The sequence below is a fragment of the Actinoplanes sp. NPDC051859 genome (assembly GCF_044452725.1).
Taxonomy (GTDB): domain Bacteria; phylum Actinomycetota; class Actinomycetes; order Mycobacteriales; family Micromonosporaceae; genus Actinoplanes.
In genome coordinates this window covers 1-112,755 of sequence record NZ_JBITBX010000007.1, presented here as the reverse complement: position 1 = coordinate 112,755, position 112,755 = coordinate 1, and the positions used below count along the sequence as shown (strand labels likewise).

Annotated in this window: 109 protein-coding genes and 1 tRNA gene (1 of these 110 only partly in view); 68 read left to right on the top strand and 42 right to left on the bottom strand. The window is 69.4% G+C overall.

Annotated elements, in window-relative coordinates; genetic code table 11:
• From ACIA1L_RS19315 to ACIA1L_RS19295, 5 genes are all read left to right on the top strand, one after another.
• Positions 1-1,353 carry the 3' portion of a sensor histidine kinase gene (locus ACIA1L_RS19315; protein ID WP_396074186.1) on the top strand. 201 nt of this gene lie to the left of the window's left edge, so 1,353 of the gene's 1,554 nt are visible here — the last part of the coding sequence; its start codon lies off the left edge, out of view; its stop codon occupies positions 1,351-1,353.
• 70 nt (positions 1,354-1,423) lie between these two features.
• A complete protein-coding gene (locus ACIA1L_RS19310) occupies positions 1,424-3,058 on the top strand; it encodes a trypsin-like peptidase domain-containing protein (RefSeq protein WP_396074185.1) in 1,635 nt (544 codons plus the stop codon).
• A 217-nt stretch (positions 3,059-3,275) separates the two neighbouring features.
• A complete protein-coding gene (locus ACIA1L_RS19305) occupies positions 3,276-6,431 on the top strand; it encodes a cyclic nucleotide-binding protein (RefSeq protein ID WP_396074184.1) in 3,156 nt (1,051 codons plus the stop codon).
• A gap of 63 nt (positions 6,432-6,494) precedes the next feature.
• Positions 6,495-6,650 (top strand): hypothetical protein, encoded by a 156-nt coding sequence (locus ACIA1L_RS19300; RefSeq protein ID WP_396074183.1) that lies wholly within the window; start codon positions 6,495-6,497, stop codon positions 6,648-6,650.
• 52 nt (positions 6,651-6,702) lie between these two features.
• The gene (locus ACIA1L_RS19295; RefSeq protein ID WP_396074182.1) at positions 6,703-7,467 is read left to right on the top strand and encodes a hypothetical protein; all 765 of its coding nucleotides are present in this window, start codon (positions 6,703-6,705) and stop codon (positions 7,465-7,467) included.
• A 7-nt stretch (positions 7,468-7,474) separates the two neighbouring features.
• On the opposite strand, the gene ACIA1L_RS19290 is transcribed toward ACIA1L_RS19295, so the two are convergent.
• From ACIA1L_RS19290 to ACIA1L_RS19280, 3 genes are read right to left on the bottom strand one after another with little or no spacing between them, the layout of a single operon-like run.
• The gene (locus ACIA1L_RS19290) at positions 7,475-8,536 is read right to left on the bottom strand and encodes a 1-acyl-sn-glycerol-3-phosphate acyltransferase (RefSeq protein WP_396074474.1); all 1,062 of its coding nucleotides are present in this window, start codon (positions 8,534-8,536) and stop codon (positions 7,475-7,477) included.
• Positions 8,533-9,384 carry a patatin-like phospholipase family protein gene (locus tag ACIA1L_RS19285; RefSeq protein ID WP_396074181.1) on the bottom strand — a complete coding sequence of 284 codons (852 nt, stop codon included), beginning with the start codon at positions 9,382-9,384 and terminating at the stop codon, positions 8,533-8,535. The genes ACIA1L_RS19290 and ACIA1L_RS19285 overlap by 4 nt, the downstream gene beginning before the upstream one ends.
• Before the next feature lie 21 nt (positions 9,385-9,405).
• Positions 9,406-10,065, bottom strand: coding sequence for a TetR/AcrR family transcriptional regulator (locus ACIA1L_RS19280; RefSeq protein ID WP_396074180.1), 660 nt, complete (start codon positions 10,063-10,065; stop codon positions 9,406-9,408).
• A 62-nt stretch (positions 10,066-10,127) separates the two neighbouring features.
• Between ACIA1L_RS19280 and ACIA1L_RS19275 the strand changes: the two genes are divergently transcribed.
• From ACIA1L_RS19275 to rocD, 5 genes are all read left to right on the top strand, one after another.
• A complete protein-coding gene (locus tag ACIA1L_RS19275) occupies positions 10,128-12,146 on the top strand; it encodes an acyl-CoA dehydrogenase (RefSeq protein WP_396074179.1) in 2,019 nt (672 codons plus the stop codon).
• A gap of 120 nt (positions 12,147-12,266) precedes the next feature.
• Entirely contained in the window at positions 12,267-12,875 is a 609-nt protein-coding gene (locus ACIA1L_RS19270; protein ID WP_396074178.1) for an ATP-dependent Clp protease proteolytic subunit, read from the top strand.
• A 110-nt stretch (positions 12,876-12,985) separates the two neighbouring features.
• Positions 12,986-13,975, top strand: coding sequence for a hypothetical protein (locus ACIA1L_RS19265; protein ID WP_396074177.1), 990 nt, complete (start codon positions 12,986-12,988; stop codon positions 13,973-13,975).
• A 504-nt stretch (positions 13,976-14,479) separates the two neighbouring features.
• A complete protein-coding gene (gene ddaH / locus ACIA1L_RS19260; RefSeq protein ID WP_396074176.1) occupies positions 14,480-15,289 on the top strand; it encodes a dimethylargininase in 810 nt (269 codons plus the stop codon).
• A 48-nt stretch (positions 15,290-15,337) separates the two neighbouring features.
• The gene (gene rocD / locus ACIA1L_RS19255) at positions 15,338-16,546 is read left to right on the top strand and encodes an ornithine--oxo-acid transaminase (RefSeq protein WP_396074175.1); all 1,209 of its coding nucleotides are present in this window, start codon (positions 15,338-15,340) and stop codon (positions 16,544-16,546) included.
• 87 nt (positions 16,547-16,633) lie between these two features.
• Here rocD and ACIA1L_RS19250 read toward each other — a convergent pair whose 3' ends face one another.
• A complete protein-coding gene (locus ACIA1L_RS19250) occupies positions 16,634-17,779 on the bottom strand; it encodes an FHA domain-containing protein (protein WP_396074174.1) in 1,146 nt (381 codons plus the stop codon).
• 135 nt (positions 17,780-17,914) lie between these two features.
• Positions 17,915-18,208, bottom strand: a complete 294-nt coding sequence (locus ACIA1L_RS19245; RefSeq protein WP_396074173.1) for a 4a-hydroxytetrahydrobiopterin dehydratase — start codon at positions 18,206-18,208, stop codon at positions 17,915-17,917.
• 112 nt (positions 18,209-18,320) lie between these two features.
• Between ACIA1L_RS19245 and ACIA1L_RS19240 the strand changes: the two genes are divergently transcribed.
• The 3 genes from ACIA1L_RS19240 to ACIA1L_RS19230 all read left to right on the top strand — a co-directional run bounded on the left by ACIA1L_RS19240 (position 18,321) and on the right by ACIA1L_RS19230 (position 20,951).
• Complete coding sequence (locus tag ACIA1L_RS19240; RefSeq protein ID WP_396074172.1) at positions 18,321-19,121, top strand: hypothetical protein; 801 nt, start codon at positions 18,321-18,323, stop codon at positions 19,119-19,121.
• A 159-nt stretch (positions 19,122-19,280) separates the two neighbouring features.
• Positions 19,281-20,087 (top strand): hypothetical protein, encoded by an 807-nt coding sequence (locus ACIA1L_RS19235; RefSeq protein WP_396074171.1) that lies wholly within the window; start codon positions 19,281-19,283, stop codon positions 20,085-20,087.
• Between the two features lie 54 nt (positions 20,088-20,141).
• Positions 20,142-20,951, top strand: a complete 810-nt coding sequence (locus ACIA1L_RS19230) for an Fpg/Nei family DNA glycosylase (protein WP_396074170.1) — start codon at positions 20,142-20,144, stop codon at positions 20,949-20,951.
• Between the two features lie 18 nt (positions 20,952-20,969).
• Here ACIA1L_RS19230 and ACIA1L_RS19225 read toward each other — a convergent pair whose 3' ends face one another.
• The 4 genes from ACIA1L_RS19225 to ACIA1L_RS19210 form a co-directional block, all read right to left on the bottom strand.
• Positions 20,970-23,114 (bottom strand): transglycosylase domain-containing protein, encoded by a 2,145-nt coding sequence (locus ACIA1L_RS19225; RefSeq protein WP_396074169.1) that lies wholly within the window; start codon positions 23,112-23,114, stop codon positions 20,970-20,972.
• Between the two features lie 120 nt (positions 23,115-23,234).
• Entirely contained in the window at positions 23,235-24,806 is a 1,572-nt protein-coding gene (locus tag ACIA1L_RS19220) for a polysaccharide deacetylase family protein (protein WP_396074168.1), read from the bottom strand.
• Between the two features lie 118 nt (positions 24,807-24,924).
• On the bottom strand, positions 24,925-26,301 hold the full coding sequence (locus ACIA1L_RS19215; protein ID WP_396074167.1) for an FAD-dependent oxidoreductase: 1,377 nt from the start codon (positions 26,299-26,301) through the stop codon (positions 24,925-24,927).
• A 46-nt stretch (positions 26,302-26,347) separates the two neighbouring features.
• Positions 26,348-27,514: a glutamate--cysteine ligase gene (locus ACIA1L_RS19210; protein ID WP_396074166.1), complete on the bottom strand. Its 1,167-nt coding sequence runs from the start codon at positions 27,512-27,514 to the stop codon at positions 26,348-26,350.
• A 199-nt stretch (positions 27,515-27,713) separates the two neighbouring features.
• Between ACIA1L_RS19210 and ACIA1L_RS19205 the strand changes: the two genes are divergently transcribed.
• Both ACIA1L_RS19205 and ACIA1L_RS19200 read left to right on the top strand, forming a co-directional pair.
• Entirely contained in the window at positions 27,714-28,955 is a 1,242-nt protein-coding gene (locus ACIA1L_RS19205) for a chitinase (protein WP_396074165.1), read from the top strand.
• A gap of 14 nt (positions 28,956-28,969) precedes the next feature.
• Positions 28,970-30,124 carry a chitinase gene (locus tag ACIA1L_RS19200; protein WP_396074164.1) on the top strand — a complete coding sequence of 385 codons (1,155 nt, stop codon included), beginning with the start codon at positions 28,970-28,972 and terminating at the stop codon, positions 30,122-30,124.
• A 28-nt stretch (positions 30,125-30,152) separates the two neighbouring features.
• On the opposite strand, the gene ACIA1L_RS19195 is transcribed toward ACIA1L_RS19200, so the two are convergent.
• Positions 30,153-30,818 carry a DedA family protein gene (locus tag ACIA1L_RS19195; protein ID WP_396074163.1) on the bottom strand — a complete coding sequence of 222 codons (666 nt, stop codon included), beginning with the start codon at positions 30,816-30,818 and terminating at the stop codon, positions 30,153-30,155.
• Between the two features lie 100 nt (positions 30,819-30,918).
• Here ACIA1L_RS19195 and ACIA1L_RS19190 point away from each other — a divergent pair, with 100 nt between their 5' ends.
• The 4 genes from ACIA1L_RS19190 (at position 30,919) to ACIA1L_RS19175 (ending at position 35,305) form a co-directional block, all read left to right on the top strand.
• Complete coding sequence (locus ACIA1L_RS19190; protein WP_396074162.1) at positions 30,919-32,565, top strand: alpha-amylase family protein; 1,647 nt, start codon at positions 30,919-30,921, stop codon at positions 32,563-32,565.
• A 46-nt stretch (positions 32,566-32,611) separates the two neighbouring features.
• A complete protein-coding gene (fabG, locus tag ACIA1L_RS19185) occupies positions 32,612-33,370 on the top strand; it encodes a 3-oxoacyl-ACP reductase FabG (protein ID WP_396074161.1) in 759 nt (252 codons plus the stop codon).
• Positions 33,371-33,455: 85 nt separating this feature from the next.
• Positions 33,456-33,848, top strand: coding sequence for a hypothetical protein (locus ACIA1L_RS19180; RefSeq protein WP_396074160.1), 393 nt, complete (start codon positions 33,456-33,458; stop codon positions 33,846-33,848).
• 2 nt (positions 33,849-33,850) lie between these two features.
• Positions 33,851-35,305: a glutathionylspermidine synthase family protein gene (locus tag ACIA1L_RS19175; protein WP_396074159.1), complete on the top strand. Its 1,455-nt coding sequence runs from the start codon at positions 33,851-33,853 to the stop codon at positions 35,303-35,305.
• On the opposite strand, the gene ACIA1L_RS19170 is transcribed toward ACIA1L_RS19175, so the two are convergent.
• Positions 35,298-35,528: a flavin reductase gene (locus ACIA1L_RS19170; protein ID WP_396074158.1), complete on the bottom strand. Its 231-nt coding sequence runs from the start codon at positions 35,526-35,528 to the stop codon at positions 35,298-35,300. The genes ACIA1L_RS19175 and ACIA1L_RS19170 overlap by 8 nt on opposite strands.
• Positions 35,529-35,737: 209 nt before the next feature.
• On the opposite strand from ACIA1L_RS19170, the gene ACIA1L_RS19165 reads away from it, so the two are divergent.
• A complete protein-coding gene (locus ACIA1L_RS19165) occupies positions 35,738-36,463 on the top strand; it encodes an XRE family transcriptional regulator (RefSeq protein WP_396074473.1) in 726 nt (241 codons plus the stop codon).
• On the top strand, positions 36,460-36,933 hold the full coding sequence (locus tag ACIA1L_RS19160; RefSeq protein ID WP_396074157.1) for an NUDIX domain-containing protein: 474 nt from the start codon (positions 36,460-36,462) through the stop codon (positions 36,931-36,933). The genes ACIA1L_RS19165 and ACIA1L_RS19160 overlap by 4 nt, the downstream gene beginning before the upstream one ends.
• Here ACIA1L_RS19160 and ACIA1L_RS19155 read toward each other — a convergent pair.
• Positions 36,921-37,346 carry a hypothetical protein gene (locus ACIA1L_RS19155; RefSeq protein ID WP_396074156.1) on the bottom strand — a complete coding sequence of 142 codons (426 nt, stop codon included), beginning with the start codon at positions 37,344-37,346 and terminating at the stop codon, positions 36,921-36,923. The two genes, ACIA1L_RS19160 and ACIA1L_RS19155, sit on opposite strands and share 13 nt — an antisense overlap.
• On the bottom strand, positions 37,339-37,707 hold the full coding sequence (locus ACIA1L_RS19150) for a hypothetical protein (RefSeq protein ID WP_396074155.1): 369 nt from the start codon (positions 37,705-37,707) through the stop codon (positions 37,339-37,341). The genes ACIA1L_RS19155 and ACIA1L_RS19150 overlap by 8 nt, the downstream gene beginning before the upstream one ends.
• Positions 37,708-37,783: 76 nt before the next feature.
• Between ACIA1L_RS19150 and ACIA1L_RS19145 the strand changes: the two genes are divergently transcribed.
• From ACIA1L_RS19145 to ACIA1L_RS19120, 6 genes are all read left to right on the top strand, one after another.
• Complete coding sequence (locus ACIA1L_RS19145) at positions 37,784-38,680, top strand: Gfo/Idh/MocA family protein (protein WP_396074154.1); 897 nt, start codon at positions 37,784-37,786, stop codon at positions 38,678-38,680.
• Between the two features lie 256 nt (positions 38,681-38,936).
• Positions 38,937-39,782, top strand: coding sequence for a polysaccharide deacetylase family protein (locus ACIA1L_RS19140; protein WP_396074153.1), 846 nt, complete (start codon positions 38,937-38,939; stop codon positions 39,780-39,782).
• Between the two features lie 231 nt (positions 39,783-40,013).
• On the top strand, positions 40,014-40,619 hold the full coding sequence (locus ACIA1L_RS19135) for a sigma-70 family RNA polymerase sigma factor (protein ID WP_396074472.1): 606 nt from the start codon (positions 40,014-40,016) through the stop codon (positions 40,617-40,619).
• Between the two features lie 169 nt (positions 40,620-40,788).
• Entirely contained in the window at positions 40,789-41,535 is a 747-nt protein-coding gene (locus tag ACIA1L_RS19130) for an anti-sigma factor domain-containing protein (RefSeq protein WP_396074152.1), read from the top strand.
• 68 nt (positions 41,536-41,603) lie between these two features.
• A complete protein-coding gene (locus tag ACIA1L_RS19125) occupies positions 41,604-42,248 on the top strand; it encodes a fasciclin domain-containing protein (RefSeq protein WP_396074151.1) in 645 nt (214 codons plus the stop codon).
• A gap of 6 nt (positions 42,249-42,254) precedes the next feature.
• Complete coding sequence (locus ACIA1L_RS19120; protein WP_396074150.1) at positions 42,255-43,718, top strand: molybdopterin-dependent oxidoreductase; 1,464 nt, start codon at positions 42,255-42,257, stop codon at positions 43,716-43,718.
• On the opposite strand, the gene ACIA1L_RS19115 is transcribed toward ACIA1L_RS19120, so the two are convergent.
• Positions 43,699-43,899, bottom strand: a complete 201-nt coding sequence (locus ACIA1L_RS19115) for a hypothetical protein (protein WP_396074149.1) — start codon at positions 43,897-43,899, stop codon at positions 43,699-43,701. The two genes, ACIA1L_RS19120 and ACIA1L_RS19115, sit on opposite strands and share 20 nt — an antisense overlap.
• A 279-nt stretch (positions 43,900-44,178) precedes the next feature.
• Here ACIA1L_RS19115 and ACIA1L_RS19110 point away from each other — a divergent pair, with 279 nt between their 5' ends.
• Positions 44,179-44,517: a hypothetical protein gene (locus tag ACIA1L_RS19110; RefSeq protein ID WP_396074148.1), complete on the top strand. Its 339-nt coding sequence runs from the start codon at positions 44,179-44,181 to the stop codon at positions 44,515-44,517.
• Between the two features lie 2 nt (positions 44,518-44,519).
• On the opposite strand, the gene ACIA1L_RS19105 is transcribed toward ACIA1L_RS19110, so the two are convergent.
• The gene (locus ACIA1L_RS19105) at positions 44,520-45,449 is read right to left on the bottom strand and encodes an AraC family transcriptional regulator (protein ID WP_396074147.1); all 930 of its coding nucleotides are present in this window, start codon (positions 45,447-45,449) and stop codon (positions 44,520-44,522) included.
• Positions 45,450-45,802: 353 nt separating this feature from the next.
• Between ACIA1L_RS19105 and ACIA1L_RS19100 the strand changes: the two genes are divergently transcribed.
• Both ACIA1L_RS19100 and ACIA1L_RS19095 read left to right on the top strand, forming a co-directional pair.
• Positions 45,803-46,159: an STAS domain-containing protein gene (locus ACIA1L_RS19100; RefSeq protein WP_396074146.1), complete on the top strand. Its 357-nt coding sequence runs from the start codon at positions 45,803-45,805 to the stop codon at positions 46,157-46,159.
• 276 nt (positions 46,160-46,435) lie between these two features.
• Entirely contained in the window at positions 46,436-46,912 is a 477-nt protein-coding gene (locus tag ACIA1L_RS19095) for a VanZ family protein (protein ID WP_396074145.1), read from the top strand.
• A gap of 475 nt (positions 46,913-47,387) precedes the next feature.
• Here the strand turns inward: ACIA1L_RS19095 and ACIA1L_RS19090 are convergent, their stop codons facing one another.
• The 3 genes from ACIA1L_RS19090 to ACIA1L_RS19080 all read right to left on the bottom strand — a co-directional run bounded on the left by ACIA1L_RS19090 (position 47,388) and on the right by ACIA1L_RS19080 (position 49,492).
• Positions 47,388-48,524, bottom strand: coding sequence for a VOC family protein (locus ACIA1L_RS19090; RefSeq protein WP_396074144.1), 1,137 nt, complete (start codon positions 48,522-48,524; stop codon positions 47,388-47,390).
• A gap of 123 nt (positions 48,525-48,647) precedes the next feature.
• Entirely contained in the window at positions 48,648-49,118 is a 471-nt protein-coding gene (locus tag ACIA1L_RS19085; RefSeq protein ID WP_396074143.1) for a hypothetical protein, read from the bottom strand.
• A complete protein-coding gene (locus tag ACIA1L_RS19080) occupies positions 49,115-49,492 on the bottom strand; it encodes a winged helix-turn-helix transcriptional regulator (RefSeq protein ID WP_396074142.1) in 378 nt (125 codons plus the stop codon). Before ACIA1L_RS19080 ends, ACIA1L_RS19085 begins: the two co-directional genes overlap by 4 nt.
• Positions 49,493-49,567: 75 nt before the next feature.
• Here ACIA1L_RS19080 and ACIA1L_RS19075 point away from each other — a divergent pair, with 75 nt between their 5' ends.
• The 5 genes from ACIA1L_RS19075 to ACIA1L_RS19055 all read left to right on the top strand — a co-directional run bounded on the left by ACIA1L_RS19075 (position 49,568) and on the right by ACIA1L_RS19055 (position 53,876).
• Entirely contained in the window at positions 49,568-50,563 is a 996-nt protein-coding gene (locus ACIA1L_RS19075; protein WP_396074141.1) for a zinc-binding alcohol dehydrogenase family protein, read from the top strand.
• Between the two features lie 33 nt (positions 50,564-50,596).
• Positions 50,597-51,763, top strand: coding sequence for a serine hydrolase domain-containing protein (locus tag ACIA1L_RS19070; protein WP_396074140.1), 1,167 nt, complete (start codon positions 50,597-50,599; stop codon positions 51,761-51,763).
• On the top strand, positions 51,760-52,125 hold the full coding sequence (locus ACIA1L_RS19065; RefSeq protein ID WP_396074139.1) for a nuclear transport factor 2 family protein: 366 nt from the start codon (positions 51,760-51,762) through the stop codon (positions 52,123-52,125). Before ACIA1L_RS19070 ends, ACIA1L_RS19065 begins: the two co-directional genes overlap by 4 nt.
• Positions 52,126-52,229: 104 nt before the next feature.
• On the top strand, positions 52,230-53,591 hold the full coding sequence (locus ACIA1L_RS19060) for a serine/threonine-protein kinase (RefSeq protein WP_396074138.1): 1,362 nt from the start codon (positions 52,230-52,232) through the stop codon (positions 53,589-53,591).
• Between the two features lie 69 nt (positions 53,592-53,660).
• A complete protein-coding gene (locus ACIA1L_RS19055; protein WP_396074137.1) occupies positions 53,661-53,876 on the top strand; it encodes a hypothetical protein in 216 nt (71 codons plus the stop codon).
• A 291-nt stretch (positions 53,877-54,167) separates the two neighbouring features.
• Here the strand turns inward: ACIA1L_RS19055 and ACIA1L_RS19050 are convergent, their stop codons facing one another.
• Positions 54,168-54,374, bottom strand: a complete 207-nt coding sequence (locus ACIA1L_RS19050) for a helix-turn-helix transcriptional regulator (RefSeq protein WP_396074136.1) — start codon at positions 54,372-54,374, stop codon at positions 54,168-54,170.
• Positions 54,375-54,471: 97 nt separating this feature from the next.
• Here ACIA1L_RS19050 and ACIA1L_RS19045 point away from each other — a divergent pair, with 97 nt between their 5' ends.
• Positions 54,472-54,684, top strand: coding sequence for a hypothetical protein (locus ACIA1L_RS19045; RefSeq protein WP_396074135.1), 213 nt, complete (start codon positions 54,472-54,474; stop codon positions 54,682-54,684).
• Positions 54,685-54,721: 37 nt separating this feature from the next.
• Here ACIA1L_RS19045 and ACIA1L_RS19040 read toward each other — a convergent pair whose 3' ends face one another.
• From ACIA1L_RS19040 to ACIA1L_RS19020, 5 genes are all read right to left on the bottom strand, one after another.
• Positions 54,722-55,954 carry a type II toxin-antitoxin system HipA family toxin gene (locus ACIA1L_RS19040; protein ID WP_396074134.1) on the bottom strand — a complete coding sequence of 411 codons (1,233 nt, stop codon included), beginning with the start codon at positions 55,952-55,954 and terminating at the stop codon, positions 54,722-54,724.
• Positions 55,951-56,247 carry a helix-turn-helix domain-containing protein gene (locus ACIA1L_RS19035; protein WP_396074133.1) on the bottom strand — a complete coding sequence of 99 codons (297 nt, stop codon included), beginning with the start codon at positions 56,245-56,247 and terminating at the stop codon, positions 55,951-55,953. Before ACIA1L_RS19035 ends, ACIA1L_RS19040 begins: the two co-directional genes overlap by 4 nt.
• A 763-nt stretch (positions 56,248-57,010) precedes the next feature.
• Positions 57,011-57,082, bottom strand: a tRNA-Arg gene (locus ACIA1L_RS19030).
• 73 nt (positions 57,083-57,155) lie between these two features.
• Positions 57,156-57,824, bottom strand: a complete 669-nt coding sequence (locus tag ACIA1L_RS19025; protein WP_396074132.1) for a DUF305 domain-containing protein — start codon at positions 57,822-57,824, stop codon at positions 57,156-57,158.
• Positions 57,824-58,624 (bottom strand): DUF3105 domain-containing protein, encoded by an 801-nt coding sequence (locus ACIA1L_RS19020; protein ID WP_396074131.1) that lies wholly within the window; start codon positions 58,622-58,624, stop codon positions 57,824-57,826. The genes ACIA1L_RS19025 and ACIA1L_RS19020 overlap by 1 nt, the downstream gene beginning before the upstream one ends.
• A 119-nt stretch (positions 58,625-58,743) precedes the next feature.
• On the opposite strand from ACIA1L_RS19020, the gene argS reads away from it, so the two are divergent.
• The 5 genes from argS to thrC all read left to right on the top strand — a co-directional run bounded on the left by argS (position 58,744) and on the right by thrC (position 64,593).
• Entirely contained in the window at positions 58,744-60,408 is a 1,665-nt protein-coding gene (gene argS / locus ACIA1L_RS19015) for an arginine--tRNA ligase (RefSeq protein ID WP_396074130.1), read from the top strand.
• 2 nt (positions 60,409-60,410) lie between these two features.
• A complete protein-coding gene (gene lysA, locus ACIA1L_RS19010; protein ID WP_396074129.1) occupies positions 60,411-61,796 on the top strand; it encodes a diaminopimelate decarboxylase in 1,386 nt (461 codons plus the stop codon).
• Positions 61,797-61,813: 17 nt separating this feature from the next.
• The gene (locus tag ACIA1L_RS19005) at positions 61,814-63,106 is read left to right on the top strand and encodes a homoserine dehydrogenase (protein WP_396074471.1); all 1,293 of its coding nucleotides are present in this window, start codon (positions 61,814-61,816) and stop codon (positions 63,104-63,106) included.
• 1 nt (position 63,107) lies between these two features.
• A complete protein-coding gene (locus tag ACIA1L_RS19000; RefSeq protein WP_396074128.1) occupies positions 63,108-63,476 on the top strand; it encodes a VOC family protein in 369 nt (122 codons plus the stop codon).
• Between the two features lie 67 nt (positions 63,477-63,543).
• The gene (gene thrC / locus ACIA1L_RS18995; RefSeq protein WP_396074127.1) at positions 63,544-64,593 is read left to right on the top strand and encodes a threonine synthase; all 1,050 of its coding nucleotides are present in this window, start codon (positions 63,544-63,546) and stop codon (positions 64,591-64,593) included.
• Positions 64,594-64,797: 204 nt separating this feature from the next.
• Here thrC and ACIA1L_RS18990 read toward each other — a convergent pair whose 3' ends face one another.
• On the bottom strand, positions 64,798-66,033 hold the full coding sequence (locus tag ACIA1L_RS18990) for a sigma-70 family RNA polymerase sigma factor (RefSeq protein WP_396074126.1): 1,236 nt from the start codon (positions 66,031-66,033) through the stop codon (positions 64,798-64,800).
• A 520-nt stretch (positions 66,034-66,553) separates the two neighbouring features.
• A complete protein-coding gene (locus tag ACIA1L_RS18985) occupies positions 66,554-67,039 on the bottom strand; it encodes a MarR family winged helix-turn-helix transcriptional regulator (RefSeq protein WP_396074125.1) in 486 nt (161 codons plus the stop codon).
• 90 nt (positions 67,040-67,129) lie between these two features.
• On the opposite strand from ACIA1L_RS18985, the gene ACIA1L_RS18980 reads away from it, so the two are divergent.
• Positions 67,130-70,360, top strand: coding sequence for an efflux RND transporter permease subunit (locus ACIA1L_RS18980; RefSeq protein ID WP_396074124.1), 3,231 nt, complete (start codon positions 67,130-67,132; stop codon positions 70,358-70,360).
• A 70-nt stretch (positions 70,361-70,430) separates the two neighbouring features.
• Entirely contained in the window at positions 70,431-71,666 is a 1,236-nt protein-coding gene (locus ACIA1L_RS18975; protein WP_396074123.1) for an MFS transporter, read from the top strand.
• On the opposite strand, the gene ACIA1L_RS18970 is transcribed toward ACIA1L_RS18975, so the two are convergent.
• A complete protein-coding gene (locus ACIA1L_RS18970; RefSeq protein ID WP_396074122.1) occupies positions 71,663-72,124 on the bottom strand; it encodes a hypothetical protein in 462 nt (153 codons plus the stop codon). The genes ACIA1L_RS18975 and ACIA1L_RS18970 overlap by 4 nt on opposite strands.
• Positions 72,125-72,193: 69 nt before the next feature.
• On the opposite strand from ACIA1L_RS18970, the gene thrB reads away from it, so the two are divergent.
• The 3 genes from thrB to ACIA1L_RS18955 all read left to right on the top strand — a co-directional run bounded on the left by thrB (position 72,194) and on the right by ACIA1L_RS18955 (position 76,823).
• Entirely contained in the window at positions 72,194-73,072 is an 879-nt protein-coding gene (gene thrB, locus ACIA1L_RS18965; RefSeq protein WP_396074121.1) for a homoserine kinase, read from the top strand.
• Between the two features lie 354 nt (positions 73,073-73,426).
• On the top strand, positions 73,427-75,511 hold the full coding sequence (gene rho, locus ACIA1L_RS18960; protein WP_396074120.1) for a transcription termination factor Rho: 2,085 nt from the start codon (positions 73,427-73,429) through the stop codon (positions 75,509-75,511).
• 160 nt (positions 75,512-75,671) lie between these two features.
• Complete coding sequence (locus ACIA1L_RS18955; protein WP_396074119.1) at positions 75,672-76,823, top strand: nitric oxide synthase oxygenase; 1,152 nt, start codon at positions 75,672-75,674, stop codon at positions 76,821-76,823.
• Here the strand turns inward: ACIA1L_RS18955 and ACIA1L_RS18950 are convergent.
• Genes ACIA1L_RS18950 through ACIA1L_RS18940 form a run of 3 tightly spaced genes read right to left on the bottom strand, consistent with a single transcriptional unit; the run spans position 76,820 to position 79,424 of the window.
• Positions 76,820-77,452: an RNA ligase family protein gene (locus ACIA1L_RS18950; protein WP_396074118.1), complete on the bottom strand. Its 633-nt coding sequence runs from the start codon at positions 77,450-77,452 to the stop codon at positions 76,820-76,822. The two genes, ACIA1L_RS18955 and ACIA1L_RS18950, sit on opposite strands and share 4 nt — an antisense overlap.
• Positions 77,452-78,348 (bottom strand): AAA family ATPase, encoded by an 897-nt coding sequence (locus ACIA1L_RS18945; RefSeq protein WP_396074117.1) that lies wholly within the window; start codon positions 78,346-78,348, stop codon positions 77,452-77,454. Before ACIA1L_RS18945 ends, ACIA1L_RS18950 begins: the two co-directional genes overlap by 1 nt.
• Entirely contained in the window at positions 78,345-79,424 is a 1,080-nt protein-coding gene (locus tag ACIA1L_RS18940) for an RNA ligase (RefSeq protein WP_396074116.1), read from the bottom strand. Before ACIA1L_RS18940 ends, ACIA1L_RS18945 begins: the two co-directional genes overlap by 4 nt.
• A 186-nt stretch (positions 79,425-79,610) precedes the next feature.
• Here ACIA1L_RS18940 and rpmE point away from each other — a divergent pair, with 186 nt between their 5' ends.
• Positions 79,611-79,835, top strand: coding sequence for a 50S ribosomal protein L31 (rpmE, locus tag ACIA1L_RS18935; protein ID WP_396074115.1), 225 nt, complete (start codon positions 79,611-79,613; stop codon positions 79,833-79,835).
• Between the two features lie 66 nt (positions 79,836-79,901).
• Positions 79,902-80,993 carry a peptide chain release factor 1 gene (gene prfA / locus ACIA1L_RS18930; protein WP_396074114.1) on the top strand — a complete coding sequence of 364 codons (1,092 nt, stop codon included), beginning with the start codon at positions 79,902-79,904 and terminating at the stop codon, positions 80,991-80,993.
• Here the strand turns inward: prfA and ACIA1L_RS18925 are convergent.
• Both ACIA1L_RS18925 and ACIA1L_RS18920 read right to left on the bottom strand, forming a co-directional pair.
• Positions 80,977-82,314, bottom strand: coding sequence for a PQQ-binding-like beta-propeller repeat protein (locus ACIA1L_RS18925; RefSeq protein ID WP_396074113.1), 1,338 nt, complete (start codon positions 82,312-82,314; stop codon positions 80,977-80,979). The genes prfA and ACIA1L_RS18925 overlap by 17 nt on opposite strands.
• Before the next feature lie 28 nt (positions 82,315-82,342).
• Positions 82,343-83,848, bottom strand: coding sequence for a diguanylate cyclase domain-containing protein (locus tag ACIA1L_RS18920; protein ID WP_396074112.1), 1,506 nt, complete (start codon positions 83,846-83,848; stop codon positions 82,343-82,345).
• 96 nt (positions 83,849-83,944) lie between these two features.
• On the opposite strand from ACIA1L_RS18920, the gene prmC reads away from it, so the two are divergent.
• Genes prmC through ACIA1L_RS18900 form a run of 4 tightly spaced genes read left to right on the top strand, consistent with a single transcriptional unit; the run spans position 83,945 to position 87,060 of the window.
• On the top strand, positions 83,945-84,820 hold the full coding sequence (gene prmC, locus ACIA1L_RS18915) for a peptide chain release factor N(5)-glutamine methyltransferase (RefSeq protein ID WP_396074111.1): 876 nt from the start codon (positions 83,945-83,947) through the stop codon (positions 84,818-84,820).
• A 37-nt stretch (positions 84,821-84,857) separates the two neighbouring features.
• Positions 84,858-85,502 carry an L-threonylcarbamoyladenylate synthase gene (locus tag ACIA1L_RS18910; protein ID WP_396074470.1) on the top strand — a complete coding sequence of 215 codons (645 nt, stop codon included), beginning with the start codon at positions 84,858-84,860 and terminating at the stop codon, positions 85,500-85,502.
• 2 nt (positions 85,503-85,504) lie between these two features.
• Positions 85,505-86,128: a phosphotyrosine protein phosphatase gene (locus tag ACIA1L_RS18905; protein WP_396074110.1), complete on the top strand. Its 624-nt coding sequence runs from the start codon at positions 85,505-85,507 to the stop codon at positions 86,126-86,128.
• The gene (locus tag ACIA1L_RS18900) at positions 86,125-87,060 is read left to right on the top strand and encodes an L-threonylcarbamoyladenylate synthase (protein ID WP_396074109.1); all 936 of its coding nucleotides are present in this window, start codon (positions 86,125-86,127) and stop codon (positions 87,058-87,060) included. Before ACIA1L_RS18905 ends, ACIA1L_RS18900 begins: the two co-directional genes overlap by 4 nt.
• A 14-nt stretch (positions 87,061-87,074) precedes the next feature.
• Here ACIA1L_RS18900 and ACIA1L_RS18895 read toward each other — a convergent pair whose 3' ends face one another.
• Positions 87,075-88,586: an SDR family oxidoreductase gene (locus tag ACIA1L_RS18895; RefSeq protein ID WP_396074108.1), complete on the bottom strand. Its 1,512-nt coding sequence runs from the start codon at positions 88,584-88,586 to the stop codon at positions 87,075-87,077.
• An 81-nt stretch (positions 88,587-88,667) separates the two neighbouring features.
• Between ACIA1L_RS18895 and glyA the strand changes: the two genes are divergently transcribed.
• The 13 genes from glyA (at position 88,668) to ACIA1L_RS18830 (ending at position 99,759) form a co-directional block, all read left to right on the top strand.
• Complete coding sequence (gene glyA / locus ACIA1L_RS18890; RefSeq protein WP_396074107.1) at positions 88,668-89,957, top strand: serine hydroxymethyltransferase; 1,290 nt, start codon at positions 88,668-88,670, stop codon at positions 89,955-89,957.
• Positions 89,954-90,469: a hypothetical protein gene (locus ACIA1L_RS18885; protein ID WP_396074106.1), complete on the top strand. Its 516-nt coding sequence runs from the start codon at positions 89,954-89,956 to the stop codon at positions 90,467-90,469. The genes glyA and ACIA1L_RS18885 overlap by 4 nt, the downstream gene beginning before the upstream one ends.
• A 209-nt stretch (positions 90,470-90,678) precedes the next feature.
• Positions 90,679-90,912, top strand: a complete 234-nt coding sequence (locus ACIA1L_RS18880; RefSeq protein WP_396074105.1) for a hypothetical protein — start codon at positions 90,679-90,681, stop codon at positions 90,910-90,912.
• 14 nt (positions 90,913-90,926) lie between these two features.
• Positions 90,927-91,712 (top strand): F0F1 ATP synthase subunit A, encoded by a 786-nt coding sequence (atpB, locus tag ACIA1L_RS18875; RefSeq protein ID WP_396074104.1) that lies wholly within the window; start codon positions 90,927-90,929, stop codon positions 91,710-91,712.
• A 70-nt stretch (positions 91,713-91,782) separates the two neighbouring features.
• A complete protein-coding gene (locus ACIA1L_RS18870) occupies positions 91,783-92,025 on the top strand; it encodes a F0F1 ATP synthase subunit C (protein WP_396074103.1) in 243 nt (80 codons plus the stop codon).
• A 24-nt stretch (positions 92,026-92,049) separates the two neighbouring features.
• Positions 92,050-92,601: a F0F1 ATP synthase subunit B gene (locus tag ACIA1L_RS18865; protein WP_396074102.1), complete on the top strand. Its 552-nt coding sequence runs from the start codon at positions 92,050-92,052 to the stop codon at positions 92,599-92,601.
• Entirely contained in the window at positions 92,598-93,419 is an 822-nt protein-coding gene (locus tag ACIA1L_RS18860; protein ID WP_396074469.1) for a F0F1 ATP synthase subunit delta, read from the top strand. The genes ACIA1L_RS18865 and ACIA1L_RS18860 overlap by 4 nt, the downstream gene beginning before the upstream one ends.
• A gap of 80 nt (positions 93,420-93,499) precedes the next feature.
• Positions 93,500-95,149 (top strand): F0F1 ATP synthase subunit alpha, encoded by a 1,650-nt coding sequence (gene atpA / locus ACIA1L_RS18855; protein WP_396074101.1) that lies wholly within the window; start codon positions 93,500-93,502, stop codon positions 95,147-95,149.
• Between the two features lie 3 nt (positions 95,150-95,152).
• Positions 95,153-96,082: a F0F1 ATP synthase subunit gamma gene (locus ACIA1L_RS18850; protein WP_396074100.1), complete on the top strand. Its 930-nt coding sequence runs from the start codon at positions 95,153-95,155 to the stop codon at positions 96,080-96,082.
• Complete coding sequence (gene atpD / locus ACIA1L_RS18845) at positions 96,082-97,524, top strand: F0F1 ATP synthase subunit beta (protein WP_396074099.1); 1,443 nt, start codon at positions 96,082-96,084, stop codon at positions 97,522-97,524. Before ACIA1L_RS18850 ends, atpD begins: the two co-directional genes overlap by 1 nt.
• Positions 97,525-97,746: 222 nt before the next feature.
• Positions 97,747-98,895: an LCP family protein gene (locus tag ACIA1L_RS18840; RefSeq protein WP_396074098.1), complete on the top strand. Its 1,149-nt coding sequence runs from the start codon at positions 97,747-97,749 to the stop codon at positions 98,893-98,895.
• A gap of 108 nt (positions 98,896-99,003) precedes the next feature.
• Entirely contained in the window at positions 99,004-99,285 is a 282-nt protein-coding gene (locus tag ACIA1L_RS18835) for a F0F1 ATP synthase subunit epsilon (protein WP_071803832.1), read from the top strand.
• A gap of 9 nt (positions 99,286-99,294) precedes the next feature.
• A complete protein-coding gene (locus ACIA1L_RS18830) occupies positions 99,295-99,759 on the top strand; it encodes a DUF2550 domain-containing protein (RefSeq protein WP_396074097.1) in 465 nt (154 codons plus the stop codon).
• A gap of 84 nt (positions 99,760-99,843) precedes the next feature.
• On the opposite strand, the gene ACIA1L_RS18825 is transcribed toward ACIA1L_RS18830, so the two are convergent.
• The gene (locus tag ACIA1L_RS18825; protein ID WP_396074096.1) at positions 99,844-100,422 is read right to left on the bottom strand and encodes a cob(I)yrinic acid a,c-diamide adenosyltransferase; all 579 of its coding nucleotides are present in this window, start codon (positions 100,420-100,422) and stop codon (positions 99,844-99,846) included.
• A 41-nt stretch (positions 100,423-100,463) separates the two neighbouring features.
• Between ACIA1L_RS18825 and murA the strand changes: the two genes are divergently transcribed.
• Positions 100,464-101,750 (top strand): UDP-N-acetylglucosamine 1-carboxyvinyltransferase, encoded by a 1,287-nt coding sequence (gene murA / locus ACIA1L_RS18820; protein ID WP_396074095.1) that lies wholly within the window; start codon positions 100,464-100,466, stop codon positions 101,748-101,750.
• Between the two features lie 4 nt (positions 101,751-101,754).
• Here the strand turns inward: murA and ACIA1L_RS18815 are convergent, their stop codons facing one another.
• Positions 101,755-102,111: a hypothetical protein gene (locus ACIA1L_RS18815; RefSeq protein WP_396074094.1), complete on the bottom strand. Its 357-nt coding sequence runs from the start codon at positions 102,109-102,111 to the stop codon at positions 101,755-101,757.
• Positions 102,112-102,247: 136 nt separating this feature from the next.
• On the opposite strand from ACIA1L_RS18815, the gene ACIA1L_RS18810 reads away from it, so the two are divergent.
• Positions 102,248-103,096 (top strand): 3-hydroxyacyl-CoA dehydrogenase family protein, encoded by an 849-nt coding sequence (locus tag ACIA1L_RS18810; RefSeq protein WP_396074093.1) that lies wholly within the window; start codon positions 102,248-102,250, stop codon positions 103,094-103,096.
• 49 nt (positions 103,097-103,145) lie between these two features.
• Here the strand turns inward: ACIA1L_RS18810 and ACIA1L_RS18805 are convergent, their stop codons facing one another.
• Genes ACIA1L_RS18805 through ACIA1L_RS18790 form a run of 4 tightly spaced genes read right to left on the bottom strand, consistent with a single transcriptional unit; the run spans position 103,146 to position 108,590 of the window.
• Positions 103,146-103,883, bottom strand: a complete 738-nt coding sequence (locus tag ACIA1L_RS18805; protein ID WP_396074092.1) for a hypothetical protein — start codon at positions 103,881-103,883, stop codon at positions 103,146-103,148.
• The gene (locus ACIA1L_RS18800; RefSeq protein ID WP_396074091.1) at positions 103,870-106,515 is read right to left on the bottom strand and encodes an FtsK/SpoIIIE domain-containing protein; all 2,646 of its coding nucleotides are present in this window, start codon (positions 106,513-106,515) and stop codon (positions 103,870-103,872) included. Before ACIA1L_RS18800 ends, ACIA1L_RS18805 begins: the two co-directional genes overlap by 14 nt.
• A gap of 57 nt (positions 106,516-106,572) precedes the next feature.
• Entirely contained in the window at positions 106,573-107,955 is a 1,383-nt protein-coding gene (locus tag ACIA1L_RS18795; RefSeq protein WP_396074090.1) for a hypothetical protein, read from the bottom strand.
• Positions 107,956-107,978: 23 nt separating this feature from the next.
• A complete protein-coding gene (locus tag ACIA1L_RS18790; protein WP_396074089.1) occupies positions 107,979-108,590 on the bottom strand; it encodes a DUF4126 domain-containing protein in 612 nt (203 codons plus the stop codon).
• Between the two features lie 79 nt (positions 108,591-108,669).
• On the opposite strand from ACIA1L_RS18790, the gene nucS reads away from it, so the two are divergent.
• Complete coding sequence (gene nucS / locus ACIA1L_RS18785) at positions 108,670-109,329, top strand: endonuclease NucS (RefSeq protein WP_396074088.1); 660 nt, start codon at positions 108,670-108,672, stop codon at positions 109,327-109,329.
• A gap of 108 nt (positions 109,330-109,437) precedes the next feature.
• Here nucS and ACIA1L_RS18780 read toward each other — a convergent pair whose 3' ends face one another.
• From ACIA1L_RS18780 to ACIA1L_RS18770, 3 genes are all read right to left on the bottom strand, one after another.
• A complete protein-coding gene (locus ACIA1L_RS18780) occupies positions 109,438-109,644 on the bottom strand; it encodes a DUF397 domain-containing protein (RefSeq protein ID WP_396074087.1) in 207 nt (68 codons plus the stop codon).
• 18 nt (positions 109,645-109,662) lie between these two features.
• Positions 109,663-110,529: a helix-turn-helix domain-containing protein gene (locus tag ACIA1L_RS18775; protein WP_396074086.1), complete on the bottom strand. Its 867-nt coding sequence runs from the start codon at positions 110,527-110,529 to the stop codon at positions 109,663-109,665.
• A gap of 640 nt (positions 110,530-111,169) precedes the next feature.
• A complete protein-coding gene (locus ACIA1L_RS18770; protein ID WP_396074085.1) occupies positions 111,170-112,669 on the bottom strand; it encodes a DUF6297 family protein in 1,500 nt (499 codons plus the stop codon).
• Between the last annotated feature and the right edge of the window lie 86 nt (positions 112,670-112,755).

Here is a 112,755-nt window from a genome sequence, read left to right as displayed (position 1 = left end):
GTCGACGACCTGCCGCCCAACGTGCGCGTCGTCCTGCCGTCCGACTACTACTTCTTCGTGACCACCGTTGACGGCGTCGGCGACCCGGACGACGAGGAGTTCGACCACGAGCTCTCGCGGGCGTCCCTGCCGCCGCTGGCGAAGGGACTCGACCAGGTCGGCCGGCACATCGACAAGCCGTACACCGCGAAGGCCCCTGACGGCACCCTCTGGCGGATGCTGATCACCGACGAGGGCGGGTCGGTGCAGCACGTCGGCCAGAAGCTGGTCGGCATCGACGACGCGATCGAGCGGCTGATCTGGGTGGACGTCCTGGTCGGCGCCGGGGTGCTGTTGGCGCTCGCCGCGATCGGTGCCGCCATCGTGCGGCAGAGCCTGATCCCGCTGCTGCAGATCGAACGCACCGCCGCGGCCATCGCCGCCGGCGACCTCACGCAGCGCGTGCCCGACCCCGAGTCCGACGAGGGCGACCCGGAGACCGAGCTGGGTCGGTTGTCCCGCGCCCTCAACTCGATGCTCGCCCAGATCGAGGCCGCCTTCACCGCCCGCGCCATGTCCGAGACCGCCGCCCGGGCCGCCGAGTCGCAGGCCCGCGACGCCGCCGAGAGCGCCCAGGCGTCCGAGGCGCGAGCGGTGCGCTCCGAGCAGAAGATGCGCCAGTTCATCGCGGACGCCTCCCACGAGCTGCGAACGCCGCTGACCTCCATCCGCGGCTTCGCCGAGCTGTACCGCCAAGGTGCGGTCGCCAAGCCCGAGGACACCGCCCGGATCCTGCGCCGCATCGAGGACGAAGCCGCTCGCATGGGCCTGCTCGTCGAAGACCTGCTGCTGCTCGCCCGCCTCGACCGGGAACGGCCGGTCAGCCTCGCCCCGGTCGAGCTCCCCGTCCTCGCGCACGACGCGGTGAGCGCGGCCCGGGCCACCGCGCCGGACCGCACGATCGAGCTGGAAATGCGGGAAGAACCAGAACGGCTGATCGCGTACGGGGACGACGCACGGCTGCGGCAGGTGATCGGCAACCTGATGACCAACGCGCTCGTGCACACCCCACCGGACGCGTCCGTCAAGCTGTCGCTCTCCACCGCCCCGGGCGGTCGGGTGCTCATCGAGATCGCCGACACCGGTCCCGGACTGCGGCCGGAGCAGCGTGAGCACGTCTTCGAACGGTTCTATCGCGTGGACGAGGCGCGGACCCGGCACACCGACCGGGAAGCGACCGGCACAGGCCTGGGCCTCGCCATCGTGGCGGCCATCGTCCGTGCGCACCACGGCACCGTGGACGTCGTCAGTGAACCGGGCGAAGGCGCCACGTTCCGGGTCTGCCTGCCTGCGCTCGTACCGGACGAATCCTGAGGTTTCATTCACAGAAAACGTTCAGGGCAAGCACAGGTCAGTCGGAGCGCTGCGGGGCAAGGTTGACCCTATGAGTGAGCACGAGACCAACCCGCAGCGGCACGAGGACTCCACGCCCGAGGAGCAGTCGCACCGGCCCGCGGACGCCACCCCCGCAGGCATGAACCCGGAGCGGGGACAGTCCGGCACGACGGTGCAGCAGCCCGCGCCGAACCCGACGCTGTGGTCGCCGCCCCAGCCGCAGCCCGGACCCACCGCGCCCGTCCCGCAGTCGGCGCCGCCCGCCGCCCCGCAGTCGGGCCCGCCGGCCGCCCCGCAGTCGGGCCCGCCGGCCCCGCAGTCGGCCGCCCCGCTGCCGCCGCACGGCGAGTTTGCGCAGGCCGCCAGCCCTGCCAGTCAGACCCAGCAGTGGCCCGCCTCGCCGTGGCAGCAGCCCACCGCGCAGTATCCGCACCAGCTCTACCCGGGTCAGCAGCCCACCTATGCCGGCGCCTACCCGCCGCCGCAGCAGCCCAGTGAGGGCCAGCCGCAGCCGGGCGCCGACGGCCAGTGGAACGCCGCCCCGATCTGGGCCGCCCCCGTGGGCGCCGAGCCGCAGCGGGCACCCTCGCAGCCCGGCCGCGGTCGCAAGATCCTGGTCGCCGGCGCCGCCGCTGCGCTGATCGCACTCGTTTCCGGCGGGATCGGCGCGGCCACCGCCCTCGCCTTCACCTTCGACGACCAGGGCGCGGCCACCGTGCAGAGCAGCAACTCCTCAGTCACGCGGGTCGTCGACCGGTCCTCGCTCGCACAGATCGTCACCGCGGTCAAGGACAGCGTCGTCTCGATCAAGACGGCCAACGGCGAGGGTTCCGGCGTCGTCCTCAACACAGACGGCTTCATCGTCACCAACAACCACGTGGTCGCCACCGCGCAGAACGGCGCCGTGCAGGTCGTCTTCGCCGATGGCAAGCAGGCGAACGGCAAGGTGACCGGCACCGACCCGCGGACCGACCTGGCCGTGGTCAAGGTCGACGGGGTCACCGACCTTAAGCCCGCCACCTTCGGCAAGAGCGCGGACATGCAGGTGGGCGACACCGTGCTCGCCCTGGGCAGCCCGCTGGGCCTGGAGGGCTCGGTGACCGAGGGCATCATCAGCGCCAAGGACCGCATCATCCAGGCCGGCGGCGGCGAAGGCCAGCAGACCCCGCAGAACCCGTTCGGTAACCAGCAGCAGCAGTCGCAGGGCACGAGCTCGATGTCCGGCCTGCTGCAGACCGACGCCCCGATCAACCCCGGCAACTCGGGCGGCGCGCTGGTCAACACCAACGGCGAGATCATCGGCATCAACTCGGCCATCGCGACCTCGGGATCCGGCTCCGGCAACATCGGCCTGGGCTTCGCGATCCCCAGCGACAAGGTCAAGACCGTCGTCGAGTCGCTGATGAAGGGCGAGAAGGTCAGCCACCCGGCGCTCGGCGTCAGCGTCAACCCGGCCGAGGGCGGCGGCGCACTGGTCGCCCTCGTCACCCCGTCCGGCGCCGCCGCCAAGGCCGGGCTGGAACGCGGCGACGTCATCAAATCGGTGAACGGCAAGGTGGTCAATGACTCCGACGACCTGGTGGCGATCATCCAGGCCGGCAAGGTCGGTGACTCGGTGTCCATCACGCTCACCCGCAACGGGCAGGAGCAGACGGTGAGCGCCACCCTGGCCGAAGCCGAGTAAGGGCTACTACCGGTGCCCGCCGGGGCCATCCGGCGGGCACCACCTCCCCACAGCGGTGGGTGATCGGCGCCAAGGGGGTTGGTGTCGGTCACCCACCGCTCCCTTATGTCCGCTGTGCGTGATACCTGCTGGCTATCGGCAAATCGGGTACTCGCCTAGAACCCCGCGGAACGCCTACTCTCCATTCGCCGATCAGAATGGAAGAAGGCCGACCCGAGTGACCTACGTCGAGACCCGGATGAGCGTCTGGGAAGCCCTGGCCGGGCGGGCACCGGGCGAGCCGCTCGGACCCGCCGACCCTGGCCTGTGGGGCGCTGTCGTCGACCGCCTCAACCCGGCGCGCGCCCGGCCGGTGCTGCGGGCGGGCATCGAAGCCGTCGAATTGATCAGCGTGCGCGGCACCGCGTACGTCATGCTGCGCTCGCCCGACGGCAGTGGCCGCGTGTGCTACCTGCGGCTGACCCCGGAAGAGTGGCAACTCGCCCAGTTGATGGACGGCACCTGCACGGTGGCCCGGCTGGTCGCCGAGTTCGCCCGTCTCGCCGGCCGGCTCGCCCCCGACCAGGTCCGCCGGATCGTCGCCGACCTCGCCGGCAACCGCATGCTCGAAGAACTGCCGGTCGACGCCTTCCGCTCGTTGCAGGAGCTCGACCGCAAGCCCCTCGCCGAGCGGGTGGGCAGCCGGCTTCTCGCCGCTGCCCGGGGCCGTCGCATGCTCGTGGCCGATATCGACGGGTTCGTCACCGCGCTCTATCGCGCCGGTGGGCGGCTGTTCTTCACCAAGGCCGCGGCGATCGTCATGGCTGTCCTGGTGGTCACCGGCATCGGCCTGTTCGCCGCGACCTGGTGGCGGGGCAGCCAGGCGGTGTTCCTCACCAACGGGTCGTACCTGCTCGGCGCGATCGTGCTGCTGCTGCTCAACCTGGTCGCCCTGGCCGGTCACGAGCTCGGCCACGCCCTCGCGACCAAACACGCCGGGCGGGAAGTGCCCGCCGCCGGTCTGCTGGTCTACTTCGGCATCCCGTCCGTGTTCGTGGACACCACCGACGTGTGGATGGCCGGGCGCCGGGCACGCCTGCTCGTCACCGCCGCCGGCCCGATCTTCGGCCTGGTCATGGCCGGATCCGTGCAACTCGTGGGCCTCGCTGTTCCGGCCCTCGGGCCACTAGCCTTCAAGCTGGCCTTCGCCTGGTACCTCAACGCGCTCTTCAACCTGAACCCGCTGCTCGCGCTCGACGGCTACTACCTACTGATGGACTGGCTGGAGATCCCGAATCTGCGTGGCCGGGGACTCGCCTGGGTGGCTGCCCGGCTGCGCGGCCGCCCGCCCAAGTGGAACGTCCTCGACCGGGAGGGCCGGATCGTCGCCCTGTACGGCATCCTCGCCGTCCTGTGGCTGGCAATAGCGGTCAACCTCGCCTACCGCATCTGGGCCGACCGGGTCGCGGGCCTCGTCACCGGCCTGTGGCACAGCGGCATCGGCGGCAAACTGCTGCTCATCCTCGTGGTGGGCGGCCTCTGCGCCCCGCTGGTGCACCTGGCCGTACGCCTGGGCGCCCGCTGGTGGAAACAGGCACGGATCCGGGCCGACGAGAAGCACCGCCGGGTTGACGCCCCACGCCGGATCGCCGCCCTGCGCAACTCCGACCTGGGCGGCCTGCCCGAGGCCACCCTGGCCGAGCTCGCCGACCAGGCCACCTGGGTACGCCCACCGTCCGGCACCGCGATGATCTTCGCGGGCGCCGCCCAGCACACCGTCTACGTGGTTGTCGACGGTGCGATGCAGGCCCGCAAGCCCGGCGACCCCGGCGGCACGATCCGGCAGCACGTCGGCGCCGGCGGCATCGTCGGACTGTCCGGTGCGCTCACCGGGCGAGCCTCAGCGCTGGACTGGCACACGGCCGGCACGACGCTGCTGGCCGTACCGGCGGCGACTGTCGCGTCCGCCGTGGGGCCACTGCCCGGCCCGCCGCCCGCCGACCGGCTCGAAGCTGAGGAACTGTTTGCCGACACGCCGGCCCTCGCCACGCTGGCCGGCGACGAGCGGCTCGCCCTGATCGCTTCCGCGCACCCCGTCGACCTCGAACCCGGCGCGCCCGTGGTCCTGCCCGGACCGAGCCACGCGGTCGTCATCGAATCCGGTGTGATCGCGCTGCCGGACGGCGTCGAGCTGCGCCGCGGCACCCTGATCGGGCCGGTGGGCGACGGCAGCCCGGGCGAGGTCGCGCAGACCCGTACGCCCACCCGGCTGTGGATCGTCCCCGATGCCGCCGACCTGCCGCCGCTCGTCGGTGGCCCGCCCCGGCTGACCGGCCCGGATCGCGGCCGTGGGGAGACCACGTCCGGGGTGCACTCCGGTGGGGCTTATCCGCCGCTCGCGGTGCCGCCCGGACCGCCGGTGGGCACCGAGGACACCGAGGTGGATCGGCGCTTCGAACGTCGCCTGTGGTGGCTCGTCCTGCTGCTGCTTCTGCTGTCGCTGTTGCTCACCGCGGTGAACCTGCGACCCGGCCCGGCGTGGGCCGAGATGCCCACCGACCGGGTGCTGCTCAGCGCCGACCGGGGCACGGTGACGGCCACCTCTGCCGGTCGTACGGTCCGCCTCACTGAGGGTGAGCGCCGCTACGTGCCGAAGGGCACGCGCGTCCTGGTCGCGGACAAGGCCACCGGCCGCCTGCTCTTCCAAGGCGGCTCGACGACCCTGCTCTGCGCCGGTACGCAGGCCGACATCGGCACCCTCCGCACGGAGACCGGCCGTGGCCGGGTGCCGCACGGTGCCCTGACTGTGCAGGCTGGCCGGTTGATCGCGGACACGGCTAGTACGAGCGGCGCGTATCAGCCGCTCCAGCTGACGGTGGCCCGCCCCGGTGCCGGCGATGTCACCAACAACGGTGTGGCCTGGTTTGCCGTCAGCCCGGCCACGATCGGCGTATCCGCCGGCCGGGTCTATGACGCGGGCACGCCGGTGATGGCTAACGCCACCTCGCTGAGCTGCGGTAACGACGTTCCGGAAACCCCGGCGTCCGAGGCGCCCAGCCAGACGCCGAGCGAGGAACCCAGCGAGGAGCCCAGCTCCACGCCGCCGTCGGTGCCGCCCACCGAGGCGACGACCGCACCGCAGCCGACCCGCGACCCGGTCACGCCACAGCCGCCGGTGGTGAACCCGCCGGCACCGCCGACCGCACAGCCGACGACGACACCGCCCAGCCGGCCCACGGTGCCCGACCCGCCATCGGATCCGCAGGACCCGCCGTCCCAGCCGGAAGTTCCGCCGTCGCGGCCGGAAGACCCGCCGTCTCGGCCGCAGGATCCCCCGTCCCGCCCCCAGGACCCGCCGTCCGAAGAACCGCCGACACCACCCGTGATTGGATAAAACGTGCTTTGTTTCTTCTGCGCCAAGGCGGCCCGGGGCAGCTGCCGGTTCTGCGGTCGCGGCGTGTGCGAGGACCACGCGCGCTTCGGGCCGTACGTGCTGCAGGTCAGCCGCTCGGCGAACCGGGACCGGGTCGAGGCGCTGGTGGTGGAGGACGCGGTGCAGTGCGGCACCTGCCGGCCCCGCCCCCAACCGGTCGCCATGCCGGAGCTGGACTGATGACCCGGACCGGGGGATGGTCGGGCTGGACACCGCGGCCTAGCTTGGGCACATGAGCGATTTCGATGCCGTGCTGGAGCGGTTGCTCACCGACCCGGCCTTTTCGGCGCAGCTCGCCCGCGATCCCGGCGGCGCACTGGCCGGCTACGACCTGGACGGAGCCGAGCGCGAGCTGCTGCACCAGCAGGTTTCTGCGGATGCTGGCGGATCGGCGGCCGTGGTCGAGGACCGGGTCAGCAAGTCCAGCACGTTCGGTCTGTTCGGTGCTTTCGCCGGCATCGGCGGGCTCACCGACCACACCGGCGCGGCACCGCTGCCCGCAGACGGTGCGGCCGGTGTCGGCCCCGGCACCGGCTCGTCTTCGCTGGGAGCGGCAGCGGCCAACGTCGCACAGGCGGCCGCCGCCGGCCTCGGCCAGGCCCCGAACGCCTGGGGAACCGGCGGTGGCGAGATCCCCGCGAGCATGGGCCTCGGTGACGCGCCTGGCCGGGCCGTCTCCGGCTTCGGCGACGCGCCGCGCACCGGGTTGGGCGCCGCAGGTTCGGCACTGCCCGCCCCGCAGGGCTATGCGGTCGAGGTCGACGCGGACGGCGACGGCACCATCGACAGGTCGGTCTACCGCGGCCATCGCGGCGGCGGCGCCGAGATCCTGGTCGACCAGGACGGTGACGGCAGAGTGGACTTCGTCGGCGTCGACAAGAACCTCGACGGGCTCGTCGAATACGCCAACTACGACACCGACCACGACGGCACGTTCGAGACCCGGATGTACGACGACGACGGCGACGGCTGGCTCGACCGTACGGTCCAGCGCTAGCGCATGGTCAGCTGCCGTGTCGGGAGCGGCGGGCCGCCCAGTCGGTGCTGAGTGGGTGCGGCTGGGGGCCGTGGTCGTCGATCCAGGTGTCGATCCGGGCCCACCAGTCATAGAGCCAGGCGGTGCGGTCCTTGTCGCCGGTGGGGATTTCCTCCGGTGGCACGCTCCAGAAACGCATGACCAGCCGCTTGTCCATGGGTAGTTCGCGCCACACGTCACCGAGGGTCAGCATTTTGTCGAGGCCGGTGTGCGCCACGAAGATGACGCCGGCGTCCGGGGCGGCGTCGATGGCCGCGAGCAGGCCGCCCGGCTTGGGTGGCAGGACGTTGCGGAGGCCTTCGGCACGGACGGCCATGTCTTCCAGGCCGCGGTCGCGGAGTCGGGCGATGGCGCGGGTCCGGCGGTGTGGGGTGAAATTGCCGCCTTCCGGGAAGATCACGAACGCGTCGTTGTGGTCCAGGCCGTTGGCGAGGGCGCCGACTTCGGCTTCCAGGTCGATGACGCCGGGTCGGCCCGGACTGATGAACCGGTTGGGGAGCCGGTTGAGCAGGACGTCGACCGCCGGATCCCATTGCAGGGCGGCTTTGAGGACGATGCGGGGCTCGCGCTCGAACCAGTTGACGAGGGCGTGGATCAGGATGAAGGAGTCGCCGGGTCCGGCGTGTCGGCTGACCACGATCTCCGGACGGCCGGGCATACCGGTGTCCGGGTCGGTGCCCACCACGTCGATGGTGAGGTGCAACGACCAGCGGACCACCCAGAACAGCGCTTGCAGGAACTTGCCGGTCAGCACGTAGTGGGCGCGTTGGAAGGTGGGCGTACGGATTTTCCAGCCGAAACCGGAGGCCAGCCAGAGCACCGCCAGGCTGATCAGGGCAGCCGCGTCCCAGACGAGGTAGAAGGTCGCGAGGAATGCCAGCCGGGGCAGGCGCAGATGGCCCGGGGCCAGCGGCGATGCGGCGAGCGCCAGCAGCAGCCAGATCGGCAGCGTGGTCAGCAGGAAGACGGCGAGCACGACCACGGCCGGGGCGATGAGCAGGCGGCGGACCCACACCGGCGGCAGCATCAGGCGCCGTCGCCGGGCGAGGTGGGGACGTTTGCCGCCAGGTAGCGCCGGGTCGCCGTATAGGCGCGGCTGATGCGGCGACCGGCGGCGGCCATGTCCCGGTAGGCCCAGGGGAGATCGTCGCGGCTGTCGCCGCTTCCGGCTGGCAAGACGTGCACACTGACATCGTCCGGCACCGATGCAAGCTCCCGCGCGAACCGGTGCCGCCGGGCGATTTCGAATGCCACCTGCGCCACTTCCCAGGGGCGCCGCGGGACAGTGAGCGGTCGTTCGATCCGCCCGACCTGCAGCACGAAGATCAGTTTGGCGCCGACGCGGATCGCTTCGCCGATCGGGATCGAGTTGACGATGCCGCCGTCCACGAAGTGTTCCCCGTCGATCGCTATCGGCGGCAGCAGCCCCGGGACCGAGGACGACGCGAGCACCGCGTCCACCAGCGGGCCGCTGTCGAACCAGTGCTCGGCGGCGCGCTCGATGCTGGCGGCGCAACACCGGAACGGCACCTTCAGATCGGCGAAGGTCGGGTGCTCGCCCAGCTCGGCGGCGAGCAGGCGGCGCAACGGCAAGGGCGAATGCAGATGGGTACGCGCGGCGAACCTGCGCAGCTGGCGGGCGACGGAATCCCCGTACACTTCGGCGGCTTCGGGGGAGGCCCACAGTCGGACCAACCGTTCGGTGACCGCCTCGCTGGGGTCGGCGGCGACCAGCGCGCCGTTGACGGCGCCGATGGAGGTGCCCACCACCACGTCCGGTCGGTGCCCGGCGCGGAAGAGCGCGCGCAGCATGCCTACCTGGACGGCGCCGAGCACCCCGCCACCACCGAGGACGAACGCGACCGGCCTGTGTTCCATGCGGCTCATCGTTCCACGCGGTCAGTCGATGAGGTCCGGGGCCGGTGCGAGCTCGGCGTCCGGATCGAGTGGCCGTCCGATGCGGTCCAGCATGTTGCCCAGCACCAGCCACACCTGGGCTGCGAGCCATTCGCCGAGCGATTCGAGGCCTTCGTCGTCCGGGTGGTCCAGCCACCAGATCACGCCGGCGTCGACCAGGCCGATGACGCTGGCGACCACGTGGGCTGGTGGCTGCGCGTCGTAGCCGGCGGCTCGCAGGTAGGCCACGGCCGCCTCGGTGAACTCCGGTACGGCCTGGCTGGGGCCGAGCCGGGCCCGGAAGCGATATAAGTGCGGGTGGTCGACGGCCCAGTGCAGGACCCGGCCGATGACGCCGCGGACCAGGTCCGGCGGGGTGCCGCGGGCGGTCAGCGTGGGTCGGATCCAGGCGCTGAGCAGGCGCCCGGCCTGCCGGCCCACCTCTTTGTCGAGGTCGTCCTTGCCGGTGAAATGCCGGTAGACGTGCGGCCGGGGGAGGCCGGCACGGTCGGCGACCGCACCGAGCCCGGCGTCGCTGCCCAGCTCCTCGATGGCGAGCACGGCAGCATCCACGATCTCCCGGCGCCGGCGCTCCCGGGCGTCGCTGTCCCGGGCGTTACGTCGCCCGGCGATCGTGTCGCTCCTGGTCGCCGCCTCGGTCACCCGGCAACTCTAACTGGTACAGCTTGTACCCGAAACCGGGTACAAGCTGTACCGTGAGACGCATGCCCAGATCACAGCCCGCCCCGATCGATCCGGTCCGCCTGCGGGAGGTGCTGGACGGCCGCTGGGGACACGTACGCCAAGCGGCCCGCGAGCGCATCAACGACAAATTCGTCCCCGTGTACGGCGAGAACGTCGAAGAAGCCCGCGACCGGATCAGCCGGCTCCTGACCGAGCTCCCCGCCGACCTCGGCATCGCGGCCGCCTTCCCCGTCGAGTACGGCGGCGCCGCCGACCCGGGAGCCGCGATGGTCGGCGGCGAAATGCTGGCCCACATCGACCTGTCCCTCATGGTCAAGGCCGGCGTGCAATGGGGACTGTTCGGTGGCGCGGTGGTGGCCCTCGGCACCCGCCGGCACCACGACGCGTACCTGCGAGACATCATCTCGGCCGACCTCATGGGCTGCTTCGCCATGACCGAGACCGGGCACGGCTCCGACGTCCAGCAGCTCCGGACCACGTGCACGTACGACCCGACAACGCAGACGTTCGACCTGCACACCCCGCACGAGGCGGCCCGCAAGGACTACATCGGCAACGCCGCCCGCGACGGCCGGATGGCGGTGGTGTTCGCCCAGCTCGTCACCCAGGGCCGCAACCACGGTGTGCACGCCTGGCTGGTGCCGATCCGCGACGCTGACGGCGCCCCGATGCCCGGCATCTCGATCGGGGACGCCGGTCCCAAGGCTGGCCTGCTCGGCGTGGACAACGGCCGTCTCACCTTCGACCACGTGACCGTCCCCCGCGACATGCTGCTCGACCGGTACGGCCAGGTCGCCGCGGACGGCGCGTACACCAGCTCGATCGAGGGCGACACCCGCCGCTTCTTCACCATGCTGGGCGCCTTGGTCCGGGGCCGGGTCGCAGTCGGCGGCGCGGCCTCCTCGGCCACCAAGAGCGCACTCACGATCGCCGTCCGGTACGGCGACACCCGCCGCCAGTTCGCCGAGCCCGGCGCCGAGCGGGAGATCGTCCTCAACGACTACCTCGCCCACCAGCGCAAACTCCTGCCCGCGCTAGCCACCACCTACGCGCTGCACTTCGCCCAGGAAGAACTGGTCAGCGCGCTGCACGACGTCCAGACCGCGACCGGCCCAGTGGACGAGCACGTGCAGCGCGAGCTGGAATCCCGGGCGGCGGGCCTGAAGGCGGCGCACACCTGGCACGCCACCCGCACCATCCAGGCCTGCCGCGAGGCCTGCGGCGGCGCGGGCTATCTGGCCGAGAACCGGCTGCCCGCCCTCAAGGCCGACACCGACGTGTTCACCACGTTCGAGGGCGACAACACCGTGCTGCTCCAGCTGGTCGCGAAAGGCCTGCTCACCGGCTATCGCGACGCCTTCGGGTCGCTCGACGGCTGGGGTCGCGCCACGTTCGTCGCCGATCAGGTACGCGAGGTCGTGCTGGAACGTACGGCGGCCCGCTCGCTGATCCAACGACTCGTCAGCGCCGTACCTGGAAGGGATGAAGAAGTTGCCCTCAGCGACCGGGGCTGGCACGTGCGGATGTTCGAGGACCGAGAGAAGCACCTGCTGGAGAGCGCGATCCGGCGGTTGCGCGGCGGCTCGGCCACGAAGAAGGACCGACCGTTCGACATCTTCAACGACGTCCAGGACCACGTGCTGAAGACCGCCACCGCGCACATCGACCGGATAGCGCTGGAAGCCCTGGTCGCCGGCGTGGAGCGCACCACCGACCCGGCCGCCCGCGACCTGCTGTCCCGAGTCTGCGACCTGTACGCACTGAGCACCATCGAGGCCGACAAGGGCTGGTTCCTCGAGCACGGGCGACTCACCCCGGCCCGCTCCAAAGCCATCACCGCCATGGTCAACGACCTGCTCAAGGAGCTGCGCCCGGCCATGCCCGCCCTGGTGGACGCGTTCGGCATCCCCGACGAATGGCTCAACTGCGCGATCCTCCGCGAGGAACCGGCTCGCCAGGAGGCCATGGCCGTGCACGACGCCGAGCTGCGCACCTCTCAAGATGTCCTGACCGGTCCCGAGGTGCCGGCCGCGCAGTGAGAGTTCGCCTTTCGCCCTTAGGGGAATCGCTGGGCGTGCCGGGGCATGACCGGGAAAGGTAGGGGGAGTCTGATGCCGGGTGGGTGCGCACCTGCCCGGCTCGTGCGAGAGGGTGGGTCCATGAGTGTTGACGACGTTGTGATGCGGTCTGGTGGCGCATCCTTTGACGACCAGGTCTTCGAGCGGCTGCTCCGGGAACGCATCATCTTCCTCGGCAGCGAGGTCAACGACGAGGTGACCAACCGCATCTGCGCCCAGATGCTGCTCCTCGCCTCCGCCGACAGCGAGAAGGACATCGCCCTCTACATCAACTCGCCCGGCGGCTCCATCAGCGCCGGCATGGCGGTGTACGACACGATGCAGTACATCAAGAACGACGTGGCGACCATCGCCATGGGCATGGCGGCCTCCATGGGCCAGTTCCTCCTCTGCGCCGGCACCCCCGGCAAGCGGTACGCCCTGCCCCACGCCCGGGTGATGATGCACCAGCTCTCCGGCGGCATCGGCGGCACCGCGGCCGACATCGCCATCCAGGCCGAGAGCATGCTGCACATCAAGAAGGTGATGAACGAGCGGATCGCCTTCCACACCGGCCACACCCCCGAGGAGATCAACACCGACTCCGACCGGGACCGCTGGTTCACCGCTCAGGAGGCGAAGGACTACGGCATGGTCGACCACGTGATCTCCAAGGCGGCCGACGTCACGGCCACGACCGCCCTGGTCTGAGGCAGTTTCCCGGACGGGCGCGCGGGGTGACCGCGGGCCCGTCCGGTGTGCTTTCCGGACCGTCGGGGTATAGCGATGGCATCCCCCGAAGGTTCAAAGGAGGTGCTGACGTGAGGCTCCCGACGTTCTCCCGCCAGTCCGACACCACCACTGATACCACCGCTGACACCGCCGCCCGCGCCCCGATCGCGGCCCGTTCCGATGCCGCGACCGGACGGGACACCGCCCCGGCAGCCCGCACCAACCCGGTCCAGGCAGCCCGCGTCGAGCCGGATCAGACCGCTCGAATCGAGTCGGACCGGACCGCCCGCGTCGATTCCCCCACCGCAGCGAACACCACACGGGCCGACATCCCGAACGACCGAACCGGCGGGCTGACCGCGGACCGACCGAGCGCACCGACCGCGGACCGATCGAGCGCACCGACCGCGGACCGATCGAGCGCACCGACCGCGGACCGATCGAGCGCACCGACCGCGGACCGATCGAGCGCACCGACCGCGAACCGATCGAGCGCACCGACCGCGGACCGATCGAGCGCGGCGGCGGCGGAGCGACCGAGCGCGCGAAACGCGGCGCGCTCCGAGGATGACGAGCGCACGGTGCCGATTCCCGTCGTCGACAACCGCACAGCCGAGTCCGAACGGTCCGGGCGAGGCCGTGCCGCCAGCAAGCCCGCGCCGCCGCCTGCGCCGTCGTCCGCCGCCCTGCCGCTCGCCGCCCCGCCGTCCGCCGGTGCCGAGCCGCCCGTCGCGCCGCCGGTCATTGCCGGGCCGAAGCCCCGGGCCAGCCTGCTCGCCACCCTCGCGCTGATCACCGGTGTGGCTGGTGCGCTGCTCGTGCTCTCCGGCCCGCTGGCGGGATATGGCATCGGGGTCGCCGGGTTGTCCCTCGTGTTGGCGATCGCCGGGATCCGGGCCACCGGCCGCCGGCATGTCGCGGGCAAGACCGATGCGTTGATCGGCATGGTGCTCGCCCTGGGCGCCATCGTGCTCGGCATCCTGGCCCTGACCGGGTCGCTGTCCTGGTTGGGCACCGACATGCAGCCCGCCACCGATCTTCGCCAGTGGCTCGACTCACAGTTTGCCACCCGCTTCTGACGGGTAGTAACCATTCACCGGAGGCGATGCGCCTCCGGTGACCCTTCGGAACCGGGACGGCCACTAGCCGTCCCGCCCCGAAATCATCCGGCGATGCGCCGGACAGTGCAGGACCACCTTTGCCGGCGGCCACCGCCGCGAGGCCGAGGTGCGACGGCAACGTTTGTGCGGGGGCGGCGATGCGCCGCCCCCGACGCGTGCGCCGCATTTCCGCTCTGCAGTGCCGCATTTCCGTTCTGCAGTGAAGCGCCGCCGCGGCGTCTCCCGTTTCCTCGTGGCGAAGCACCGCCCCGCGCGGTCCCTGCTTCCCGCCCGTCGTGAAGCGCCGCCCCAAGCGTGCTCCCTTTCGGGCAGCTGTCTTCGTGCAGCCGTGCCGCCGGTGATGGCGGCGCGAAGGGCCCCGCAACGAATCTTCGCGGATCAGCCCGATCGCGCAACGTTTCTCCACCGCGCGCAGGATCTTCCGGGGGGTTACGGCGCTGGTTCGCACATAGCGTTTCGGGCATGACGACTGCTGCCTCGCGCCGCTACTTGATGTGCCGGCCCACCCACTTTGCCGTCACGTACAAGATCAACCCGTGGATGGACCCGACGGCGCCGTACGACAACGCCCTGGCGGTCAGCCAGTGGGAGAATCTGCGGCAGACGTTCCTGGACCTGGGTCACACCGTCGACCTGATCGACCCGATTCCTGGCCTGCCTGACATGGTGTTCGCCGCCAATGGCGCCACCGTGGTCGACGGCAAGGTGCTCGCGGTGCAGTTCCGCGACGCTGAGCGGGCCGACGAGGGTCCTGCGTACGCGAACTGGTTCACCGACGCCGGGTTCGAGGTCTTCGACTCGAAGCACACCAACGAGGGCGAAGGTGACATCCTGCTCGCCGGTGACGTGCTGCTCGCCGGCACCGGATTCCGCACCTCGCACGCGGCGCACGCGCAGACCCAGGAGATCTTCGGGCGTCCGGTGATCACCCTGCAGCTGGTCGACCCGGCGTATTACCACCTCGACACCGCACTTTGCGTGCTCGATGAGCGTAACGTCGCTTACCTGCCGTCCGCGTTCTCGCCGGGCTCCCAGGCGGTCCTGCGCCGCCTGTTCCCGAACGCGGTCATCGCCACCGAGGCCGACGCCGAAGTGCTCGGGCTCAACGCGGTCAGCGACGGTCGTACCGTGGTGCTGCCGGTCCAGGCCACCGGGCTCGCCGCGGCGCTGCAGGCCGCGGGCTACGAGACGGTCGGGGTCGATGTGAGCGAGCTGCGTAAGGCCGGCGGCGGACCGAAGTGCTGCACCCTGGTGATCCGCGACCGTGACTGACCGCACCGAACGGCGCCTGCTCCTCGCCGTCCGTACTGGAGGAATGTGATGACTGACCTGGACATGCGTACGCCCGGCGCGCTCGCGGACGCCGAGCGCTGGACGGCGCACAACTACCACCCGCTGCCGGTCGTGATCGCGGATGCCGAAGGCGCCACGGTCACCGACGTCGACGGCAAGCGTTACCTGGACTTCCTCTCCGGGTATTCGGCGCTGAACTTCGGCCACCGGCACCCGGACCTGATCGCCGCCGCCCACGCGCAGCTCGACCGGCTCACGTTGACCAGCCGCGCGTTCGTGCACGACCAGTTCGCGGAGTTCTGCCACCGCCTCGCCGACCTGTGCGGCAAGGACCTGGTGCTGCCGATGAACACCGGCGCCGAGGCTGTCGAGACCGGCATCAAGGTCGCCCGCAAGTGGGGCTACCAGGTCAAGGGTGTGCCGGACGGGCAGGCCGAGATCATCGTCGCCGCGGACAACTTCCACGGCCGCACCACGACGATCATCAGCTTCTCGACGGACCAGGACGCGCGGAACGACTTCGGGCCGTACACCCCGGGCTTCACGATTGTTCCGTACGGTGACAGCGACGCGCTCGCCGCCGCGATCACGCCGAACACCGTCGCCGTGCTGCTGGAGCCGATCCAGGGCGAGTCCGGCGTGCTGGTGCCGCCGGCCGGCTATTTCGCGAGCGTCCGGCAGCTCTGCACCGACAACAACGTGCTGTTTATCGCCGACGAGATCCAGTCGGGCCTCGGCCGGACCGGCAAGACGTTCGCGATCGAGCACGAGGGCGTCGTTCCGGACATGTACCTGCTCGGCAAGGCGCTCGGCGGCGGCATCGTGCCCGTCTCCGCCGTCGCGGCGAACAAGGACATCCTCGGCGTGCTCAAGCCCGGCGAGCATGGCTCCACGTTCGGCGGCAACCCGCTGGCCTGCGCCGTCGGCACCGCCGTGGTGAAGCTGCTGGAGACCGGCGAGTTCCAGGAGCGCTCGGCCAAGCTGGGTGAGCGGCTGCACGAGGGCCTGAACGCTCTGGTCGGCGACGGTGTCCTCGCCGTACGTGGGCGGGGTCTGTGGGCCGGCGTCGATATCGACCCGGCGCGGATGACTGGTCGGCAGGCTGTGGAGAAGCTCGCCGAGCGCGGCGTGCTCGCCAAGGACACCCACGGCTCGACGATCCGGCTCGCGCCGCCGCTGACCATCACCGAGGCTGACCTGGACCACGCGCTGGCCCAGCTCAAGGCGATCTTGTGAGTTAGGGCCGCCTCGGCGGCCGACACGAGGGGTTGTGTGCTGGAGCGGTGGCCGGAGACGGCCGCCGCTCCAGCGCCGTTTGCACCGTTACCGTTCGAACTTGCGGATCGCCATGGTGGGCGCCTCGGCCATGACCGAGTGCGGCTGGCTGACTCCACCCGAGTGCCACAGCTTGGCGCGGCCGACATACACGTTGGCGTAGAGCTCGACGACATCGTTGGCACCCAGCGCGCGGGTCTCGTCGCGGCCCAACGTGATGCGTTGCGCGTCGTCGAAGGAGCCGTTGGGCCGGATTCCGGTGCCGTTCGTGCTGACGTCCTGCGCGCTGAGCTCGCCGCTGCGCAGGGCGAACCGGACGTGCCCGCGGCTGATCCACTTACGGGCGTCGTCGGTGAGCCACTGGCCCAGCATGACCCCGCCACCCTCGGGTGCCCGCCCGACCACGACCGGATTTTCGGTGGAGACGACGAACCGGCGGCGGATGACGCCGTCGATGCGCACGGACAGCACCTCCACCTCGGGACGCGGGCCGGCGTCGCGCAGCCGGGTGCCGTGCCGCGGGCAGGTCGGCACTCCGGAGCGCAGCGCGGGTGGCGGCTGCGAGACCGGGCTGATCGTCTTGCGCATGTCGGCGAAGGGGCTGTCCGGGTCGCCACCCGAGCCGTACGCGACGCAGTTGGACTCGGCGCAGCCCCAGACCCGGGAGAGCAGTTTGCGGCCGGTCTGCGACGGTTCGGCGACCGGTGGCACCTCGCCCCGGCCGACCCGCGCGACCAGCACCGGGCCGCCTGCGCCGGGCACCGCGGCGAGCAGCCGGCCGGGCTCGGTCACCCACGGCCGGCGGTCCTGGAACGTCTCGGCCCGGCCCCGGGTGAGGACGGGCAGCCCGAGCAGCTCGGCTACCTCGTACACCCGGTCGTCGACCTGGGGGACGACCTCGACCACGCCGTCGTCGGCCCAGCGGCGCACCACCATGCGCTCGTTCGAGGTGAGGTCGGCGTCGGAGAGCAGGCCGCGGGGGACGACCGCGTAGACCGGGACGTTCTCTTCGGCCACGTGTCGGCCGAGGGCGTCGATGACCAGGCCCAGCCGGAGCATGCTGGCGGGGCGGCCACCGTCGAGGTCGGCGTACCGGACGATCTCGGACAGGTCGACGACCGCCCGCGCGAGGGCGGGGTCGGTGGTGAGGCGCGCCTCGATGGCATCGAGGACCTTGCTGACCTCGAATCTCACGTGACCTCCCGGCTGGGTACGCGTGCGGCTGCCCGGCCATCATGCCGTCTGACAGCGCGCACCCGCGAATCAGGGTCGCGTGAAACATGCCCGCCCAGGCGAAACACGGGGGTTTCGCGCGCGCATCGGGCGGCGTCAGGCGTCGTCGGCGAGGACCCGGTCGATCCGGTTGGCGAGGGCGATGTCCCGGGTCGTCACGCCGCCCACGGAGTGGGTGCTGCACCGGAAGGTGAGTGTGCGCCAGCGGATGTCGATGTCGGGGTGGTGGTCCATCTCCTCGGCGATCTTCGCCACCCGGTCCACCACGGCGATGGCGGCGGGGAAGCTGCGCAGGCCCACGGTGCGGACGATGGAGTCCGTGCTGCCCTCCCAGCCGTCGAGGACGGCTACGGCGTTGCGTACCGAATCGGCGTCGAGCAGGTCACCCATTCCCTGAGCTTAGTCGCCGGGTGCCGCCGACCGGTGCTGACCGAGCTCGGGAATGTCGCACGGCTCGACTACCGTGGGCGCCGACACAGGTCTTGACGGGGAGGAACTCCTGATGAGGAATCGACGGCTCGCCATCGCGATCGTGGCGATGGGCGTGGCGCTGGGCCTGACGGCCTGCGGCCCCGAGGACACCGCCAAGACCTCGACTGGCGCGGCTGGCTCCAGTGCGTCGGCAGCCAAGGCGCCAGCGATTGCCGACCCGACGGCTGATCTGGCCGCGGCTGCCGCGAAGCTGGGCGACCAGACGATGAAATTCGACCTCGACATGTCCGGTCAGATGACCATGAACGGGCTGGCGGATCCGAAGGCGAAGCTCACCCAGGCGACGATGAGCATGCCCGCGCTCGGTGCGGACAAGATCGAGATGCGCGTCATCGGGAACGACATGTACATGAAGATGGGTGCGCTCGGTAAGGCTCTCGGCGGCGGTAAGGCCGGGAACAAGGAGTGGATGCACATCGCAGTCGACAAGCTGGGCGAGGGCAGTGGCTTCAACCTCGACCAGAACGGCCCCGCGGGCGCCGCGGAAATGCTGTCGACGGTCACCGGCGTCGAGCGGGTCGGGAACGACGGCTTCAAGGGCACGCTCGACCTGACGAAGTCGCCGCGCTTTGCCGACAACAAGGCGCTCGGTGCCATGGGTGACAAGCTGAAGAAGATCCCGTTCACCGCCAAGAAGGACAGCGAGGGTCGGCTGGTGGAGCTGACGGTCGACATGAACAGCCTGGGCGCGGGTGTCGGGTCGATGAAGACCACCTACCACGACTTCGGCACGCCGGTTTCGGTCGAGGCACCCCCGGCGGCGCAGGTGCAGGAGATGCCGAGCCAGTTCTCCGGCATTCTGAACGCCTGATTTTCAGCTGGGCGCGGGCCGGGTGGGAGTATCCCGCCCGGCCCTCGCGCGTGCTGGCCGTTTGACGAAACCGAGGATCGGGAATCAGGTGAGCCTTCGCCGGACGGCGGTGAGGGTGGGCCTGCGTCACGGCGGCGAGGCTGGTGCAGGGAGGCAGATATGCGGACGGCTCGAGCACGGGGAATCGTTGTCGCCTCGCTGGCCGCGGCGGCGCTCGCCGTGGGCGGTTGTTCTGCCAATGGCAGTGCGACGCCAGGCTCCAGCGCCTCCGGCGGCGCTCCCGTCGCATCCGCCAGCGCGGGCGCGGCCGATCCTGCGGCCGCCGCGGCTTTGGCTGCCGCGACGGCGCAGCTGGGCACGTCGAGCTTCAAGATGACGCTGACCTCCGGCCCGGGTCTGCAGCTGACCGGGCTGATGGATGCACCGAACAGCGCCGGGACCGCAACGCTGGTCGCGTCCGGCTCCAACACCGAGATCCAGGTGAAAACCCTGCTGGTCGGCCAGGACCTCTATGTGCAGATCCCCGGCATCACCAAGGCGGACACCTGGACCCACGTGGACGTGTCCCGGCTGCCGGAAGGTGCCAATGTGGGCCTGCGGCCCGGCCAGATCGACCCGGTGAACACCGCGCAGCTGCTGAGCTCCACCACCGACCTGCAGCAAGTCGACCCGCGGAGCTTCCGCGGCACACTGGATCTCTCGAAGGCCGCCGGCGTCGCCGGCGTCGACCAGAAGATGATCACCACGTGGGGTGCGCAGGCACAGAACGTGCCGTTCACCGCGGGTCTCGACGAGCAGGGCCGGCTCTCCGCCCTGACCATCCAGCTCCCGGCCGTCAACGGCCAGCAGGCGCAGCCGCTCGAAGTCCTCTACACCGACTACGGCACCGCGGTGAACGCCCAGCGGCCCGCAGCAGCCCAGATCACCGAGGCTCCGGACAGCCTCTACACCAGTCTGGGCGGCTGACCGCACCACGAGCCCGGCGGCGGATGGTTGATGCATCGGCTACCGTTGCGGACCGTGCCAGAGGGACACACTATTCATCGTCTTGCCGCGCGACACCGGGAGTTGTTCGCGGGCCGGGTCGTTGCCGTCGACAGTCCGCAGGGTCGGTTCGCTGCGGGAGCCACCCTGATCGACGGTCGCCGGCTGATCGACACCGAGGCGTACGGCAAACACCTGTTGCACCACTTCGCCGATGAGCTGAGCCTGCACATCCACCTGGGCTTGTATGGCAAGTTCGCCGACGGGGAGCTGCCGCTGCCACCGCCGGTCGGCCAGCTCCGGATGCGGATGTCGGGCGGCGGGCATTGGCTCGAACTCCGGGGCCCGACAGCCTGCGAAGTGCTCGAACCGCCGGCCGTGGCGGTGCTGCGGGCGCGGCTGGGCCAGGATCCATTGCGGGATGACGCCGACCCGCTGTTCGCGTACGGAAAGGTGCGTAGCAGCACGAAGCCGGTGTTCGCCCTCCTGCTGGACCAGAGCGTGGTTGCCGGATGTGGCCTGATCTATGCGAACGAGGTGCTGTTCCGGGCGGGGCTGGCGCCGACGACGCCGGGTCGGTTCGTCACGGCGGCGGGCTGGCAGGAGATGTGGGATGACCTGCGGGCGCTGATGAAGGAGGGTGTGGCGCGCGGCCGGATCGACACCGTGCACACCGCGCACACTCCGGAGGCGATGCGGCGCGCGCCCCGGGTGGATCGGCATGGCGGCGAGGTCTACGTCTACCGCCGGCCCGGCCAGCCTTGCCTGGTGTGCGGCACAGCAGTGCAGCGCGGCTCGCTGGCGGGCCGGAACCTGTACTGGTGTCCGACCTGCCAGCCTGGCTGAGCCCGGCGCCGCGGAGAGCTATTCGCCTGGCCGCTTGAACTGCTCCTGGGGCTTGCCGTCCATGAAGTCGCCCAGGGCCCGGTACGTGGCCTGGTGGACCGTGTGTTCCGTGAATTGGTCGTCGTGCGCGGCCCAGTCCGGGTTCACCTGGTAGCCGGCCATGACCAGCGACGTGGTGCCGATCACGAGCGCGGCGGTCCGGTACGAGTCGGTGGTGCCGGTCTTGCCGAACACCGGGTGACCCACGGTGGGGGCGGCGTTGCCCTCGGTCGAGCCACCACAGTTGCCGAGCTGCGCCTGGTCGCCGACCGGGCAGCGGGCCGCGTCGAGCGCCTTGCGGGCCACGTCCTTACTGGTCACCCGCTTGCACTGGGGCTTGCCAGCATCGACCTTGGTGCCGTCAGCTGCGGTGATCTTCTGGACCGGCGTCGGCTTGCAGTACATGCCGTCACCGGCGAGCGTCGCGTACGCGTTGGCGATGTCCAGCGGCGTCGACGCCGACACACCGAGGGTGAACGCGCCCCACTGGTGGGCGGACTCCTTGCCGTTGGCCCGCTCGGCGTCGCCCTTGTCCCGGAACTGGATGCCGAAGCGCTTGGCCACGTCGACGACCTTCTCCGCGCCGACCTGTTCCTGCAACGGCACGAAGTAGGTGTTCACCGACTTCGCGAAGCCGCTCCACATGTTGAACGTGCCTTTGAGCGCCTTGTAGGCGTTCTCCGGGCAGTACAGGTTGGTGCCCTTGCAGGCCGTCGGATCGCCGTACCCGACGATGTAGCCGGATTTGTAGCGGTTGCCTTCCTTGATCGAATGGCTCAGCTCGTAGCCGTTCTCCAGCGCCGCCACCATGGTCAGCATCTTGAACACCGAGCCGGACTGGTAGCCGACGATGTCGCCGCCGCCGGTGATGATCGGGTTGGTGGTGTTCGGGTAGGTGCTGCGGATGCCCTTGGCCGCCAACTCCGGATTCGAGCTGATCTCGTTCTGCGGCTTGTTCGGATCGTCCAGCTTGAACTTGCGGTTGGTCGCCAGGCTGCGGACGCGCCCGGTGCCCGGCTCGATGCCGGCCAGCAGCAACGCGTTGCGGTTGTTGTCGCTGGCCTGTTCCTGGATGCGCTTGCGGGCTGCCGACTGCGCTTTGATATCCAGCGACGTGACGATCTGGTAGCCGCCGCTCTTCAGCTGCCGTTCCCGATCGTAGGTGGTCGCGCCGAACGCCTCCTGGTCGAGCCACCAGCGGTAGAAGTAGTCGCAGAAGAAGCCCCAGTTGTTCTTCGCCACCGACACGCAGCCGTTGCCCGGCCGGTTCGTGGTCCGGCCCAGCTTCACCGCCTTGGCTTCCTTGGCCTGCTCCGGGGTGACGTAACCGAGGTCCTGCATGTTGTCGATGATGTAGTCCCGCCGGGTCAGCGCCTGGGGGTAGCCCGTCGTGGTGGTCGGGTCGAACGACGTCGGCGCCTTCACCATCCCGGCCAGCAGCGCGGCCTCGGCCACCGTCAGGTCCTTGGGCTTCTTCTTGAAGTAGACCTGGCTGCCTGCGTACACGCCGTAGGCGCCGTTACCGAACGGGGCCATGTTCAGGTAGCGCTCGAGTACCTGCTCTTTGGAGAGCTCCTTGGAGACCTGCAGGGCGTACTTCATTTCGGTGAGCTTGCGCTCGGGACTGTCCTTGGTCGCGTCGATCGCCTGCTGGGGCGTCTTCGCCGAGTACGCCAGCGACATCCGCACGTATTGCATGGTCAGGGTGGAGGCGCCCTGTTTTGAGCCATTGTTCTGGTTGTTGACGAACGCCCGCGCGACACCTTTGAGGTCGACACCGTTGTGCTCGTAGAACTGGTGGTCCTCGGCGGCGACAATCGCGTCCCGCATGGTCTTCGAAATGTCTTTCAGCGGGACATCGCTGCGGAATTCGTCATACATGACCGCGAGCTGGGTCTTGCCGTCCGACGCGAAGATCCGGGTCACCTGCGGCGCCGACTGCTGCGCCAACTCGCTCGGCAGCTCCGCGAAACCTTGGGAGCCCGCCTTGGCGGCCAGGCCGGACATTGCCACCGCCGGGAACGACGCCGCCGCCACGACAACACCGGCGAGCAGGCCGCAGATCAGCAGCGAGCCGGTATTGGCGAATTTGGAGCGGTCGCTTTTCCGGTTCCAGAAAGTCACCGGCTCACGTTAGACAGCCGAGTCCAGCAGTTCCGCAAGTTCTGTCCGGATTTGCTGGTGTAGGTAACGGTTTTCCAAGACTGTTGGAACTGTCACTCGCGGTTTTTATCTCGGTGAGGTTTAGGCCCCTGAGGTCGACACCGCGGCGGCGGGAGCCGGCGCGGCGGGCTGCTCTGGCGGCAGGCCGAGCGTGTACTTCTCGCGCAGCTTCGGCAGCAGGATCCGGTACGCCTCGATCGTGGTGGGCTGGCCGAAGTCGTGGGACAGCACGATGGAGCCGGGCCGGACGTTGTCCTCGACGCCGCTGACGATCTTCTGCACGTGCTCCTGGCCGGAATCGCGCGGGTTGCGTTCCCAGTCGCGCGGGTCGACCTCCCAGTAGAGCGACGTCATGCCCTCGGCGGCGGCGGTCTCGACCAGCCGGTCGGTGAAGTTGCCGCCGGGTGCGCGGAAGAACGGGATCTTGGCCTCGGGGACGGCGGCGCGGATGGCGTCGTTGGTGCGGAGCAGGTCCTGCCGAATCTGGTCCGGGTCCTGCTTGCCGAGTGTGAAGCTGTGGTTCCACGAGTGGTTGCACAGGGTGTGCCCGGCGGCGGCGATGTCCCGGACGATGTCGGGGTGATCCCGGGCCTGCTGACCCACCAGGCAGAACATGGCGGTGACCTGATTCTCCCGCAGCAGGGCGAGGATTTTTGGAGTCTGCACCGGGTCGGGACCGTCGTCGAAGGTGAGGGACACCGTTTCCGAGCCGGTGGTGCGCAGCGACTTGGCCGGACCGTCGCCCTGCGGGATTTGCCGGGCCGCGGCCCCTCCGGGTGTGGAGGCGGACGCGGAGGGGGCCGGGGCTGCCGGGGCGGGCTGTTGTCCGGCCGATGGCGGCGGGGTGGGCGGGGCAGTGGTCGCCGGCGCTGTGGTCCCCTGTGGAGCTTCCGGGTCAGTCGTCACCGGCGCGCCGCCCTTCTCCACGGGCTTCTTGGTCGCGGGGGCTTTGGGCGTGGTGACGACGGCGTTCTCCGCCGCGTTGACGGTGGACACCGTGGTGTCGGTGTCGGTGCGCTGCAGCGGCACGACGACGAGCATGAGGCCGACCGCGACCAGGGTGGCAAGCAAGGCCTGTTGCCGGCGCCGGCCGATCAGCAGCCAGGACTCGATCGGCAGGGTGCCGGGCGCGCGGTGCGTGCCGATGGTGGGCCGGCCGCCGCTGGTGTCGGCTGTCGCCCAGTCGCGAACAGCCCCGGCGGCATCACGCACAGCGGGCAGGGAGCGCACAGCGGGCAGGGAGCGCACGGCAGGCAGGGAGCGCACGGCGGGCAGGGAGCGCACGGCAGGCAGGGAGCGCACGGTGATGGCAAGCGGGTCGGCGGCGGCCGCGTGCCGGCCCCGAGGTGCGCGACCCATAGCGCGCGAGGCGGCGCGCTGCCTGGGCACGTCCGCCGAGCGGGGCGTGAACTCGATCGCGGTTCGCCGGCCGCCGGGCTGGCGTTCTGCCTGGGTGGGACGCAGGACGGTGGAGTCGGCGAGTGATTCGGGGCGGCGGTGCCGGCCCAGCGAGGTTTCACCGTCCAGCTGACCGAGGTGCGGGAAGCCGCCGGTTCCCCCGGTGAGCGCGTCGTGACGCGCGCGGTCAGCCGGGGTGCTGGCAGGTCCTTCGACCTGCGCCGGCGCCGGATTCTGGGGGGAGTGCCGCGGCATCCGTCATGCCTACCCGGTCACAAGATCGAAATCGATACCTCATTCGTGATCGATATGTTGCTCATAGCGATGAGCCCAGGTGGGAAGCCTGCGGTCCGCCCGGATTGATCCGTACGGGTCACCGGGACCCCACCGCGTCGGTTGCCTTGCGGGCGGCGATCAGCACCGGGTCCCACACCGGCGAGAACGGCGGTGCGTAGCTGAGATCCAGCGCGGTCATCTCCTCGACCGTCATCCGGTTCCACACGGCGATCGCCAGCGCGTCGATCCGCTTGGCGGCCTCCTGGCGGCCGACGATCTGCGCGCCCAACAGCATCCCGGTACGCTGCTCGGCCACCAGCTTGATGTGCATCGGGCTCGCCCCCGGGTAGTAGCCCGCCCGGCTGGTCGACTCCACGGCCGCGGTGACATAGGCGAACCCCGCGGCCGCCGCCTCCCGCTCGGTGAGCCCGGTGCGGGCCACCTCGAGGTCGCAGACTTTCGTGACCGCCGTACCGATGACGCCGGGGAACGTGGCGTAACCGCCGCCCAGGTTGATGCCTGCCACCCGACCTTGCTTGTTGGCGTGCGTACCCAGCGGGATGTGCACGGGCTGGCCGCTGACCCGGTGCACGGTCTGCACACAGTCGCCCGCAGCCCAGAGCCCGTCGATGCGCCCGTCCGGGCCGACGACCCGCATCCGCAGGTCGGTACGCAGGCCGCCGGTCACCCCGACCGGAATGCCGGACTCCTCGGCGAGCGTGGTGTTCGGGCGTACGCCCAGACCGAGCACCACGATGTCGGCCGGTAGCGGCCCGTCGGCGGTGACCACCGCGCTGACCCGGCCGTTCTTGGTCTCCAGGCCTTGCACTTCGGTGTGGGTGCGCACCTCGATGCCGAGGCCGCAGATCGCCTCGCGGACTCGCTCGCCCATGTCGGGGTCGATCGTGGACATCGGCTGTGGAGCCTTCTCCAGGAGCGTGACCGCGAGGCCACGCCGGATGAACGCCTCGGCCATCTCGACACCGATGTATCCGCCGCCGATGACCACCGCGCGCTGCGGCTTCGGGTCGCTGTCGAGCCAGGCCTGGATGGCCGTGCCGTGGTCCAGGGTCTGCACGCCGAAGACGCCGCCGCCGTCGATCCGCGCCCAGGGCGGGGTGACCGGGACGGCGCCGGCCGCGTACACCAGCTCGTCGAAGCTTTCGCGGCGTTCACCGCCGCCGTCCAGGTCGTGCGCGATCACCTCGCGCCGGTCCAGGTCGATGCCGACCACTTCATGCCTGATGCGTACGGTGATGCCCGCCTTGGCGAACGCAGCCGGCTCCCGCGCGATCAGCGCATCCCGGTCCTGGACCGCGCCGCCGATCCAGTAGGGGATGCCGCAGGCGGAGTAGGACGTGAAGTTGCCCCGCTCGAAGGCCACGATCTCCAGGTCGTCCGGTCCACGGCGCTTGCGGGCCTGCGAAGCCGCCGACATCCCGGCCGCGTCGCCCCCGACGACGACGATTTTCATCGGGTGCCCGCCGTGGTGTGAGCGAGCCAGTCGCTGACGTCGGCTTTCATCGGGTGCCCGCGGTGGTGCGGGCGAGCCAGTCGACCACGTCAGCGACCGAGCCCTGCTGCGAGAGCAGGGCACGCTGCCGGGCCGCGCCGGTGCCGTGCGACCGCAACCGGCCCATGAGGACGGTCGCCCGGTCCAGGTCGCCGTGCCGCTCCAGCTCGGGGCGGACGTAGTCGAAGAGCTGACGCATGAGCTTCCAGGCCGGTCGCGGCTCGCGGGTCGCCATATCGATGTTGAGGCCTTCCAACCCGTCGTGGGCGGCCCGCCAGTGCGCGGCCATGAGCAGCGGGTGCGGCACGTTGGGGGCTGGCTTTCCCTCGCGTACGTCGCCCAGAACCGTCGCCACCAGGGCCCGAGCCAGGGCGGCGAGCAGGATCGTGTCGTCGAGGGAGGGGCAGACGTCGCCCATCCGGATCTCGACCGTGGGGTAGTTCGCGGACAGGCGGGCGTACCAGTAGAGCATTCCCTCGTCGAGCATCGCGCCGCTCGCGATCAGGTCGGCGACCAGCGTCTCGTAGTGCTCGTGGGATTCGAGGTAGGGCGCCGGGCCGACGGTGGGCCAGCGTTCCCACAGCATCGAGCGCCAGCTGGCGTACCCGGTGTCGTGGCCGGCGAACAGCGGCGAGTTGGCGGCGGCGGCCTGGAAAATCGGGAGCCAGGGTCGCAGGTGGTTGAGGACCTGGACGCCGGTCTCCGGGTCCGGGACGCTGACGTGGACGTGCATGCCATTGAGCCCGGCGCCGGGGGAGAGGTCGCCGAACAGCTCCCGCATCTGGTGGTAGCGCGGCTTGTCGACGATGCGGGCGTGTGGCCCGGCGGCGGGGGCGGCGCCGATGGCGACCAGGCGCACGCCGGCGGATTCCGCGGCGGTGGCGAGCCCGGAACGCAGCCGCCACATGGCGTCGTGCAGTTCGCCGAGGTCGAGCTCCGGCGGACTGGCGGATTCGATCTGGCTGCGCATGTACTCGTGCTGGACCGAGTCGCGGATGTCGGTGCCGAGCGCCTCGAACACCTGGTCAACCGCTTCGACGGTCCGCGGTTCGACCGCGTCGACGAGGAGGTATTCCTCTTCCACCCCGAGGGTCAGCAGTCCCTGGGCTTCCGCTCGCTCCGCCAGTTTGTCGGAGATCGTGGTCGCGCCTGTCGCAGGTTCCGCCGTCGTCATGCCGCGCAAGTACCCCTCGCTTCCCGGCCGAAAACGACCGTCTCCGCTCTGTCGTAGCGCGGAACCGCTCGGCGCCGCGGGCGTTTCGGCCTGGTTTCGCCCAGCCGGGCGGCTCAATAGAAAGTTAACTTCACCAATGTATTGCCATCCTCTGTTAACACTCCTAATAATTGGCCTACCCCAGCGGAAGGCCCACCCGATGCGCCGATCCCTCACCCTTGCCGCGGTCGCCACCCTGGCTGCCAGCGGTTTCGTCGTCCTCATCGCCTCGACCGCCGGAGCCGCGGCCGCCTGTGCGCCCGCGTGGAGCGCGAGCACCGTCTATACCGGCGGTACCTCGGCGTCACAATCCGGCCGTAACTACACCGCGAAATGGTGGACCCAGAACGAGAGCCCCAGCACGCACAGCGGGCAGTGGGACGTATGGGCCGACAACGGCACCTGCGGGTCCACGCCGCCCCCGACCACTCCGCCCACCACACCCCCGACCACGCCCCCGACCACGCCCCCGACGACCCCGCCGACGACGCCCCCGGACGGGACCCTGCCCCGGCACTTCGTCACCGGCTACTGGCAGAACTTCGACAACCCGGCCAACGAGATCCGCCTCTCCGCGGTCCCGAACACCTACGACCTGATCGCGGTCGCCTTCGCCGACGCGACCAGCACGCCCGGCGCGGTGGCGTTCAACATCGACCCCGGCCTGTCGGCCAGCCTCGGCGGTTACACGAACGACCAGTTCAAGGCCGATGTCGCCACACTGCATGCCCGCGGCAAGAAGGTCGTCATCTCGGTCGGCGGCGAGAAAGGTTCGGTGGCGGTCAACGACGCGGCCGCGGCTACCAGGTTCGCCGATTCGGTGCACGCGCTGATCCAGACGTACGGCTTCGACGGCGTCGACATCGACCTGGAGAACGGCCTCAACCCGACCTACATGGGCCAGGCCCTGCGCAGCCTGCGCGCCAAGGTCGGTGCCGGACTGATCATCACGATGGCCCCGCAGACCATCGACATGCAGAACCCGACTGGGTCGTACTTCAAGCTCGCACTGGACATCAAGGACATCCTCACGGTCGTCCACACCCAGTTCTACAACTCGGGCGCGATGCTCGGCTGCGACAACAACTCCGCGTACGGCCAGGGCTCGGTCAACTTCATCGTCGCCCTCACCTGCATCCAGCTCGAAGCCGGCCTGCGCCCCGACCAGGTCGCGATCGGGCTGCCCGCCACCACCAGCGCCGCCGGCGGTGGCTACGTCTCCCCAGCCGTGGTCAACCAGGCCCTCGACTGCCTGACCCGCGGCACGAACTGCGGATCGTTCAGGCCCCCGCGCACCTATCCCGGCCTCCGTGGCGCGATGACCTGGTCGATCAACTGGGACGTCACGACCGGCAACGGCTGGGCCAACGCTGTCTCCCCCCACGTCCACGCCCTGCCCTGAGCGGAGATCCCCCGATGAAAATCCCCGCCCTGCTCGCCGCTGCCCTCCTCGGGACGGCCGCCGCCCTCGTCCCCCTCGCCCCGTCCACCGCCGCCGCGCCCTGTGCCCCCGCGTGGAGCTCCAGCGCGATCTACACCGGCGGCACCACCGCCTCCCAATCCGGCCACAACTACACCGCCAAGTGGTGGACCCAGAACGAGAGCCCGGCCACGCACAGCGGCCAGTGGGACGTCTGGGCCGACAACGGCACCTGCGGCGGCACCACCGATCCGGAGGAGCCGCAGCCGCCCACCGGCGGCAAGATGGCCTCCTCGCCGTACCTGTATCCGGGCTGGGGCAACCCGCCCGCGCCGGGCACGGTCATGAACGCCACCGGCATCAAGGCCTTCACCATCGCCTTCGTGCTCGCCAACGGCTGCAACCCGGTCTGGGACGGCGAGAGTGGCCTCACCGGCGGCGTGCACGAAAGCACGATCAACGCCATCAAAGCCGCGGGCGGCAGCATCGTGCCGTCGATCGGCGGCTGGAGCGGCAACAAGCTCGGCCCGAACTGCGCGACGGCGGAAGCGCTCGCCGGGGCCTACCAGCGGGTGATCGACGCGTTCGGCCTCAAGGCCATCGACATCGACATCGAGAACAGCGACGAGTTCGAGAACACCGTCGTGCAGGACCGCATCCTCGGCGCCCTGAAGATCGTCAAGCAGTGGAACCCGAACGTGAAGACCATCCTGACCTTCGGCACCACGCCGTCCGGGCCCAACTACTACGGCACCCGGCTGGTCCAGCAGGCCAAGGCGCTCGGCGCCAACATCGACATCTTCACCCAGATGCCGTTCGACTTCGGCGGCGGCGCCGACATGTACGCCAGCACCGTCAATGCCTCCGAAGGCCTGAAGAACCTGCTCAAGTCGACGTTCGGCTGGACCGACGCGCAGGCGTACAACCACCTGGGCATCTCCGGCATGAACGGGCTCTCCGACCAGCAGGAGCTCACCACACCGCAGACGTGGAGCCGGATCCGCGACTACGCGACCAGCAAGGGCCTGGCCCGCTTCACCTTCTGGTCGGTCAACCGCGACCGGCCCTGCCCCGGCGGCGGCGTCCGCTCGGACTGCAGTGGCATCGCCCAGGCCGACTGGGAGTTCACCAAGATCAGCGCTGGCTTCTAGCCCACTCGACGACGCGCGGTCGCGGACCTCACCGGTTCGCGGCCACGCGGCGGCGCTTGCGCACCTTCTTGACCACCCAGCTCCCGACCGCGAGCACGATCAGCGCCCAGATCGCGTAGTCGAACCAGTGGGCGTACTTTTCGAGGTCCTGCCAGCGGGAGCCCAGCGCGTATCCGCCGCCGATGAACAGGCAGTTCCAGATGCCACTGCCCAGCGTCGTGAACAGGGTGAACTGGCCCAGCGGCATGTGGTTGGCGCCGGCCGGAATCGACACCAGGCTGCGCACCACCGGCGCCATCCGGCCGAACAGGACCGCGCTGCGCGCGTGCCGCTCGAACCAGCGGTCGGCCGTGTTCAGGTCGTCCGCGTCCACCAGCGGGATCCGGTCCAGCCAGCGGCGCAGCCGATCCTCGCCCAGGGCGTACCCGAGCCAATAGAGCATGAGCGCCCCGAGCACCGATCCCACGGTCGCGGCGATCGTCACCAGCACCAGATTGACCCGGCCCTGATGGGCGAGGAAGCCCGCCATCGACAGCACGATCTCGCTCGGGATCGGCGGAATCAGGTTCTCCAGCGCGACCAGCATCCCCACGCCGACCTCGCCGAGCGACTCGATCACCGACGCCACCCAGCCGGTGAGCCCACCGAGCTGCCCGGGATCGGTCTCCGCCGCCAGGACGTACGGCACGGTCATACGGCGCTCCTTCAGCCAGGGGATCGTTCATTGATACCCGACACGCGCGGCGCGAACCCAGAGGTTTCCGTCACCGGCGGCGCGGTGACATAGCCGGTGCATGAGCGACCGGTGGTACGAAAAGGCCGTCATCTACTGCCTCGACATCGACACGTTCGCCGACTCGGACGGCGACGGGGTCGGTGACATCCGGGGCCTGATCGGGCGGCTGGACTACCTCGCCCGCCTCGGTATCACCTGCCTGTGGCTCAACCCGATCCACCCCACCCCCAACCGCGACGACGGCTACGACGTGCAGGACTTCTACAACGTCGACCCCCGCCTCGGCACGCTGGGCGACTTCGCCGAACTGCTGCACCAGGCGGACAGCCTCGGCATCAAGGTGATCATCGACCTGGTGGTCAACCACACCTCGGACCAGCACCCGTGGTTCCTCCAGGCCCGCAAGTCGCCGGACTCGCCGTACCGGGACTGGTATGTCTGGTCCGAGACCGAGCCGGCAGACCGCCGCCAAGGCATGGTCTTCCCCGGCGAGCAGGCCGAGACCTGGTCCTACGACCGGACCGCCAAGCAGTGGTTCTACCACCGCTTCTACAAGTTCCAGCCGGACCTCAACATCAACAATCCGCGGGTCCGCGAGGAGATCAAGAAGATCTGCGCGTTCTGGCTGCAACTGGGCGTCTCCGGCTTCCGGATGGATGCGGTGCCGTTCATCATCGAGCAGACCGAGCCGGGCAACCCGCAGGCGCCCAAGGACCTAGGCTTCCTCACCGAGCTGCGTCAGCACATCCAGTGGCGCAAGGGCGACGCCGTGCTGCTCGCCGAGGCCAACGTCGAACCCGACCAGCTCAAGCACTTCTTCGGCGACGGCGGCGGGTCGTCCAGCCGCATCCACATGCTGTTCGACTTCATGCTCAACGGCCGATTCATGCTCGCCCTGGCCCGGCAGCATCCCGAGCCGATCATCGACGCGCTGCGTGACACCCCGAAACTGCCGGCCGGCGGCCAGTGGGCCACGTTCCTGCGCAACCACGATGAGGTCGACCTCTCCCGGCTCACCGCCGAACAGCGCAACGATGTCTTCGCCGAGTTCGGCCCCGACGAGGACATGCAGCTCTATAGCCGCGGCATCCGGCGCCGGCTCGCCTCGATGCTCGGCGGCGACCGGCGGCGCATCGAGCTGGCGTACGCCCTGCAGTTCAGCCTGCGCGGCACCCCGGTCCTGCGCTACGGCGAGGAGATCGGCATGGGCGACGACCTGGCACAGCAGGGACGCGACGCCATCCGTACGCCGATGCAGTGGTCCTCGTTGCCCAACGGCGGGTTTTCGACCGCCGAGCCCAAGGCCCTCGTGCGTCCGATGGTCTCCGACCCGGAGTACGGACCCGAGAAGGTCAATGTCACCCTGCAGCGCCACGACCGGACCTCGCTGCTGTCCTGGTTCGAGCGGATGATCCGCACCCTGCGCGAAGCGCCCGAGGTCGGCAGCGGCTCCTGCACCCACGTCGACGTGCCCGTGCCATCCGGCGTGCTGGCCCACCGCGCGGACGACAGCACCGGCACGATGCTGTTCCTGCACAACCTCAGCCCGGACGACGGTGTCGTGGACCTGAGCACGCTGGCGGCCGAGGCGGAGTTCCCGAACGACATCCTGGCGGACAGCGAATACCCCGGACCGGACGGTCTCGACGCCCTTGCCATCAGGGGATATGGCTACCGCTGGATCCGGCTGCGTCGCAATCCGTGATCACGGGTTAGAGTCGGCCGACCATCAGATCTGCGGGAGGCCAGCAATGACCCAGCCGAGTCGGGTAGCCATCGTCACCGGAGCCGCACGCGGCATCGGCGAGGCGACCGCGCTGAAGCTCGCCGCCGACGGCCTCGCCGTCGCGGTCGTCGACCTCGACGAGGCCGCGTGCGCCAGCACAGTCACGGCGATCCACGACGCGGGCGGCACGGCTCTCGCGGTCGGCGCCGACGTGTCCGACCCGGCCCAGGTCACGGCCGCCGTCGAGCGGGTCGTCGAAGGCCTCGGCGCGCCGACCGTCCTCGTGAACAACGCCGGCGTGCTGCGCGACAACCTGCTCTTCAAGATGAGCGACGACGACTGGGAAACCGTCATGGCGGTCCACCTGCGCGGCGCGTTCCTGTTCAGCCGGGCCGTCCAGAAGCACATGGTCGACGCCGGCTGGGGCCGCATCGTCAGCCTGTCCAGCACGTCCGCGCTCGGCAACCGCGGCCAGGCCAACTACGCCGCTGCCAAGGCCGGCATCCAGGGCTTCACCAAGACCCTCGCCATCGAGCTGGGTCGCTACGGCGTCACCGCCAACGCGGTCGCCCCCGGCTTCATCGCCACCGACATGACCGCCGCGACCGCCGCCCGGGTGGGCATGGACTTCGAAGAGTTCAGCAAGATGGCGATCAGCCAGATTCCGGTCGGCCGCGCGGGCCGCCCCGAAGACGTGGCGAACACCGTATCCTTCCTGGTCAGTGAAGGAGCGGGATTCGTCTCCGGCCAGGTCATCTACGTGGCCGGCGGACCCCGCGCGTAGCCTCTGTCTTGATCGGGGTCGCTACAACTGATAGTGCGACCCCGATGAGAGGGAAAGGGCGGAGAAGCCGACTGTGAACCGACGCATGAGTTCTCGTAGCGTGGCTCTGACCAGCACGTTCCTGCTGTTGGCCGCGGGTGGCGCGGCCGCCTGCGACAACGGCGACGAATACCAGGACGAGGGCTTCTACTGCGCCGACGAAAACGGCGTCATCGTCGACGAGGACTACTGCGACGACGATGACAACAACGGCGGCGGCGGTGGTGGCGGATTCTTCATCTGGCACTCGTCCGGCTACCGCTCCGGCTACCCGGTCGGCTCCAAACTGCCCGCCGGTGGCTCCAAGTTCGCCTACAACGACAAGGCCTCCCGCTCCAAGTTCGGCCTGCCGTCGACCGGCCGGGTCAGCAACGGCACGGTCAAAACCAGCGTCGTCGGCAAGGGCGGCAGCGGTTCCTCCAGCAAATCCGGCGGCTGAGCTTGAAGCGGATTCCGTACGGCCCGGTCCGCGACGGCTGGCGCCTCACCAACTACAGCCTCGGGCTGACCTACAACGACACCGAACTGCCCGACGGGACGATGATCTCGTACTGGCAGGAGGGGCCGTACTACGACTTCACCGAGGCCGAAATCGAGGAGCTGGAGGCGGCCACCACCGCCCTCAACAGCATGTGCCTCGAAGCCGGCGACTGGATGGTCCAGCAGTGCCCCCGCCGGCACGCCCAGGGTCGTCGCGACGGCTACTTCCAGTCGGTGTGCACCCCGGAAACCTGCTTCCTCGCGAAGATCGGCATCCCGGAGTACACCCACGAGCAGATCATCCGCACCTGGTTCGACGACGACGCCGAAACCTGGACCCACCAGGACAAAGACCCGGACAACCGGATCCCCCTGCAGACCCCGGACTACTCGCCGAGCATCTACGGCCGGTTCGACCTCTGGTACCAGGGCGCCGGCACCGTCCCCCGCCTGCTCGAATTCAACGCCCAAACCCCGACCTCCCTGGTCGAGGCGTCGGTCATCCAATGGCACTGGGTCGACCAGACCAACCTGACCCAGCACCCGTGGCGCCAGTGGAACTCCATCCACGACCGCCTGGTCGGCTGGGAAGCCACCGACGGCGAACCCGCCAACCCCGGCGCGTGGAAGCGCAACATCGGCAAGTTGCGCGAAGCCCGGCCCTGGCTCCCCGAGAAACCGAAGATCTTTTTCGCGTACGAGACCAGCGAACCCACCGGCGAAGACCGGATGAACGTCGCCTACCTCATGGCCACAGCTGAGGAAGCCGGCTATCCGGTCGAACTCATCGCCATGAGCCAGATCGGCTGGGACGTGGCCGGAGACCGAGTCCTCTTCGTCCCCGCCCCCGGCCAGGAACACAAAGCCCAACCCATCGACGTCATCTTCATGCTCTATCCGTGGGAGTGGTTCTGGAACGAAGAGGGCGGCAAAGCCTTCTTCCGCAACATGGCCGACCCCGCCAAACGCGGCACCGTCTGGATCGAACCGCCGTACCGCGCGGCACTGCTGGGCAACAAGGCACTCTTGCCGGTCCTGTGGAAACTGTTCGGCGACGACCCCGAGCGCGGCAAGTACCTCCTGCCCGCCTACTTCGCTGAGTCCTCCTCCGCGGCCAAGCTGACGTCGTACGCCAAAAAGCCGATCTGGGGCCGCGAAGGCGGCTCGGTCACCCTGGTCAAAGACGGCGTCACCATCACCGAAAACCCCTCCGAGTACGGAGCGGACGGCCGGTACGTGGTGCAGGAGCTGCTGGAGCTGCCGGCTTTCGACGGCCTCGAAGGCACCGTCCACCCGGTCATCGGCTCCTGGCTCATCGACGGCGAACCCGCCGGCATGGGCATCCGCGAAGGCCTCGGCACCGACGGCCTCGTCACCAAGGACCGCTGCAACTTCGTCCCGCACGTCATCACCTAGCCCGGCATTCCGGCCAGGACAGGAAGCGGTGGTACAAGTCGCCGACCGTCTCGGCCTGAGCGTCCTCGCACGCCTGCACGAAGCACGCTGTCAGGTAGACCATGAGTGAAACCCTGGCACCCGCGTATTCGGCGGTGAGTTGCTGTCGGCGTGTCGGGCATGGCCAGTCGGCCCCGCATCCGCTGCAGATCCACCGAGGCCGCACTGGTTGATGCAGCGACATAGTGACCACCCGCCGTTCGTCTCGTCCTGGCACCTGCCGGCCCGGCCGAGAGCGGCGAGCGGACCGGCAGGGCTTGAGGCACGAAACTACGAGCAGGCCGGGGACGGAAGAACGTCCGAGCAGGCACTTGCGCGGACACTTTTGTGCCCGCGAAATGTCGCGACGTGTCTACTACGGTGAATGACATGAGCCATCGGCTGCGCACCGCTATGCTGCGAGCCCAACTGGATCCCGCCGCGCTTGCAGCGGCCGTCGGGGTGGACGTCAAGACGGTCAATCGCTGGTTCACTGGTCGGTTGCCGCGCCAACGCACCCGGTTGGCCGTAGCTGACGCCCTCGGCGAATGCGAAGCGGACCTCTGGCCGCAGGCCCGTCCGGACCTGGCCCCAGGAGCCGAGGTCACCGCGGAGGTTGTCGGCGCCTTTGCCCACCGAGCGGACATTCCGCAAGGGCTCTGGACGGCCTTGCTGACCGGCGCCACCGCCCGGATAGACCTGCTCGGCTACGCCTATCCGTTCATTCTGGAACTCCTGCCTGACGCTATGACCCGCCTTGGCGACAAAGTCGATGCGGGCGCCCGGATCCGGTTCGCCTTCGCCGATCCCGACTGCCCACACGTCGCCGAACGCGACGAGTTGGAGCAGATCGGCGGCACCCTGCCGGGACGCATCCGCAACGCTCTCAACTTCTGCGAGCCGTTGCTGGGCCGACCTGGATTGGAGATTGGCCTGCACAGCGTGCATCTCTACAACTCGGTATTCCGATTCGACAACCAGATGATCGTCACGCCGCATCTGTATCGGGCTCGCGGCTATCAGCATCCGGCGTTGCATCTTCGGGAGCTTTCCGCCCACGGAATCTTTGCGTCGTTCGCAGATCAGTTCGAGCAGGTGTGGCAGGCGGCGAAGCCTTATCGGCCCGGGAGCGGCGCATGAGCAACCGGCGGGACTACTACCGCGATCCTGGGGCGCCGATCGCCAACAGCCTGGTGCCGGGCGGGTCGGCGTTGGTTGTCGATGAGCAGGGCCGGGTCTTGTTGCAGCGGCGGGCCGATTCGGGGAACTGGGCGCTGCCCGGCGGGGCGATGGATATCGGGGAAACGCTGGGGGAGTGCATCGTCCGGGAGGTCAAGGAGGAGACCGGGCTGGACATCGTCGTGACCGGCCTGCTCGGGATCTATACCGATCCGGCGCACGTGATCGCTTATGCCGACGGTGAGGTGCGGCAGGAGTTCAACGTGACCTACCTGGGCCGAGTCGTCGGGGGCGAGATCAGCGTCAGCGATGAGTCGACCGCGGTGCGGTTTGTGGCGCCGGAGGAGTTCGATGGCCTGCCGATCCACGAGACCGTCCGGCTGCGACTGCGGCACTTCGCGGAGTCGCGAGACGTTCCTTACCTGGGCTGAGTGGGGCGGTGGCGCCGGAGCCACCAGAGGCCGATGAACGGCAGGACTAAGGGGACGTAGCCGTAGCCGCTGCCGAAGTGGGACCAGACCGTGGCGTCGGGGAAGTCGACGGCGTCGGCGATGCTGAGGATGCCGACGGCGAGGACCCCGACCAGTTCGATCGTGCAGCTCACCAGGGCGATCAGGCGGCCGCGGGTGCCGCCGATCGCCAGCCCCACAGTGGCCGCGAGGTAGACGAGCCCGGCGAAGGCCGACAGCAGGTACGCCAGCGGCGCCTCGCTGAAGTGCGTCGTGATCTGGACCAGGGCGCGGGCGCTCGCCGAGAGGGCGAAGATGCCGTAGACGAGGAGCAGGACGCGGCCCAGGCCGGAGCCGAGGGCGGCGTCGGAGGGGCGGGCGGGGGCTTCAGCCACCGGTGACCTCCGCGATCTGCTGCAGGCGCAGCACCAGGACCGGCAGCACCAGGCAGGCGACGCCGAGGATGAGGGTGCCCCAGCGGGTCGGTTCGAGGCGGGCCAGATAGACCCCGACCGGGGCGAAGGCGACCGTGGTGATCAGGTAGCCGACGAAGGTGGTCCAGTCGGCGGGCCGTTCGTGGGTGAAGAGGCCGACGACGGCGACGATGACGAGCACGGTGACCAGGGCGCTGAGGGCGATCATCGACCACAGGTCGGCGTTGCTCGGGGGGCGGTTGAGCGCGCTGCGGACCAGGTACCAGATTCCCAGCACCAGGGCCGCCACGATGGTGGCGGTCGAGAGGGGGCCGTTCATCATCGGCACAGCGTACTGACCTGCGTCGGCGTGTTAGTTTTCGCACCGGGTGGATCTGCGGTGGGGAGGCGGCTCGGGCATGCGGTTCGGACTTTTCGGTACGGGACCCTGGGCGCACCAGGCGCACGCTCCGGCTCTCGCCGCGCACGCCGACGTCGAGTTCGTGGGCGTGTGGGGGCGGGACCCGAAGAAGGCGGCGGCGCTGGCCGAGGAACATGGCGTCCAGCCGTACGCGGAGGTGGACGCGCTGCTCGCGGACGTCGACGCGATCGCCGTTGCCCTGCCACCGGATGTGCAGGCGGACATCGCGTTGCGGGCCGCGCAGGCCGGCAAGCATCTGCTGTTGGACAAGCCGGTGGCCTTCTCGGCGGAGCTGGCCGAGGAGATCGTCGCGGCGGCCGAGGCGCAGAGCGTGGCCGGGGTGGTGTTCTTCACCCGACGGTTCATGCCGCAGATCCAGAAGTTCGTCGCGCAGGCGCAGGAGGCAGGCGGCTGGCTCGAGGCGCGGATCGACCATCTGGGCTCGATCTTCCAGCCGGGGAACCCGTTCGGGGAGTCGGCGTGGCGCAAGGAGAGCGGCGGGCTGTGGGATGTCGGCCCGCATGCCGTGGCGTTGGTGTTGCCGGTGTTGGGGGCGGTGACCGAGGTGACCGCGATGTCCGGCACGCGGGACATGACGCACGTCTTGCTGCGGCACGCCGAGGGCGCGATCAGCACGTTGACGTTGTCGGTGGACGCGCCGGCGAAGCTGGAGCGGGAGGACGCCGCCCTCTACGGCGAGTCGGGTGTGGCCGTGGTGCCGCCAGTGCCGTGGCAGCCGGTGGAGGCGTTCGGTCGGGCGGTCGATGCGTTGCTGGGTGCCGCAGACGGGGGTGAGGCATCGCCGCTGGATCTGCGGTTCGGTGCCGATGTGGTGCGCATTTTGGCGGCGGCCGCCGAGTCGATCAAGACCGGTCGGGCGGTCGAACTGGGCTGAACCGCCCACTGCGGCCGAGATCACATCGGGTTCCCCAAGGGCGCCCGGTAAGCACCCTTTCCACAACTTTGCGGGCTGGATCGATCCGCCGTACTGCCGATGGAAGTGAAACCGGAGCTACTGAGCGTGTCCGGGCCGAGATTCGGCCTTGACGTGATCAACGAAGCTGCGGGGTCCGTACCCATCGCAGTCATCGGGGGATGTCCATGATCTCGGCAGCTTTGTGCGCCGCGGCCGTGCCGCGGAAAGGCCTCTCATGGGGCTGAGCCGACGGTCGCTGCTCCGCACCGCCCTCGCCGGCGCGGCCGGGGTGGCTACGGGCGTTGCCGGGACGCGCGAGGTGCCCTCGTGGTTTGGCTGGGACCAGCTGCCGGTGCGCGGCGGGTACGCCGACGCGGCCGCCGATCTGACCGCGGTGCGCAACGCCGAGGTCAAGATCCACTATCGGGGGGACACCGCCGAGTCCCTGGTGGCGCTGACTTTTGACGACGGCCCGGCACCGAAGTGGACGCCGATGGTGCTGGACGCCCTGGACGCCGCGAACGTTCCGGCCACCTTCTTCATGACCGGCCAGCACGTGACCCAGCACGGCGGCCTGGTCAAGGACCGGCTGGCCCGGCACGAGATCGGCAACCACTCCTGGTCGCACGCCGACCTCGCCACGCTCGACCTGGGCGGAGTGACCGACGAGCTGACCCGGACCCACGACGCGATCAAGAAGCACCTCGGTCGTACCCCGACCCTGATGCGCCCGCCGTTCGGCCACCTCGGCGGCTCGACGGCGCTCGCCGCCGCCCAACTGGGCTACGACATCGTGCTGTGGTCCGAGGCCATGCACGAGCACCGGTACGCGAACGACCCCGCCGGTCAGGCCAAGTACATCGTCGACGCGGTCAAGCCCGGCACCATCGTGCTCGCCCACGACGAGGGCGACGACCGCCGCCTGGTGACGGTCCAGGGCCTGCCCGCGATGTTCGCCGGCCTGCGTCAGCGTGGCTTCCGCTTCGTCACCGTCTCCGAGCTGCTGGCCGCCACACCCGCCCCGAAGCCGACACCCAGCACGTCGGCCGTCCCACTCGCCGCCCAACCGGCACACGAATAGCCCAGCCACCCAGCCGGCACGCCGCGAGAAGAGCCAGCCGGCACACGGATAGCCCAGCCAACCGGCACGCCGCGAGAAGAGCCAGTCGGCACACGGATAGGCCAGCCACCCAGCCGGCACGCCGCGAGAAGAGCCAGCCGGCACACGGATAGCCGATAGTCACACCCATCCCCGTCGCGTTCGGCCCCGAATCCACGTTAAATGCCTGTGGACGACGGAGAGGCGGACCTGATGGCACACGGCGCTGCACGGCGACCGGACCATCTCTCGGCGGTGCCGGCGGCTCCCGCCGACGCCGGTGAGCTGCTGCGTGGGGTGGCTCGCGGGGACGAGGCGGCGTTCGGCCGGCTCTACGACCTGGTCGCCCCGCGGGTGTACGGCCTGATCCGGCGCGTCCTGCGCGATCCCGCCCAGGCCGAAGAGGTAGCCCAGGAAGTGCTGGTCGAGGTCTGGCGGACGGCGGCCCGGTTCGACGCTGCCCGTGGCACCGCCACAGCCTGGGTGTTCACGATCGCGCACCGCCGCGCGGTGGACCGGGTCCGCTCCGAGCAGGCATCCGCCGACCGCACCCTCAAGGTCGGCGCCGCGTCGGTCGACACCCCGTATGACGAGGTGGCCGATGAGGTGTCCGGGCGGCTGGAACGTCAGCAAGTGCGGCATTGCCTGGATGATCTGACCGAGTTGCAGCGTCAGGCGGTGACGCTCGCCTATTACCAGGGCCACTCGTACCGGGAGGTGGCCGAGCTGCTGGACGCACCGCTCCCGACGGTGAAGACGCGGATGCGGGACGGGCTGATCCGGTTGCGGGACTGCCTGGGTGTGGAGGTACCGGCATGAGCGACTGCACCGCAGCGAAGCAAGGGCCAGGAGGGCATGCCCGGAATGGCAGCATGAGCGACTGCACCGCAGCGAAGCAAGGGCCAGGAGGGCATGCCCGGAATGGCAGCATGAGCGACTGCACCGCAGCGATGCAAGGGCCAGGAGGGCATGCCCAGGAGGTTCAGTCATGATGGCTGTGGATGTGCATGCGCTGGTGGGGGCCTATGCGCTCGACGCGTTGGATGAGCTGGAACGGGCTGCGTTCGAGCGGCATGTGGCCGACTGTCTGGCTTGCCGCACCGAGGTGGACGAGCTGCGGGAGACTGCGGCTCGGTTGGCGGACAGAAGCTGGTCGGTGCCGCCGCCGCGGCTGCGTACCGATGTCATGGCGGCCATCGGCCGGACCCGGCAGGTTGCGCCGCCCGAGCAGAGCGCACCCGGCGTCGTGGCCGGGCCGTCGCGCGCGCGTCGCTACGCGGTCGCTGTCGCGGCCGCCGTGGTGCTCGCGGCGGGCACGGGCGCGACCGTCTACGCGATTCAGGATCAGCGGGTACGCGAGCAGAGCGCTCTCGCCGCGGCGGCTCAACTGCGCGAGACGCGTACGGAAGCAATCTTGTCTGCCTCTGATCTGGTGGTCCGGTCTGGGCCGATCACCGGGGGCGGCCGGGTGACCGTGGCGTCGTCGCGGGAGCAGGCGGCCAGTGTCGTGTCCTTCAGCGCGGCCCAAGCGCCCCCCGCGGGCCACACGTTCCAGATGTGGACGATTCGTGGCGCCGGCGCGCCGGTGTCGGCGGGGCTGATGGGCACGGGTGTGCAGTCGGCGATTGCGCTGGTCGACGGACTCCCGGGTAACGACGTCTTCGCCGTGTCGCTGGAGCCGGCCGCCGGTGCCGCGACGCCGTCTCAGGTGGTGGCGAAAGTTTCGCTCACTTAGGAGCAGTCCGGGGAGCATTCGGGTCCGAATCAGTAGCGAAGGAAAAAACTGCTACTGAGGGGTACACAATGCGCGCCACCCGTTTCACCGCCGTTGCTGCGGCCGCCCTGTTCACGACGTCGCTGGCCGCCTGCGGTGGCGACAAAGAGTCGGACACGGCGACGCCGCCAGCCGCTCCGATGACCACGACGACAACCGCCGCGCCGATGACGTCCACGCAGGCTATGGACGGGATGATGATGAACTTCGGCGCGGGCTGTTCCGCGGTGCCCACCGACTCGTCGAACCCGGGCAGTTTCGCGGCCATGGCCAAGGAGCCGGTCGCCACCGCCGCCTCCGGCAACCCGGTGCTGTCCACCCTGGTCGGTGCGGTGAAGCAGGCCGGGCTGGTCGACTCGCTCAACACGGCTGAGGCGCTGACCGTCTTCGCGCCGGCGAACTCGGCGTTCGACAAGATTCCCGCCAAGGACCTCAAGAAGGTCCTGGCCGACAAGAAGATGTTGACCAGCGTGCTCACCTACCACGTGGTGCCGGGCAAGCTGGCGCCCGAGGACCTGGCCGGCTCGCACAAGACGCTGCAGGGCGACGAGGTCAAGGTCACCGGCAGCGGCACTGACTTCAAGGTCGGCGGCGCCTCGGTGGTGTGCGGCAACGTGCAGACCGCCAACGCGACCGTCTACATCATCGACTCTGTCCTGATGCCGAAGAGCTGAGCGGTGATGCTTCGGCGTACCGGCAAACCGGCGCTGTCCGGCGTACTCTGCGCCGCCCTGGGTGTGACCGCCGCGGAACTCCTCGCGGCGGCCACTCGGCCGGCCGCCGCGCCGCTGGTCGCCGTCGGCGGTGCGGTCATCGACGCGACGCCGACCCCGGTGAAGGAGTTCGCGGTCCGGACGCTGGGCACCTATGACAAGCCGGCGCTGTTGGGCGGCATCGGTCTCGTCCTGCTGGTGTTCACAGCCGCGGTCGGCGTGCTGAGCGTCCGTCGCCGCTGGGTGGCGATCGCCGGAGCCGCACTGTTCGGGCTGGTGGGCGCTGCTGCCGCACTGTCCCGACCGACGGCAACCTTGTTCGATGCCGTGCCGTCGCTGCTCGGCGCCGCGATCGCTGGAACCGCTCTGCTGTGGACGCGGTCCCGGCCCGCCACCACCAACCGGCGAGCTTTCCTGATGCTCGCCGGCAGCGTGGCCCTGCTCGGTGTCGCCGGCGAAACCATCAAGCGCGTCCGAGGAGGTGCGATTGCGCGCTCCCGGGAGGCCATCAAACTACCGGCGGCGGCTGACCCCGCCAAGCCCCTTCCCTCTTCGGTGGCACCCGGCTTCACCTCCGCGAAGCTGTACCGGGTCGACACCGCCCTGACCCTGCCTAAAGTCGATGTGGCGACCTGGTCCCTGCGTATCCACGGCATGGTCGACAAGGAGCTGGAGCTGTCCTTCGCCGACCTGCTCGACCGGCCGTTGCGCGAACGCGACATCACCCTCAACTGCGTGTCCAACGAGGTCGGCGGGCCCTACATCGGCACCGTACGGTGGCTCGGCGTCCCCCTCGCTCCGCTGCTCGCCGAGACGGGCCTCGACCCGAAAGCCGACCAGCTCGTCGCCCGGTCGGTGGAAGGCATGACCATCGGCACACCGGTCGCCACCCTGCTCGACGGACGGGACGCCATGCTGTGCGTCGGCATGAACGGCGAGCCGCTGCCCGTCGAGCACGGCTTCCCCGTCCGCATGCTGACCCCCGGCCTCTACGGCTACGCCGGGTCCTGCAAATGGGTGACCGAGCTGGAACTGACCACGTTCGCCGACTTCGACGCGTACTGGGTGCGGCGTGGCTGGGCGGCCCGCGGTCCCGTCAAGACCGCTTCGCGGATCGACAAGCCGCGGCCCTTCGCCACGGTCCAGGCCGGAAACGCGACGGTCGCGGGCGTGGCGTGGGCCCAAGGCCGCGGCATCCGTACGGTCGAAGTCCGCGTCGACGACCGTGACTGGCAGAAAGCCGAACTGCTGCCCGTGCCGTCCTCCGACACCTGGGTGCAGTGGCGCTACGAGTGGAAGGCAACCCCCGGCCCGCACACCCTCGCCGTACGGGCCACCGACGGCACTGGCGAGGTGCAGACCGAGGAACGTGCTACCCCGTTCCCCGACGGCGCGACCGGGTGGCACACCATCACGACGACAGTGGACTGAAGCGTTCGGGATCGGTGCTCTCGTCGCCGTGTCGCTGGGCGGCTTCCCCCGGTTGCTGGAACTTCGGGTTGTCGGCGCCCGGACGGCGACCGGTGATGAACGCGTTGACCGCGACATCATCGGCAATGGCGTCCGCGACCGCCGGAGTGTTTTCCAGCGGCGTATGATCCTGCTCGCTCATGGTGCCTCCCTGACCCTGGACATACCCCGCTTGGGGGGAATCCAACGCCGATCCTGGCGAGAAGGACACGCTCGCTCACCATCCTGAGTGTCCGACGAGCGTGATTCGGACAGCCGCCGCGCGCAGCGGATGGACGGTGCGTAGCGGGGCGAATACATTTCTGCGTTGTCGTGTATGCGACCGTTCCGGCGGGGATCGCGCGCATTCATGGCGAGGGGAACGTGACATGAACCAACGCAGGGATGCCGCTGAACCACTGCCAGATCCGGGTGGAAACAGGTGAGCGGCGGGCTGTCCGACGCCGAACGCGACGCGGGCGAGCTTCTTCGGCTGCTGTCCGGGCTCTCCGCCCGACTTCGCGCCCAACACCAGGACCTCGGTCTTGACCAGGAAATACTGGCCGCATTAGCCGAGGACGGTGGTGCGGCGGCCACCCGCGTGCTCGCCTACCTGCGTGGACTGCGCGGCGCAGGCGACGGCGAAGCCACCGCGGTGCCACCCCGGCTCGGGCCCTGGCGCGACTGGGTTCCCGCCCGGGGCAACCTCTTCGGCGGCCCGACCGCCCCACCCCGGATCGGCGAGCTGCCCCGCCCCCGCCGGCGTGACCCGGGAGAGTGAATCTAGCCGGCGTCGCGCAAGGTCTGTGAGGGACAAACCCCGAACCGGTTTCGGTACGCCGAAGCGAACCGACCCAGATGCGCGAAGCCCCACCGGTGTGCCACCGCCGCCACGGTGACCCCGGCCGGATCCTCGCGACGCAGCTCCTCATGCGCCCGCGTCAGCCGTACGTGCAGCAGGTAGGTCATCGGGGCGCAGCCCACATGCCGCCGGAACCCCTCCTGCAGCGACCGCACGCTGACCCCGGCGATCCGAGCCAGATCGCCCACAGTGAACGCTCGCTCCGGCTCGTCCTGCACCGCGTCGATAGCCCGCCGCACCGCCCGCGGCGGCCCAGCACTCGCCGGCGCCGTCAACTCGTCCGAGTAGCGATGCGGCACGCTGAGCAGCAGCCCGCTCAGAATGCTGCGACGCAGGTGCTCGGCGATCAGCGGCTGCCGCACCAGGCTCTCCGGCTCCGCGATCTCATCCCGCAGCAACCGGATCAGCGTGGCCCAGCTCCGAAACGGCCCGGCGGTGAGGTCGATGGCCGGCGGCAGTTCGAGCGGCCCCGCCACCGGACGGCCCAACAGCGTTGCCAGTTCCGCCTCCAACGCGGTGCGCTCGATCTTGACGTCGAGCTTGACGGAATTGCGGGAGTGCGCTGCAAAGGCCGGCCGCCCGGGACCGTACAAAATGGCGGCGCCTACCCCCGCAGTGACCTCCCGCCCCGCATGCCGCGCAGTGACGTGTCCACCTGTTGGGATGCTGACGTGATAGGCGTCCAGCTCATTCGCGTCAAGCGTCACAGGAGCGCCAAAGCCTAGCTGTCCCACGGTCAGCGGTCCGAGTTGGATCACATCCGCCCGAAACTCGAACCCCTCGGCCCCCGCCGGCGCACCAACCGCCAGCGGATAGTAGAACCGCTGCAGCAGCGACCGCGTGTCATCCAAGTCGGCACTGCTGAAGCTGGCTGCCGTGCGAGTGTCAAGGACCGGGGTTACTGTCCTGAAAAGAGCCTCACTCATCTCGTACGGCACCCTCACGCATACGGTGAGTATTGAGATCACGTAGGCATTCGTCAATATCTGTCCGGAGGCGTGACCGTTACGGCACATTCGGGCCGGATGAACTACTCTGGCGTTCCGCGCCTACCTGGCGTAACTTGCGAACCAGCGGATTGTTGTTGTTGGGACGCGGAGGTCCGTCCGGCGCCGGGTGCGGCGCCAGGCCACACCGCTAGAAAGCGCAGAAGACTCCGCGGAAGGTTCGGCGTCGCCCGCACGACGCCAGGAAGAGGGCAGCCGTGTATCTGCCAATCACCACTCGCCAGTTGGCCGACGGAACTGTGGAAATCGCCCCCAGCGGGGAGATCGACCTCGACAACGCCCACATCATGCGCGACGCCGTCAACGACGTCCTCACGTCGCAGACCCCGGCCCGGATCGACCTCGACCTCCAACGGGTGATGCTGATCGACAGCATCGGCATCGGCATCCTGGTGGCCTGTTTCCACGCCGCCGCGGCCTCCGGCATCAAACTCGTCGTCAGCCACCCGAGCCCGACGGTGTACCGCCAGCTCTGGATATCCGGCCTGGTCGGCCTGCTCGGCTGCGCCGAACCGCCGAACCCGCGCACCTCAGTCGGCCTCCGCCCCAGCTGAGCGCGCACCACGCCGCCAACCGAGGCCGCGCATCCCGGGGTTCCCCGCCCGATCCGGGGCAGAACCCCATCCGCTCGGGACAGCGCCTTCAGCGGCGGCACTGACGACGGCTTGTTGCCGCAAACCGTCGTCATTCGGGGCTAGGGGACTCTCCGCACGACCCGGACTTGCCGGTCCGGGTCGTGGCCCGGCGACCGCACCGCGCCGACCTCGCGCCCGGCCTCACCCGTAGGGGAGAAGCGCAGCCGGGCACATCCTCGCTACCGTTGACCGATCATGTGGCGGCGCGCGACCTACGGACTCCTCCTGCTGTACGCCGCTGCCGTCGTCGCCGTCACGATCTTTCCGATCCGCCCCCACCCAGCCTCGTACTGGGCCGGCGAACCGTTCATGACGATGGTCCACTGGATCCCCGGCGACGTGGACGCGCCGAGCTGCACGCTCAACGTCATCATGTTCATCCCGTTCGGCATCCTGCTGCCCCTGCTCTGGCCGGCCACCGACCGGCTACCCGCCATCGGCTGGCGCGCCCTGGCCGCCAGCGCAGCCATCGAGACGGTCCAGCTGATCCTCGGCCTCACCATCGGCAGCCGGCGCACCATCGACATCAACGACCTGATCGCCAACACCGCCGGAGCCCTCCTAGGCCTCCTGCTGCTCCGCCTAGCCGTCCCCGCCGCAGCCCACCGCGCAGCCATCTGCCCCCCCAACACCCCGCGCCGCCCCTGGCCCTGCGCCTGCCTCTGCTGGTAGCCATTCGCCTGTCTCTGCTGCCCCGGCCCCGGCCCCGGCCCCGGCCGCTGGCCCCGCGCGTGCTGCTAGACCCACACCCGGCGTTGCTGGTGGTAGTTCGCCCGGCGCTGGTCGGGGGAGTTCACCAGCCTCGTCCCCAGGTGTCGAAGAGCCGCCGCTCGTTCCGCAGCAGACCGGATTCCGCGGTAATGGGGGTGACCCTCCCGCATTTCGTCCGGCGCCATCCCATGGAGCTGTGGACGACGCTCCATCGGCACTCCGCGCGTCGGGAGGCCGGTCAGTCGGCGAGAAGCCACGGAACGGGCAACGATGCGGGTCGGTGGACCGTGCAGGCACCCGGCCGCTGCCGTCGCCACGCCGTGACGGCTCGCACTGCGGTCAGGGCGCCGGCCACGACCACGAGGACGGCGTGGAGGCAGGGGCCTGACGGTCGCCGCGTGCTGGACGCAGGATGATGAAGACCGGGGCTGGCCCGTTAAATCAGCAGGTCCGGTTCCACCTGGTGGATCTTGACCGGCGTGCCGTCGGGCGTCTCCACATGCAGGCGGGTGCCTAGGTCGCGGTCGGCGGACAACTGCACGATCGTGATGCCCCGGTCGCGGAGTTGCTGCTCCAGTCGCTCGAGGGGCATGGTCGCCGAAAAGTTCAGCTCCACGGTGCTTTCGCCCTGCGCGGGGTCAGGTGGGCGAGTGACCAGGCCGATCTGCGCGGTGCCGACCTGCATCAGCACCCATTCACCCGCCCGTTCGCCGTGGATCAGCTCACCGCCCAGCTTCTCGTAGAAGCCGATGGCTGCCGGCATATCCGCAACGTGCACCATCGGCTGCAACTGCAGGCCGGGCAGCATCGGCCGCGGCGATGGCACCTTGGCCACGCCTCGCTGCGGCCCCTGACTGCGCTGCCGCCCGGGGGCCGCCGAGCTCGGAGCGGGCGAGTGCGTGGGCGCGCCAGCTGGGTGCTCGGCGGATGCGCGCAAGTGCTCCCCGGGCGCTGCGTGTGGGACGGCGGTGCCTGCCGTGTGCGGGTGCTCGCTGGATGCCGTGGTCGAGTCCGGGGTGGGCACCGCGGGTGGGTGCTCGGCCGACGCTGCGGTGGGGGCCTGGGCGGGCGCCGTGTTCGGGTGTTCAGCGGCAGGTGATTCGGGGGTGGGCTGCGGGGTGGTGGCAGCTGCGGAGGGCGATGCGGTTGCCGGCCCGAAGCGGGCGTCGGCTGAGGTGGGAGCAGCCGGGTGGTTGTCGCCGACGGGGATGCCGCCGTCGGCGGGGGAGGACTCCGCGGACCCGGCCGGCGGGTGATCGTGTTCGTGGGCGCGGCTGTGCGGGGAGGGGCTGGGCGGGTTGGTGGGCGACAGCTCGGCGGCGGGGGGCTCGGGTGCCGGGTCTGTGGTGGGGTCGGCGTTGTCGAGGGTGAGGAAGGGCGGGGGGATGGGGCGGGGGTCGGCGGGGCTTCCCGAGGCGGGACGGCGGGGGCCCGGGGTGACGGCCGCGGGAGCGGTACGAGTCGCCTGCGGGTCGGGCGCGCTGCGAGTCGCCTGGGGGTCGGGCGCGGCGGGGTGCCGGCCGCGGTCGTTCGCCGTCCTGCCTCCGGCGGTCACCGGTCGTTCCTTGGCCATGGCGGACTCCTGTCGGGCAGCTGTCGGCGCCGGCGGAAATGCCGCCACCGAAGGGCTCAACGACCCGTGCGGCTCATCGATTCATTCCGCATCGTGTCGATCCCCGGCAGACATCTGCTCCCGCTAGTCGTTGAGTTGCACGCGCTGGATTTCGGCGAGGGTGGCGGTCAGGAGTTGGTCGATGGGTTGCTCGTGGCTGAGGTGGGCCAGCAGCAGGGCGGCGTGCAGGGCGAGCGCGTCCGGCTTTGGGGGTGGTGCGCCGTCGTCGTCCCAGACGCCGAGTGCGCCGGCGAGGAGGTAGAGGGTGACCTGGGGGTCCACTTCGGGGCACCAGGGGGCGGCTGCGCGCACGCTGTTCTCGAGGACCGTGCGGACGTCGCCGGCGTCGAGGCCGTCCGGGTGGGTGGCTTCCAGGCGGAGGCGAACGGCCGTACCCAAGATGAGTCCTGCTTGGGTTTGGTCTTGGGCACTGAGCTGGGCCACCGCTTCGGTGAGCGTGTCACGGTCTTGCTCGCGGGCCGCGGCGATGGCGGTGGCGGTCGCGGCGGCGATGGGCCGGGCTGCGGCGGGCAGGTGGCGCCACTGAGCGGTCATGGTGCGACGGTAGCGCTGGGGTGTGACAGCGGGAAGCGGTCGATGTTGGCGACGACCCAGCGGCGCAGCATGGCGAGTGGCTCGCAGGCGTCCCGGCCGAGCGGGGTCAGTGAGTATTCGACGTGCAGGGGGACCGCGGGGTAGACCGTACGGTCGATCAGGCCGTTTTCTTCGAGGCGGCGGAGTGTGGCGGTGAGCACTTTCGGGCTGACGCCTTCGAGCTTGGCGCGCAGGGCACCGAACCGGCGGGGGCCGTCTTCGAGGGCGCCCAGGGCGAGGGCGCTCCACTTGTTTGCCAGCAGATCCAGCATCGGGCGGCAGGGGCAGGACGCGTCGTAGACGTCGTGGGCGCGGCCGCAGGAGGTGGAGATCATGCGGCCCATCGTAGTACCCGAAGGGAACTAATAACCATTGACGGTAACTAGGGCGTACGGAATAGCGTCGTTGGCATGCCTGAACTGATGCGAGCGGTGGGTTACCGCACGAGCCTGCCCATCTCCGACCCTGCCTCCCTGCTCGACCTGGAGCTGCCCGTGCCGGAGCCCGACCCGCACGACCTGCTGGTCCGGGTCGAGGCCGTTTCGGTCAATCCCGCGGACCCCTGGGTCCGGCTGTCCACCGACCCGCAGGGCGAACCCAAGATCCTCGGGTACGACGCGGCCGGCGTCGTCGAGCGCGTCGGCTCCGCGGTCACGCTGTTCCGGCCCGGCGACGAGGTCTGGTACGCGGGCTCGATCGCACGCCCCGGCACCAACTCCGCGCTGCACCTGGTGGACGAGCGGATCACCGGACCGAAGCCTGCCTCGCTCGACTTCGCGCAGGCGGCCGCCCTCCCGCTGACCACCCTGACCGCCTGGGAAATGCTCTTCGACCGGCTCCGGCTGACCGCAGACAGCAAGGGCACTGTGCTCGTCCAGGGCGCCGCGGGCGGGGTCGGCGCCATCGCCGTCCAGCTCGCCCGGCAGTTGACCGGCCTCGAAGTGATCGGTACGGCCTCCCGCCCGGAATCCCGCCAGTACGTCCTGGATCGGGGCGCACACCGCGTCGTCGACCACCACGGCGACCTGGCCGAGCAGCTCCCGGACGGCGTCGACTACGTCCTCTCGGCGCACTCGGCCGGCATGGTCGAGACGTACGCGAAGATCGTCCGACCGTTCGGCGCGGTGGTGGCGCTCGACGAGCCGGCGGGTCTGGATCTGCGCCCGCTGAAGCTGAAGAGCATCGCGTGGCACTGGGAGTTGATGTTCACCCGGGCGCTGTTCGACCCGGAGAGCACCGCCCAGCACGAGATCCTGACCCGGGCGGCCGAGCTGGTCGACAAGGGCGTCCTGCACACCACCATGACCACGCGCATCGACGGCATCAACGCGACCAACCTGCGTCGCGCCACCGAGGCGGTCGAGGCCGGGTCGACCATCGGCAAGACCGTCCTGGCTGGATTCTGAAAACTGTCAGAGCCATCTGCCATGGTGGTCTGCATGACGGTGCATGAAGCCATGGCAACGCGCGTCGAGCGAGGCGAACTCCCCGGAATCGTCACGCTCGTCGCTCGCGGCGAGCATGTGCGGGTGGATGCCATCGGCACGACCGCGTTCGGCGGGGACGTGCCGATGCGTCGCGACACGGTGTTCCGGATTGCGTCGCTCACCAAGCCGGTGCTGGCCGCGGTGACGATGATGCTGGTCGAGGACGGTCTGCTGGAGCTGGCGGAGCCGGTGCACCGGCTGTTGCCGGAGCTGGCCGGGCAGCGGGTGCTGGCCCGGATCGACGGTCCGTTGGACGACACGGTCGCCGCACACCGGCCGGTGACGGTCGAGGACCTGCTGACGTTCCGGCTGGGCTTCGGCCAGATCGTCGAGCCGACGTTCGACCCGCCTTGGCCGATCGTCGAGCGGGCGGCCGCACTGGGGCTTGTCCTCGGCCCGCCGGATCCACGGACGGTGCACGACCCCGACGAGTGGATCCGCCGGTTCGGCACGCTGCCGTTGATGCGGCAGCCGGGCGAGCAGTGGCAATACAACGCCGGCTCTCTCGTGCTCGGTGTGCTGGTGGCACGCGCAGCCGGCAAGCCGCTCGGCGACGTGTTGCGTGCGCGATTGTTCGACCCGCTCGGCATGCGTGACACCGGTTTCTGGCTGCCGGCCGACCGTGCCCGGGAGCTGCCCGCCCACTACATGACCGATCCGGAGACGCAGCGCTTGGTCGAGCACACCGACACCGGCCCGGAGGTCTGGAGCTCGCCGCCGGTCTTCCCGTCGGGCGCGGGTGGGCTGGTTTCCACGGTGGACGAGTTCCACACTTTCGCCCGGCTGTTGCTGGACCGTGGTGTCCACGACGGGACTCGGCTGCTGTCGGAGCGATCGGTCGAGCTGATGTCCACCAATCAACTCACCCCCGAGCAGGTCAAGACCGCCGGCATGCTGCTCGGCGGCGCGGGGTGGGGCTTCGGCATGGCGGTCACCGTCGCGACCGACGACACCTCCGCCCCCGGCCGGTACGGCTGGTCGGGGGGTTACGGCACGAGCTGGTTCAACGACCCGCACGAGGGTCTGACCGGCATCGCGTTCACCCAGGTCAGCGACTTCCTCTGGACGGGTGCACTGGAGGAGTTCCAGCAGCTGTCCTACGCCGAGGAGCGGCGATGACGAATCTCGACGCGGTCGGTGCCTGGGTGCACGCCTATCGGGCCGCCTGGGAGTCGAACGACCCCGGCGCGATCGGCGGTCTGTTCGCCGACGACGCCGCCTACTTCACCGAGCCGTGGGCGCGGCCGTGGCTGGGGCGGGAGGCGATCGTCGCCGGATGGCTGGCGCGGCAGGACGAGCCGGGGTCCACCAGCTTCGAGTGGCATCCACTGATCGTCAACGACGACCTCGCCATCATCGAGGCGACGACCCGCTACACCGCGCCGCCGCGGGTCTACAGCAACCTGTGGGTGCTTCGGCTGGACACCAACGGGCAGGCGCGGCAGTTCACGGAATGGTGGATGCAGCACCCGAGCGACTGACGCTGGTCGATTTGCCGGGTGTGTCTACTCAATTCACCGCGATGAAACCCGGACATCGACATCGCCCAGTGCGTTCCGGCGCCGCGGGGTGCAAACTGCCACGGATGGACGTGCAGCAGCAGATGCTCGGCGGCCGCTACACCCTGCTGTTGCCGATCGGCCGCGGGGGCATGGCGGTGGTCTGGCGCGCCCGCGACGAGGTGCTCGGCCGCACCGTGGCGGTCAAACTGCTCGCCGGGAAGTACGCGCACGACGAGCAGTCCCGCGCTCGCATCCGCACCGAGGCCCGCGCCGCGGCGGCCCTGTCCCATCCGCACATCGCCCAGGTCTACGACTACGGCGAGGCGTACGAGGACGGGAACTGGACCCCGTACGTGGTCATGGAACTGGTCCAGGGGATCACGTTGCAGCAGCGGGCACGGGCCGCCCTGCTGGAGCCCACCGATATCTTCCGGATCGGCGCGCAAGTCGCGGCGGCCCTGGCCGCGGCGCACGCCGACGGGCTGGTGCACCGCGACATCAAGCCGGCCAACGTCATGGTCACCCGGGACGGCGTGAAGGTGGTCGACTTCGGACTTGCCGCCTCCGCGGGTGCCGCCGAGCCGGAGGAGCTGCTCGGCACCCCGGCCTACCTTGCGCCGGAGCGGCTGACCTCGGACGCGGTCGAGCCCGCCTCCGACGTGTACGCCCTCGGCGTGCTGCTCTATCGGCTGCTCGCCGGCGAATCTCCCTGGCCGGCGGACAGCACCACGCAGATGCTCACCGCCCATGTGACCACGGAGCCGGTTCCGCTGCCGCACCTGCCCGGGGTGCCGCCGCAGATCACCTCGCTGATCAACCGCTGTCTGCGCAAGGAGCCCGCCGACCGGCCCACAGCCGCGGAGGCTGCCCGGACCCTGTCCAGCGGCGCACAGCTTGCGCTGGTCGCGGCGGCTGCCGGGGGTCGCCGCGGCAAACTGTTGGCCGGTTCCGCTGCCACGGTCGCGCTGTTGGCTGCCGCGGGTTGGCTGCTGCTGGATCCGGCTGGTCCACCGGGGCCGCAACCGGCGGCGGACGTTCCTGCTGCGGTTTCTGCCGCGCCGCCATCTCGACCCGTCCGTGCCGGTGTTCCGGCAGCGACGGTCACGACCGCTCCCCGTCCGGCCCGGGCGTCCGCCCCCGCCCCCGCCCCGGCCGCGTCGGCGCCCCGGCGGACGACACCAGCTCCTACCGTGACGTCGCCGAGCGCGTCACCCGATGCGGCGCCGACGTTCCGGACGGCCGGCGGGACGGTCTCCGCGCGGTGCACCCGGCTGGGCCTCGCGCGGATCGTGGGATTTGCGGCCGTCAAGCCGTACGTGGTCGAACGGGTGGTTCCCGGGCCGGCGCTGACGGCCGGGATCGTCTTCCAGGACGGCCCGAGCCGGATCAAGGTGACCATCAGCTGCCTCGCCGGGCTGCCCACGGCGGTCGTCGTGGCCTCCTGAAAAGTTTCGCTAAGCCGCCCCGCCGCGCGGTCGATATTGGGGGCCGTTCCACCGGCTAAGGAGGCTGCCATGGAGGCATACATCGACCCGGCATACGAATGGGTCAGTGCGATGGTCGGCCCGCAGTCGGTGGTCCCGTGGTGGGCCTGGGTCGCGGGCATCGTCATGATCCTCATGGCTGTGCTGGCGCCGGGCATGGCCGCCGCGGGCCGCCTCGAGGACGAACGGCGACAGATCCTCGCCAAGCAGGACGAGCGCGTGCAGCGGATGTTCGAACGACTCTAGGCCACGTCTTGCGGATCATGACGGCCTGCGCCGGCCCCAGCTTCCGCCTCGCGGCGCGGTCCGAACGGCCGAGTACCACACCGGTATTCGCCCGCCGAGAGGAAACCTGGACCTCGGCTCGGCGTCGCCATGATCCTCAAGACGCACCCAGACCGCACTCCTCGATCACGAGCTTGCCGCGGGCACGCCCGCCGACCAGGTGTCGGATAGCAGCTGCCGCCTGCTCGAGAGGGTAGATCTGGTCGGCTTGGTCGCCAGCCTCATCCTGGACGGCCTGGAGCGAGCAAACGGCTAGTCGGCGCTCTCCGGCCGGGGTGGCCGGGCGGCAATCCACGCCTCGACATCCTCGGTCAACCACACGTTGCCCATCGCCAGCTCCGCCACCGGCGCAGGAAAGCCCCGCCGGCTGGTGATCTGGTAGACCCGCTGCCTGCTGATCCCGCCCAACATCGCCCGAATCTCGTGCGCTCCTACCAACCGGAGCTTCTTGGCGGCCATGTCCGCAGGCTAAGCGGGCACTCCCTGGTCACACGGGCACTTAACGGCTGCTGCATCACACGCTATTGTCATGCGAACAGTGCATGGGACTAGAGGCGTGGAGTATCCATTGCGGTTCAAGATGTGGCTACGCGGGCCCGCCGACGCCCCCCGGGTCGAATTCATCGGCGCGGCGGGCTGGTACTGGCAGTCCGGCCATTTCAGTCAACGACCCGAACGCTCCATCATGGCCGAACTCCTCACCGACGATCAGGTCCGCATGCTCCGCGACAGCAACGGTCGCTGGTCCCTCCCGGGCACGCCGCCTTAGCTTGGTGGAGCGACCAGAGCTGTTCAGGCGAGCATGATCAGTCGAGGCATACGGCATCGACGGTACGGGTCAAGGTTTTCTCGAAGCGGGAGCGTTCGGCCTGCGAAATGCCATTGCGTAGAGCGACTTCCTGCCAACTTGCGGCGACCTCAGCCACCTCGCGAAGGACAATTCTTGCCTGACTATTCGTCATGCCGAAGATGTCCGCATATAACAAAAGAGCGTCGACCTCGTCAGCTGGACTGCTCGCGCCTCCCACGCTGGTGACGCGTTGAACCGCAATGTCTGGATTGGGGTTGAGGTCGAAAGCGGGAGCCAGTCGCCAGCCTGAACCGCTTCGCAGGAAACCATGGTTACGGAGGTGGTCATCGGTGTTGTGAATAGCGATGGAGAACGCGATTCGGCGCCATAACTGACGGAGGTCGTCAGCGGCCGCGGAGCTGTTTTCTGGGAGCACCTCGGCGATCTCGGTGTAGTCGCTGGGCTGTCCGTCCTGAGCCTCGAGTAGCGTCATCGCACTGATGTAGCCGATCCGATGCCTGCGATCGCGGTCAAATCGATCGAGCAGGAGGATCGAGTTTCCATCGATATCGACCAACTGTCTTCTGGGGACGGATATTCCGGCAGCTTCAGCCAGGTCCAGAGCGGTCTTTTCCCATGCCATGACATTCCATTTGTCGGCGTGATGCGGGAACTTCGCGATCATGAGGCGTTCGTCATCGCGCACTGATGCCTTGGGGCGGGCTCCACCGAGCGAACCTGTTCCGGCGTCCAGGAGAGTCTTGATCGCTTCCAGGCTGTCTGGTTCGTCGCGGGCGACAGTATTGGCGGCATGAAGCAGCGCTGGCAGGGCGATGAGCTTTGGAATATCCGGAGTCGGATGCTGGAACAGGTCATCGGCATCTGTTTTGAAGCGCAGCGCGCCCTGCCGGGTTTCGTCGCTCACTCCGAGCAGATAGTCCCTGTCATCGAGGGTCGGCGCGGGTCGTTCGGCGGCAGTCGCTTCAGCGCGTAGGCGTCTGGCGATCAGATTTCGCCCCCACCGGTCGGGCGCAGCGTCGCTGAAGGCTCCGGGAAGCCCTCGCGGCAGCGGCCAGGATCCTGTGGTTAGCCGGAGAGCAGGGTCAACGGCGTAAGCGCCGGGTGCTGCGATGTAGTCGCGATCGTAGGAGAAGGACGCTGTCAGCCGACCCCGACGAAGGTTGAAGCGGGTATCCCCCACGGCGACGGTCTCACCGGACAGCTCCACATAGGTGTGGAGGCGATTCATGGACGTACCCGCTCAGGCAGCGTCTCATCGGCACGGGCCCGGCCGAGGTCGGTCTCGTACGGATCCGTAGCCGTCACGATGGCGTCCAGCACGCCCAGAGCCCTGGCAACACTCAGGAAAGCCTGTAGTCCGACCCCCGTATCGCCGGTTTCCACGCGGCGCAGTGTGTTTCGAGAGATGCCGGCTCTCTCGGAAACTTGCACGACGGTGAGTCTGTGTAGTTTGCGCCAAGCCACGAATTGTTCGCCGATGCTCCTGGCTGCTGCAGTCACTCTGGTGGACGGACGAGGCATGAGCAGTCCCTAATCGCACGGGTCAGTATCATGACCACTATAAGCTTTAGGGATCGGGATCGTGCCCCTTGACGGGCGATGAGCTTCGGGCACCGCCGGGTGTTCGAAGACGTCACACGGCACGCTGCCGCGCTGTCGGTTGCGGCAATTCGGTCCGCCCCAGCGGTAGCAAGGACCATGAAGCTGATCACTAACCACCTTAAGGGTCAATATCTTGACCCTTGCGGTTCCTAATATGATCTTCTAGTGGGTCCAGTTGATCAGTCGGCGCCTGCAGATCAGGATGCAGGCGAGGCTGGCGAAGCCGTCGTGGATGTCGGGGCGGCGTTCCCAGCGCACGGCGAGCCGACGGAACTGATGCAGCAGAGCGAAGGTCTGCTCGACGACGTAGCCGAACCGGGAAGCATTGGACGAACAGCGGTGAGAACCGCGACCGCCGCCAGTTGAAGCACGGGGAGGCTCGGACCGTGCCTATTCCGCCTCCGCTGACCGAACTCATCAACGAACACCTCGAACGTTTCGGTACCGGTCCGGATGGGCGGCTGTTCGTCGATGAGCGGAGTCGAAGAGGCGCTGGGGCTTGACCGGAGACCTCTCTGGGAAGCCCGGCGGACTCAGCCGAATGACGGCCGCGAACTTGGTCGCGTATTTGCCGCAGATGACCGTAGAGGGCCAGTGACGGCCGGACACAGTCGGACAGACGAGTAAGGCCGCTGACAGCGTCTGCGCTGCTCAGCGGCCCGAAAGTCGTGGTGAAAACTTGTGCCCCCGGCAGGATTCGAACCTGCGCTTTCGCCTCCGGAGGGCGACGCTCTATCCCCTGAGCTACGGGGGCTCAGCGGGTGAAACTCTAGCAGGCCGCCCCGACGCCTCGCCAATCGGTATGGCGGCGTGGCGGCCGTGCTGGTTCAGGACTGCTGAATCCGTTGGAGCATGGAGTCGATCAGGTTGATCTCGCTCTGTTGGCCGCTGACCATCGTCTGGGCTAGACCGGTCACGTTGTCGTTGTCGGACTCTTTGAGGATGGCCTGGGCCATGTGGATGCCGCCGAGGTGGTGGGCGCGCATCAGGGTGAGGTACTGGATGTCGAGGTCTTTGCCGGTGGCGGTGCGGAGCTTGGCGATCTGCTCGGGGGTGGCCATGCCCGGCATGAGGCCGTTGACGACGGAGCCCTCCGCGCCGGGCATCCAGGCCATGGTGGGCTGGGAGCCGGTTGGGCTGAGGTGCCATTCGCGGAGCCAGGCCAGCATGGTGCTGATCTGGCCGTGTTGGGTGAGGGCGATGTCGCCGGCGAGGGTGACGACCGTGCCGTCGGTGGAGTTGGCGTGGGCGATCATCGACATTTCGACGGCCTGCGCATGGTGGGTGCTCATGTCACGCAGGAAGCCAGCTTCGGCCGAGTCGTCCGTGGGGACGCCTAGCAGGCGGGGGCCGAGGAAACCGGCGGCCCCGCCTACCAGGAGGCCGAACACCAGGACGAGCGCCAACCAGCCGACCCCGAACCGGTGGGTGCCGGTTCGGGGGGCGTCGTCGGCGGTGGTCGGCGCGTCCGTGTCGGTGTCGGAGGAGACCGTCATCAGCTGCCGGCGCTTCCCGCCGGTGCGGGGGCGGCAGCCTGGAGCGGGCCGGTGGTGCTGTTGCCGTTGGAGCAGGCGGCGTTGGGTTCCTTGGTGGCGTTGAGGCGCAGGTCCTTGATGAACTGGTCGATCCGGTCGTCGCCGGCGCTGTCGACCTTGAGCTGGTAGCCCCAGGCTTGCAGGGAGACATTCTTGTCGAGGTTGGCGACCGGACTCATCAGCATGTAGTCCTTGCCTTCGACCCTCTTCTTCAGCAGGTCGACCTGGTCGGCGGCGAGACCTTGCTTGTAGGTCACCCAGACGGCGCCGTGCTCGAGGCTGTGCACCGCGTGCTCGTTGGCGATGGGCTCGGGGTAGACGTCGCCCATGCAGTTCTGCCAGACAGCGTTGTGGGCGCCGCCCACCGGGGGGTTGGTGAGGTACGTCTGGGGGCCGTCCTTGTGTTCCTGCGAGTCGATCGCCGGGTTCTTCTGCTCCCGGTAGTTCACGATGCCTTCGATGTCGGCGGCGCGGTCCTCCCAGGAACGGCCGCCCTTGACGGAGGCGTAGACGCCGTAGCCGATGATGCCGACGGCGATGAGCACGACGACACCGGCGACGGCGATGGGGCCCCAGTTACGGCCGCCGCTGACCTTGACCGGCTTGACGGGCGGGCGACCTTTGCCGCCGCCCTTGCCCTTGTTGGCGGGACGCGAGCCGCCGGGCTTGTTCCCGGCCGCGGGCGGTTTGCCCTGACCTGACGTCTTGTCGACCTTCACGGTGGACGGGACCCGCTCGGGCCCCGGGGTGCTCATGCTCATCGTGCCTCGTCAATTCGTGAAGTTGGTCGGGCCGGGCCGGGAGGTGGATCTGAAAATGGCCCGTGCGCAGGCCCCGGTACGCCGCCGGGCGCCAAAGTCTACCCGGATAGCATGGCTCGGTGACTCCCGCTGACCTCGCTGCCACCGTTCTCACAGCTGCGCGTGCCGTATTCGTCACCCGCGGACTCGATGTGTCCCTCCTGCCGGAGTCGACGACGGTGGAGCGACCCCGTAACCCCGAGCATGGCGACTACGCCTCGACGATGGCTATGCAACTCGGTAAGAAGGCGGGCGTGGCGCCGCGTGAGTTGGCCGCCGCGCTGGTCGAGGAGCTCACCAGTCTGCCGGGGATCAAGTCGGTGGAGATCGCCGGTCCGGGCTTCCTGAACATCCGGCTGGAGGCGGCCGCGGCCGGGGTGCTGGCGCGCGACGTGGTGCTGGCGGGGCAGGAGTACGGCAATACGACCCGTCTCGCCGGGCAGCGCATCAACCTCGAGTTTGTGTCGGCCAACCCCACTGGTCCCGTACACATCGGGGGTGTTCGGTGGGCCGCGGTGGGTGACGCGCTGTCGCGGCTGTTGCGCGTGGCGGGCGCGGAGGTCGGCACGGAGTATTACTTCAACGACGCTGGTTCGCAGATCGACCGGTTTGCCCGCTCGCTGTACGCCGCGGCGAGGGGCGAGGCCGCGCCGGAGGACGGTTATGGCGGCGCCTACATCGCCGAGATCGCGACGGCCGTGGCGGGTAAGGCGCCGGACGTGCTGACGCAGTCCGAGGACGAGGCGTTGGAGACGTTCCGGGTCGAGGGCGTCCAGTTGATGTTCGCCGAGATCAAGCAGTCGTTGACTGAGTTCGGCGTGCACTTCGACACCTATTTCAACGAGAAGGACCTGCACGACCGCGGCGAGCTCCAGGAGGCGCTCGACCGGCTGCAAGAGCAGGGCCATGTGTACGAGGCGGACGGCGCGACCTGGCTCCGCACGAGTGAATTCGGCGACGACAAGGACCGGGTGCTGCGCAAGTCGGACGGCGAGTGGACGTATTTCGCCGCGGACTGCGCGTATTACCTGGACAAGCGCAAGCGGGGCTTCGACCGGGTCGTGATCATGCTGGGCGCCGACCACCACGGCTACATCGGCCGGATGAAGGCGATGGCGGCCTGTTTCGGCGACGACCCGGCCGTGAACCTGGAGATCCTGATTGGGCAGCTCGTCAACCTGGTCCGCGACGGCGAGCCGGTGCGGATGAGCAAGCGCGCGGGCACGGTCGTGACGCTGGAGGACTTCGTCGACGCGCTCGGCGTGGACGCGGCCCGGTATGCGCTGGCGCGTTACTCGTCCGACTCGCAGATCGATATCGACATCGACCTGTGGACCCGGGCCAAGAGTGACAACCCTGTCTACTATGTCCAGTATGTCGCCGCGCGGTCCGCGAGTGTCGCCCGGCAGGCGGCAGCTGTCGGGCTGACCCGCGGCGAGCCGGACGACTTCAGGCCCGAGCTGCTGGCGCACGAGAAGGAGAACGACCTCCTCAAAGCGATCGGGGAGTATCCCGCCGTGGTCGGCAGCGCCGCCGAGCTTCGCGAGCCGCACCGGGTCGCCCGCTACCTCGAGGACCTGGCGGGCGACTACCACCGGTTCTTCGACAAGTGCCGGGTCACCCCGATGGGTGACGAGCCGATCACCGACCTCCACCGGGCGCGCTTGTGGCTGAACGACGCCACTCGAACGGTGATCGCGAACGGTTTGGGACTGCTGGGCGTTTCCGCGCCCGAGAGGATGTAGACATGCGGGCACACGAGGCGGGGGCGCTGCACGGCGACCTCGGTAACCCGGGACCGCACTGGCTGCGGACGCCGGACGACGTGAACGCGTTGGTGCCGCAGTTGTGGCCGCGGACGGTCAGCCGTACCGAAGCGGGCGCTCTGGAAATCGGCGGCGTGAGCGTGCTCGACCTGGCCGCGGAGCACGGCACTCCGGCGTACCTGTTGGATGAGGCCGACCTGCGGGCGCGCTGCCGCGAGTTCGCGGCCGGCTTTCCGGACGCGGACGTCTATTACGCCGGAAAGTCGTTCCTGTGCAAGGCCGTCGTGAAGGTGGTCGACGAGGAGGGACTCTTCCTGGACGTGTGCTCGGGCGGGGAGTTGGCGGTCGCGCTGGCCGCAGGTTTCCCGGCCGAACGGATGGGTTTCCACGGCAACAACAAGTCGGTGAGTGAGCTGCGCCGGGCGCTGGACGCCGGGGTCGGCCGGATCATCCTGGACTCGTTCCACGAGATCGACCGGTTGACCGCGTTGGCTCGGGAGGCCGGCAAGCGGCCCGCCGTGCTGATTCGCGTCACGGTCGGCGTCGAGGCGCACACCCACGAGTTCATCGCGACCGCGCACGAAGACCAGAAGTTTGGCTTCTCGCTGGCGGGCGGGGCGGCGCTCGAGGGTGCGCTGAAGGTCCTCGACGAGGGCGTGCTGGACCTGCGCGGGCTGCACTCGCACATCGGCTCGCAGATCTTCGACGCTTCCGGGTTCGAGGTGGCCGCCCGGCGGGTGCTGGAGCTGCAGGCGCAGATCCGGGACGCGCGCGGGGTCGAGCTGCCCGAGCTGGACCTCGGCGGCGGGTTCGGCATCGCCTACACCACCCAGGACGACCCGGCGACCGCCGCCGACCTGGGCAAGCGGATCAGCAAGATCGTCGCGGCGGAGTGCCAGGCGGCCACACTGCGCACGCCCAAGCTGTCGATCGAGCCCGGCCGGGCCATCGTCGGACCGGCCGTCTTCACCCTGTACGAGGTGGGCACGGTCAAGGACGTCGACGGCATCCGCACGTACGTGAGCGTCGACGGCGGAATGAGCGACAACATCCGGACGGCGCTCTACGACGCTTCCTATTCGGCCACCGTGGCCAGCCGGGCGTCGCAGGCGGCGCCGATGCTCGCCCGGGTCGTGGGAAAGCATTGTGAATCCGGGGACATCGTCGTGAAGGATGAATTCCTGCCCGCCGACGTGCAGCCCGGAGATCTTGTGGCGGTGCCCGGCACGGGGGCGTACTGCCGGAGCATGGCCAGTAACTACAACCACGTGCCCCGCCCGCCGGTGATCGCCGTCCGGGACGGGGCGTCGCGGGTGATCGTCCGCCGGGAGACCGAAGAAGATCTGCTCGCATTGGATGTGGGATGAGTTCTGGAAAGCCTGCGGTGCGGTTGGCCCTGCTCGGGTGCGGCACGGTCGGCAGTGAGGTGGTCCGCCTCCTGCACGAGCAGTCCGCGGATCTGACCGCCCGGATCGGGGCGCCGCTCGAGCTGGTGGGTGTCGCGGTGCGGCGCCTCGGCCGCGAGCGCGGTGACCTGCCCGTGGATCCGGCGCTGTTCACCACCGACGCGCTGGGCCTGGTCAAGCGGGACGACGTGGACGTGGTGATCGAGGTCGTCGGTGGCATCGACCCGGCCCGCACCTGGCTGACCGAGGCGTTACGCGGCGGCAAGAGCGTGGTGACGGCCAACAAGGCGCTGCTCGCCGAGGACGGCGCGACGCTGCACGACGCGGCCGCCGAAGGCAACGCTGATCTTTACTACGAGGCGTCGGTTGCCGGGGCGATCCCGCTGCTGCGGCCGCTGCGCGAGTCGCTGCACGGAGACCGGGTCACCCGGGTCACCGGCATCGTCAACGGCACGACCAACTTCATCCTGTCGTCGATGGACGCCAGCGGCGCCGGTTTCGGCGAGGCTTTGGAAGAGGCCACCGAGCTCGGGTACGCCGAAGCCGACCCCACCGCCGACGTGGAGGGCTTCGACGCCGCCGCGAAGGCCGCCATCCTCGCCTCGCTCGCGTTCCACACCCGGGTGACCGCCGCCGACGTGTTCCGTGAGGGCATGACCGGGGTGACGTCGGCCGACATGGCGAGCGCCAAGGAGATGGGCTGCACCATCAAGCTGCTGTGCCTCGCCGAGCGCGGTGCGGACGCCGCGGGGCAGGAGTCGGTCAGCGTGCGCGTGCACCCGGCGATGATTCCGCGTACGCACCCGCTCGCCAGCGTCGGCGACGCGTTCAACGCCGTTTTCGTCGAGGCGGAGGCCGCGGGGCAGCTGATGTTCTACGGCCGCGGCGCCGGAGGCACGCCGACCGCCAGCGCGGTGCTCGGCGACATCGTGGCGGCGGCGCGGAACCGGCTGTCCGGCACCCGGGCGCCGAGCGAGAGTGCGTACGCGCACCTGCCCATCCGGCCGATCGGCGAGGCGGTCACCCGCTATCACGTGAGCTTGGACGTGGCCGACCGGCAGGGTGTGCTCGCCACGGTGGCCGGGGTGTTCGCCAAGCATGAGGTGTCGATCGCGACGGTGCGCCAGTCGGGCCGGGACGAGGATGCCAGCCTCGTCATCGTCACGCACGGGGCTCCGGACGCTAACCTGGCGGCCACTGTGGAGGATCTGCGCTCGCTCGACATCGTGCGGTCGATCCTGAGCGTGCTCCGTGTCGAGGGAGGGGCCTGAGATGCTCGATCACGTCGGTTTCCAGTGTGCGGACCTGGCCGCGAGTGCGGCCTTCTATGACCGGGTGCTCGCGCCGCTGGGCGCGCGCCGGATGATGGACCACAAGGTCGCCATGGGTTACGGCACCGACTTCCCGGACTTCTGGATCGCCGAGCAGGATTCGGGCGACGGCTTCCGGGAGTCGCACATCGCGTTCAAGGCGGCCGACCGGGCCACGGTCGACGCGTTCTTTGCTGCCGCTGTCGAGGCTGGGGCCGAGGTGCTGCACGCGCCGGCCCTGCATCCGGAGTATCACGAGAACTACTACGGCGCGTTCGTCCGGGACCCGGACGGCAACAACGTGGAGGCCGTGTCCCACGGTCCCGCATAGTGTGTGCCTCGTCTCGCAATGCGGCGGGGTGAGGCATCCTTTGGTAAGCCTGCGGAAAGGAACGACCATGTGGCGGGGACTGATCGAGGCATATCGCGACCGACTTCCGGTCACGGAAGCCACCCCCGTGGTCACACTGCACGAGGGAAACACGCCCCTGGTGCCCGCTCCCGTGCTGTCCCGGCGGGTCGGAGCAGAGGTTTTCCTGAAGGTGGAAGGCGCTAACCCGACCGGCTCCTTCAAGGACCGCGGCATGACCATGGCCGTGTCCAAAGCCGTCGAGGAAGGCGCCAAGGCGATCATCTGCGCCTCGACCGGCAACACCAGCGCGTCGGCGGCCGCCTACGCCGCGCGGGCGGGCATCACCTGCGCGGTGCTCGTCCCGCAGGGCAAGATCGCGCTCGGCAAGCTGGCCCAGGCCCTCGTGCACGGCGCCAAACTGCTCCAGGTCAACGGCAACTTCGACGACTGCCTGGCGCTCGCCTCGAAGCTCTCCCAGGACTTCCCGGTCTCGCTGGTCAACTCGGTGAACATCTTCCGGCTGCACGGCCAGAAGACCGCCGCCTTCGAGATCGTCGAAGCCCTCGGCACCGCCCCGGACATCCACTGCCTGCCGGTCGGCAACGCCGGCAACATCTCCGCCTACTGGATGGGCTACTCGGAAGACCACGAGGCGGGCAATTCCAAGACCCTGCCCCAGATGTACGGCTTTCAGGCCGCCGGCGCCGCACCACTGGTCACCGGTCAGGTCGTGCCCGAACCGTCGACGATCGCCACCGCCATCCGGATCGGCAACCCGGCGAGCTGGACCAAGGCCCTCGATGCCCGCGACGCCTCCGGCGGCCTGATCTCGTCAGTCACCGACCGCGAAATCCTGACGGCGTACCGCCTGCTGGCCCGCGAAGTCGGCGTCTTCGTCGAGCTGGGCAGCGCCGCCAGCGTGGCCGGACTGCTCCAGCAGGCCGAGGCCGGCAAGATTCCGGGTGGCGCCACGGTGGTCTGCACGGTCACCGGCCACGGCCTCAAGGACCCGGAGTGGGCCATCTCCACCGCCCCGTCCCCGACCACCATCCACAACGACGTCCTCGCCGCAGCCCGCGCCCTCGACCTCGCCTGAGCCGCGATTGATCCCATTCGCCGAGCTCTGGCATCGACCGCTGGAGGGCCTTCGCCCGCCCCAACTGCCTACCGAGCTGGGATGTGGCGGGTGGGTAGGGCGAAGCTGGTTCGAACCCTGAGCAGCAGGGATCGATTGAGGCGGACTCCCTCCCCAGTGTGCGGGAGCCCTATACGAGACCCTCAGCCATCCGCGGCGAACGCCTCAGATATCTTCTGAACACAATCTTGCCAGCGCCCATTTGAGTCTGATCGAGACCTCTCCCTCTGACTCCCCCGTAACCCGAGCGATCTCTGCCGTCGGGAACTTATCGAAGTAGAAGAGATAGAGGACTTCTTGCTCTTCTGGCGCGAGCTTACGGAAGCGCCTAACAAGAGGATCGTCGTTGTTTTCCCATTCTCGGACGACAAGGCTCAAATCGATGACGTCCTGCATGAGAAGGTCAAGATGCTCGGTGAATAGTGCATCACTCGCTACTAGAGCTTGAGTAACCTCGCGTACGACCTCTACCGGAACGCCGAGGTGCTGAGCGATCTCGAATTCAGTCGGGCTCCGGCCGAAATCCTGTATTAGGAACTCTTCTGTCTCGCGGACCATGAATCCGTAGTCTCGCAGGGCTACACTTACCCCAGTCTGAAGTCTCGACCAGATAATTCCTCGAGCCACGCCCCGAATTCGAGCTTTGAGATAGCCGGGTAGATATCCGCGCCGCGGATCGTGGTCGCGTACGGCAAGCACGAGCCCCAGGCCCCAGATTTCTTCAGCCAGTTCCGGTCGGCGATATCGTTGCGCAACTGCACGGGCAATGCGCTGCGCCATGGGTACGCACTCCTCGATGATTCGATTTTCCAATGTGATCCTCTTCGAATCACCCTTGGGAAGATCCTGGAACTCGAGGAATCTCTCCCGGATTTCCTGCATAGTCTCGTCGGGTCGCAATTGAGGAAAGGCGGCGACGATATGCTTGACGGAATATTCGGGTTTCAGGAAAGCGCGGACGAACTTTCTGAGTAGCGATTCGTCAGGTATGACCCCGCGCTCGAGGTCCCGCACGGCCTCGACAGAAAGGTCGAGTCTGATGGCGAATTGTTTTCGACCCAGCCGCTCGAGTACGCGAACCGCTGCGAAATAGTCGGCGAAGCTCCGATGTCGATGGGGATCCCGGGTGGCCTTCCAGGGATATCCCAGCCGCGGCGCTATTTGATCGACTGTGAATCCAGCATTAGGAGCCTCATCTACGAGGTCGAGGATAAATCCAATAGTTGGAACTCGTTTGCCGGCTCGATATCGGGATATTGTCACCGGGGCATGTCCGGTGAGTCTGGACAACTGTACCGGCCGCATCTGCAGGGCGAGTAGAAAAGCTTCGATGACATATTTTCCCGCCTGCCGACGCGACAGGTTAGGTGGAATAGAGGCGCTCTGCAGGGTTCGAGTCATGCGGGCGAATATAGCCCTTCGTCATTCGACAGTGGACTTTATGTCTGATCAGCGACCTCTTCCGAGTTTCCCGTAACCATGGGCGAGTCAGCTCGTTAGGGTCGGGCAGTCCGACGCCCTTGCGATCAATGGACGTCAGGGCATGGGAGCCTCGGTTGGTGGCCGAGTTCGACCGATTACCGACCGTAATTTCCTGGGTACCTAAGCGGGTGAATGGCGGGGCCAAACCGGCATTCAAATGCTTATGTGGTCGACCGGCATGTCCTTTCGTCAGGTGCCGCGCTACTCGTACGGCTTTCCGCCCACGCGGATGCAGGAAAGTTGCGCCCGGCGGAACGCGGGTTTGTTCCCTCGCTGAAAGAGCGTCGCCTCGTCAAGCCCCGTTCAAGCTGTCCATGACCTGCCGTGCGCCCACATGGCGTCAGGATCAGCCCCGGGCCAGCGTCGATGCCGCGACTGGTTGGTCCGCGACGAGTGTGCGCACGCGATCGGACCGCCGGGCGGGGCGGTCGAGGTGGTCTCAGGGTGATGGAGTGGTCCCGGGTTCCAAGTGTGAAGCCGGAGTTTCGGTGTCCTCGACGGCGACGCGGACCAGGGCGGTCATCGCGTCGCGGACCGTGGCGAGCTCACCGTCAGTCAGCTTTTGTAGGAGTCTGACCTGTTTCTCCGTGCCGGCCGTGATGATGTCGGTGATCAGGCTGTGGCCGGTTGGGCTGAGGGTGAGCCGGCGGACCCGGCGGTCGTGTGGGTCTTCGGCGCGGGTGACCAGGTCCTGGGCAACCATCCGGTCGACCATGCCGCTCATGGTCGCCAGGCTGACGCCGAGCAGCCCGGCCAGCTCGCGGCCTGACGTATCACCCAATCTGTGCAGAAGCACCAGAATCTTGAGCTGCGACATGGTGAGCTGGGAGCTGAAGAGCGGATCCGAGCGGTCGTACGCGAACAGGTGCTGGAGCTGCTGCTGGGCGCCGATGATCTCGGCGATCAGGCGTTCGTTGGCGGGCATCGCACCTTCCCCGTCGAGTGACCCCGGCGAAAACCATTTGTTCGCGTCGGGCAAACTATATGCCTTGAACGAACTTTCCCGGGGGAGCGCATGTCATTCCTGACCAGGCTCAGTCTCGCTAGCCGGGGGCTGGTCGCCCTCATCGCGGTGGTGATCACCGGCTTCGGCATCTACGCCATACCGTCCCTGAAGCAACAGCTGCTGCCGTCGCTGGAGTTCCCCGGCGCGTTCATCGGCGTGGTCCTGCCCGGCGCCAGCCCGGAAATCATGGAACAGCAGGTCACGAAGCCGATCGAGGATGCGGTCAAGGGTGCGGACGGGCTGGACAGCATCACGTCGACCACCCGTGAGGGCTCGGCAACGATCGTCGTCCAGTACGAGTTCGGCACCGACCTCGACAACGCGATCAACCAGCTCACCACCTCGGTCAACCGGATCCAGCCGACGCTGCCCGACGACGTGCAGCCGACCATTTTCGCCGGCGGCACCGACGACATCCCGGCCATCGTGCTCGCCGCGACCGGCGGCTCCGACGAGTCCGACCTCGCGCGGCGGTTGCAGGAGAACGTCGTTCCCGAGCTGACCGCGATCGAAGGTGTCCGCGACGTTGTGGTCACCGGCACCCGCAGTGAGCAGGTCCTGATCAAGCCGGACCTGGCCAAGCTGGGCGCCGCCGGTGCCGACCCCCGGGCCATCGCCACGCTGTTGCAGGCCAACGGCATCTCCGTGCCGGCCGGTGCGCTCACCACGGACGGCCGTTCGCTGAGCGTGCAGGTCGGCACGCCGATCACCTCGGTCGAGCAACTCCGGGACCTCTACCTCACCGGCAGCAAAGGCCCGGTCAAGCTGGGGTCCGTCGCCACCGTCACCAGCGAGCTCGCCACGGCAACTTCCTTCACGCGTACGGACGGGGTCGAGAGCCTGGGTGTCGCGGTCACCGCCGCGCCCGACGGCAACGCGGTCGCGATCTCGCACGCGGTGCGCGACAAACTCGCCGAGATCGAGGCCGCTTCCGGAGCCAAGCTGACGGTCATCACCGACCAGGCGCCGTTCGTGGAACGGTCCATCGAGAGCCTGACCACCGAAGGCCTGCTCGGCCTGGTCATGGCCGTCATCGTCATCCTGGTCTTCCTCCTGTCCGTGCGGTCCACGCTGGTTACCGCGGTGTCCATCCCGCTGTCGGTGCTGATCGCGCTGATCGGGCTGTGGATCGGCGACTACTCGCTCAACCTGCTCACCCTGGGCGCGCTGACCATCGCGGTCGGCCGGGTCGTGGACGACTCCATCGTCGTGCTCGAGAACATCAAACGACATCTGGGGTACGGCGAAGCGAAGGTGCACGCCATCACGACCGGCGTGAAGGAGGTCTCCGGTGCGGTGACCGCCTCGACGCTGACCACGGTGGCCGTCTTCGCCCCGATCGCACTCGTCGGCGGCTTCGTGGGGCAGCTGTTCGCCCCGTTCGCCATTACCGTCACGGTCGCGCTGCTGGCCTCGCTGTTCGTGTCGCTGACCGTCGTGCCCGTGTTGGCGTACTGGTTCCTGAGGCCCGCGGCCGGTGGCAGTGAGTCCGAGGCGATCCGGCTCGCCGCCGCGGAGAAGGAGCTGCGCAGCCCGTTGCAGCGGGCGTACCTGCCGATCATCCGTTGGGTCACCCGCAGCCGCGGCACCCGCTGGGCCACCGTCGGGCTGGGCGTCCTCGTGCTGATCGGCACGATGGGGCTGGCCAGTCAGCTCAAGACGAACTTCCTCGACGAGTCCGGTCAGGACACCATCACGGTCACCCAGGATCTGCCGGTCGGCACCAGCCTCGCGGTCACCAACGACGCGGCCAAGAAAGTGGAGGCCGTGCTGGCGGCCCGCAGCGACGTCGAGACCTACCAGGTGACCGTCGGCAACGGCGAGTTCAACCCGTTCGTCGGTTCCGGCGGGGCCAGCGGTGCCAGCTTCAACGTGGCGCTCAAGGAAGACGCCGACGCGGTCGAGATCTCCGACGCACTGCGGGAGCAGTTCAAGGGCATGACCGGCGCCGGAGACATCACGGTCGGCGGGGACAACGGCACCGGCTTCAACGCCAACGAGCTTGCGGTCGTCGTGAAGGCCACCGACCAGAAGGCCCTCACCGAGGCGACCAAGCTGGTGCAGGAGGCGATGGCCGGCACCAAGGACGTCACCGACGTGACCACGTCGCTGGCGGCGAGCGTGCCGCGCTTCGAGGTGGTCGTGAACCGCGAGGCGGCCGCCCGCCGGGGCCTGACCGAGGCTGCTGTCGGTCAGGCGGTCGCCGGATCGTTCCGGTCGGCTCCGGCCGGCAAGATCACCGTCGACGGCACGAGCCGGGATGTGGTCGTGACGCTGGGCGCTCCGCCCGCCGACGCCGACGCGCTGCGCAAGCTGCCGATCTCGACGCCGACCGGCCAGCCCGTGTCCCTGGACACCGTCGCGGAAGTCAAGGAGGTCGCGGGTCCCGAGGAGGTCACCCGGATCGACGGCAACCGCAGTGTCACCGTCAAGGGCACGGCGACCGGTTCAGACGTCGGTGCGACCACACAGGACCTGACGAAGCGCATCGACGCCCTCAAGCTGCCGGCGGGGGCGGAGGCCACCATCGGCGGCGTCAGCCAGGACCAGGCTGAGGCGTTCGCCGACCTCGGGCTGGCCGTCCTCGCCGCCATCGCGATCGTCTTCATCATCATGGTGGCGACGTTCCGCAGCCTGCTGCAGCCGTTGCTGCTGCTGATCTCGATCCCGTTCGCGGCGACCGGTGCGATCGCCCTGCTGCTCGCGACCGGCACTCCGCTGGGCGTGCCCGCCCTGATCGGCGTCCTGATGCTGGTCGGCATCGTGGTCACCAACGCGATCGTGCTGATGGACCTGATCAACCACTACCGGGTTGCGGGCATGGGCGTGCAGGAAGCCGTCATCGAGGGTGGGCGGCACCGCCTGCGCCCGATCCTCATGACGGCGATCGCTACCATCTTCGCGCTGGTACCGATGGCTATGGGCCTCACCGGCGAGGGTGGCTTCATCTCGCAGCCGCTGGCCGTCGTCGTCATCGGCGGCCTGGTGAGTTCCACGCTGCTGACGCTGGTGCTGGTGCCCGCCCTCTACACGATGGTGGAGAACACCAAGCTCAAGGGCCGCGAGCGCCGGGAACGGCGGCGGGCGCGCAAGGCCGTCGACGATGCGGGTGGCACCGCCGAGCAGCCCGCGCCGGGCGAAGCCGGTAAGCACGCCGCAGACAGGCCGGATGCGCCCGGGGCCAGCACCGTCCCGGTGCCGGACTCCAGCGGCGGCGCGCACGAGGCACCGGCACGCTAGGCGGCGCCGTCCCGCACTGACACACCGGCCGTCCCGGGTCCACTCGGGGCGGCCGGTACTGTTCGCGTACGTGGCAACTCCGCTCTCGGTCCTTACCCGCAACCGCGACTTTCGTCGGTTGTTCTTTGCCGAACTGGTCGTCTTCGGCGCCGACTGGTTCGTCATGGTGCCGCTGCTCGTGCTGCTGCCCGAGCTGACCGGCAGCGGGATGTGGGGCGCGCTCGTGCTCGCCGCCGACACCGGCATCACCGCGGTGCTGCTGCCGTACGCGGGCACCGTCGCCGACCGCAGCGACCGCCGCACGATCCTGATTGTCGCCAACCTGGCGGCCCTGGTCGCCACTTTGGGGCTGTTCGTGGTGCAGTCGGCGGCGACGGCACCGCTCGCCCTCGTCGCGATCGGGGCGGTCGCGGTAGCCAAGGCGTTCTATTCGCCGGCGGCGTCGGCGGCACTGCCGAATGTGGTGGACCCGGCGGATCTCGCGGCGGCGAACACGATCGCCGGGTCGGCGTGGGGCACGATGACGATCGTCGGTGCCTCGCTGGGCGGCATCATGAGCAGCGCGTTCGGGCCGTACGTGAGCTTCGGGGTGGCCGCCGCCGGCCTGCTGGCCGCGGCCGTGCTGACGGTCTTGATCCGCCGCCCGTTGCAGGCGCCGCGCGACGCTTCGGTGCCGGCGGCGCGCACCTGGCACGCGCTGATCGAGGCGCTGCGCTACATCGGCGCGCGGCCGCGGATCCGGGCGCTGGTGACAGTGAAGTCCGCGGTCGGGCTGGGCAACGGAGTGCTCACGGTCTTTCCGCTGCTCGCCGGCCACTACGGCGTCGGCTCGTTCGGTGCGGGACTGCTCTTCGCGCTGCGGGGGGCCGGGGCGCTGGTGGGACCGCTGGTGATGCGTCCGGTGCTGAATCACCGCACGTGGCTGCTGCCCGGCTTGGCCCTGTCCATGAGTCTGTACGGCCTGAGCTACCTCGGCGTGGCGCTGGCGCCCTGGTTCCCGCTGGTCTGCGCGCTGGTCTTCGTGGCGCACTTCGCGGGTGGATCGAACTGGGTGCTGTCGAACTACGCCTTGCAGGGCGAGGTGCCGGACCGGCTGCGTGGTCGGGTCTTCGCGACGGACATGATGCTGGCGACCCTGGCGATCTCCCTGAGCCAGCTCGGCGCGGCTTTCTTCGTGGACCACGTCGACCTGCGGATCATCCTGGCCACCTGTGCTTCGATCACGCTGCTCTATGCGATCGGCTGGCGGATCGCGACCCGCAGCCTGTCCCTGGCCGAACCAGTCGAGTCCAGCGTCGCGTCCTAAGAGCCAGGCGGCGGGGGTAGGGGCGCCGAGGCTCCGGGCTGCGGCTGGTAGGGCGCCTGGTGCTGCGGTGGGAAGCCCTGGTGCTGCGGTGGGAAGCCCTGGTGCGGGGGAGCGAAGGGCCGGCCCGGATCGGTGGCCGGCCCGCGGGTGACCACAGCGGCGATGAGCAGGGCGATGCCCACCGTCAACAGCAGCGAGACGACGAGGCCCGACCCGGTCAGCAGGAACTGGTAGTCGGAGCGGCTCCGGACGGCCCGGAAGAGCTGGGGCAGCACCAGAATCCACAGCGTGTTGACCACCTGACCGGCGATGAGCGCGCTCAACCCCAGCCGGGCCAGCAGTGCGCTGCGTGCGCTGAGCCGGTCGCGGCGCATCGCGATCATGATGAAGCCGGTGATCAGGACGGCAAGGATGGGGAGCTGGGGCAGGATGCTCGCGAGCGTGTATCCGAAGCTCATGCGGTGACCGTAGTGCAGGGGTCCGACACGCGATGCCCCACACGGTTGATCAACGCCTAGCATGGTGCGATGGGCCTGACCTTCGTCGCCGAGCCGGTCCGGGTGCGGACCCCCGCCACCAGCGCCAACCTCGGCCCCGGTTTCGACGCTGTGGGCCTTGCGCTCGGCCTGCACGACGACCTGACCGCCCGGGTCACCGACTCGGGCTGCACCGTCTCGATTTCCGGCGAGGGCGCCGGTGACCTGCCCGCCGACGAGTCTCACCTGGTCGTTCGGGCGATGCTGCGGACCTTCGACGAGCTGGGCAGCCGGCCGGCCGGTGTCGCCGTGGAATGCGTCAACCGGATCCCGCAGGCCCGGGGGCTGGGGTCCTCGTCAGCGGCGATCGTGGGGGGAGTGCTGCTCGCCCGGGCGCTGGCCGGCGGCGAGCTGCCCGCGGCCGACGCGTTGCGGATCGCCGCCGAGCTGGAGGGCCACCCGGACAACGTCGCGCCCTGCCTGTACGGCGGGTTCACCATCGCCTGGACCGAGAGTTCCGGGGCGCGGGCCGTGCGGTTGGGGGCGGCTGCGGGCGTACATCCGACGATTTTTGTTCCGCAGGAACGGGGCCTGACCTCGACGGCGCGGGCCGCGCTGCCGGCGGCCGTGCCCCATGGCGACGCCGCGTTCAATGCCGGTCGTGCGGCGTTGCTCGTGCATGCGCTGACCGCCGAGCCGGAGCTCTTGTTCGCGGCGACCGAGGATCGGCTTCATCAGGGTTATCGGGCCGAGGGCATGCCCGGGACGGCCGCGCTGGTGGCGGCTCTCCGGGAGCGTGGTGTGGCTGCTGTGGTCAGTGGGGCAGGGCCGACAGTGTTGGCATTGAGCCCGGTTCCGGGGGATTTCCGACCCGGCGCGGCGTGGCGCGCCGAGACGTTGAGCGTGGATGTCGCCGGAGCCCTTGCTTGAGGGAGTATGGTGGAACACGCCAAGCGGGACCCTGTTGCCGCAGGTCGTCAGAGTTGACTACGCTCAGGACCTAGCACAGCCGCGAAGCAAGCGATCTCTGCGGTTCGGCGCGCACCCCCGAGACTTATGCCGATCTGGCTCGTCTCAATTTTCTTCGAGGCACACGCCGGGCAGCAGACCTTCAGATCGCTGCACTCGCCGAGACCTATCCGTCACTGACAGACGGGTCGGGAAACCGTCGAGCTGCCGTGCTGCAAACTCCCGCGCCGCAGTTGCGAAGCGGGTTCCGAGGGCACCCGGCCCCAGGCTGCTGCACCACCCGGGTGATCTTGGCTTTTCGACGGAAGGAATCCATTGAGCGACACCACCGACGTGACGTCGGGTGCTTCTGACGTCGCTGACGGCGCCACCACCGCGGCTGTCACCAAGCGCCGCCGCGGCGGCACCGGGCTGTCCGCGATGCTGCTGCCCGAGTTGCAGAGCCTCGCCGCCTCCCTCGGCATTTCCGGCACCGCCCGGATGCGTAAGGGCGAGCTGATCACCGCGATCTCGGAGCGGCAGGGTGGCGGGGCTTCGGCCGCCGCGCCGGCCGCCGAGAGCACCCCGCGCCCACGCCGCAGTAACGGTGCCGCCGCGGCATCGGCCGATGTCGCTCCGGCGCGGGCCGAGTCCGCTCCGACCGCCTCCGCACCGGCCGCTGCGGTCGAATCCACCCCGGCTCCGGCGGTCCAGCAGTCCGCCCTGGCAGCCCAGGCCGCGGCCGCCGCTCCGGCGACCGAGCAGCCGGCCGCGACCGAGCAGGCCGAGCCCGAGCAGGGCCGGCGCAGCCGCCGCGACCGCACCGAGCGCGCCGACCGGCAGGACCGCACCGAGCGCCAGGAGCGCACAGACCGGCAGGACCGGACAGACCGGGCAGACCGCGCCGAGTCCGAGACCGCTGAGGGTGGCGAGCGCGCCGAGCGCACCGACCGGCCCGAGCGCACCCGGGACCGGCAGCGCGGCAACCAGCAGCGGACTGAGGGCGGTGACCGGGGCGACCGCAATGACCGCGGTGACCGTAACGACCGCGGTGACCGTAATGACCGTGGTGACCGCAACGACCGCGGCCCGCGGGGCGACAATGGTCCGCGCAACGACAGCCAGGACGACGACGACAACGAAAACGGCGAGGGCGGTCGGCGCAGCCGGCGCAGCCGCTTCCGGGACCGTCGTCGGGGTCGCGACCGGGACGGCGAGGGCGGCGGCCGCGAGAGCGGTGGCCGGGACGGCGGCGGCCGCGAGCCGCACGTCAACGAGGACGACGTCCTCGTGCCGGTGGCCGGCATCCTCGATGTGCTCGACAACTACGCGTTTGTCCGGACCACCGGCTACCTCTCCGGCCCGAACGACGTCTATGTGTCGATGTCGCAGGTCAAGAAGCACGGGCTGCGCCGCGGTGACGCGGTCACCGGCGCCGTGCGGGCCGCTGCCCGCGAGGGCGGTGGCGACCAGCGCCGCGACAAGTACAACCCGCTGGTGCGGCTGGACACCATCAACGGGATGGAGCCCGAGGAGGCCCGGCGCCGCCCCGAGTTCTACAAGCTCACCCCGCTCTATCCGCAGGAGCGCCTGCGCTTGGAGACCGAGGCGCACATCCTGACCACGCGCGTCATCGACCTGGTGATGCCGCTCGGCAAGGGCCAGCGCGCCCTGATCGTCTCGCCGCCGAAGGCCGGTAAGACGATGGTGTTGCAGGCGATCGCCAACGCGATCACCCACAACAACCCCGAGTGCCACCTGATGGTCGTGCTGGTCGACGAGCGGCCCGAAGAGGTCACCGACATGCAGCGCTCGGTGAAGGGCGAGGTCATCGCGGCCACGTTCGACCGGCCGCCGCAGGACCACACCACGGTCGCCGAGCTGGCCATCGAGCGGGCCAAGCGCCTGGTCGAGCTGGGCCACGACGTGGTCGTGCTGCTCGACTCGGTGACCCGGCTCGGCCGGTCGTACAACCTGGCGGCACCGGCCTCCGGCCGCATCATGTCCGGTGGTATCGACTCGACCGCGCTCTACCCGCCGAAGCGGTTCCTCGGTGCGGCGCGCAACATCGAGAACGGTGGCTCGCTCACCATTCTCGCGACCGCGCTGGTGGAGACGGGCTCGATGATGGACACCGTCATCTTCGAGGAGTTCAAGGGCACCGGTAACGCCGAGCTCAAGCTGGACCGGAAGATCGCCGACAAGCGGACCTTCCCGGCCGTGGACGTCTCGGCCTCCGGCACCCGTAAGGAAGAGATCCTGCTCGGCAAGGAAGAGCTGGCGATCGTCCACAAGCTCCGCAAGGTGCTCAGCTCACTGGAATCCGGTGCGGCTCTGGACCTGTTGCTCGACCGGCTCAAGCAGTCCCGCACCAACATCGAGTTCCTGATGCAGATCGCGAAGTCGGCGCCCGGAGAATGAGTAATTTTCCCGACTCATTTTAAGTAACGGTTAATAGCATCGCAAAAGGGGCGGTCACCGCGAGGTGACCGCCCCTTTGTCGCACAACGAGTGCGTTTCGCCTCGTCAGGGGTCGTGCGAACCTCCGGTATCACCTACTCGATCTGGGGGTGGGCGCGCGATGATCGTGCCTGGTTACCGGGACAATCCGCCGGCACGGTGGGACCCGATCGCGCCGGTCGACCCCGGCGAAGCGGAGGACTTCCTCCGTCAGTGCTACCTGGAAAACCCGCGGCTCGGCCCGGTCGAACCGCGGCTCGCCATCGTCCGCGCGCAGATCGCCGCCACCGGCAGCTACGTGCACACCACCGACGAGCTTTCGTACGGCGCCAAAATGGCCTGGCGCAACTCGAGCCGGTGCATCGGCCGCCTCTACTGGCGCAGCCTCGTCGTCCTCGACCGTCGCCGCGCCCGTACCGCCGACGAGATCTTCGCGTTGCTGGTGCACCACCTGCTCGCCGCCGGCGGAGGGCAGCAGGGCGGCAAGATCCGCCCGGTGATCAGCATCTTCGCGGCGGCGCAGCCGGGCCAGCCGTACGCGCGGATCTGGAACGAACAGCTCGTGCGCTACGCCGGCTACCGCACCGCCGCTGGCGTGGTGGGCGACCCGCGGCAGGCCGACTTCACCGCCGCCATGCAGGGTTACGGCTGGCGCGGCAAAGGCGACGCGTTCGACATCCTCCCGCTGGCTGTGGAGATTCCCGGCGAGCCGGTCCGCCTCTACGAGCTGCCGGAGCGCGCCGTCCTCGAGGTGCCGATCACGCATCCCGAGTTCGGCTGGTTCGCCGAGCTGGGTCTGCGCTGGCATGCGGTCCCGGCCATCTCCAACATGCGCCTCACCATCGGCGGCGTGAACTACCCGCTGGCACCCTTCAACGGCTGGTACATGGGCAGCGAGATCGGCGCCCGCAACTTCGCCGACAAGGACCGATACCACCTGCTGCCGGCGGTCGCCGCGCGGATGGGCCTGGACACCAGTAGCGAGTCGACGTTGTGGCGGGACCGGGCGCTGGTCGAGCTCAACCGGGCGGTGCTGTGGTCGTACGAGAAGGCGGGCGTGCGGATCAGCGACCATCACACCGAGTCGCAGCGCTTCATGACGCACCTGAGCAACGAGGAGAAAGCGGGTCGAAAGGTGCCGGCCGACTGGACGTGGATCGTGCCGCCGATCTCCGGGGGCATCACGCCGGTGTTCCACCGCTACTACGAGGAGTTGGACCTGCGGCCGAACTTCTATCCGCTGGAACAGGGCTGCCCGTATTCGAGCAACTAGGCGAACTCGTTGATGGCGAAGTCGTCGCGGTGGCGCCAGTCGGCTTGGGTGCGGACGTGGTCTTCGCGTACCCATTTGAGGAGCTTGACCGCAAATTCATCGGCTGGGATGCGGCCGGCGCTGCGCACCACGAAGCCCTCGGACGTTTCCGTCGTGTGTTTCTGCGACCACGCGGCCCGGGCTTCGCTGAGGCTGCCGCCGCGGTAGAGGACCGGGACGACCGGCAGTTCCAGGCGTTGCGCCCAGTCCACCGTGTCGTCCCAGCCGAGCAGTGTGCGGGTCTCGTCCCAGATGCCGAAGACGATGAAGACGCCGGGCAGGTCCCGGTAGGCGATGCTGCGGCGGGCCCACATCGACTCGCCGCAGACCCGCCAGTTGTCCGGGATCCGGTACGACGTCATCGCCCACAGCGCTTTCGCGGGTCGATCCCAGGGCTGGGTGCCGGAGTCGACGCTGCGGGCGTACATGGCGTCGCGGGTGAAGGTGAGGTTGCCGCCGTCGAGTTTCTCGGTGACGACGAGCTCACCATCCAACCAGGACAGATCCGGTTGCACTTTGTCGTCGGCGGAGGCGCCCGGTGAGTCGGGCAGGTGGAAAGTCCGCGGATACTTTTCCGCCTGCCCGCTCATCAGAAGTCCCCCTCCGCCACCTGGAACACGGTCAGCCCCAGCTCGCGCCACATGCGCACGACCTGCTGCCGGTCGTCGAAGACGCCGACGACGCGCCAGCGGTCCCGGATCTCGGTGTCGAAGATCTCCCGCTTGACGATCGCGTCCTTCCGCGAGTCGCCTTCGGGCCGCATGAAGAGTCCTTCGTACGGCACGTTGACGTAAAGGTCCAGCCAGGCCTCGGTCTCCGGTCGGCACACCGCGTCTCGGCCGGAGCAGAACACGATGGCGTGCCCGGCCGCGTGCATGGCCCGTACCGCCGTGATGACGGCCGGGTTGGGCAGGTCGGAGCCGACCCGGCCCCAGTCGAACGGGCTGCGGCCGGCCATCAGCGCGACCGTGCCGTCGATGTCGACCAGCACGACCGGCGGCAGGTCCGGGTCCGGCTCGTAGACCAGGCCGGGCCCGCCGGGGTCCACCCACGGCACGGGCAGCGGCAGGTTCTTGCCTGCCAGATACCGCTCGTGCATGCGCCGGATCGGCGCTTCGCCAACCCGGTCGTCCGTCGCCCGCTCGGCGTCACGACGGACGCATTCCTCCACGGGTACGTCGGTGAAGTCGTGCACCTCGAAGGTCGCTTGGAAGCGTGCGGCGAGCTCGGCCCACTCGCGGACTGTCTTGTTGCGCAGGTTGGTGTCGTCGACGATGACGTCGCTGCGGGACCGCAGCAGCGCCTCGACGGCGGCCCGCTGTGCCTGGGTCACCTGGGCTTCGGCGCGCTGGGTGAACAGTCGTTCGCCGTGCAGCATCCGGCGCAGGTCGTCGCGGTTGACCCGGACGACCTGCGGTTGCAGCTTGCGCGCGAACGTCGTCTTGCCGGAGGCGGGCAGCCCACGGGTGATCAGCAGTCTGGTCATTGGTCACTCTCCTGGCTTCCGCCGGGGGTCACGTCACCGGCCGGCTTGGCGAGCTGCCACAGGCCGGGCCGGTAATCCTTGTTGTCGAGCCGCAGGAACAGGGCTCCGCGGTGCTCGCTGCGCACGGCGTGGGCGGCGAACTCGCGCCGTCCCCAGCCATCGGGCAGGGCGCTGACGATTGCCGCGAACTCCCGTTCCACCTGGGCGGCCAGCGCGTCGACGGCCGCCACGAGCTCGGCGGCGACCTCGCGGACCCACGCGTGGAATTCGTCGGGCAGGGGAGCCGTCAGCGCGTCCAGGTCGCCGCCCGCCGCCAAAACCTCCCATACCGTACGGGCGGTGAGGCCGGTGACGAGTTTGTGCAGCCGGACGTACTCGGCGTACTTGATCTTGACCCGCTCGTCGGTGTCGAGCAGGTGCACGACCAGACCCTCGCGCCCGTCCCGGGGCTCGGCGGCGAGCGCTTCGGCGAAGGTCGCGTACCCGAAGGAGTCGACCCGCGGGCCCGGCCATCCCGGCACGTCCGCCGGGCCGAAGGTGCGCCCGGTGGCGATGTCGACGGCACCCAGCAGCACCAGATCGTCCAGCCCGGCGTAGTCGAGCACGATCCTGTTGTCCGGGTAGATGATCTCCACCAGCACCGTCAGGCCTTCGGGCGGCGTGAAGTCCGGATAGCGGGCCCGCAGCACCTCGGTCGCGTGCAGCGCCTGCGTCGACGCGAACGAACCCCGGGTCGCCACCGCGAGCAGGTCGCCATCGCGATAGATGATGCCGAGCGAGCCGTCCGCCTTGTCGGTCACCGCCACCGGGGCGTCCGGGCGCAGTGCCGGCGCGTGACCCTCGGTGTGGTTGAAGAACTTCGGCAGCGGTCGAGCGAGGATCTTGCCGGTCGTCGGGTCCACCACGAGGCCGCGGCAAGCCAGCGTCACCGGAGTCCACGCGGCCGCGTACTGGCAGGACTCGGTGTAGTTGTAGATCACGTACGGACGCGAGGGGTGGCGCTGCGTCCGGACGTGCCCGTTTTCGACCGCAGCGGTCAGTTCGACCGGGTCGAGGACGTCGGCGAGCAGCGTCATAGCGGTTCCTTTCCTCGGCGGGAATGCCTTGAGGGCCGCTCACGTTATCGACCACGGACCAGGAAACGCCTCCTGATTTTCGGTTGGGGTCTGTGACATGGCAGACTGGTCCATCGGCCAGCAAAGGTTCCGGTTCACGTCCGTGCGGGCGACCCGGCGACCGTCATCGAGAGAGACCGAGAAGACATGAAGAGCGGAATCCACCCGGAGTACACCTCGACCGAGGTCGTGTGCTCCTGCGGCAGCACCTTCACGACTCGCAGCACCGCCAAGGGCGGCGAGATCCGCGTCGAGACCTGCAGCGCCTGCCACCCCTTCTACACGGGCAAGCAGCGCGTGCTGGACACCGCGGGCCGGGTCGCCAAGTTCCAGGCGAAGTACGCCAAGATCAACGCCGGCAAGAAGAAATAATTGCCTCCACGGCGCCCGGTTCCGCGACTCGCGGGGCCGGGCGCCGTTGGTATGTGAGGGGACACCGTGAGCAACGACCGGCTGACCACGCTGCTGAACGAGTACGCGCAGCTCGAAAAGCAGATGGAGGACCCCTCCATCCATTCCGACCAGGCCCTGGTGCGCCGGGTCGGGCGCCGCTTCGCCGAGCTGGCGCCGCTCTTCGCCGCCCACACCGAGCTCGAGGCCGCCCGCGCCGACCTGGCCGCCGCCAAAGAGCTCGCCGCCGAGGACCCGTCCTTCGCCGGTGAGGTCGAGGCGGTCGCCGCCACCCTCCCGCCGCTCGAGGAGAAGCTCGGCGAAATGCTGATCCCCCGGGATCCGCACGACGCCAAGGACGTCATCGTCGAGATCAAAGCCGGCGAAGGCGGCCAGGAATCCGCCCTGTTCGCGGGCGACCTGCTGCGCATGTACACCCGGTACGCCGAGCGCCGCGGCTGGACCGTCGAAGTCATCGACGCGCAGGACTCCGACCTCGGTGGCGTCAAAGACGTGTCGGTGGCCGTCAAGACCAAGGGCGTACCCGAGGGTGGACACGGCGTCTGGTCCCGGCTCAAGTGGGAGGGCGGCGTCCACCGCGTCCAGCGGGTGCCCGTCACCGAGTCGCAGGGCCGCATCCACACCTCCGCCGCCGGCGTGCTCGTCCTGCCCGAGGCGGAAGACGTCGACGTGCAGATCGAGGCGAACGACCTGCGGATCGACGTGTTCCGGTCGTCCGGGCCCGGCGGCCAGTCGGTCAACACCACCGACTCCGCCGTGCGGATCACCCACCTGCCCACCGGCACGGTGGTGAGTTGCCAGAACGAGAAGAGCCAACTGCAGAACCGGGAGTCGGCGATGCGCATTCTGCGCTCCCGGCTGCTCGCCCAGGCCCAGGAGGAGGCAGACGCCGCCGCCTCCGACTCCCGCAAAGCCCAGGTCCGTACGGTCGACCGGTCCGAGCGGATCCGCACCTACAACTTCCCGCAGAACCGGATCACCGACCACCGGATCGGCTACACCGCGTACAACCTGGATCTGGCGCTGGGCGGCGAGCTCGACGGCGTGCTCGACGCGCTCGCCGAAGCCGACCGGGCCGCCCGGCTCGCCGGTGAGTCGGAGATCAGCCGACGTCCGTGACCATGAGGCGAGCGTCGGCGCTGAGACAGACCAGCAGGTCACCGGAGCTGGAACAGCTGTAGTCCTGGACCAGCGGGACCGTGCCGCGCAGGAACACCTGGCCGGTCTCGTCGACCTCGCTGACCGACGTCCGGCCCGGCGGCTCCCAGGCACGGTTCAGCAGGAGGCGCGCGCGTCCCGGTGGACGGAAGTCCCACACCATGACGCCGGTGCCCAAATCCGCAAAGCGGCGCCCGGTCCGGCCGTCCACCAGCGCCTGCCGGGACCCTTCGCTGGTGTCGTTGGCAACCAGGATCGTGGTCCCGCCCATCGGCATGCCGCTGATCTGCCCGGGCGAGGTCCAGCGCAGCTCACCCGTCTCCCGGTCGTAGCCGGCGACCCCGTCCGTCCCGTTGATGCAGAGCACGGGCCCGCAACCGAAGTAGCCGCCGTACGAGCGCCCCTCGATCTGCCACTTCCGGCGCATCGTCTCCGTGTCGTACGCCGCCAGCGTGCCCTCTTCCCGCACCACCGTCTCCAGATAGAGCGTGTGGCCGTCGACGGAGAGGTTGGAGTACGAATCCTCGCGCTGTCCCTGCCCCATCCAGGGCACCTTGCCGCGTGCGACGATCCGGCCATCTGCCAGGTCGTGGGTCTGGGCTTTTCCCTGCTTGTCGACGGTGACCAGGCGGTCGGTGCCGGTCGACGGGCTGATGCCGCCGCTCATCCAGCTCTCCAAACCCTCGCCTTGCTGAGACCACAGCCGCTTGCCGTCGCTCAGCTGCACCACGGTCAGGGTCGTGACCGTGTTGCCCTCGGCATTCCAGTCGATGAGCAGCACTCGCCCGTCGCCCAGCGGAAAGAACTCGCCCGGAAGCCGCCAGCGCACGACTCCGGTGGCGGCGTCCACGCCGACAGTCTCCGTGGTGAACTGCCGGAAGCCCTGGTCATTCATCGGTGCCTGAGTGTCGGCGCCCGGCATCAGCAGCACCCCGGACTCGACCGGCCCCACCCAGGACGCGCGGCCCAGTTCCTTGCTGGACCAGCGCACCTCGCCGTCCCGGGCGCCGAACGCGGTCAGCACGCTCTGCGCGGAGTCCAGCACGTAAATCAGGTCCGGCCCCATCGCCAAGGTGTGGCTGCCCTCCTGGAACGGCACGCTCCACAGCTGGCGAAGACCGTGTGACTCGGGCCGCGCCGACCCGGTCAGGCCCAGCACGCAGAGCGCCACGACCACCGCCACCAGCACCCGTCGGACATCGGCAAGCCGTACCGGCCGCCGGGGCTGCTCGGTCGGTTCCTCCGGATGATCAGTGACGAGCCCCAGCTCGATGACGCTCATGTCGATGAGCGTAAAACAGGCCCGACGATCAGGCGGGCCTGCGGCGGCCCGCCGCGTCGGCGAGTGCGGCGCTGAGCCCGTGCAGGTGGGCGCCGACCTCGGACCAGCCGGCGGCCAGGCCGATCGGAGTGCCCGGCACCAACACCTGCCAGTTCTCCCCGGCCGCGGCGGCGCTGATCCGCCGGGACACCTCGGCCGCCTGGGCCGCCCCGGCGCCGGGCAGCACCACGACGAACTCGTCGCCGGCAAAGCGGGCCACGAAGTCGCCGCGACGCATGACCCGGTTCAGCACGCCCGCGATGCGCTGCAGGACCAGGTCGCCGCAGTGCCGGCCGTGTCGGGCGTTGACCGCGCTGAAACCGATCAGGTCACAGACACCGATCGCCGCGCGCTCGCCCCGGGCCAGCATCGCCGCCACGTAGCGCTCGAGCTGACGGCGGTTGGGCAGGCCGGTGAGCGGATCGGTCAGGGTCTCATCGCCGTACCGGGCGGCGTCGCGGTGCGTCTCCTGGGTGTCGAGGCGGGCCGACACCCCGTCCAGGTAGCCGTCGCGGAGTCGGTCGATGCGCTGGGCGGCGAGGCGGAAGGCGTACCGGTCGGCGCGGTGTGCGGCCTCATGATCGCCCGCCGCGGCGTGGCAGATGCTGCGCAGGCGGGCCGGTTCGGCGGGTCCCAGGATCTCCTGCGACACCGGCACGGCATCGAGTTGGCGCAGCGCGTCCGCGGGCTGGCCGGCCGCGATGGCTAAGCACACCCCGCCGAGGTGGCGCAGGTCCCGGGAGCGGACGCTATCGCCCCCGCCGGTGAACAGGCTGGCGACGTCGGTGTTCGTGCTCTCGCCCAGCGCGGCGCGGCGGGCCAGGGCGTAGCCGTACACCGGGCGGCTGCTCGGGCGCAGCCGGGCGTCGGCGCCGGTGGCGACATACCGGGTGAGCTCGGTGTCGATGTCACGCAGCACCCGCAGACAGCCGTCCGTGTCGCCCTGGTGGTCGAGGGCCACCGCGTTGCGCAACCGGATGCCGGGGGCCGCGAACAGCTCCTCCGCCATCCCGGCCGCCGCGCCGACCTGGCGGGCCTGCTCGATCGCGGTCAGCGCGTGGCCGTGAAAACCCAGATAGGAATACGCCATCGCCAGGTCATGCCAGCCCCACGCGGTCTCCGAATCGCCGTCCGGCACGGCAGCGAGCGCACGCGAAGCCTGGACGAGGTGGGTGACGCCGCGGTCGAGCGCCCGCTGCAGGTGGGCACCGAGCGCCGCGAAGGCGTGCATCTGACCCCGCAGATAGGGATCGGAGGACTCGTGCACCGCGTTGGACGCCACCGTCATCGCGGTGGCGAACTCGGCGACCCGCCCCAGATTGATCAGCGCACCGAACCGTTGCACCAGCGCGTACGCCCGGGTCAGCGGGTCGCCGGTCAGCTCGAGAACCTTGTCGAGCAGCGGCAGCGCCTCGGCGGACCGGCCGCCCTGCTGGAGCTCGCCGGCGCGGCGCAGGTCGTCGACACAGTCCGGGAGCTGGTCCAACCAGGTCATGGCATGGCTACGGGCATCGAGGATCTCCTGCCGGCGTCGTTTATCGATCGATGACCCGGCCGGTCACCGCCGTGGACGACGTTCCATGATTATGCCGTGACAGTCGCGCACGAACACCCCTCCGAAGGCACGGAACGGACGAGGTTGGCACCCGTTCTCGCCGAGGCCACCGCCCAGCTAGCCGCGGCGGGGGTCGCATCACCGCGCGTCGATGCCGAACTGCTTGCCGCGCACGTCCTCGGCGTCGGGCGCGGGCGGCTGTTGCTCGTGGACACCGTGCGGCTTGCGGAGCGGGACCGGCTCGCCGAATTGGTGGCTCGGCGGGCGGACCGGATCCCGCTGCAACACCTGCTCGGCACGGCCGCCTTCCGCCATCTGGAGCTGGCAGTCGGCGACGGTGTCTTTGTGCCGCGCCCCGAAACGGAACTGTTGGCCGGCTGGGGCATCGAGCACACCACGCCGGGCGCCACGGTGGTCGATCTGTGCAGCGGCAGCGGTGCCCTCGCGTTGGCGGTGGATGACGAGGCCCGGCCGGGTCGGGTCCTGGCCGTCGAACGGTCACCCGCCGCGCTGGTCTGGCTGCGCCGCAACACTGCCGACCGGCCCCGCGTCGAGGTGGTCGAGGGCGACGTCACCGACCCCGACCTGCTTGCCGACCTGCGGGGCACGGTCGATGTCGTGCTGTGCAACCCGCCGTACGTGCCGGACGCCACCGAGGTGCCGCCCGAGGTCGCCGACCACGACCCGGCCATGGCCGTCTTCGGCGGCGCCGACGGGCTCGACGTGATCCGGCCGGTGATCGCCCTCGCCGCCGGTCTGCTGCGACCCGGCGGGTTCCTGGGGATCGAACACGACGACGTGCACGGCGACGCGGTGCCGGACCTGCTGCACGCCGACGGTCGGTTCACGGAGGCCACCGGCCATCCGGACCTCACCGGGCGGCCCCGGTTTGCGACTGCCCGGCGGGCCTGACAGGCACCGTGGGCACCATGGCAGACTGCATCTCGTGATGCTCTACGACTGCCGTGCCGTGTCCGAGCGCGACCGCGGCATCGCCGCCGCCGTGGAGGCGGCCAAGAGCGGTGAACTGATCGTCATGCCGACCGACACGGTCTATGGCATCGGCGCGGACGCCTTCACCCCGCACGCGGTCAACGCGCTGCAGAACGCCCGCGGCGTCGACCGCCGGGTGGCGCCGCCGGTGCTGGTCGGTTCCCGGCACACCCTGGACGGCCTGGTCTATTCGCTGCCCAAGGCGGCCCGGGAGCTGGCTGACGCGTTCTGGCCCGGTGCGCTCACCATCCTGGTGGAGCACTCGCCGAGCCTGCAGTGGGACCTCGGCGACACCGGCGGCCGGGTAGCCGTCCGGATGCCGCTGCACCCGGTCGCCCTCGAAGTCCTGCGCGAGGTCGGCCCGATGGCGGTCACCACCGCCAACAAGGTCGGGCAGCCCGCCCCACTCACCGCCGAAGACGCCCGCGACCAGCTTGAGTACGCCGTCCGCGTCTACCTGGAGGCCGGGGGAGCGCACGACCCGGCGCCCAGCACGATCGTCGACGTCACCGGCGCCGTCCCCCGGGTGTTGCGCGACGGTGCGATCGCGTTCGAGAAACTGCGCGACGTCGTGCCGGACATCCTGGCCGCGGGTTCCTGACCGTGCCACCGTTCACCGTCCTGCACGTCTGCCTGGGCAACATCTGCCGGTCCCCGATGGCCGAGCGCCTGCTGGCGCTGGCCGTGACACAGCGGCTCGGCAAGCTCGACCCGGACGCCGACCCGGACGACCTGCTGCGTAGCGTCAGCGCGGGCATGGGCGGCTGGCACGCCGGCGAGGAGATGAACCCGCCGGCGGCACGGCAGCTCCGGCTGCGCGGCGGCAACACCGACGGGTTCGCGGCCCGCAAACTGAGCGCCCCGCACCTCGCGGAGGCGGGCTTGATCCTCACCGCCACCGGGGAGCAGGTCGGACTGGTCGGCGACCTGCTGCCCGACGCCGCCGGCCGTACGTTCGTCCTGGGTCATTTCGGCCGGCTGGTGCGGCAGATGGACCTCGCCGCGTTGCCCCCGGCCGGGACCGAGCCGGACGTGTTCGCTGCCCGGGCTGCCGCCGTGGTCGCTGCGGCAAACCAGCTGCGCGTGAAGGTGGAGCCGCTGCCCACCGACGATGTGGACGACCCGTGGGGCCGTGGCGATCAGACCTTCCAGCGCGTCGCGGACGAGATCGACGACACGATGGCACTGCTGGTGGCGGCCCTCCTGCCTGGCCCGGAGGCGGCGTGATCGTCCGCGCGGACGCTGCGGGGGTCCGCCGCGCCGCCGAGTTGCTGCGTGCCGGCTCAGTGGTCGCCTTCCCCACCGAAACCGTGTACGGCCTCGGCGCCGACGCCTTCTCGCCCACCGCGGTCGGCGAGATCTACCGGCTGAAGAACCGGCCGTCCTGGAACCCGCTGATCGTGCACGTGGCCGACGTGGCTGCTGCCCGCAAGCTGGCCGACCCGTGGCCGGCGGTGGCCGACGAGCTGGCGGCAGCGTTCTGGCCTGGACCGCTGACGCTGGTGGTTCGCCGAGCCCCGCACCTCACGCAGGTGGGCGCCGACACCGGCACGATCGCGATCCGGGTGCCCGCCCACGACGTCGCCCTTCGCCTCCTCGCCGCCACCGACCTACCCCTCGCCGCCCCGAGCGCCAACCGTTCGGAGAGCATCTCTCCGACGACCGCGGAGCACGTGCTGCGCAGCCTGCCGGAGGTCCCGCTGGTGCTGGACGGCGGCCCGGCGTCCTGGGGCATCGAGTCCACCGTCCTGGACGTGACCGGCGAGGTGCCGCGCCTGCTGCGCCCCGGCGCCCTCGGCCTGCGCGAAATCCGGGAGGTGACCGGCGCGCTCGCCCTGCCCAATGAGGTGGCTGACGGCTCAGCCCGACCATCCCCGGGCATGAGTCGCCGCCACTACGCTCCCCGCGCCAAACTGATCCTGGTCGACGAGGTGGACCCCGCATCGGTCGACGACTCGGTAGGCGTCCTGACCTACGAGACCGCAGCGATCCCCGGGGCCGAGATCCTCAGTGCAGATCCGCGCGAGTACGCCGCCGACCTCTATGCCGCCCTGCACCGCTTGGACGACGCGGGGATGAGCACGATCCTGGTGCGTACGCCGCCGCCGACCGAGGAGTGGCTGGCGATCCGCGACCGTCTATCACGCGCAGCCGCCTGAAACGTTGGACGGTGCTAGCTGTTCGGGCGGGACTCGTGGGGGACAGTGACGGCGCTCTTGTCGGGTGGGACGGAGCTGCGCGCCTGCTGCGCGCCGCGGGCGATGTTGCGGGCCATGCCACTGAAGATGACGCCGTGGAAGGGCAGCACGCTCGCCCAGTAGGCGTGCCCAGCTAGCCCGCGCGGCACGAACAGTGCCCGCTGCCGGTAGACGCTCGTGCCGTCCGGGCCGGCCGACGCCGACATTTCCAGCCAGGCACGGCCCGGCACGCGCATCTCGGCGCGGAGGCGCAGCAGCTCACCGGGCCGGATCTCCTCGACCCGCCACCAGTCCAGAGCCTCGCCGACGTACAGCCGGTGGCGGTCGCGGCGGCCCCGGCGGAGGCCCACCCCGCCGACCAGGCGGTCGAGCCAGCCGCGGATCGACCAGGCGAGCGGGAACGAGTACCAGCCGTTGTCGCCGCCGACGCCCTCGATGATGCGCCACAGGGCGTCCACCGGGGCGTCGACCTCGCGGCAGCGGACGTCGGTGTAGATCGTGCCGCCGGACCAGGTCGGGTCGCTGGGCAGCGGTTCGGCCGCCGCGTCGCCGCCGGAGGCGTTGGACCAGCGCGTCTCGACCTCGGCGTCCCGGATCTTGCCCAGGGCGAGCCGAACCGCCTCGTCGAAACCGATGGGCTGCTCGGGTACGTACTCGGCGATGTCGTTCTCGTGCGCGAACGCCTCGTGGATCAGGCTGCCGACCAGCGGGCGGGCAATGGCGTTGGGGACCGGGGTGATGGCACCGACCCAGTGCGCGGACAGCCACGGACTCAACGGGCGCAGCGGCACGATGACCCGCCGGCGCAGGCCCGCGACCTTTGCGTAGCGCTGCATCATCTCGGCGTAGGTGAGAACATCCGGCCCGCCCACGTCGAAACCGCGGTTGACCTCGGGCGGCAGTTCGGCGGCCGCGATCAGGTAGCGCAGCACATCGCGCACGGCGATCGGCTGGATGCGGTTGCGCACCCAGCGCGGCGTCACCATGACCGGCAGGCGCTCGGTCAGGTAGCGCAGCATCTCGAACGACGCCGAGCCGGAGCCGATGATCACGGGCGCCCGCAGGACGGCGGTCGGGACGCCACTGTCGAGCAGGATGCGGGCGACCTCCGCGCGGGAGCGTAGGTGCGCTGACGGCTTCTCATCCTCCGGCGGCTCGGGACCGCCGAGATAGACGATCCTGCTGACCCCTTTTTGGTAAGCGGCCCGCGCGAAGTTGGTGGCCGCCTCCCGGTCCCGGCGCTCGAAGTCGCGCTGGCCGAGCGAGTGCACGAGGAAGTAGGCCACGTCGATGCCCTCGAGGGCTGGGCCGAGCGACGAAGGGTCAGACAGATCGCCCTCGACGATCTCGGCCTGGGATGCCCAGGGCACGTCGCGGAGTCGGGCCGCACTGCGGGAGAGAGCGCGGACATCGTGCCCCGCGGCGATGAGCCGGGGGGCCAGACGGCCGCCGATGTAGCCGGTGGCACCGGTGACCAGACAGCGCATAACCCACACAGTGCCCCAGGCGCGGCCGGATAAGCCATATGCTCGTATTCCGGCGGTGCCGCCGACCTGAGGGAGCGCGCCATGGACACGTTCTGGGGTCCCGACTTCTCCGCGCTGCGGCGCGAAGACCCCGAGATCGCCGAGGTGATCCTGGGTGAGCTCGAGCGCCAGCGCGAAGGACTCCAGCTCATCGCGAGCGAGAACTTCACGTCCCCGGCCGTGCTGGCCGCGCTCGGCTCCACCCTGACCAACAAGTACGCGGAGGGCTATCCCGGACGGCGCTACTACGGCGGCTGCGCTGAGGTCGACCGAGCCGAGGAGCTGGCCGTCGAACGGGCGAAGGAGCTCTTCGGCGCGGAGCACGCCAACGTCCAGCCGCACTCCGGCGCCTCCGCGAACATGGCCGCGTACGCCGCCCTCGTGCAGCCCGGCGACCCGGTGCTGGCGATGGACCTGCCGCACGGCGGCCACCTCACCCACGGCAGCAAGGTCAACTTCTCGGGGAAGTGGTTCCACCCCATCGCCTACCACGTCCGCGAGGACACCGAGCTGATCGACTACGACGAGGTGCGTGACCTCGCCCTCGCCCATCGGCCCAAGCTGATCGTCTGCGGCGCCACCGCGTACCCGCGGCTCATCGACTTCAAGGCGTTCCGGGACATCGCCGACGAGGTGGGCGCCTACCTGATGGTCGACGCCGCGCACTTCATCGGGCTGGTGGCCGGGCGGGCGGTGCCGTCGCCCGTACCGTATGCCGACGTGGTGTCCTGCACCACCCACAAGGTGCTCCGCGGGCCGCGAGGCGGCATGATTCTCTGCCGTGACAGTCTCGCCGCGCGGATCGACAAGGCCGTTTTCCCGTTCACCCAGGGCGGGCCGCTGATGCACGCCGTCGCCGCGAAGGCCGTCGCGCTGCGCGAGGCCGCACTGCCCGACTACCAGACGTACGCCCAGCAGGTCGTGCGGAACGCCCAGGCGCTGGCCGCCGGGCTCGCCGCCGAGGGCATGCGTCCCGTCTCCGGTGGCACCGACACCCACCTCGCCCTGCTCGACCTCCGCGATCTGGGAGTCACCGGCAGCGACGCCGAGGCCCGCTGCGACCGGGCGCGGATCACGCTCAACAAGAACGCCATCCCGTTCGACCCGGAGAAGCCGATGACCGCCTCCGGGATCCGGGTCGGCACGCCCAGCGTCACCACACAGGGCATGCGCGAGGGGGAGATGCGACAGATCGCCGGGCTCATCGCCTTGGCCGTCCGCGCCGACCCGACAACGGCCGGGGGAACGGGCGCGCTGCGCGAGGTCGCTGACGAGGTGGGTGCGTTGGTCCAGCGCTTTCCCGCGTACGCGAAAGAGAGCGTGCCGGCATGACGGAGCCGAAGCGTGCCGCCGAGCGTGAGGACGTCGTTCCCGAGCAGCGTGGTGACTGGGACCACCTGGTCGTGGAGGAAGACGAAGAGGACCGGGAACCGCTGCCGGATCTCCCGCCGCTGCCCGCTGATCCACGGTGGAAGACCGCGCATCTGCCGTTTCTCACGGCGTTCTCGTTCGCGCTGATGATGTGCGCGGCCTCGGTGGGCTTCTTCGCCGAGGGAGCGCCTGCGGCGGTCGGCGCGGCGGCCGGAGTCATGATCGTGACGATCAGCTACACGATGTCGACGCTCGTGCTGGCCTGGGCGGACACCGTCCGACCCGCGCTGATCATGCCGCTGGGAATCATCACATACGTGGTGAAGTATTCATTGTTCGGCGTGATCCTGGCATTTGTGGTCTCCTCGGAGTGGACGGGTCGCTCCGCGCTCGGTTGGGGCGTCGTCGCCGGAGTGATGGGCTGGACGGCCGTACAGATTTGGTGGGTCGCCGGACTGGCCCGCCGAAAGTGATCTAGAGCACCGGAGTCGTGCCTCGTCAGCATGCCTTTCGTGGGTTTTGATCCACGAATCGGTGACGGGAGGGCGGCAAGGGTGTCCGGTTCTCGCGGAGGGGGAGTACCGTTCCTGGCTAGTTGCGAGACCTCCGACGCCTGGACAACTGCGGTTGTGCGGGGGGTCCCGCTTAGCTTCGCGTTCCTGACTGATATCTTCATGCCGTCATGGCCGGTCAGAAACCCCCCAACGAATCCCCCGGTGACAGCCCGGAAACCCCGCCCGACACGGGCATGGGCATGACGGCAGTCACCTATCTCTTCGCGGGCATGTTGGTCTGGGGTGGGATCGGCTGGCTGGTCGACCACTGGGTCGGTACCAAAGGCATCTTCGCCGGAATCGGCGCGGTCGTCGGTATCGGTGGTGGTGTCTACCTCATCGTGCGCCGCCTCGGCGCCTGACAGGAAGGGCTACGGTGATCGGTCAGTCGACGGTCCTCGCAGCGGAGTTCCCGCCCAGTGTCGAGGACTTCTACCTGCCCAGCCTCTACCCGTGGGGCGGCACGTCCCCCTGGTTCACCAAGATCACTCTCCTGGTCTGGGTTGCCGTCGCGCTCATCATCGTGTTCTTCCTGGTGTCCAACCGGAAGCCGAAGCTCGTTCCCACCAAGAAGCAGTGGATGGCGGAAAGCGCCTACGGCTTCGTGCGGAACAACATCGCGATCGAGATGATCGGGCCGAAGGGTGTGGCCTTCGCGCCGTACCTGACGACGCTGTTCTGCTTCATCCTGATGATGAACCTGTTCGGCATCGTGCCGCTGATTCAGATCTCGCCGAGCTCGCACATCGCGTTCCCGGCGATCCTCGCGGTCATCAGCTACGTCATGTTCATCTACGTCGGCATGCGTCACCACGGCGGCTTGAAGTACTTCAAGCACGCGCTGATCCCGCCGGCGCCGTGGTTCATCCTGCCGTTGCTGATTCCGATCGAGTTCTTCTCGAACTTCCTGGTCCGCCCGTTCTCGCTGGCGGTCCGACTTTTCGCCAACATGTTCGCCGGCCACATGCTGCTGCTGGTGTTCACGCTCGGCGGCTTCGCAATGATCAACGCGAATGCCTGGCTGGCTCCGGTCTCGGTGCTGTCCTGGCTGCTCACCGTGGCGCTGACCATGCTCGAGTTCTTGGTCATCTGCCTCCAGGCCTACGTTTTCACCGTGCTGACCGCGAGCTACGTCCAGGGCGCGCTCGCCGACGAGCACTGAAAGCTGTTGGAGTTCCAACCCGTTTGTCGTCCCGCGTGAATGCCACGCGAGATACCAGGAGGAATTAGTAATGGGTGTTGACATTCTTGCCGCCGTTGAGGGCAGCACCGCCGCCATCGGCTACGGCCTTGCGGCCATCGGCCCCGGCATCGGTGTCGGCCTGGTCTTCTCGGCCTACATCCAGTCGACCGCGCGTCAGCCGGAGTCTTCCCGTCTGACCCTGCCGTACGTCTGGATCGGCTTCGCCGTTATCGAGGCGCTGGCGCTGCTCGGCATCGCGTTCGGCTTCATCTGGCAGGGCCAGCTCGCCTAATTTCCGGCCTTGTTGGGAGGTGTCATGATCACCACTATCTTGGCCGCGGCCGAAGAGGGTGCGAAGCCGCACAACCCGATCATTCCTGTGTGGCAGGAGATCGTGGTCGGGTCCGTGGCTTTCGCGGTGCTCTGCTTCGTGCTGATGAAGTTCGTCTTCCCGCAGATGGAGAAGACGTTCGCGGCTCGGGTTGACGCGATCGAGGGCGGCATCAAGCGCGCCGAGGCCGCTCAGGCTGAGGCGAACGGGCTGCTCGAGCAGTACAAGACGCAACTCGCCGAGGCTCGTACCGAGGCGGCGCGGATTCGTGACGAGGCTCGTGCCGACGCCGAGGGCATCCGTCAGGACGTCCTGGCCAAGGCTCGGGAAGAATCCGACCGCATCATCGCCGCCGGTCGTGAGCAGCTCGCCGCCCAGCGCGAGAGCATCGTGCGGGACCTGCGCTCCGAGGTCGGCACGCTCGCGGTGGACCTGGCCAGCAAGATCGTCGGTGAGTCGCTCGCCGACGAGGCGCGCACCCGGGGCACCGTCGACCGGTTCATCACCGAGCTCGGTGCCGGGACGGGCGGACGCTGATGGCGACCGTCAACCGGGAGTCGTACGCCGCCGCCGCGGAGAAGCTGACCGCGGGTTCGCAGTCGGCGTCCGCCGCGCAGCTCGCCACGATCGCCGACGAGATCCTGTCGGTGGCGCGGTTGCTGCGCGGGGAACCGCGGCTGCGGCGGGCTTTGACCGACCCGTCCCGCAAGGGTGCCGAGCGGGGGGAGCTGTTCCGCTCCCTGCTGGTCGGCAAGCTCAGCGAGACGACGGTCGACGCGCTGGCGACGCTGGCGTCCGGCCGTTGGTCGGCGCCGAACGAGTTGCTCGACGCCACTGAGCGTCTCGGCGTCGACACCGTGCTCGCGTCGGCCGAGAAGGCCGGCACGCTGTCCGAGGTCGAGGACGAGCTGTTCCGCTTCGGGCACGTCGTCTCGGGAAGCCCGCAGCTCGCGGTCACCCTGAGCGACGCGTCTGCCCCGGCTGACCGGCGGGCTAAGCTGGCCGAGGACCTGCTGAAGGGCAAGTCCCAGGCAGCCACCGCCCAGCTCGTGCGGATCGCGCTGGACGGTCTCGGTGGCCGCGGCTTCGAGACCTCGCTGACCAAGCTGGTCGAGCTGACCGCCGCCAAGCGGGACCGTGAGGTCGCGTACGTGACGGCGGCCAAGGTGCTGGACGACGCCGACGAGCAGCGGCTCGCCACCAAGTTGTCCGACATCTACGGCCGGCAGGTGTCGCTGCGGGTCGTGGTCGACCCGAGCATCATCGGCGGCATCAGCGTGCGGGTCGGGTCCGACCTCTACGACGGCACGATCCTGCGGCGACTCAACGAAGCCCGGCAGGCGTTCGCTAAATAGTTACTTCCCCTCGGCGGCGGCGACGCTACCGAAAGCCCTCGGGCGCGGCGACGCCCCGAGCCGACTAGAGAAGGCAGAGGATGGCCGAGCTGACCATCTCCTCGGACGAGATCCGGGGGGCGCTAGAGCGCTACGTCTCGTCCTACACGCCCGAGGTCTCCCGTGAGGAGGTCGGCATCGTCTCCGATGCGGGCGACGGTATCGCGCACGTCGAGGGTCTGCCCTCGACGATGGCGAACGAACTGCTCGAGTTCCAGGACGGCACCCTCGGTGTCGCCCTGAACCTCGACGTCCGCGAGATCGGCGCCGTGGTCCTGGGTGACTTCGCCGGCATCGAAGAGGGGCAGCAGGTCAAGCGGACCGGCCGCGTGCTCTCCGTGCCGGTCGGTGACGCCTTCCTCGGCCGCGTGGTCGACGCGCTGGGCAACCCGATCGACGACCGGGGCGAGATCGCCAACGAGGGCTTCCGCGAGCTGGAGCTGCAGGCGCCGAACGTCATGGCGCGGCAGCCGGTGAAGCAGCCGCTGCAGACCGGCATCAAGGCGATCGACGCCATGACGCCGATCGGCCGCGGCCAGCGCCAGCTGATCATCGGCGACCGCAAGACCGGTAAGACCACGGTCGCGCTCGACACGATCATCAACCAGCGCGCTAACTGGGAGTCGGGCGACCCGGACAAGCAGGTTCGCTGCATCTACGTCGCCATCGGCCAGAAGGCGTCGACGATCGCCAGCATCCGGGGCACCCTGGAGGCGCAGGGCGCGCTGGAGTACACGACCATCGTGGCCTCCCCGGCGTCCGACCCGGCCGGCTTCAAGTACATCGCGCCGTACACCGGCTCGTCCATCGGACAGCACTGGATGTATGCCGGCAAGCACGTCCTGATCGTCTTCGACGACCTGACGAAGCAGGCCGAGGCCTACCGCGCGGTGTCGCTGCTGCTGCGTCGCCCGCCGGGCCGTGAGGCGTACCCGGGTGACGTCTTCTACTTGCACTCCCGCCTGCTGGAGCGCTGCGCGAAGCTCTCCAACGAGCTGGGTGGCGGCTCGATGACCGGCCTGCCGATCATCGAGACGAAGGCCAACGACATCTCGGCCTACATCCCCACCAACGTCATCTCGATCACCGACGGCCAGATCTTCCTCGAGTCGGACCTGTTCGCCTCGGGTGTGCGCCCGGCCATCAACGTCGGCACCTCGGTGTCGCGGGTCGGCGGCTCGGCCCAGGTGAAGGGCATGCGCCGGGTCTCCGGCCGCCTGCGCCTCGACCTGGCCCAGTTCCGTGAGCTGGAGGCCTTCTCGGCCTTCGCCTCCGACCTGGACAAGGCGTCGCGGGCCCAGCTCGAGAAGGGCGTCCGCCTGGTCGAGCTGCTCAAGCAGCCGCAGTACTCGCCGCTGTCCGTGGCCGAGCAGATCGTCGTCATCTGGGCCGGCACCACCGGCCAGCTCGACGACATTCCGGTCGGCGACGTGCGCCGTTTCGAGTCCGAGTTCCTGGACTGGGTCAAGCGGCACCGCAGCGAGACCGTCACCGCCATCGAGAGCAGCGGCCAGCTGTCCGACGAGCAGGTCGAGGTCTTCGAGAAGGCGGTCAAGGAATTCAAGCCGCTCTTCAAGGAGAACGCGGCCACCGGCGGCCCGAACGACGCGCCGGCGACGCCGCTCGCGGCGGGCAGCGAGAGCCGGGAGACCGTCACTCGCGAGGTCCGGTCCTCCTCGGACGAGAAGTAAGCCATGGCCGGTCAGGTACAGGCCCTCCGGCGGCGCATCCGCACCGTCCGGTCGACCAAGAAGATCGCCAAGGCGCAGGAGCTGGTCGCCACCAGTCGCATCGCCAAGGCTCAGGAGCGGGTTGCCGCTTCCAAGCCGTACGCGGAAGCGATCACGCGGGTCCTCACGGCGCTGGCCTCCAACGCGTCGGTGGACAACCCGCTGCTGCAGCCGCGTGAGCGGGTGCGGCGCGCGGGCGTCCTGCTGATCACCAGCGACCGGGGCCTGGCCGGCGCCTACAACGCCAACGCCATCCGCACCGCCGAGCAGCTGATGTCCCGGCTGCGCGAGGACGGCAAGGACGTGGCGCTGTACATCGTCGGCCGTAAGGGCCTCGGGTACTACAAGTTCCGCAACCGGCCGGTCGAGACGAGCTGGACCGGCTTCTCCGAGCGGCCGTCCTTCGAGGACGCTCGGCGGATCGGTGAGTCCCTGCTGGAGGCGTTCGTCGCCGGCGCGGACGACACGGACGAGAGCTTCGGCCCGGACGGCATCCAGGGTGTGGACGAGCTGCACATCGTCAGCACGCAGTTCCACTCGCTCATGACCCAGACGGCAGAGGCGCGCTTCCTGGCGCCGATGCAGGTCGAGGAGAAGGAGCGGGAGCCCGGGCTGCGGCCGGCGTACGAGTTCGAGCCGGAGGCCGAGGAGCTGCTGGACGCGCTGCTGCCGAAGTACCTCAACACGCGGATCTACGCGGCGTTGCTGGACTCGGCGGCGAGCGAGTCGGCGTCGCGGCGCCGGGCGATGAAGAGCGCGTCGGACAACGCGGACGATCTGCTCAAGCGGTACACGCGGGAGATGAACTCCGCGCGTCAGGCCGCGATCACCCAGGAAATCAGTGAAATCGTCGGCGGCGTCGAGGCGCTGTCCGCAGCGGGAAGTGATGTGTGATGACTGCTGTAGCTGAGCCCACCAAGACGGAGACCGGTGTCGGCCGCGTCGTCCGGGTCATCGGCCCGGTCGTCGACGCGGAGTTCCCGCGGGACGCGATGCCCGCGATCTTCAACGCGCTGCACGTCGATGTGACCCTGTCCGAGGGCACCAAGACGCTGACCCTGGAGATCGCCCAGCACCTGGGCGACAACATGATCCGCGCGATCTCGATGCAGCCGACCGACGGTCTGGTCCGCGGCGCCGAGGTGCGCGACACCGGCGCGCCGATCTCGGTGCCAGTCGGTGACATCACCAAGGGCCACGTGTTCAACGCCCTCGGCGAGGTGCTCAACGTGGACCCGTCCACGCTGAACATCACCGAGCGCTGGCCGATCCACCGCAAGCCCCCGGCGTTCGCGGACCTCGAGCCGAAGACCGAGATGCTGGAGACCGGCATCAAGGTGCTCGACCTGCTCGCGCCGTACGTGCGCGGTGGCAAGATCGGCCTGTTCGGCGGCGCGGGCGTGGGCAAGACGGTGCTCATCCAGGAGATGATCATCCGCGTTGCCCGGAACTTCGGTGGTACGTCGGTGTTCGCCGGTGTCGGCGAGCGCACCCGTGAGGGCAACGACCTCATCCTGGAAATGGACGAGGGTGGCGTGCTCGACAAGACCGCGCTGGTCTTCGGCCAGATGGACGAACCGCCGGGCACCCGCCTGCGGGTCGCCCTGACCGCCCTGACCATGGCGGAGTACTTCCGGGACGTCCAGAACCAGGAGGTGCTGCTCTTCATCGACAACATCTTCCGGTTCACCCAGGCCGGTTCCGAGGTGTCCACGCTGCTCGGCCGGATGCCGTCCGCCGTGGGTTACCAGCCGACCCTCGCGGACGAGATGGGTGAGCTCCAGGAGCGCATCACCTCGGTCCGGGGCAAGGCGATCACCTCGCTCCAGGCGATCTACGTGCCCGCCGACGACTACACCGACCCGGCGCCGGCCACCACGTTCGCCCACCTGGACGCGACGACCAACCTCGAGCGGTCGATCTCCGACAAGGGCATCTACCCCGCCGTGGACCCGCTGGCCTCCAGCTCGCGGATCCTGGCGCCCGAGTTCGTCGGTGCCGAGCACTACGCGGTCGCCCGCGAGGTGCAGCGGATCCTGCAGAAGTACAAGGACCTGCAGGACATCATCGCCATCCTCGGTATGGACGAGCTCTCCGAGGAGGACAAGGTCACGGTGCAGCGGGCTCGCCGCATCGAGCGCTTCCTCTCGCAGAACACGTACGCCGCCGAGCAGTTCACCGGCGTTCCCGGCTCGACGGTCCCGCTGAAGGAGACCATCGAGGCGTTCAAGAAGATCTGTGAGGGTGAGTACGACAACTACCCCGAGCAGGCCTTCTTCATGTGCGGTGGTCTCGAGGACCTCGAGAAGAACGCGCACGAGCTGATGAAGGGCTAATTACGCCCGGTTTGTCGACATGGGGCCGCTCCGACTGAGGTCGGGGCGGCCCGATGCGTTTCCTGACGACCGTTATGTCCGTTTATTTCCGCAGTGGCCTGGACCGCAGGACCCGAAGTTTTCTTGGTTTGTTCGGATATCCTTTTGCGGGCCGGCGGGGCGGCACTGCGAGCATGACCTGCGTGATCGCGGAGAGAACCATCGACGGCGGTTGGGGAGCAAGTGGCGCTGAAGAGTAAAGCCGTGGGCGGCGCGCCCAAGGTCAAACGGCGGTCACCGTTGTGGGCGCGACTGTGCGCGATCTTCGGCTGCACGCTCATGGTCCTCAGCGGCGGTGCGCTCATCACCAGTCAGGCCGTCGTGGCCCGCTACGCCGGCGCGGTGGAGACGAAGGACCTCTTCGGCAACTCCCCCGAGAATGGGAAGAAAGAGCCGGTCAGTGACATCAAGGGCCCGCTGAACATCCTGCTCGTCGGCATCGACCCGCGCGACGAGAGCACGCCGCCGCTGTCCGACTCGATCATCGTCGCGCACATCACCAAGGACCTGGACCGGGCGTACCTCTTCTCCATCCCCCGCGACCTGCGGGTGGAGATTCCGGCGTTCCCCAAGGCCGAGTTCCTGGGCAGCACCGAGAAAATCAACTCCGCGATGTCGCACGGCAGCAAGCTCGGCAACGGCAAGCACGACGCGGCGCAGGGCTTCGATCTGCTCGCCAAGACGGTCGGCAAGCTCACCGGCATCAAGGAATTCGACGCCGGGGCGATCATCAACTTCCACGGCTTCAAGGACATCGTCGAGGCCATGGGCGGCGTCACGATGAAGATCGACCAGAACGTGAAGTCGGAGCACCTGCAGCCCAACGGCAAGCCCCGGGACCGGATGGCCGGGTGCGAGTCGCACCAGTGCGAGCACCCGTACATCGGTCCGCAGGCGGAGTACAAGAAGGGCACCTACCACCTGGAGGCATGGCAGGCGCTCGACTACGTCCGCCAGCGCTACGGCCTGCCCAACGGCGACTACGACCGCCAGCGGCACCAGCAGCAGTTCATCCGGGCCATGGCGGACCAGGCGCTCAGCAAGGACGTCGTCACCAACCCCATCAAGCTCGACCAGGTGCTGCGCGCCGCGGGCGACGCGCTGATCTTCGACGGCAACGGGCACAACGTGATCGACTGGGGCCTGGCGCTGCGTAACCTCCGCACCCAGGACATGACGCTGATCAAGCTTCCGGGTGGCGGGCTGATCGAGAACGGCGCGTACCTCGGCGAGCAGCTGGAGCCGTCGGCGAAGGACTTCTTCGCCGCGCTGCAGACCGACTCGGTCTCGTCCTTCCTCGTGGACAACCCGAAATACCTGCAGAAGCAGTAGTGCCCGCTGGAGTGGCGGTTGCCACCCCGGGCATCGGTGTGTCACCCGGTTGTTTAGACTTCACCACCAGAGGAATCGCAAGATTCCGCAGGCTTACAAGGAGACAGCGTGGCCAAGCAGCTGCACGTCCAGGTCGTCGCCGTCGAGGAGAAGGTCTGGTCCGGCGACGCCGAGATGGTCGTCGCGCGGACCACCGAGGGTGAGCTCGGCGTTCTGCCCGGCCACTCGCCGCTCCTCGGCCTGCTCAAGGAGCCGTCCCAGGTGCGGGTCAAGCTCGCGGGCGGTGAGCAGCTCACCTACGACGTTGCCGGTGGCTTCCTCTCCGTCGACGCGGACGGCGTGACAGTCCTCGCCGAGAGCGCGACCGCCGCCACCCCCGACGCGCACTGATCACTTGCGATGCGGGTTCTGTTGACCGTCGGAATCTGCGTCGCCGCGCTGCTCGTCCTCCTCTCCGCAGTCTTCATCCGCCGCCGCCTCATCATGGGCGGCGGCGGCACCATTCGCCTCCAGGTCCGGGTCAGCACGATGGTCCCGGGTCGAGGCTGGTCGTCGGGGGTCGGCCAGTTCGTCGGTGACGAGCTCCGGTTTCACCGCTTCTTCAGCCTGGCCTTTCGCCCTAAGCGCGTCCTCAACCGCCGGGCCATGACGGTGCACAGCCGCCGGTCGCCCGAAGGGCCCGAGCGGATGACCATGGGGGACCGCTGGGTCGTCCTGGTGTGCCGCCAGGCCGGCATCGACCTCGAGATCGCCATGGCCGGATCGACCGTCACCGGTTTCCTGTCCTGGCTCGAAGCAGGCCCGCCCGGTCAGCCGGGCAGCGTGGCACCTCGCCCAGCCAGCACCCCTCGCCCCGCGGAGTAGGCCCACTCCGTCGTTTGATGGCGAACCAGCGCACGCCCAGCCGCCCGGCGTAACACCACGCTCGAGCGGCAGGCGTGGCAAAGCTCAGGAGGCGGTGCCGCCGGGGACCCACTTGACGTCGCCGCCGGGGCCGTTGGCCGTACGGGCCAGGATGAACAGCAGGTCCGACAGGCGGTTCAGGTACTTCGCCGGCAGTGGTCCGGTGCGCTCCGGATCGGCTTCGACCAGGGTCCACGCCGCACGTTCCGCGCGCCGCGCCACCGTACGGGCCACGTGCAGCAGCGCCGCGCCGGCTGTGCCACCGGGCAGGACGAAGGAGTCGAGCGCCGGCAGCTGCTCGTTGTATTCGTCGCACCAGCCTTCGAGGCGGGTCACGTACGACTCTTTGACCCGCAGCGGCGGGTACGGCGGGTCGTCGCTCAGCGGGTTGCACAGGTCGGCGCCCACGTCGAAGAGGTCGTTCTGCACGGCGGTCAGCACGCTGCGGACGTCCGGCGGCAGGGCGCCGAGGGCGAGCGCCACGCCCAGGGCGGCGTTGCACTCGTCGACGTCGGCGTACGCGACGATCCGCGGGTCGGTCTTGGCAGCCACCTCGTTGTTGCCGAGGCGGGTGGATCCGGCGTCGCCGGTGCGGGTGTAAATGCGGGTGAGATGCACGGCCATGCGCCCCACCCTACGGAGTTGGCCGGGCTGCGCCCCATACGATGGCCCGCGTGGATGTCATCAGGGTCAAGGGCGGCGCGCGTCTGTCGGGCGACGTCACGGTGGTCGGCGCGAAGAATTCTGCGCTGAAGCTGATGGCGGTTGCGTTGCTCGCCGAGGGCCGGACCGTCGTGGCGAACGTTCCGCGGATCACCGACGTTGCGATCATGGGCGAGGTGTTGCGCCGGCTGGGCTGCGGGGTGGCTTTCGACGGCGGTGAGGCGCTGATCGACGTGCCGGGGGAGCCGGGTGCGGAGGCGGACTACGACCTGGTCCGGCGGCTGCGGGCCTCGATTTGTGTCCTCGGGCCGCTGCTCGCGCGGCGCGGTTACGTCCGGGTGGCGTTGCCGGGCGGCGACATGATCGGTTCGCGTGGCCTGGACATGCACGTGTCCGGCCTGTCGCGGCTGGGCGCGGAGATTTCCGGCGAGCACGGGTACGTCATCGCGTCGGCGCCGGCCGGACTGCGGGGCGCGAAGATCTGGCTGGACTTCCCGAGCGTCGGTGCCACCGAGAACATCCTGATGGCCGCGGTGCTCGCCAAGGGTGTCACCGAGATCGACAATGCGGCCCGGGAGCCGGAGATCGTCGACATCTGCGAGATGTTGGTGTCGATGGGCGCCCGGATCGAGGGCGCCGGAACGTCGACGCTGACGATCGAGGGCGTGGACTCGCTGCGGCCGGTGCGGCACGCCACCATCGGCGACCGGATCGTGGGCGGCACCTGGGCGTTCGCGACCGCGATGACCCGCGGTGACGTGACCGTGCACGGCGTTCGACCGGAATACCTGCACGTCGCGCTGGACAAACTGGTGTCGGCGGGCGCGGTGGTCGAGCCGGGCGACAACCTTTTCCGGGTACGCATGGACGACCGCCCCCGCGCCGTCGACATCGTCACGTTGCCCTACCCGGGATTTGCCACCGACCTGCTGCCGATGGCGCTGGGGCTGGCGGCGGTGAGTGCCGGCTCGTCGATGATCACGGAGAACATCTTCGACGGGCGGTTCATGTTCGTGAACGAGATGGTGCGGCTCGGGGCGGACATCCGTACCGATGGTCATCATGCGGTGACGAACGGCCGGGAGCGGCTTTCCGGGGCGCCGGTGCGGGCGACCGATATCCGGGCCGGTGCGGGTCTGGTGATCGCGGGTCTGTGCGCTGACGGGGTCACCGAGGTCGGTGAGGTGCACCACATCGATCGGGGCTACCCGGATTTCGTGGCGGACCTGGCGAAGCTCGGTGTCGAGGTGGAGCGGGCTGTGGTCACCGAGCCCACCTTCGACTTCTGAGGTGTCAGACGGCGGGGGAGCCACCGACCAGGCGCCGGGCTTCCTCGACCGCCTCGGGAAAGACCAGCACGATGAGCCGGCCGTCGGGGCGGGTGGCTGAGGTCGACCGGATGCCGGCCGCTCTCAGCAGGGCGCGAATCTCTTCGGCTATCACGGGGTCGCGGGTCGCCGCCGCGGGGCAGAGCAGGCCGTAGTCGTCGCCGTGGTCGAAGATGGCGAGCCCGTCGTAGAGCTCGCGGAGCGGGTCATCCACGGCGCGGGTCCATTGCAACCCCATCCGCCAGAAGATCGCGCCGAGGAATCCGACGAGGGCGACGGCGATGAAGGGCCCGAGGAGGTACCAGCCGTCGCTTGGTGGCATGCGCACAGTCTGGCAAAGCTGGAACCGGTTTTCTGGTGATTTGACCCGATAGAGAGCCCTGAGCCTTCGTTAAGGGATGCCGCTAGTCTGGGGGCACGCTCGACGATGAGTGAGACACACAGAAGGAGAGGCACACATGGCGGGTCGGCTCGCGGTCATCGGCTCCGGTCTGATGGGTTCCGGTATCGCCCAGGTGGCGGCGCAGGCGGGATGGCAGGTCACCATGCGTGACCTGGACGAGGCCTCCCTGCAGCGCGGCGTCTCGGCGATCAAGGACTCGCTCGGTCGATTCGCCGCCAAGGGCAAGATCACGCAGGAGGACGCGGACGCGACCATCGGTCGGATCAGCACCACGACCGAGCTGGAAGCGGCCGCCGACGCCGACGTCGTGGTCGAGGCGATCTACGAAAAGCTCGAGGCCAAGCACGACGTCTTCCGGGTGCTGGACAAGATCTGCAAGCCCGGCGCGGTGCTCGGCACCAACACCTCCGCCATCCCGATCACCCAGATCGCCGCGGTCACCTCGCGGCCGGAGTCGGTCGTCGGCATCCACTTCTTCTCGCCGGTGCCGATGATGAAGCTCGTCGAGCTGGTCCGCGGCTACCAGACCTCGGACGAGACGCTGGCCGCGGCCCGCAACTTCGCCGAGGAGCTGGGCAAGACCTGCGTCGAGGTCAACCGGGACGTCGCCGGCTTCGTTTCCAACCGGCTCTTCTCCGCGCTGCTCGTCGAGGCGATCAGCCTGGTCGAGTCCGGCGTGGTCTCCGCCGCCGACCTGGACACCGTGATGAAGCTGGGCTTCGGTCACACCATGGGCCCGCTCGCCACCCTGGACATGACCGGCCTCGACGTCATGCTCAACGCCGCGGGCAACATCTACCGCGACACCGGCGACCCGAAGTTCTTCCCGCCGGAGCTGCTGCAGCGCATGGTCACCGCGGGCGACCTCGGCCGCAAGACCGGCAAGGGCTTCTACACGTACTGACGCACGACGCTCAGGCCCGGCGGTCGACGACCGCCGGGCCTGATGCACGTCAGCGGGTCGACGCGAACGTCACCGACAGCAGCGTGGCCGCGATCATGCCGCCGAGCAGGGTCAGCCCGATGCCGCCGATGTCGAGCCGGGCTCGCAGCCGCCGGTGCGCGATCAACGCCCCGATGGGCACCCCCGCGGATGGCGCCACCAGGAACGCCAGCCAGCCGAGTCCCCGAATCACCGCCCCGCCCGGCATCGTCGAGCTGCCCACCGTCACCAGCCCGGCCGCCACCAGCCCGGTCAGCGCCGCGGCCAGCGCACCCAGCAGCGGCAACAGTGGCAGCATCCACCGCGGCAGGGACCGGCGCGCGGGCGGGCGTACGGTGAGGTCGATGCGCCCCGCAGCCCGTTCCAACAGCGTCCGGGCCGACTGCCGCGGCACGGGCGCCATGGCCGTGGAGCCGGGCGACTGTTCCAACGCGACGCGGGGCAGCGCCTCGACCGCGGCGGGGTCCGGCACCTCGCCCAACGCACGCACCCGCATGCCGGGCGCCCGGCGCAGCTGGTCCCACAACCGCCCGGCCTCACGGTCCACATCGAGCACCTGAGCGGCGGCAGCGCCGGCCCAGCGATCGGCGGCGGCCGCGTCGCCCTCGGCCCGGGCCAGCTCGCCGGCGGCCTGCGCCGCGCTCGACTGATAGGCCTGCTCGGCGTTCTCCAGCTCCGAGTCCCGCCGCCGGGCAACGTCGGCGAGCGCGCTCATCATCAGCTGGTAGTCGCGGTCACGTGTGGTCACTGTTCACCTCGTACGGGATGATCACTTCCGGATGACGGTGCACCGAGCGGTCGAAGAACAGGGCCCGGCGCTTGCGCGGGTACCAGAGTGGACCGCCGGGCTGCGGTGACAGCGGGCTGAGCTCCGCGCCCTGCACATCCAGGGCCACCCAGGCGCCGATGGTGTCCAGTCGGGCGCCGATGCCGCCCAGGTCGTCACGCAGTCGGGGCACCGAACGCCACCAGCCGAGCACGTGCACCCGCTCCTCCGGGCCGTCGGTGAGCAGGCCACGCAGCCGCTCCCGGTACGCCGGCCCGGCCGCGTCGAACGCGTACCCGAGCACGTAATGCGGGATGCCGTCCGGGGCGGTGCCGGCGAACAGCTCGTCGAGGTCGCCGGGGCCGTACCAGTCGGCCTGCGGTAGTTCCGCGATGAGCCGGGCCGCGGCCCGCTCGGCGCCCGGGTCCAGGCAGGCGACGCTGAATCGCGCCGGCCCCTGCGCCGCGAGTGACAGCGCGGCCGCCGCGAGCACGTCACAAGCCTCGTCCGTACGGGTGCCCAGCACCGCCAGGTTGCGCCCTGGCATCCGCCCCAGCCGCAGCCGGGCGGGTCGGGCGGCCACGTCGATCCGCTCGCCGAGCACCGCACCGGGCGACGAGCCGACGTCGGCGCTGCTGTCCGGCACCCGCCCCGCGGGCCGGTACGCCTCCGGCAGCCGCGGCACGGCGTCACCGTCGAACAGGCGCGGCGGCGTACACGTCTCGGGCCGTTCTTGCCAGAGCTTGCGTTGCAGGGGCCGCCACACGGCCCGGTCGCTGGCGTCCGGCAGGCGGACGACGTGGTTGGCGCCGGCCACGCCGGAGTCGGCGTTGACGACCGCGTGGAAGCGGGGGATGACCGCGGCGGCCAGGTTGGCGTCAGCCAGGATGCGCCGCGCCTTGGGCAGCGCGATCCGCAGCGTGAACTGTCCGATCAGGCCGGAACGACCCCACAGCGCCTCGATCCCGGACACGTCCTGACTGGCGAGCACCAGGTGGATGCCCTGGGAGCGGCCGCGCCGAGCCAGGTCCTCCAGCAGCGTCACGGCTTCCTCGGCGAGCGCGTCGCGGCCGGCGAGCAGCACCTGGAACTCGTCGATGACCGCGACGATGCGCGGCCACTGCCCGCCCGGGTCCTCGGCGCGCAGTTCGGCGAGTTTCGTGGCCTCGTACCGTTTCGCGGCCTGGGCCCGCAGCCGCAACTCCTCGCTGAGATGGCGCAGCATCGCCAGGCCGAACTCGCGGTCGCCGTTGACGTTGATGCCCGCGAGCCGGACCTGCGGCAGCCAGCTGGGGTCGCGCGGGGAGGGCGTGAACCGGGCGAACGACACGCCTTCCTTGAAGTCGAGCAGGTAGAGGGCCAGTTCGTCGGGGCCGTAGCGGGCGGCGAGCGACCCGATCCACGCGTAGATCAGGTTGGTCTTGCCGGAGCCGGACGGCCCGCCGATCAGGGCGTGCGGCGGGTCGTCGCCGAGCGGCACGGAGATCAGCGACCCGTCGGTGCTGTCGCCGATCGGGGCGACCAGCCCGGGCGCGGACGATTCGGTCCAGATCTTGTCGGGCGTCAGGTCGGCGAAGCTCGCCGGCGGCGGTCCCTCGCGCAGTCGCTCCGCGGTGGTCCGGCAGAAGCCAGCGATCCGTTCGGCCACGGGCGGTGCGTCGAGCGTGACTTCCAGACCGCCGGTGGTGTCGCTGGCCGCCGTTTCGCCGCGCACGGTGATGCGCTCCACCGTGGGATGCGGCGCCAGCTCCAGACCCCGGACCACCAGGTGTACGCCGCAAGCGACGCCCGTGCGCACCACGCGGTCGAGCTGGGCGCGTTGGGCGTCGCTCAGGTCGCCGGGCCGTTCCGGGTCGAACAGCAGCACCACGACCCGCCACGGCTCGGGGCGGGGGCCGGTGGTGGCGGCGGTGAGGTCGGCCAGGGAGACGTACTCGCCGGCCAGCACGGTCTCGTTGACCCGGCAGATGTGCTCGACCAGCTCGTCGAGCATCGCGCCGACCCCGCCGGGGCTGACGAAGGACAGCAGTCCGGCGTTGCCCAGCGGCGCGAACGCGGCCAGTGTGCCGCCGAGCTGTTCGGGGTCGTACACGCTGAGCCGGATGTCGCCGGGGCGGGTGGTGCCCAGGGCGCGCAGCAGCAGCCCGGCGATGACGCCGTCCACGCCGGACGCGTCGCCAAGCACATTGACGTGGGCGTGGTCCAGGAACGGCACCAGGGCGGGCAGTTTGGTGCGCTCCTCGCCCGCCTCGTACGCGACCGTCCCGATCCGCAGCATCCCGGGCCGACCGACCCGATCGGGTTCGGTGGGCGTCCAGTACCGCCACGACGTCCCGGCCGCGCCCGACGCCGTGAGGGCGGCCAGCGACTCGACGTTGCGGGTCAGCGTGGTCGCCTCGGTCTGCGTCCGGCGCAGGATGTCCTGGCGGGCGTGGTCGCGCGCCTCGGCGAGCTGCGCGAGGCACGTCGAGTACGCGTCCCGGATCAGCTTTTTCCGGCGCTGGGCATCATTGCGAGCCGACTCGGCGGCGGCGAGCACCGCACGTGCGGTGCCGCGTGCCTCGGCCAGCTCCTGCCGGACGACGGCGACCAGCGCGTTGCGGTGGCTACCCACTCAACCCCCCGGAATCCACGTGGGGGGATTTTAGCCATTATGCAGGGTTTGCCGACCTTATGGGCGGCGTGTCGTATTCGAACGGTCCACGAGGGCTACCGCACGCACCCCGGAAACCGCCCGGGTGAGCCAGCGCGGATCGGTAGCCACCAGGTCCCGCCACAGCCGATCGGCGACCAACTCCGCGCCCTCTCTCACCCACTGCTCCAGCGACTCCGGCGGCACCTGCCCGCGGAACCACTCGACGGCCCGTACGGCGTCGCGGTCCAACCCGTCCGTCCGAGGATCACGGTCGTACGGCCGCAACCCCAGCACCCGGCAGAAATGCAACGCGTTGTAATGCCGCCACTGCGCGGTGGTGTCGAACCCCACCGCAGGCTTCAGCTCCCGCACCTGCTCCACCAGCACCGCCCGCAGCTCGACCGCCCGCACCAACGACTGCTCCGCCGCCCCCGCGCCGCGCGTGTGCAGCCGGCGTTCCACCGTGGGCAGTTCCACCAACGGGCTGCGCAGGAGTCGGGCCACGTCGCCGATATCGTCCAGCGCGCGCCGCGTCAGCCGCCGGAACTCGTCCTCGTCCAAAGCGATCAGCCGGTGCCGTTCCCGCCGCCGCGGTAGCGCCTCAGCCGCCATCAACAACTCGGCCCGATCCCGACGCAGCCGATCCTGGTGCAGAAAGGCGACCCGATCCAGCACGGTCCGCATCGGGCCCGGCAGCCCCGCCGCACCCAACACCACCGCGATCAGCACAAACTGCGGCACGATCACCGCAGCCGTCCGCGGCGCGGCGAGCATCGTCAACGTCGCCGGCCCGGCACAGAGCAGCACCGCCGCCGCGGCCGCGACGAACGACCGGCGCAGGTCGGGGGCCAGCCGTTCCCCAGCCTCCACCGCATCCGCAACGGCCACGAGAAACCCGAAGAGCACCAGATCGAGACCGATGGCGACGAGGACCGGCTCCGCCGGCCCCAGATCACCGGAAGCCAGCAGTACGCCGAGACTCGCGGCGTACAGCACCGCGGTAGCGGCCAGGGCGGCCGGAAGCGGATGCGGACGGACCTGGCCCCGGTGCAGCAGGAGCAGAACCATCGCCCCGATCAGCGGCGCCACGACGACCAGCTTGCCCAGGCCCGGCAGTGCCACGGCCAGACCCAGGAACACGGGGACAGCAGCCGCCCAGCCAAGCTCGGCCCGCCGCCGCTCCGGCACGCCCGGCGGCAACAACGCGGTCGCCACCCCGGCCCAACACAACGCCGGCACGCAGAGCAACACCTCAGCCGCGACGGAACCGGGGGCCACACTCCACACCGCGACGGCCACCGCGTACGCCCCCAGCGCCCCGGCGGCACGCCACAACAGCGCACGGGACGGGTCCCGCGCCACGAGGTAACACCCCAGCCACCACGTCAGAGCGAAGGCGGGTACGGCGACAGCGGGCACCGGGGCAGTCAACCAAACCGGCGCTACTGCCGGACAGCCTCGACCGGCACGCGTGCCCTCTTACGCCGCCGCCGTCGCCTGATCACCCATATGGCGCAAAGAACGAACGCCACCAGCGCGATCAAGACCAGCGCTGGCAGCAGGATCGCCAGCACCGACAGGACGACACTGGAGATGTCCTCGGCCGTACTGACCACCGGAGCGCCGACCCCGGCGGTGGTGGCGTTGACCACCGGGCGGGAAGCGGCCTTGAGACCGTGCACCGCAAGCGCGATCAGCACCCCCGCGGCCACCGGCACCCACTGATGTGAGCCGAAGAACGCGGCCGGATCGGACACGGTGACGGTCTCGGACGCCGACCCCGCGCCGAACGCCAGCCCACCCGCGGTAGGCCGGATCACCGTCTGCACCACATCGTTGATGTGGTCCACCACCGGCACCTTGTCGGCGACCACCTCCACCGCCAACAGCAGCGCAAGGATGAGCAGCACCCAACCGTCCGACAGCCACTGCCACCCCGCCGGCAACTCGACAGCGCTCGTCCACCGCGCCAGAGCACCCAACGTCAACAACGGAATGTACGCATTCAGCCCGGCGGATGCGGACAGCCCGCCACCGGTGAGCACCTCGACCACGACCTCAGCATGACACCGCCACGCTCGCCCCACCGCGTGCGGTTCATCGCTCGACGCGGCCGGACGCTACCCTTCTGCGGTGCGTCTGGTCATCGCGAAATGCTCCGTCGACTATGTCGGCCGCCTATCCGCCCACCTGCCACCCGCCGTGCGCCTGCTCATGGTGAAGGCCGACGGGTCGGTGTCCATCCACGCCGACGACCGCGCCTACAAGCCGCTGAACTGGATGAGCCCACCCTGCAAACTGCAGGAGGCGCCCGGCGTGTGGAAAGTGGTCAACAAAGCGGGCGAGGAGCTGCGGATCACCCTCGAGGAGATCTTCCAGGACACCTCGTACGACCTCGGCATCGACCCCGGCCTGGTCAAGGACGGCGTGGAGGCGCACCTGCAGGAGCTCCTCGCCGCCCACCCGGAAACTTTCGGCGAAGGCTGGACCCTGGTCCGCCGCGAATACATGACAGCGATCGGCCCGGTCGACCTGCTCTGCCGCGACGCCGCCGGCAAAGCGGTAGCTGTCGAAATCAAGCGCCGCGGTGAGATCGACGGTGTCGAACAGCTCACCCGCTACCTGGAGCTGATGAACCGCGACCCCCTGCTCGCGCCTGTGCAGGGCGTCTTCGCGGCCCAGGAGATCAAGCCGCAGGCCCGCGTGCTGGCTACCGACCGCGGCATCCGCTGCGTCGTCGTCGACTACGACAAGCTGCGCGGCATGGACCGCAACGAACTCACCCTCTTCTGACCGGAACTCTGAGTGTTCCCATCAGCCGAGAAATTAGCGTCGGTTTCTCTGCGGTCCGACAAAGAGGGCACCCATCCAAAGATCGGGCGCCCTTAAGTCGATGATTCGTCAGCCTCGGGTGAATTCCCCATCCTTGGCTCCCTCGATGAATGCCGCCCACTGGCTGGGTGCGAACATCAGCACTGGCCCCATAGGGTTTTTGCTGTCGCGTACGGCGACGGTTGCGGTGAGCTGGGCGACTTCCACGCAGTTGCCGTTTGCGCCACTCCGGGCGCTTTTGCGCCAATTAGCGTTTCTCAAACCTGAAGCTTTCACTGTCCCACCTCCTTGCCGTCAGTCTAAGTCGATCAAGCTCGTCAGGAGCCTTCGGGAATCGGCCACGTTCAGCGCGGCTGCCCGGAGTTGGTCGAACATCTCGGCGTACCGTCGGACGTCTCCCTCTTTCTCCAGGTAGAGGGCGCCAGCCATGTTCTCGATGTACACCAGCTCTGGGTCTGCAGCGTCGGGGAAGTCCATGACGGCGAAGGCGCCGTGCATCCCTGGGTGCGCACCGACTGTGTACGGCAGCACCTGGAAGGTGATGTGTGGTTGGTTGGTCGTCTCGGCTAGGTGCCGAAGCTGGCCGTCCATCAATTCAGCCCCGCCAACGGTCCGGTGCAAGACCGCCTCATCAACGATCACCCACAACTTGAGCGGATCGTCCTTCGTGATCGACGCTTGGCGCTGCACGCGGGTCTCAACTCTTTGCTGAATTTCGTTGTCACTGGCGTAAGGCAAGCTGGCGGTGACGACCGCGCGGGTGTACCCATCGGTCTGCAGCAAGCCGGGCACGAACAGTGATTCGTAGTTGCGGACACTTCGGGCCTCGGACTCGAAGCTGATGTAGGTGGTGTACTCCTCCGGCAGCTCGGACTCGTAGGCCTGCAGCCATCCCAATTGAGTGGCTTGCTTGGATAGCTCGACCAGCGCGGCGCGGCGTGCGGGGTCGGTTACCTCGTATTTATCGAGCAGTGTCAACAGGGTGCGTCGCTGGGGTCGAGCTTTGGCGGTCTCGATGCGGTACAAGGTGGCGCTGTTGATGTTTGTCTGCTCGGCTGCATCTTCCCGCGTAAGGCCTGCTGCCTGACGGAGGTTGCGAAGCTCGCTGGCCAACCGGCGAAGCCGGACAGTCGGGGGCTGACGACGCGATGGCAACTCCAACTCCTTTGCTCCGCTGTCTCTGAAGTCTGCCGGACTTGCGCACGCTTCTCGGAAGCGGGGGTGATGCGCGTAGATCAGGCGAACGCAAGTCTTGCGTTCTCAGTAGAACGGGAGCAGTGTGAACGAAAGCACGGCTTGCGCTTCGAGCGATCGGTGCACCACTGATCGATGAGTGAGCTGTATCGGGCTCGTCGGCCGCAGGAAAACTGGAAGGGGCCGAGGTATGGGCTTTGCTGTCGCGGCGGCACTGCTAATGGGTTTCCTGATAGGGCTGTTCGCCTTCAAGGTCAAGGCCCGGTGGTGTCCCCACTGTGGAGCCGGCACCGTGCCGTTCGACCAGCGGGACTGGGGCGAACGTCGATGAGTGCGCCGTTGAGTGAGGACGAGGTAGACCGTCTGCAGGACAAGTTGGTCGAGCACGGCTCGGTGTGGGGCGCGAGCAACTGCCGGCTTTGTGGCGTGGCCCGCTGTGAGATTTGGGTCGAGACCTGGGACCGGCTTGCCGTTGGCGGCGCACTCATGGTCGACCCTTCCCGACTCCCGCCGAAGCCTCCAGAGCGGCGACCATGAAACGCGACTACGCACCAGCGGTGTACGTCCACGGGGCCACCTGCGCGGACGCGCCGAAGTCCGTGCGCGGCTACGAGCCGCTCAGTTCGACCCGGTCCTTCGTGGTGGTGCCGCTGACGTAGGCGCGGGCGCCGAAGACGCCGACAGCGGCCTGGACCAGGACGCCCGTCCAGGTCAGGGGCTCGCCCTGGGCGATCTGCACGATGGTGGGTAGGCCGAGGAGCAGCACGTCCAGGCCGGCGACTGCTGCGAGGACCGGCCCGGTCGCCACTGAGCCCATCGGGGTGTCCAGCGGCGTGAGGGAGTTGTCGACGAAGCCGGTGCGTCCCTTGCGGACCGCTGCCACCGCGCCGATCGGGCCGACGGCGAGGCCCAGCGCCCACCATGGGCCGGCGGCCAGGTGGCCCAGGGCGTGCAGCAGGGTGAGGGCGGCGGCGTACCAGAGGGCGGCCAGCACGCCCGGCACCCAGAGGCGGTGGAGGACCACGGTGCGCGAGCTGAGGCCGAGCATGCGCAGCATCCACGGGTTGCCCGCGTCGGTGCGCAGGCTGGCGGCGGTGGCGCCGGCGGCGAGGAGGCCCGCGGCGAGCGTGGCGACTCCGAGAACCCAGGCGGGGGCGCCGCCGAGCAGGGCCGGCAGTGGGGTGGCCGCAGCCAGCCACAGCACGCGTCGGGGGCGCCGGCGCAGCACCAGCAGATCTTGGGCGACCAGCACCGGAAGCCGGGTCGACAGGCGGGCGGACGTCAGCTTTCGGCGCGCCCAGTAGCGGCGCTCGACCATTTCGGTGACGAAGGACGGTTCCATTCCGTACGCGGAATCCCAGAGGGTGCCGGCCGTGCGGGAGGCGTCCAGGACTCGGTGGTTCGGGACGCGGGCTAATCCGCGTACGGAAACCAGCAGGAATGTCGTCACGACCAGCGCGAGGGCGACGGTGGCACCGGCCACGACGGGCAGGGCGGGCCAGCGGTGCACCGTGCCGGGCGTGGCCCCGGCCGAGTGGGCGACCAGACCGCCGAGGCCGGCGGCGAGCAGCAGGTAGGCGAGGTCGTCGGATCGGTTCGACCACCAGCGGTCCGTTTGCGCGGCGAGCGCCACGAGCAGCAGCGCGACGCCGGTGAGGGCGCCGAGCAGTGGCAGCAGCGTCGCGGTCTGCGGGACAGGGCGGGCCGTGGCGTGCCCGAGGATGGCGAGGCCGCCCAGCGCGCCGGCTACCGCCGCGCCGGCCGCGGCGGCCAGGAGCGGGGGCAGGAGCAGACGGCGTCGGCCGACCGGGGCGGTGAGCAGCCAGGATGCTGCCGGTCGGCTGAGCCCGAGGGGGCCGATCTTGCGCAGCAGGAGATAGACGGTGCCCGTCAGTGCTGCCGTGAGGGAGGCACCGACCAGCGCCGAACCCTGCACGGAGCTCGGCCAGACGACGGCGGTGACCTGTTTGTGCAGAATGCCGCCGACGACCGCGATGAACAGCACCGCGAAGTAGACGTTGCCCAGCGTTTCGCCGCGCTCGCGATGTGCCGACTGGGTGCGGCGCACCCACCGGCGGACTCCCGCGACGGCGACCGTGGTGGTCACTGGTGGACCCTCCTCTCTACGGGACTTGAGAAGGTGCCCGTGGTTAGATGCCGGTGAGAGCCGGGGTGACGGCCCGTGGTGGTCGC

Coding starts and splice junctions, on each gene's coding strand:
- ACIA1L_RS19310 (WP_396074185.1), top strand. CDS start 1,424: ATGAGTGAGCACGAGACCAACCCGCAGCGGCACGAGGACTCCACGCCC.
- ACIA1L_RS19295 (WP_396074182.1), top strand. CDS start 6,703: ATGAGCGATTTCGATGCCGTGCTGGAGCGGTTGCTCACCGACCCGGCC.
- ACIA1L_RS19285 (WP_396074181.1), bottom strand. CDS start 9,384: ATGGAACACAGGCCGGTCGCGTTCGTCCTCGGTGGTGGCGGGGTGCTC.
- ACIA1L_RS19275 (WP_396074179.1), top strand. CDS start 10,128: ATGCCCAGATCACAGCCCGCCCCGATCGATCCGGTCCGCCTGCGGGAG.
- ACIA1L_RS19270 (WP_396074178.1), top strand. CDS start 12,267: ATGAGTGTTGACGACGTTGTGATGCGGTCTGGTGGCGCATCCTTTGAC.
- ddaH (WP_396074176.1), top strand. CDS start 14,480: ATGACGACTGCTGCCTCGCGCCGCTACTTGATGTGCCGGCCCACCCAC.
- rocD (WP_396074175.1), top strand. CDS start 15,338: ATGACTGACCTGGACATGCGTACGCCCGGCGCGCTCGCGGACGCCGAG.
- ACIA1L_RS19245 (WP_396074173.1), bottom strand. CDS start 18,208: ATGGGTGACCTGCTCGACGCCGATTCGGTACGCAACGCCGTAGCCGTC.
- ACIA1L_RS19240 (WP_396074172.1), top strand. CDS start 18,321: ATGAGGAATCGACGGCTCGCCATCGCGATCGTGGCGATGGGCGTGGCG.
- ACIA1L_RS19235 (WP_396074171.1), top strand. CDS start 19,281: ATGCGGACGGCTCGAGCACGGGGAATCGTTGTCGCCTCGCTGGCCGCG.
- ACIA1L_RS19220 (WP_396074168.1), bottom strand. CDS start 24,806: ATGCCGCGGCACTCCCCCCAGAATCCGGCGCCGGCGCAGGTCGAAGGA.
- ACIA1L_RS19215 (WP_396074167.1), bottom strand. CDS start 26,301: ATGAAAATCGTCGTCGTCGGGGGCGACGCGGCCGGGATGTCGGCGGCT.
- ACIA1L_RS19210 (WP_396074166.1), bottom strand. CDS start 27,514: ATGACGACGGCGGAACCTGCGACAGGCGCGACCACGATCTCCGACAAA.
- ACIA1L_RS19205 (WP_396074165.1), top strand. CDS start 27,714: ATGCGCCGATCCCTCACCCTTGCCGCGGTCGCCACCCTGGCTGCCAGC.
- ACIA1L_RS19200 (WP_396074164.1), top strand. CDS start 28,970: ATGAAAATCCCCGCCCTGCTCGCCGCTGCCCTCCTCGGGACGGCCGCC.
- ACIA1L_RS19195 (WP_396074163.1), bottom strand. CDS start 30,818: ATGACCGTGCCGTACGTCCTGGCGGCGGAGACCGATCCCGGGCAGCTC.
- ACIA1L_RS19190 (WP_396074162.1), top strand. CDS start 30,919: ATGAGCGACCGGTGGTACGAAAAGGCCGTCATCTACTGCCTCGACATC.
- fabG (WP_396074161.1), top strand. CDS start 32,612: ATGACCCAGCCGAGTCGGGTAGCCATCGTCACCGGAGCCGCACGCGGC.
- ACIA1L_RS19180 (WP_396074160.1), top strand. CDS start 33,456: ATGAGTTCTCGTAGCGTGGCTCTGACCAGCACGTTCCTGCTGTTGGCC.
- ACIA1L_RS19170 (WP_396074158.1), bottom strand. CDS start 35,528: ATGTCGCTGCATCAACCAGTGCGGCCTCGGTGGATCTGCAGCGGATGC.
- ACIA1L_RS19165 (WP_396074473.1), top strand. CDS start 35,738: ATGCTGCGAGCCCAACTGGATCCCGCCGCGCTTGCAGCGGCCGTCGGG.
- ACIA1L_RS19160 (WP_396074157.1), top strand. CDS start 36,460: ATGAGCAACCGGCGGGACTACTACCGCGATCCTGGGGCGCCGATCGCC.
- ACIA1L_RS19150 (WP_396074155.1), bottom strand. CDS start 37,707: ATGATGAACGGCCCCCTCTCGACCGCCACCATCGTGGCGGCCCTGGTG.
- ACIA1L_RS19145 (WP_396074154.1), top strand. CDS start 37,784: ATGCGGTTCGGACTTTTCGGTACGGGACCCTGGGCGCACCAGGCGCAC.
- ACIA1L_RS19140 (WP_396074153.1), top strand. CDS start 38,937: ATGGGGCTGAGCCGACGGTCGCTGCTCCGCACCGCCCTCGCCGGCGCG.
- ACIA1L_RS19135 (WP_396074472.1), top strand. CDS start 40,014: ATGGCACACGGCGCTGCACGGCGACCGGACCATCTCTCGGCGGTGCCG.
- ACIA1L_RS19130 (WP_396074152.1), top strand. CDS start 40,789: ATGATGGCTGTGGATGTGCATGCGCTGGTGGGGGCCTATGCGCTCGAC.
- ACIA1L_RS19125 (WP_396074151.1), top strand. CDS start 41,604: ATGCGCGCCACCCGTTTCACCGCCGTTGCTGCGGCCGCCCTGTTCACG.
- ACIA1L_RS19120 (WP_396074150.1), top strand. CDS start 42,255: ATGCTTCGGCGTACCGGCAAACCGGCGCTGTCCGGCGTACTCTGCGCC.
- ACIA1L_RS19115 (WP_396074149.1), bottom strand. CDS start 43,899: ATGAGCGAGCAGGATCATACGCCGCTGGAAAACACTCCGGCGGTCGCG.
- ACIA1L_RS19095 (WP_396074145.1), top strand. CDS start 46,436: ATGTGGCGGCGCGCGACCTACGGACTCCTCCTGCTGTACGCCGCTGCC.
- ACIA1L_RS19090 (WP_396074144.1), bottom strand. CDS start 48,524: ATGGCCAAGGAACGACCGGTGACCGCCGGAGGCAGGACGGCGAACGAC.
- ACIA1L_RS19085 (WP_396074143.1), bottom strand. CDS start 49,118: ATGACCGCTCAGTGGCGCCACCTGCCCGCCGCAGCCCGGCCCATCGCC.
- ACIA1L_RS19080 (WP_396074142.1), bottom strand. CDS start 49,492: ATGATCTCCACCTCCTGCGGCCGCGCCCACGACGTCTACGACGCGTCC.
- ACIA1L_RS19075 (WP_396074141.1), top strand. CDS start 49,568: ATGCCTGAACTGATGCGAGCGGTGGGTTACCGCACGAGCCTGCCCATC.
- ACIA1L_RS19070 (WP_396074140.1), top strand. CDS start 50,597: ATGACGGTGCATGAAGCCATGGCAACGCGCGTCGAGCGAGGCGAACTC.
- ACIA1L_RS19065 (WP_396074139.1), top strand. CDS start 51,760: ATGACGAATCTCGACGCGGTCGGTGCCTGGGTGCACGCCTATCGGGCC.
- ACIA1L_RS19060 (WP_396074138.1), top strand. CDS start 52,230: ATGGACGTGCAGCAGCAGATGCTCGGCGGCCGCTACACCCTGCTGTTG.
- ACIA1L_RS19055 (WP_396074137.1), top strand. CDS start 53,661: ATGGAGGCATACATCGACCCGGCATACGAATGGGTCAGTGCGATGGTC.
- ACIA1L_RS19050 (WP_396074136.1), bottom strand. CDS start 54,374: ATGGCCGCCAAGAAGCTCCGGTTGGTAGGAGCGCACGAGATTCGGGCG.
- ACIA1L_RS19040 (WP_396074134.1), bottom strand. CDS start 55,954: ATGAATCGCCTCCACACCTATGTGGAGCTGTCCGGTGAGACCGTCGCC.
- ACIA1L_RS19035 (WP_396074133.1), bottom strand. CDS start 56,247: ATGCCTCGTCCGTCCACCAGAGTGACTGCAGCAGCCAGGAGCATCGGC.
- ACIA1L_RS19025 (WP_396074132.1), bottom strand. CDS start 57,824: ATGACGGTCTCCTCCGACACCGACACGGACGCGCCGACCACCGCCGAC.
- ACIA1L_RS19020 (WP_396074131.1), bottom strand. CDS start 58,624: ATGAGCATGAGCACCCCGGGGCCCGAGCGGGTCCCGTCCACCGTGAAG.
- lysA (WP_396074129.1), top strand. CDS start 60,411: ATGCGGGCACACGAGGCGGGGGCGCTGCACGGCGACCTCGGTAACCCG.
- ACIA1L_RS19000 (WP_396074128.1), top strand. CDS start 63,108: ATGCTCGATCACGTCGGTTTCCAGTGTGCGGACCTGGCCGCGAGTGCG.
- thrC (WP_396074127.1), top strand. CDS start 63,544: ATGTGGCGGGGACTGATCGAGGCATATCGCGACCGACTTCCGGTCACG.
- ACIA1L_RS18990 (WP_396074126.1), bottom strand. CDS start 66,033: ATGACTCGAACCCTGCAGAGCGCCTCTATTCCACCTAACCTGTCGCGT.
- ACIA1L_RS18985 (WP_396074125.1), bottom strand. CDS start 67,039: ATGCCCGCCAACGAACGCCTGATCGCCGAGATCATCGGCGCCCAGCAG.
- ACIA1L_RS18980 (WP_396074124.1), top strand. CDS start 67,130: ATGTCATTCCTGACCAGGCTCAGTCTCGCTAGCCGGGGGCTGGTCGCC.
- ACIA1L_RS18970 (WP_396074122.1), bottom strand. CDS start 72,124: ATGAGCTTCGGATACACGCTCGCGAGCATCCTGCCCCAGCTCCCCATC.
- thrB (WP_396074121.1), top strand. CDS start 72,194: ATGGGCCTGACCTTCGTCGCCGAGCCGGTCCGGGTGCGGACCCCCGCC.
- ACIA1L_RS18955 (WP_396074119.1), top strand. CDS start 75,672: ATGATCGTGCCTGGTTACCGGGACAATCCGCCGGCACGGTGGGACCCG.
- ACIA1L_RS18950 (WP_396074118.1), bottom strand. CDS start 77,452: ATGAGCGGGCAGGCGGAAAAGTATCCGCGGACTTTCCACCTGCCCGAC.
- ACIA1L_RS18945 (WP_396074117.1), bottom strand. CDS start 78,348: ATGACCAGACTGCTGATCACCCGTGGGCTGCCCGCCTCCGGCAAGACG.
- ACIA1L_RS18940 (WP_396074116.1), bottom strand. CDS start 79,424: ATGACGCTGCTCGCCGACGTCCTCGACCCGGTCGAACTGACCGCTGCG.
- rpmE (WP_396074115.1), top strand. CDS start 79,611: ATGAAGAGCGGAATCCACCCGGAGTACACCTCGACCGAGGTCGTGTGC.
- ACIA1L_RS18925 (WP_396074113.1), bottom strand. CDS start 82,314: ATGAGCGTCATCGAGCTGGGGCTCGTCACTGATCATCCGGAGGAACCG.
- ACIA1L_RS18920 (WP_396074112.1), bottom strand. CDS start 83,848: ATGACCTGGTTGGACCAGCTCCCGGACTGTGTCGACGACCTGCGCCGC.
- ACIA1L_RS18910 (WP_396074470.1), top strand. CDS start 84,858: ATGCTCTACGACTGCCGTGCCGTGTCCGAGCGCGACCGCGGCATCGCC.
- ACIA1L_RS18895 (WP_396074108.1), bottom strand. CDS start 88,586: ATGCGCTGTCTGGTCACCGGTGCCACCGGCTACATCGGCGGCCGTCTG.
- glyA (WP_396074107.1), top strand. CDS start 88,668: ATGGACACGTTCTGGGGTCCCGACTTCTCCGCGCTGCGGCGCGAAGAC.
- ACIA1L_RS18885 (WP_396074106.1), top strand. CDS start 89,954: ATGACGGAGCCGAAGCGTGCCGCCGAGCGTGAGGACGTCGTTCCCGAG.
- ACIA1L_RS18880 (WP_396074105.1), top strand. CDS start 90,679: ATGGCCGGTCAGAAACCCCCCAACGAATCCCCCGGTGACAGCCCGGAA.
- ACIA1L_RS18870 (WP_396074103.1), top strand. CDS start 91,783: ATGGGTGTTGACATTCTTGCCGCCGTTGAGGGCAGCACCGCCGCCATC.
- ACIA1L_RS18865 (WP_396074102.1), top strand. CDS start 92,050: ATGATCACCACTATCTTGGCCGCGGCCGAAGAGGGTGCGAAGCCGCAC.
- atpA (WP_396074101.1), top strand. CDS start 93,500: ATGGCCGAGCTGACCATCTCCTCGGACGAGATCCGGGGGGCGCTAGAG.
- ACIA1L_RS18850 (WP_396074100.1), top strand. CDS start 95,153: ATGGCCGGTCAGGTACAGGCCCTCCGGCGGCGCATCCGCACCGTCCGG.
- atpD (WP_396074099.1), top strand. CDS start 96,082: ATGACTGCTGTAGCTGAGCCCACCAAGACGGAGACCGGTGTCGGCCGC.
- ACIA1L_RS18830 (WP_396074097.1), top strand. CDS start 99,295: ATGCGGGTTCTGTTGACCGTCGGAATCTGCGTCGCCGCGCTGCTCGTC.
- ACIA1L_RS18825 (WP_396074096.1), bottom strand. CDS start 100,422: ATGGCCGTGCATCTCACCCGCATTTACACCCGCACCGGCGACGCCGGA.
- murA (WP_396074095.1), top strand. CDS start 100,464: ATGGCCCGCGTGGATGTCATCAGGGTCAAGGGCGGCGCGCGTCTGTCG.
- ACIA1L_RS18815 (WP_396074094.1), bottom strand. CDS start 102,111: ATGCCACCAAGCGACGGCTGGTACCTCCTCGGGCCCTTCATCGCCGTC.
- ACIA1L_RS18810 (WP_396074093.1), top strand. CDS start 102,248: ATGGCGGGTCGGCTCGCGGTCATCGGCTCCGGTCTGATGGGTTCCGGT.